Origin of the sequence: Neobacillus rhizophilus (genome assembly GCF_018343535.1) — a bacterium.
In the GTDB taxonomy this organism is placed as follows: Bacteria; Bacillota; Bacilli; order Bacillales; family Cytobacillaceae; genus Neobacillus; species Neobacillus rhizophilus.
This window is the reverse complement of the sequence record NZ_JAGYPF010000001.1, coordinates 922,743-1,038,085: the sequence shown is the minus strand read 5'-3', so window position 1 is coordinate 1,038,085 and position 115,343 is coordinate 922,743. Positions and strand designations below refer to the sequence as shown.

At 39.6% G+C, this 115,343-nt stretch carries 98 protein-coding genes, 2 tRNA genes and 2 pseudogenes (1 of these 102 only partly in view); 76 read left to right on the top strand and 26 right to left on the bottom strand.

Going from position 1 to position 115,343, the window contains the following annotated elements; genetic code table 11:
• Positions 1-50 precede the first annotated feature (50 nt).
• Positions 51-683 carry an FMN-dependent NADH-azoreductase gene (locus tag KHA99_RS04795; RefSeq protein WP_213116263.1) on the top strand — a complete coding sequence of 211 codons (633 nt, stop codon included), beginning with the start codon at positions 51-53 and terminating at the stop codon, positions 681-683.
• 157 nt (positions 684-840) lie between these two features.
• Here the strand turns inward: KHA99_RS04795 and KHA99_RS04790 are convergent, their stop codons facing one another.
• On the bottom strand, positions 841-1,152 hold the full coding sequence (locus KHA99_RS04790) for a winged helix-turn-helix transcriptional regulator (RefSeq protein WP_213116262.1): 312 nt from the start codon (positions 1,150-1,152) through the stop codon (positions 841-843).
• Positions 1,153-1,479: 327 nt separating this feature from the next.
• Between KHA99_RS04790 and glpX the strand changes: the two genes are divergently transcribed.
• The 6 genes from glpX (at position 1,480) to qoxD (ending at position 8,165) form a co-directional block, all read left to right on the top strand.
• Complete coding sequence (gene glpX, locus KHA99_RS04785; protein ID WP_213116261.1) at positions 1,480-2,430, top strand: class II fructose-bisphosphatase; 951 nt, start codon at positions 1,480-1,482, stop codon at positions 2,428-2,430.
• A gap of 33 nt (positions 2,431-2,463) precedes the next feature.
• Complete coding sequence (locus KHA99_RS04780) at positions 2,464-3,882, top strand: MFS transporter (RefSeq protein ID WP_213116260.1); 1,419 nt, start codon at positions 2,464-2,466, stop codon at positions 3,880-3,882.
• Between the two features lie 475 nt (positions 3,883-4,357).
• Complete coding sequence (gene qoxA / locus KHA99_RS04775; RefSeq protein ID WP_213116259.1) at positions 4,358-5,275, top strand: cytochrome aa3 quinol oxidase subunit II; 918 nt, start codon at positions 4,358-4,360, stop codon at positions 5,273-5,275.
• A 64-nt stretch (positions 5,276-5,339) separates the two neighbouring features.
• Positions 5,340-7,286, top strand: coding sequence for a cytochrome aa3 quinol oxidase subunit I (gene qoxB / locus KHA99_RS04770; RefSeq protein WP_213116258.1), 1,947 nt, complete (start codon positions 5,340-5,342; stop codon positions 7,284-7,286).
• Entirely contained in the window at positions 7,286-7,882 is a 597-nt protein-coding gene (gene qoxC, locus KHA99_RS04765) for a cytochrome aa3 quinol oxidase subunit III (protein WP_213116257.1), read from the top strand. The genes qoxB and qoxC overlap by 1 nt, the downstream gene beginning before the upstream one ends.
• Position 7,883: 1 nt before the next feature.
• A complete protein-coding gene (gene qoxD, locus KHA99_RS04760; RefSeq protein WP_213116256.1) occupies positions 7,884-8,165 on the top strand; it encodes a cytochrome aa3 quinol oxidase subunit IV in 282 nt (93 codons plus the stop codon).
• A 119-nt stretch (positions 8,166-8,284) separates the two neighbouring features.
• Here the strand turns inward: qoxD and KHA99_RS04755 are convergent, their stop codons facing one another.
• The 4 genes from KHA99_RS04755 to KHA99_RS04740 all read right to left on the bottom strand — a co-directional run bounded on the left by KHA99_RS04755 (position 8,285) and on the right by KHA99_RS04740 (position 10,539).
• Positions 8,285-8,551, bottom strand: a complete 267-nt coding sequence (locus KHA99_RS04755; RefSeq protein WP_213116255.1) for a hypothetical protein — start codon at positions 8,549-8,551, stop codon at positions 8,285-8,287.
• 276 nt (positions 8,552-8,827) lie between these two features.
• A complete protein-coding gene (locus KHA99_RS04750; RefSeq protein WP_213116254.1) occupies positions 8,828-9,250 on the bottom strand; it encodes a pyridoxamine 5'-phosphate oxidase family protein in 423 nt (140 codons plus the stop codon).
• 13 nt (positions 9,251-9,263) lie between these two features.
• Positions 9,264-10,292, bottom strand: a complete 1,029-nt coding sequence (gene splB / locus KHA99_RS04745) for a spore photoproduct lyase (RefSeq protein ID WP_213116253.1) — start codon at positions 10,290-10,292, stop codon at positions 9,264-9,266.
• Complete coding sequence (locus tag KHA99_RS04740) at positions 10,285-10,539, bottom strand: transcriptional regulator SplA domain-containing protein (protein ID WP_213116252.1); 255 nt, start codon at positions 10,537-10,539, stop codon at positions 10,285-10,287. Before KHA99_RS04740 ends, splB begins: the two co-directional genes overlap by 8 nt.
• A 194-nt stretch (positions 10,540-10,733) precedes the next feature.
• On the opposite strand from KHA99_RS04740, the gene KHA99_RS04735 reads away from it, so the two are divergent.
• Positions 10,734-11,273, top strand: coding sequence for a hypothetical protein (locus tag KHA99_RS04735; protein WP_213116251.1), 540 nt, complete (start codon positions 10,734-10,736; stop codon positions 11,271-11,273).
• A 199-nt stretch (positions 11,274-11,472) separates the two neighbouring features.
• Entirely contained in the window at positions 11,473-12,729 is a 1,257-nt protein-coding gene (locus KHA99_RS04730; RefSeq protein ID WP_213116250.1) for an ATP-binding protein, read from the top strand.
• Between the two features lie 134 nt (positions 12,730-12,863).
• Here the strand turns inward: KHA99_RS04730 and KHA99_RS04725 are convergent, their stop codons facing one another.
• Positions 12,864-13,775, bottom strand: a complete 912-nt coding sequence (locus KHA99_RS04725; RefSeq protein WP_213116249.1) for a c-type cytochrome — start codon at positions 13,773-13,775, stop codon at positions 12,864-12,866.
• Positions 13,776-14,075: 300 nt separating this feature from the next.
• Here KHA99_RS04725 and KHA99_RS04720 point away from each other — a divergent pair, with 300 nt between their 5' ends.
• The 4 genes from KHA99_RS04720 (at position 14,076) to KHA99_RS04705 (ending at position 19,984) form a co-directional block, all read left to right on the top strand.
• A complete protein-coding gene (locus KHA99_RS04720) occupies positions 14,076-15,089 on the top strand; it encodes an ABC transporter substrate-binding protein (protein ID WP_213116248.1) in 1,014 nt (337 codons plus the stop codon).
• Positions 15,082-17,178 carry an ATP-binding protein gene (locus KHA99_RS04715; RefSeq protein ID WP_213116247.1) on the top strand — a complete coding sequence of 699 codons (2,097 nt, stop codon included), beginning with the start codon at positions 15,082-15,084 and terminating at the stop codon, positions 17,176-17,178. Before KHA99_RS04720 ends, KHA99_RS04715 begins: the two co-directional genes overlap by 8 nt.
• Positions 17,157-18,491, top strand: a complete 1,335-nt coding sequence (locus KHA99_RS04710) for a sigma-54-dependent transcriptional regulator (protein WP_213116246.1) — start codon at positions 17,157-17,159, stop codon at positions 18,489-18,491. Before KHA99_RS04715 ends, KHA99_RS04710 begins: the two co-directional genes overlap by 22 nt.
• A 242-nt stretch (positions 18,492-18,733) precedes the next feature.
• On the top strand, positions 18,734-19,984 hold the full coding sequence (locus tag KHA99_RS04705) for an ATP-binding protein (RefSeq protein WP_213116245.1): 1,251 nt from the start codon (positions 18,734-18,736) through the stop codon (positions 19,982-19,984).
• 480 nt (positions 19,985-20,464) lie between these two features.
• On the opposite strand, the gene KHA99_RS04700 is transcribed toward KHA99_RS04705, so the two are convergent.
• Both KHA99_RS04700 and KHA99_RS04695 read right to left on the bottom strand, forming a co-directional pair.
• A tRNA-Arg gene (locus KHA99_RS04700) sits at positions 20,465-20,538 on the bottom strand.
• 211 nt (positions 20,539-20,749) lie between these two features.
• Positions 20,750-21,493, bottom strand: a complete 744-nt coding sequence (locus KHA99_RS04695; protein WP_213116244.1) for a YwaF family protein — start codon at positions 21,491-21,493, stop codon at positions 20,750-20,752.
• A 254-nt stretch (positions 21,494-21,747) separates the two neighbouring features.
• On the opposite strand from KHA99_RS04695, the gene KHA99_RS04690 reads away from it, so the two are divergent.
• The 3 genes from KHA99_RS04690 (at position 21,748) to mutL (ending at position 29,081) form a co-directional block, all read left to right on the top strand.
• Positions 21,748-23,580, top strand: coding sequence for a M6 family metalloprotease domain-containing protein (locus KHA99_RS04690; RefSeq protein ID WP_213116243.1), 1,833 nt, complete (start codon positions 21,748-21,750; stop codon positions 23,578-23,580).
• A 912-nt stretch (positions 23,581-24,492) separates the two neighbouring features.
• Positions 24,493-27,135 carry a DNA mismatch repair protein MutS gene (gene mutS / locus KHA99_RS04685; RefSeq protein ID WP_213116242.1) on the top strand — a complete coding sequence of 881 codons (2,643 nt, stop codon included), beginning with the start codon at positions 24,493-24,495 and terminating at the stop codon, positions 27,133-27,135.
• 20 nt (positions 27,136-27,155) lie between these two features.
• Positions 27,156-29,081 (top strand): DNA mismatch repair endonuclease MutL, encoded by a 1,926-nt coding sequence (mutL, locus tag KHA99_RS04680; RefSeq protein ID WP_213116241.1) that lies wholly within the window; start codon positions 27,156-27,158, stop codon positions 29,079-29,081.
• A gap of 109 nt (positions 29,082-29,190) precedes the next feature.
• Here mutL and KHA99_RS04675 read toward each other — a convergent pair whose 3' ends face one another.
• The 3 genes from KHA99_RS04675 to KHA99_RS04665 all read right to left on the bottom strand — a co-directional run bounded on the left by KHA99_RS04675 (position 29,191) and on the right by KHA99_RS04665 (position 31,491).
• Entirely contained in the window at positions 29,191-30,015 is an 825-nt protein-coding gene (locus tag KHA99_RS04675) for a DUF4179 domain-containing protein (protein WP_213116240.1), read from the bottom strand.
• The gene (locus tag KHA99_RS04670) at positions 30,002-30,547 is read right to left on the bottom strand and encodes a sigma-70 family RNA polymerase sigma factor (protein ID WP_213116239.1); all 546 of its coding nucleotides are present in this window, start codon (positions 30,545-30,547) and stop codon (positions 30,002-30,004) included. Before KHA99_RS04670 ends, KHA99_RS04675 begins: the two co-directional genes overlap by 14 nt.
• A gap of 77 nt (positions 30,548-30,624) precedes the next feature.
• Positions 30,625-31,491 carry a D-alanyl-D-alanine carboxypeptidase family protein gene (locus KHA99_RS04665; RefSeq protein ID WP_213116238.1) on the bottom strand — a complete coding sequence of 289 codons (867 nt, stop codon included), beginning with the start codon at positions 31,489-31,491 and terminating at the stop codon, positions 30,625-30,627.
• A gap of 656 nt (positions 31,492-32,147) precedes the next feature.
• Here KHA99_RS04665 and KHA99_RS04660 point away from each other — a divergent pair.
• Entirely contained in the window at positions 32,148-32,600 is a 453-nt protein-coding gene (locus KHA99_RS04660) for a hypothetical protein (protein WP_213116237.1), read from the top strand.
• 289 nt (positions 32,601-32,889) lie between these two features.
• On the opposite strand, the gene mreBH is transcribed toward KHA99_RS04660, so the two are convergent.
• Positions 32,890-33,897, bottom strand: a complete 1,008-nt coding sequence (gene mreBH, locus KHA99_RS04655) for a rod-share determining protein MreBH (RefSeq protein WP_213116236.1) — start codon at positions 33,895-33,897, stop codon at positions 32,890-32,892.
• Between the two features lie 502 nt (positions 33,898-34,399).
• On the opposite strand from mreBH, the gene miaA reads away from it, so the two are divergent.
• The 3 genes from miaA (at position 34,400) to spoVK (ending at position 36,804) form a co-directional block, all read left to right on the top strand.
• On the top strand, positions 34,400-35,284 hold the full coding sequence (gene miaA, locus KHA99_RS04650; protein WP_307852014.1) for a tRNA (adenosine(37)-N6)-dimethylallyltransferase MiaA: 885 nt from the start codon (positions 34,400-34,402) through the stop codon (positions 35,282-35,284).
• A 27-nt stretch (positions 35,285-35,311) separates the two neighbouring features.
• Positions 35,312-35,542 carry an RNA chaperone Hfq gene (hfq, locus tag KHA99_RS04645; protein ID WP_213116235.1) on the top strand — a complete coding sequence of 77 codons (231 nt, stop codon included), beginning with the start codon at positions 35,312-35,314 and terminating at the stop codon, positions 35,540-35,542.
• Positions 35,543-35,853: 311 nt separating this feature from the next.
• Positions 35,854-36,804 carry a stage V sporulation protein K gene (gene spoVK, locus KHA99_RS04640; RefSeq protein ID WP_213116234.1) on the top strand — a complete coding sequence of 317 codons (951 nt, stop codon included), beginning with the start codon at positions 35,854-35,856 and terminating at the stop codon, positions 36,802-36,804.
• Between the two features lie 33 nt (positions 36,805-36,837).
• Here spoVK and KHA99_RS04635 read toward each other — a convergent pair whose 3' ends face one another.
• Positions 36,838-37,446, bottom strand: coding sequence for a trimeric intracellular cation channel family protein (locus tag KHA99_RS04635; protein WP_213116233.1), 609 nt, complete (start codon positions 37,444-37,446; stop codon positions 36,838-36,840).
• Between the two features lie 163 nt (positions 37,447-37,609).
• On the opposite strand from KHA99_RS04635, the gene hflX reads away from it, so the two are divergent.
• From hflX to glnA, 4 genes are all read left to right on the top strand, one after another.
• On the top strand, positions 37,610-38,866 hold the full coding sequence (gene hflX, locus KHA99_RS04630) for a GTPase HflX (protein WP_213116232.1): 1,257 nt from the start codon (positions 37,610-37,612) through the stop codon (positions 38,864-38,866).
• Positions 38,867-38,880: 14 nt separating this feature from the next.
• Positions 38,881-40,152 (top strand): methionine gamma-lyase family protein, encoded by a 1,272-nt coding sequence (locus tag KHA99_RS04625; protein ID WP_213116231.1) that lies wholly within the window; start codon positions 38,881-38,883, stop codon positions 40,150-40,152.
• Positions 40,153-40,684: 532 nt separating this feature from the next.
• Positions 40,685-41,059 carry a MerR family transcriptional regulator gene (locus tag KHA99_RS04620; RefSeq protein ID WP_213116907.1) on the top strand — a complete coding sequence of 125 codons (375 nt, stop codon included), beginning with the start codon at positions 40,685-40,687 and terminating at the stop codon, positions 41,057-41,059.
• Between the two features lie 27 nt (positions 41,060-41,086).
• Positions 41,087-42,421, top strand: coding sequence for a type I glutamate--ammonia ligase (gene glnA / locus KHA99_RS04615; RefSeq protein ID WP_213116230.1), 1,335 nt, complete (start codon positions 41,087-41,089; stop codon positions 42,419-42,421).
• Positions 42,422-42,554: 133 nt separating this feature from the next.
• Here the strand turns inward: glnA and KHA99_RS04610 are convergent, their stop codons facing one another.
• Complete coding sequence (locus KHA99_RS04610) at positions 42,555-42,974, bottom strand: hypothetical protein (protein WP_213116229.1); 420 nt, start codon at positions 42,972-42,974, stop codon at positions 42,555-42,557.
• 239 nt (positions 42,975-43,213) lie between these two features.
• On the opposite strand from KHA99_RS04610, the gene KHA99_RS04605 reads away from it, so the two are divergent.
• From KHA99_RS04605 to KHA99_RS04585, 5 genes are all read left to right on the top strand, one after another.
• The gene (locus KHA99_RS04605) at positions 43,214-44,473 is read left to right on the top strand and encodes a cation:proton antiporter (RefSeq protein WP_213116228.1); all 1,260 of its coding nucleotides are present in this window, start codon (positions 43,214-43,216) and stop codon (positions 44,471-44,473) included.
• A gap of 82 nt (positions 44,474-44,555) precedes the next feature.
• The gene (locus tag KHA99_RS04600; RefSeq protein ID WP_213116227.1) at positions 44,556-44,933 is read left to right on the top strand and encodes a PepSY domain-containing protein; all 378 of its coding nucleotides are present in this window, start codon (positions 44,556-44,558) and stop codon (positions 44,931-44,933) included.
• 101 nt (positions 44,934-45,034) lie between these two features.
• Positions 45,035-45,511 carry a DUF2680 domain-containing protein gene (locus KHA99_RS04595; protein WP_213116226.1) on the top strand — a complete coding sequence of 159 codons (477 nt, stop codon included), beginning with the start codon at positions 45,035-45,037 and terminating at the stop codon, positions 45,509-45,511.
• Positions 45,512-45,585: 74 nt separating this feature from the next.
• The gene (crcB, locus tag KHA99_RS04590; RefSeq protein WP_249366527.1) at positions 45,586-45,963 is read left to right on the top strand and encodes a fluoride efflux transporter CrcB; all 378 of its coding nucleotides are present in this window, start codon (positions 45,586-45,588) and stop codon (positions 45,961-45,963) included.
• A gap of 8 nt (positions 45,964-45,971) precedes the next feature.
• A complete protein-coding gene (locus KHA99_RS04585; RefSeq protein WP_213116224.1) occupies positions 45,972-46,334 on the top strand; it encodes a fluoride efflux transporter FluC in 363 nt (120 codons plus the stop codon).
• A gap of 125 nt (positions 46,335-46,459) precedes the next feature.
• Here the strand turns inward: KHA99_RS04585 and lexA are convergent, their stop codons facing one another.
• Positions 46,460-47,083, bottom strand: coding sequence for a transcriptional repressor LexA (lexA, locus tag KHA99_RS04580; RefSeq protein WP_213116223.1), 624 nt, complete (start codon positions 47,081-47,083; stop codon positions 46,460-46,462).
• 159 nt (positions 47,084-47,242) lie between these two features.
• Between lexA and yneA the strand changes: the two genes are divergently transcribed.
• The 10 genes from yneA to KHA99_RS04530 all read left to right on the top strand — a co-directional run bounded on the left by yneA (position 47,243) and on the right by KHA99_RS04530 (position 56,401).
• Positions 47,243-47,566, top strand: a complete 324-nt coding sequence (gene yneA, locus KHA99_RS04575; RefSeq protein WP_213116222.1) for a cell division suppressor protein YneA — start codon at positions 47,243-47,245, stop codon at positions 47,564-47,566.
• A 14-nt stretch (positions 47,567-47,580) separates the two neighbouring features.
• The gene (locus KHA99_RS04570) at positions 47,581-48,228 is read left to right on the top strand and encodes a YneB family resolvase-like protein (RefSeq protein ID WP_213116221.1); all 648 of its coding nucleotides are present in this window, start codon (positions 47,581-47,583) and stop codon (positions 48,226-48,228) included.
• An 82-nt stretch (positions 48,229-48,310) separates the two neighbouring features.
• Positions 48,311-48,541, top strand: coding sequence for a DUF896 domain-containing protein (locus KHA99_RS04565; protein ID WP_213116220.1), 231 nt, complete (start codon positions 48,311-48,313; stop codon positions 48,539-48,541).
• A 178-nt stretch (positions 48,542-48,719) separates the two neighbouring features.
• Positions 48,720-50,726 carry a transketolase gene (gene tkt / locus KHA99_RS04560; RefSeq protein ID WP_213116219.1) on the top strand — a complete coding sequence of 669 codons (2,007 nt, stop codon included), beginning with the start codon at positions 48,720-48,722 and terminating at the stop codon, positions 50,724-50,726.
• Positions 50,727-50,928: 202 nt separating this feature from the next.
• On the top strand, positions 50,929-51,369 hold the full coding sequence (sirA, locus tag KHA99_RS04555) for a sporulation inhibitor of replication protein SirA (protein ID WP_213116218.1): 441 nt from the start codon (positions 50,929-50,931) through the stop codon (positions 51,367-51,369).
• Positions 51,370-51,448: 79 nt separating this feature from the next.
• Complete coding sequence (locus KHA99_RS04550; RefSeq protein WP_213116217.1) at positions 51,449-51,661, top strand: YneF family protein; 213 nt, start codon at positions 51,449-51,451, stop codon at positions 51,659-51,661.
• Between the two features lie 169 nt (positions 51,662-51,830).
• Entirely contained in the window at positions 51,831-52,091 is a 261-nt protein-coding gene (locus tag KHA99_RS04545; protein WP_284037583.1) for a YneF family protein, read from the top strand.
• A gap of 235 nt (positions 52,092-52,326) precedes the next feature.
• The gene (locus tag KHA99_RS04540; protein ID WP_213116216.1) at positions 52,327-52,527 is read left to right on the top strand and encodes a cold-shock protein; all 201 of its coding nucleotides are present in this window, start codon (positions 52,327-52,329) and stop codon (positions 52,525-52,527) included.
• A gap of 327 nt (positions 52,528-52,854) precedes the next feature.
• Complete coding sequence (locus KHA99_RS04535; RefSeq protein WP_213116215.1) at positions 52,855-54,606, top strand: ABC transporter transmembrane domain-containing protein; 1,752 nt, start codon at positions 52,855-52,857, stop codon at positions 54,604-54,606.
• 1 nt (position 54,607) lies between these two features.
• Positions 54,608-56,401: an ABC transporter ATP-binding protein gene (locus KHA99_RS04530; protein WP_213116214.1), complete on the top strand. Its 1,794-nt coding sequence runs from the start codon at positions 54,608-54,610 to the stop codon at positions 56,399-56,401.
• 53 nt (positions 56,402-56,454) lie between these two features.
• On the opposite strand, the gene KHA99_RS04525 is transcribed toward KHA99_RS04530, so the two are convergent.
• Positions 56,455-56,637: an aspartyl-phosphate phosphatase Spo0E family protein gene (locus tag KHA99_RS04525; protein WP_213116213.1), complete on the bottom strand. Its 183-nt coding sequence runs from the start codon at positions 56,635-56,637 to the stop codon at positions 56,455-56,457.
• A gap of 254 nt (positions 56,638-56,891) precedes the next feature.
• On the opposite strand from KHA99_RS04525, the gene KHA99_RS04520 reads away from it, so the two are divergent.
• On the top strand, positions 56,892-57,599 hold the full coding sequence (locus KHA99_RS04520) for a cytochrome c biogenesis CcdA family protein (protein ID WP_213116212.1): 708 nt from the start codon (positions 56,892-56,894) through the stop codon (positions 57,597-57,599).
• A 168-nt stretch (positions 57,600-57,767) separates the two neighbouring features.
• Positions 57,768-58,247, top strand: coding sequence for a CcdC family protein (locus KHA99_RS04515; RefSeq protein ID WP_213116211.1), 480 nt, complete (start codon positions 57,768-57,770; stop codon positions 58,245-58,247).
• A gap of 438 nt (positions 58,248-58,685) precedes the next feature.
• Here the strand turns inward: KHA99_RS04515 and KHA99_RS04510 are convergent, their stop codons facing one another.
• The gene (locus tag KHA99_RS04510) at positions 58,686-59,117 is read right to left on the bottom strand and encodes a DUF2621 domain-containing protein (protein WP_213116210.1); all 432 of its coding nucleotides are present in this window, start codon (positions 59,115-59,117) and stop codon (positions 58,686-58,688) included.
• A 244-nt stretch (positions 59,118-59,361) separates the two neighbouring features.
• On the opposite strand from KHA99_RS04510, the gene KHA99_RS04505 reads away from it, so the two are divergent.
• Positions 59,362-59,458: transfer RNA gene (locus tag KHA99_RS04505), tRNA-Sec, on the top strand.
• Positions 59,459-59,634: 176 nt separating this feature from the next.
• On the opposite strand, the gene KHA99_RS04500 is transcribed toward KHA99_RS04505, so the two are convergent.
• Positions 59,635-61,188 carry an ABC-F family ATP-binding cassette domain-containing protein gene (locus KHA99_RS04500; RefSeq protein WP_213116209.1) on the bottom strand — a complete coding sequence of 518 codons (1,554 nt, stop codon included), beginning with the start codon at positions 61,186-61,188 and terminating at the stop codon, positions 59,635-59,637.
• A 660-nt stretch (positions 61,189-61,848) separates the two neighbouring features.
• Between KHA99_RS04500 and KHA99_RS04495 the strand changes: the two are divergent.
• The 9 genes and pseudogenes from KHA99_RS04495 to KHA99_RS04455 all read left to right on the top strand — a co-directional run.
• Positions 61,849-62,079: pseudogene (locus KHA99_RS04495) on the top strand (restriction endonuclease subunit S); the annotation flags it as partial.
• 583 nt (positions 62,080-62,662) lie between these two features.
• Complete coding sequence (locus KHA99_RS04490) at positions 62,663-63,856, top strand: CaiB/BaiF CoA transferase family protein (RefSeq protein ID WP_213116207.1); 1,194 nt, start codon at positions 62,663-62,665, stop codon at positions 63,854-63,856.
• A 15-nt stretch (positions 63,857-63,871) separates the two neighbouring features.
• Positions 63,872-64,804: a hydroxymethylglutaryl-CoA lyase gene (locus KHA99_RS04485; RefSeq protein WP_213116206.1), complete on the top strand. Its 933-nt coding sequence runs from the start codon at positions 63,872-63,874 to the stop codon at positions 64,802-64,804.
• A 44-nt stretch (positions 64,805-64,848) separates the two neighbouring features.
• Positions 64,849-66,009 carry an acyl-CoA dehydrogenase family protein gene (locus tag KHA99_RS04480; RefSeq protein ID WP_284037586.1) on the top strand — a complete coding sequence of 387 codons (1,161 nt, stop codon included), beginning with the start codon at positions 64,849-64,851 and terminating at the stop codon, positions 66,007-66,009.
• A gap of 28 nt (positions 66,010-66,037) precedes the next feature.
• Complete coding sequence (locus tag KHA99_RS04475; protein ID WP_213116204.1) at positions 66,038-66,823, top strand: enoyl-CoA hydratase/isomerase family protein; 786 nt, start codon at positions 66,038-66,040, stop codon at positions 66,821-66,823.
• A gap of 12 nt (positions 66,824-66,835) precedes the next feature.
• A complete protein-coding gene (locus KHA99_RS04470; protein WP_213116203.1) occupies positions 66,836-68,254 on the top strand; it encodes an MmgE/PrpD family protein in 1,419 nt (472 codons plus the stop codon).
• Positions 68,255-68,265: 11 nt separating this feature from the next.
• Positions 68,266-69,306: a TRAP transporter substrate-binding protein gene (locus KHA99_RS04465; RefSeq protein ID WP_213116202.1), complete on the top strand. Its 1,041-nt coding sequence runs from the start codon at positions 68,266-68,268 to the stop codon at positions 69,304-69,306.
• A gap of 94 nt (positions 69,307-69,400) precedes the next feature.
• Positions 69,401-69,907, top strand: a complete 507-nt coding sequence (locus tag KHA99_RS04460) for a TRAP transporter small permease (RefSeq protein ID WP_213116201.1) — start codon at positions 69,401-69,403, stop codon at positions 69,905-69,907.
• 1 nt (position 69,908) lies between these two features.
• A complete protein-coding gene (locus KHA99_RS04455; protein ID WP_213116200.1) occupies positions 69,909-71,189 on the top strand; it encodes a TRAP transporter large permease in 1,281 nt (426 codons plus the stop codon).
• 92 nt (positions 71,190-71,281) lie between these two features.
• Here KHA99_RS04455 and KHA99_RS04450 read toward each other — a convergent pair whose 3' ends face one another.
• The gene (locus tag KHA99_RS04450) at positions 71,282-72,184 is read right to left on the bottom strand and encodes a LysR family transcriptional regulator (RefSeq protein WP_213116199.1); all 903 of its coding nucleotides are present in this window, start codon (positions 72,182-72,184) and stop codon (positions 71,282-71,284) included.
• A 311-nt stretch (positions 72,185-72,495) separates the two neighbouring features.
• Between KHA99_RS04450 and KHA99_RS04445 the strand changes: the two genes are divergently transcribed.
• The 7 genes from KHA99_RS04445 (at position 72,496) to KHA99_RS04415 (ending at position 84,991) form a co-directional block, all read left to right on the top strand.
• Positions 72,496-73,941: a DEAD/DEAH box helicase gene (locus KHA99_RS04445; RefSeq protein ID WP_213116198.1), complete on the top strand. Its 1,446-nt coding sequence runs from the start codon at positions 72,496-72,498 to the stop codon at positions 73,939-73,941.
• Between the two features lie 227 nt (positions 73,942-74,168).
• A complete protein-coding gene (locus KHA99_RS31325; protein ID WP_213116197.1) occupies positions 74,169-75,242 on the top strand; it encodes a Wadjet anti-phage system protein JetD domain-containing protein in 1,074 nt (357 codons plus the stop codon).
• On the top strand, positions 75,233-76,747 hold the full coding sequence (locus KHA99_RS04435) for a hypothetical protein (protein ID WP_249366426.1): 1,515 nt from the start codon (positions 75,233-75,235) through the stop codon (positions 76,745-76,747). The genes KHA99_RS31325 and KHA99_RS04435 overlap by 10 nt, the downstream gene beginning before the upstream one ends.
• The gene (locus KHA99_RS04430; protein ID WP_213116195.1) at positions 76,744-77,493 is read left to right on the top strand and encodes a DUF6063 family protein; all 750 of its coding nucleotides are present in this window, start codon (positions 76,744-76,746) and stop codon (positions 77,491-77,493) included. The genes KHA99_RS04435 and KHA99_RS04430 overlap by 4 nt, the downstream gene beginning before the upstream one ends.
• Positions 77,471-81,937 (top strand): coiled-coil domain-containing protein, encoded by a 4,467-nt coding sequence (locus KHA99_RS04425; RefSeq protein WP_213116194.1) that lies wholly within the window; start codon positions 77,471-77,473, stop codon positions 81,935-81,937. The genes KHA99_RS04430 and KHA99_RS04425 overlap by 23 nt, the downstream gene beginning before the upstream one ends.
• A gap of 135 nt (positions 81,938-82,072) precedes the next feature.
• Positions 82,073-82,525, top strand: a complete 453-nt coding sequence (locus KHA99_RS04420; protein ID WP_213116193.1) for a S1 domain-containing RNA-binding protein — start codon at positions 82,073-82,075, stop codon at positions 82,523-82,525.
• Between the two features lie 972 nt (positions 82,526-83,497).
• On the top strand, positions 83,498-84,991 hold the full coding sequence (locus KHA99_RS04415; protein WP_213116192.1) for a class I adenylate-forming enzyme family protein: 1,494 nt from the start codon (positions 83,498-83,500) through the stop codon (positions 84,989-84,991).
• 82 nt (positions 84,992-85,073) lie between these two features.
• On the opposite strand, the gene KHA99_RS04410 is transcribed toward KHA99_RS04415, so the two are convergent.
• Positions 85,074-86,387 carry an MFS transporter gene (locus KHA99_RS04410; protein WP_249366425.1) on the bottom strand — a complete coding sequence of 438 codons (1,314 nt, stop codon included), beginning with the start codon at positions 86,385-86,387 and terminating at the stop codon, positions 85,074-85,076.
• 125 nt (positions 86,388-86,512) lie between these two features.
• Between KHA99_RS04410 and KHA99_RS04405 the strand changes: the two genes are divergently transcribed.
• On the top strand, positions 86,513-87,427 hold the full coding sequence (locus KHA99_RS04405; RefSeq protein WP_213116191.1) for a LysR family transcriptional regulator: 915 nt from the start codon (positions 86,513-86,515) through the stop codon (positions 87,425-87,427).
• 137 nt (positions 87,428-87,564) lie between these two features.
• Here the strand turns inward: KHA99_RS04405 and KHA99_RS04400 are convergent, their stop codons facing one another.
• The 3 genes from KHA99_RS04400 to KHA99_RS04390 all read right to left on the bottom strand — a co-directional run bounded on the left by KHA99_RS04400 (position 87,565) and on the right by KHA99_RS04390 (position 90,365).
• On the bottom strand, positions 87,565-88,230 hold the full coding sequence (locus tag KHA99_RS04400; protein WP_213116190.1) for a DUF3862 domain-containing protein: 666 nt from the start codon (positions 88,228-88,230) through the stop codon (positions 87,565-87,567).
• A gap of 286 nt (positions 88,231-88,516) precedes the next feature.
• Positions 88,517-89,362, bottom strand: a complete 846-nt coding sequence (locus KHA99_RS04395) for a hypothetical protein (RefSeq protein WP_249366424.1) — start codon at positions 89,360-89,362, stop codon at positions 88,517-88,519.
• Positions 89,363-89,777: 415 nt separating this feature from the next.
• On the bottom strand, positions 89,778-90,365 hold the full coding sequence (locus KHA99_RS04390) for a YczE/YyaS/YitT family protein (protein WP_372447565.1): 588 nt from the start codon (positions 90,363-90,365) through the stop codon (positions 89,778-89,780).
• Between KHA99_RS04390 and KHA99_RS04385 the strand changes: the two are divergent.
• From KHA99_RS04385 to KHA99_RS04360, 6 genes and pseudogenes are all read left to right on the top strand, one after another.
• A pseudogene (locus KHA99_RS04385) lies at positions 90,322-91,133 on the top strand (SPFH domain-containing protein); the annotation flags it as partial. The gene KHA99_RS04390 and the pseudogene KHA99_RS04385 sit on opposite strands and share 44 nt — an antisense overlap.
• 307 nt (positions 91,134-91,440) lie before the next feature.
• Entirely contained in the window at positions 91,441-92,691 is a 1,251-nt protein-coding gene (locus KHA99_RS04380) for an allantoate amidohydrolase (RefSeq protein WP_213116189.1), read from the top strand.
• A gap of 90 nt (positions 92,692-92,781) precedes the next feature.
• Entirely contained in the window at positions 92,782-94,134 is a 1,353-nt protein-coding gene (locus tag KHA99_RS04375; RefSeq protein WP_213116188.1) for an allantoinase, read from the top strand.
• Positions 94,135-94,540: 406 nt separating this feature from the next.
• Positions 94,541-95,209 (top strand): GntR family transcriptional regulator, encoded by a 669-nt coding sequence (locus KHA99_RS04370; RefSeq protein ID WP_213116187.1) that lies wholly within the window; start codon positions 94,541-94,543, stop codon positions 95,207-95,209.
• Between the two features lie 286 nt (positions 95,210-95,495).
• Positions 95,496-96,884, top strand: a complete 1,389-nt coding sequence (allB, locus tag KHA99_RS04365; protein WP_213116186.1) for an allantoinase AllB — start codon at positions 95,496-95,498, stop codon at positions 96,882-96,884.
• A 103-nt stretch (positions 96,885-96,987) separates the two neighbouring features.
• A complete protein-coding gene (locus KHA99_RS04360; protein WP_213116185.1) occupies positions 96,988-98,382 on the top strand; it encodes an NCS1 family transporter in 1,395 nt (464 codons plus the stop codon).
• 242 nt (positions 98,383-98,624) lie between these two features.
• On the opposite strand, the gene KHA99_RS31320 is transcribed toward KHA99_RS04360, so the two are convergent.
• Together KHA99_RS31320 and KHA99_RS04350 are read right to left on the bottom strand one after the other, a co-directional pair.
• Entirely contained in the window at positions 98,625-99,359 is a 735-nt protein-coding gene (locus tag KHA99_RS31320) for an SH3 domain-containing protein (protein ID WP_213116184.1), read from the bottom strand.
• A gap of 5 nt (positions 99,360-99,364) precedes the next feature.
• Positions 99,365-100,285 carry a hypothetical protein gene (locus tag KHA99_RS04350; RefSeq protein ID WP_213116183.1) on the bottom strand — a complete coding sequence of 307 codons (921 nt, stop codon included), beginning with the start codon at positions 100,283-100,285 and terminating at the stop codon, positions 99,365-99,367.
• Between the two features lie 313 nt (positions 100,286-100,598).
• Here KHA99_RS04350 and KHA99_RS04345 point away from each other — a divergent pair, with 313 nt between their 5' ends.
• The 11 genes from KHA99_RS04345 to KHA99_RS04295 all read left to right on the top strand — a co-directional run bounded on the left by KHA99_RS04345 (position 100,599) and on the right by KHA99_RS04295 (position 113,729).
• On the top strand, positions 100,599-101,402 hold the full coding sequence (locus tag KHA99_RS04345; protein ID WP_213116182.1) for an enoyl-CoA hydratase/isomerase family protein: 804 nt from the start codon (positions 100,599-100,601) through the stop codon (positions 101,400-101,402).
• Between the two features lie 296 nt (positions 101,403-101,698).
• On the top strand, positions 101,699-102,394 hold the full coding sequence (locus tag KHA99_RS04340) for a DNA replication protein DnaD (protein ID WP_249366524.1): 696 nt from the start codon (positions 101,699-101,701) through the stop codon (positions 102,392-102,394).
• Positions 102,395-102,489: 95 nt separating this feature from the next.
• Positions 102,490-104,046, top strand: coding sequence for a spore germination protein (locus KHA99_RS04335; protein WP_213116181.1), 1,557 nt, complete (start codon positions 102,490-102,492; stop codon positions 104,044-104,046).
• Complete coding sequence (locus KHA99_RS04330; protein ID WP_249366423.1) at positions 104,039-105,154, top strand: GerAB/ArcD/ProY family transporter; 1,116 nt, start codon at positions 104,039-104,041, stop codon at positions 105,152-105,154. The genes KHA99_RS04335 and KHA99_RS04330 overlap by 8 nt, the downstream gene beginning before the upstream one ends.
• A complete protein-coding gene (locus KHA99_RS04325; protein WP_213116180.1) occupies positions 105,151-106,218 on the top strand; it encodes a Ger(x)C family spore germination protein in 1,068 nt (355 codons plus the stop codon). The genes KHA99_RS04330 and KHA99_RS04325 overlap by 4 nt, the downstream gene beginning before the upstream one ends.
• Positions 106,219-106,437: 219 nt before the next feature.
• Positions 106,438-107,766 carry a nucleobase:cation symporter-2 family protein gene (locus KHA99_RS04320; protein WP_213116179.1) on the top strand — a complete coding sequence of 443 codons (1,329 nt, stop codon included), beginning with the start codon at positions 106,438-106,440 and terminating at the stop codon, positions 107,764-107,766.
• 201 nt (positions 107,767-107,967) lie between these two features.
• Entirely contained in the window at positions 107,968-108,579 is a 612-nt protein-coding gene (locus tag KHA99_RS04315; RefSeq protein ID WP_213116178.1) for a nucleotidyltransferase family protein, read from the top strand.
• Between the two features lie 97 nt (positions 108,580-108,676).
• Positions 108,677-110,815 carry a xanthine dehydrogenase family protein molybdopterin-binding subunit gene (locus tag KHA99_RS04310; RefSeq protein ID WP_213116177.1) on the top strand — a complete coding sequence of 713 codons (2,139 nt, stop codon included), beginning with the start codon at positions 108,677-108,679 and terminating at the stop codon, positions 110,813-110,815.
• 20 nt (positions 110,816-110,835) lie between these two features.
• Positions 110,836-111,312, top strand: a complete 477-nt coding sequence (locus KHA99_RS04305; RefSeq protein WP_213116176.1) for a (2Fe-2S)-binding protein — start codon at positions 110,836-110,838, stop codon at positions 111,310-111,312.
• Complete coding sequence (locus KHA99_RS04300) at positions 111,297-112,166, top strand: FAD binding domain-containing protein (RefSeq protein ID WP_213116175.1); 870 nt, start codon at positions 111,297-111,299, stop codon at positions 112,164-112,166. Before KHA99_RS04305 ends, KHA99_RS04300 begins: the two co-directional genes overlap by 16 nt.
• Positions 112,167-112,934: 768 nt before the next feature.
• Positions 112,935-113,729, top strand: a complete 795-nt coding sequence (locus KHA99_RS04295; RefSeq protein WP_213116174.1) for an XdhC family protein — start codon at positions 112,935-112,937, stop codon at positions 113,727-113,729.
• A gap of 393 nt (positions 113,730-114,122) precedes the next feature.
• Here KHA99_RS04295 and katG read toward each other — a convergent pair whose 3' ends face one another.
• Positions 114,123-115,343: the 3' portion of a catalase/peroxidase HPI gene (gene katG, locus KHA99_RS04290; protein ID WP_213116173.1), read on the bottom strand. The gene runs 996 nt beyond the window's last position; only the last 1,221 of its 2,217 coding nucleotides appear in the window; its start codon lies beyond the right edge, outside the window; the stop codon is at positions 114,123-114,125.

The following is a 115,343-nucleotide window of genomic DNA, read 5'->3' as shown; positions in this document are numbered from 1 at the left end:
GATATTTTAATTTAAAATATTGAAATTAAAGGTAAAAAGGAGAATTATATATGAATATATTAGTTGTTAAAGCAAATAACCGACCAGCTTCGGATGCAGTTTCAAGTAAAATGTATGAAACTTTTATGGGAAACTTAGAGGGTGTAAATGTATCAACTTTCGATGTTTTTGCTGAAGATATGCCTTACATTGGCCAAGATTTATTCAACGCTTTTGGTAAACTAGAATCAGGAGAGGAAATGACGGATCTAGAAAAACGTCTTCTTGCTGCGAAGCAAAAAGCAATGGATGCTCTTACAGCAGCTGACGTAGTTGTTTTCGCATTCCCACTATGGAACCTAACCATTCCAGCACCATTACAAACGTTTATTGATTACGTATACCAGGCAGGTTTTACTTTCAAATACGATGAAAATGGTCAAGCCGTACAATTAATGACACACAAAAAAGCGATCATCTTAAATGCACGCGGCGGCGTTTACTCAACACCTGAAGCAGCACCTATGGAAATGTCTGCAACTTATATTAAAAACGTTGTTGGTGGCGTATTCGGCATGGAAATTGTAGATGAAGTCATTATTGAAGGTCATGCTGCAATGCCTGCTCAAGCAGAAGCAATTATAGCTGAAGGTCTTGAAAAAGTAAAAGAAGCAGCAAAGAAATTATCAGCAGTAGCTGTTTAATCATAATGAAATAAACAATTTAAGATATAAAATAAAGGAGCTTGGATACCAAGTTCCTTTATTTTATATCTATTTAATTCTAAAACAGAAAGAATGTTTATCGTGACAATAAATAAAAACCTCTTCAATAAAATGTATAATTGAAGAGGTTTTTAATTTATAACCATTTATCTGCCCATGCCTCTAAGGCCTTGAGCGATCTTCCTAATTCTGTTCCTTTTTTGGTTAATGAATATTCGGTCCGTACAGGACGGTCTGCAATGACATTTCTTAATACAATGCCATTGTCCTCAAGCTCTTTCATCCGTTCGTTTAATACTCTTTTGCTTAAATCGGGTATAAAGGCATGGATTTCACTAAATCTTTTCGGTTCCTCCATTAGTGTATGGACGATTAAACCCATCCATTTTTTTCCCATAATATGATAGCATTCTTCAACTTTGTTGCACAATTTATTTTCTGTATCCATTTATAAACACCTCCAAATTGTTCCTAGGTTATTTTTAATAACTTTAATTTAATATTATCAGAATCAGTTGTTAAAATAAAGTATTTACTGGATTTAAATTACCAAACACACAAGTTCTGACGTTATTCGTTCACGAATTCGACACAAATAAATTGACAGCTTAATAATAAAAAGTTATTATGGTTACATAAAGTTACCTAGTAATTAATGTGAAGTGTGTTGGTTGAAATGATAGGAAAAGTAGGTATTGTTTTTTTGTATTATATCTTGAATTCGAGATTATTGAATTTGAACAAATATTTTCAGAAAATTTGGAGGCGTTTTGAAATGGATAGAAATTTATCAATGGAACTTGTTCGAGTAACCGAAGCTGCAGCACTTGCTGCCGGACGGTGGTTAGGCAGAGGGAAGAAAGAAGAAGCGGATGCTGCCGCTACACAAGCCATGAGGAATATGTTTAATTCAATTCAGATGAAAGGAACGGTTGTGATAGGGGAGGGTGAAATGGATGAAGCACCTATGCTGTATATTGGAGAACAATTAGGAACATGTGATGGGCCAGAAGTTGATATTGCAGTAGACCCATTAGAGGGAACCAATATTGTTGCTGCAGGTTCTTCGAATGCTCTTGTTATTATTGCAGTTGCAGAGAGAGGTCATTTATTGCATGCTCCAGATATGTATATGGAAAAAATTGCTGTTGGACCTGAAGCAGCAGGGAAAATTGATATTAATGCACCCGTCATTGAAAATTTAAGGGCTGTTGCAAAAGCAAAAAATAAAAACATTGAAGATCTGGTTGTAGCAATATTAGATCGAGAAAGACATGAAAAAATGATTCATGAAATCCGCCAATCGGGAGCTAGAATCAAACTGATGCAAGATGGAGATGTTGCGGCAGCAATAAATACAGCATTTGATAATACAGGTGTTGATATCATGCTTGGTTCTGGAGGTGCGCCGGAAGGGGTAATAGCAGCAGCAGCACTCAAAAGCTTGGGAGGAGATTTTCAAGGAAAGCTAATCCAACAAACTGAAGAAGAAAAAATTCGTTTAAATAAGATGGGCATTTCTGATTTTAATAAAGTTTTGTTGATGGATGACATCGTAAAAGGCGATGATGCCTATTTTGTTGCAACAGGTGTGACCGATGGTGAGCTATTAAGAGGAGTACTATATAAGGAGAATATTGGCACAACTCATTCGGTTGTTATGCGTGCTAAAACAGGGACAATTCGTTTTATTGAAGGACAACACAGTTTGAATCAAAAACGATAATCGTTTTCGGATGAAAAGAATTGAGGGATTAAAATGATTCAAAGTACCAGTCATAAAATGAAAGATTCTAAACCAATCTCCACTAATAGAAAGGTCAAAGAATTTGGATTTAGAGATAAAATTGGCTATATGTTTGGGGATTTTGGGAATGACTTCTCTTTTGTTTTAGTAAGTTCATTTTTAATGGTATATTATACAGATGTTTATGGGATTAGTGCCGCTTTTGTTGGAATACTCTTTTTAGTTGCACGATTATGGGATGCCATTGCTGATATCACCTGGGGAAGGTTCATTGATACAAGAAAACCCGGAAAACATGGTAAATTTAAACCCTGGATTTTTAGAATGTCACTTCCACTTGTTATTTCTGGAATATTAATATTCATACATATTCCAGGAATGTCAAACGGGTTTTATGAAGCCTATGCATTTGTCACATACATCTTATGGGGAACTTTATATAGTACTGTTAATATTCCTTACGGTTCAATGGCTTCAGTGATTACCAATGACTCTGTAGAGCGTACAGCGCTATCAACATACAGAACGATGGGGGCAATGCTGGCAAGTTTAATTATCAATGGAGTTGGACCCATAATCATATTTACAGATAATAAAGCAAGTGCCAATGGATTTTTATCGGCTGCTGTAATATTTGGGATTTTATCTTACGCGTGTTACCTAGCATGTTATAAATTATCTACTGAACGGATTGTGTTGGATGAAAATGAAGTGCCTAAAGGTAAGTTAGGTAATACAATAAAAGGGCTCTTAAAAAATAAACCTTTAATATCAATCCTTGGAGCATCATTAATATTCATGATGAGTACGATGCTGATTGGTACAGTTAATGTGTACTTGTTTAAAGATTATTTTAGTAATACTGCAGCATTAAGTGTTGTAGGGGTTATTCAAACGGTCACAGTATTCATTGCCATTCCAATTGTAAAGCCATTAGTGAGTAAATTTGGCAAAAAGGAAACGGCAACAGTAGGAATGTTGCTTTCTGCTGCTGTATACATTCTTTTATTCTTACTTCCAACTTTAACCGCAACTCAATATATTGCGCTAACAGCAATTGGGATGTTTGGATATGCCTTCTTTAATATTATGATATGGGCTTTTGTCACAGATGTAATCGATTACCATGAATTTTTAACTGGACTAAGAGAAGATGGGACAGTTTATTCTTTCTATTCTTTTGCCCGCAAAGTGGGACAAGCATTGGCTGGTGGAATCGGCGGTTTTGCCATTACAGCCATAGGATATAATGCTGCCAAGGAAGTTCAAACAGAGGGTACACTTAAAGGAATATATACATTGGCTACCATCGTACCTGGTGCCATCTATCTATTGATTTTCTTTATATTAGTCTTTCTATATCCATTAACAAAACAACGCATGAAACAGCTTAGCATTGTTTTAGCAGAACAAAGAAAGGCTAAAAAATAAATGACATACGACTTTAATGACGGCGAAATTATTCGCCGTCATTGTAATTAGATAAATAAAGGATTCCATTTCCTCAACCTTGTCTCCGTCCAATTTCCCATTCGTCATTTTATAACCTGCTACTAAAATTCCCACTAATTGTTCCAGTTGTGAATAAGACCTTCGATTTCATTTCCTTCCTTCTTTATATTCCCTTTTCTAACCGTAACATAAATATGAAGGAAATTTAAGGGTGCTTTTCCATAATCCTTAAACTACCCGCTAACCAATATTAAAAATATATTAAAAAAGCAAATGTATAGACCCTACCTTTACAAAATGTCGAATTCTTTTTGAACATTTAGTGACAAATCTTATGAATGGGTGTCTTTTAATAATGTTTGGTATTAAGATAGTTACTAATGATGTGATGTAAATCACAAACAAAAAATTTTTTTAACATGACATTTTTTAAATAAAAGAAAGGGGTACTAGCATGAAAGTAAAATCGGCATTATTACTGCTTGTTTTAACTATTGCCACAGTGCTAACAGGATGTGAACCTCTTATGGTTCTTGATCCTAAAGGGCCGCAAGCCGAAAGGCAAGCCCACGATATTTTGTTATCTATTGGGATCATGTCGTTCATAGTAATTGTAGTTTTCGCTATTTTGATTTATGTGCTAATTAAATATCGTGCCTCAAAGGCAAGCCCAGATTATGAACCGCCTCACATTGAAGGAAATAAATGGGTTGAGCTGATTTGCGTCGGTATTCCTGTCATTATTGTTACTTACTTTTCAATCGTTTCAGTTCAAAGTAACAATATTGTAGAAGCAAAACCAATAAAATATCAGGATAAAGATCCTTTAGTCATTTATGCATCCTCTTCTGACTGGAAATGGCATTTTAGTTATCCGGAACAAAATATTGAAACGGTGAACTATTTGTATATTCCAACAGACCGGCCGATTGAATTTAAGCTTTATTCCTACGGACCAATCACCAGCTTCTGGATTCCACAACTTGGCGGACAAAAATACGCCATGTCCGATATGGTGACGACACTGCACTTAGCTGCTGATGAACCGGGTGAAATGATGGGCCGTAACGCGAACTTCAGCGGTAAAGGTACTGCTGAAAATACGTTTAATGTCACAGCAATGTCTGAAAAGGATTTCGATAAATGGGTAAAAGACGTAAAGAAAACGGCAAAACCTTTATCAGAGAAAAAATTTGATGAGTTATTAAAACCAGGACACCTTGGACAAATGACATTCACAGGGACTCATTTAAAATTTAGTCCGGCACCAGAACACGATCACAGTCCATCTGCCAAACCAGAGGAAGGTCAAACTGACCACTCAAAAATGGAAATGGATATGGATATGTCAGACCACCAAAATCATGAGTAATTGTTAATGGGTTAATGAAACGAATTATTGAAAAAATTAATCTCTCGAAAGGAGTTAATAAAGGATGGAGTTCTTTGAACGTTTTGCCATACCAAATCCAAGTCTTGCAATCTATGCATCTATGGTAGCGATTGGCCTAACAGTGGTTGCCATTATTGCAGGCTTAACCTATTTCAAAAAATGGGGATATTTATGGCGCGAATGGTTAACAACAGTTGACCATAAACGGATTGGTATTATGTATTTACTCTCTGCCTTAATTATGTTATTCCGCGGCGGCGTGGATGCGATTATGCTGCGTGCCCAGCTGGCTGTACCTGATAATAAACTGCTTGATCCTCAGCATTACAATGAAGTTTTCTCAACACACGGGGTTATCATGGTCATGTTTATGGCAATGCCATTCATCTTTGCTTTCATGAACTATGTTGTTCCATTACAAATTGGCGCCCGTGATGTGGCCTTCCCAAGATTGAACGCATTGAGCTTCTGGTTGTTCTTCTTTGGTGCGATGCTGTTTAATATCTCTTTTGTTATCGGCGGATCTCCTGATGCAGGATGGACTTCTTATTTCCCGCTCGCAGGTAATGATTTCAGTCAACATGTCGGAACGAACTATTATATGATTGCGATTCAAATATCCGGTATTGGGTCACTAATGACCGGTATTAACATGATTACAACGATCATGAAAATGAGAGCACCTGGCATGACCTTAATGAAAATGCCGATGTTTACATGGTCTGTTTTAGTAACAAATCTTATCATCGTAACGGTTTTCCCTGTCATTACAGTTGCGCTTGCGATGGGAACCATGGACAGATTGTTCGGAACTCATTTCTTTGCAACGACAAATGGCGGTATGGATATGCTCTGGGCCAACCTATTCTGGGTTTGGGGACATCCTGAAGTTTATATCCTTATATTACCTGCATTTGGTATTTACAGTGAGATTATCTCAACCTTTGCAGGCCGTAACCTTTATGGCTATAAATCAATGGTTGCATCCATGGTTATTATCTCAGCACTATCCTGTATGGTTTGGGCGCACCATTTCTTTACGATGGGGCAGGGGGCAGTTGCAAACAGCTTCTTCTCCATTACAACAATGATGATTGCCGTTCCAACAGGTGTTAAGATTTTCAACTGGTTATTTACGTTATGGAAGGGGAAAATTCGATTTACCGTTCCAATGTTATACTCTCTAGGGTTTATTCCGCTATTTGTAATCGGCGGGATGACAGGGGTCATGCTAGCGATGTCAGCTGCTGACTATCAGTACCATAACACAATGTTCTTAGTAGCTCACTTCCATAACACAATTATCCCGGGTGTAGTATTTGCTATGCTTGCTGGTCTAACCTATTATTGGCCAAAAATGTTTGGCTTTATGTTAAATGAAAGAATTGGGAAATGGTCATTCTGGACGCTTACGATCGGATTCTGCTTAGCGTTCTTCCCAATGTATATTACTGGTTTAGATGGTCAGGCACGCCGTATGTACACTTATTCAGAAGCAACAGGTTATGGACCATTAAATATGGTTTCATTCGTTGGTGCAGGTGTTATGGCCATCAGCTTTGCCTTAATTGTCTATAATGTTTATTACAGTGTTCGTTATTCACCAAGAAACATTGGTGCGGATCCATGGGATGCACGTTCGCTTGAATGGGCAACACATACTCCAGTACCGGAATACAACTTTGCCGTCGAGCCACAGGTTGCTTCTAGTGAAGGATTCTGGGATGCTAAGAAAAAAGGTCATGCGCTGTTTCCGGGTAAAGTGGAAAAAATTCATATGCCAAATAACAGCGGAGTTCCATTTATTATGGGCGCGATCTTCTTTGTGTTAGGATTTTCACTGGTCTTCTCCTTATGGATTCCGGCAATTCTTTCACTAATTGGTATTTTGGCATGTATGGCTCTTCGCTCATTCGAACAGGACCATGGCCGTTATATTTCTGTTAAAGAAATAGAAGAAACTGAAACAAAACTGCGAGGTGCTAAATAATGAAAGTCGATCACTCGCTGCCATTAGAATATGGTACAAAACAAAATGGACTGAATATTTTTGGCTTTTGGGTTTTCCTTGCAGCTGAAATTATGCTGTTTGCTACACTGTTTACCTCTTACTTTACGTTAGAGCATAGAACCGGAAGCGGTCCAAGTGGTACAGAGATTTTTGAAATAGCTCCGGTTATAATAGAAACACTTTTGTTATTAACAAGTAGTTTTACCATCGGACTTGGCGTTCACGCAATGCGTCTAGGACGCAAAAAAGCAATGATGACTTTCTTTGTGATTACACTTCTTCTTGGTCTAGGGTTCTTAGGCTTTGAAATTGATGAGTTCATCACTTATATCCATGATGGTGCAACATTGCAGACCAGCGCGTTTACAGCCATGCTGATGACTACATTAGGAACTCACGGACTGCACGTTACCTTCGGATTATTCTGGGGAACAGCTATCCTTTTGCAAGTGAAAAAACGCGGCTTAACGCCTGAAACTGCGAATAAATCCTTTATCTTTTCACTTTACTGGCATTTCTTGGATGTTGTCTGGATCTTCATCTTCAGCTTCATCTATTTGAAAGGAATGATGTAAGATGAGCGAATTATTCCCACGAAAACAAATAATAGGTTTTGTCTTTTCCTTAGTTCTAACGGCAGCTGCTCTTGCAGTCTATTTCTTGAAACTGTCCTTTGCACAAGGAATGGTTGTCCTAGTTGTCACAGCATTTGTTCAGGCTCTTCTGCAGCTTGTTGTGTTTATGCACGCTGGCGAATCAGAAGATAAGTGGGTAATTTATGGCAAGGTGTTTTTTATGATTGCCATGGCCCTGATTACCGTTTTTGGAACATTACTCATTTTCCTTTGGGATATGTAAATAGAATGAAGAAGGGAGCGTCTTTAGAGACGCTCTCTTTCTTTAGCTTATAGGAAATAATAAATTCAACTACGTCTCTGTCTTCGTCCTATCGAACTCGCCATTCGACGAGTTTTCATTTATCTTTTTACTAAATATAATCTCGGTTTCATTGGCATTGGCGGGATTTCCAATCCCTTGTCTGTTTTTTCTACCATTTCCTCTGTCGCGATAAAAAACATTCCCATCAGAAAGAACATCACCGCTCCAACAATGGTTCCAATCCCAATCCCGGTGATCGGCATTAAACCGCTTACAATTCCGTATAAAAAAATCATGATACCCGTTAGTAAGGTAATACTGCCGGCCCATTTTGTTGCATGTAATATTTTCATTCGCGAATTCATCATTACGACCTCCTTGGGATGGGGATGATTTACACTTCCAAATCTCTTATACTATATATTATTCACCGAGTTCACAAAATTGTCAAAACTTTGTTCACAAAATTGTCAAAAAATATTTCGGATTTGTCACAAATATATGGTACGCACTGAAAACTACAAATAGGATTCAGTTACACGACTGAATCCTGTTACTATTAAAGTCTCTATTTAATATAAAAGTTTAGTGAGTCAAGAACTTCCTATTTATGTGGATAAGGGTAACCTTTGTGGTTAAGTTTACAAATTCAATTCTTGTGATGGTTCACCGTTAAGATTCATAATACGAACGGTTTCTGGTTTTATCTCAAGAAAAATATAGTTCGGATCGTCAGGGCCGTTGAACCATTGACTAAATGACTCTTCCCAATATTGTTGTTTCAGCTGATTAGAATCATTAACAGCGGTAGTTCCGGATATTTCAACATAGGAATCAGTTTGTCCTTTTTTTTCATAACCCAATAGAACAGATACGTTCGGATTTTTCTCAATTTCCCCGATTTTTTCAGTATCCCTTTTTGTTGGTGTATATAAGGTTAATTCGTCGTTATAAAAAGTCATATACCGGGAATGGGGTTTATTATTTTCAACTGTCGAAAGAATGCCCGTTTTGTGGTCAGAGATAACCTTCTGGACCTTTTCTTTTAGATCTGAATTTGTCATGAAATCTACTCCTTTAAGTGAAATACTCAATTTTCGCTTCAGGGAAATAATTATGGATATATGAACCCAAGGTATCCTTGATATCCTCTTGCTCTTGGTCGGTATACACGTACTTTCCGATCCCATAGCGACCCCATTTCCATTTCCGTTTCGACTCATCCAATTCCAATTTCGTCATTGGATAGTTTTTTTCTATGACCTTTTTTGCCGGTTTGGTAAAGCGATGTTGAATCAGCTCGAAGGTTAAGTCCCTTTTCGCTGTATCTGGAAGTTCGGCCTCTAATTTTTCAAACATTTCCTTATAGCCTTCCTTCCAGCCGTCATGTAAATAGATAGGGGCGATAATAAAACCTAAAGGAAATCCTGCATTTGCGACTTTTCCAGCCGCCTCAATTCTTTCGTGCTGGCGGGAGGTGCCTGGCTCAAAATTTTTGATGATATAATCGTCGTTCATACTGAACCGAAAGCGTGTTTTCCCGTTATGTTTAGCATCGAGCAAATGATCAACATGGGCGAACTTTGTGACAAAACGAAGCTTTCCATATTCAGATTCACCAAAAAACTCAATCGCTTTTTTTAAGGTATGGGTTAAATGATCCACACCGACGATGTCCGAAGTACAAGATGCTTCAAACCGTGTAGGTTCCGGAGCACGTTCTTTCATATAGTTCTCGGCTGCTTCAAAAATATCATCAATGTTGACATACGTGCGGATATAAGGCTTGCTGCCCATCGTCGTTTGCAAATAACAATAATGGCAATGACCCATGCAGCCAGTCACAAAGGGAATCGCATATTCTGCTGAAGGTTTGGAGGTATCAAATTTCAGCGTTTTTCTTACTCCGACGACGAGTGTTGATTTGGCGACACGATACCTCTGAAAGTCATTCTCCCCGGGTAAATTCCGAATTTGGTTATGGGAGGTGGTTTGCCTTATCTCAATCCCCATATTCTCAAATTTGGACACAAGCTCTTTTCCAAGTGGATAGGTCAATGCATCGGGTTCTACATAGACAAGTTGAGGGACAAAGGGTTTAACCATAATAACCCTCGATTTCTGTGTAGCCGAATGCTTCCTGAAAGGCATTTTCTGCCTCGGAAGAAGAGCTAAAAACTGCTACTTCATCATTTAATGGATAATAGGTTTCATACACAAACAGCGCCAAATCACCTGGTGACTCAGGATTTTGGACAACCGCTGCTTCTTGGACATTGGCCACATCCTGTGCATGAGGATTGCGGATAATTACATATACTATTTGTCCCGGTTGAAAGGATTGAATCGACATGGTTTCATCCTTCCTTTCCTAAATGTCGTTTATTAACATATCCATGCTAATCCTTCATTATTTTCTCCAAATTAAAATAAGTTATTTCTATTAAAGAAATACAAAAAATTCCTATTTTGTGAAACAATAATGACCTTTTTCCTCCGTCTAATACAATGCTGTAAAAAGCAATAGAGAAATAGGGGGAAAACAAAATGGAGAAGTTTTTATTATCAATCGCAGCATTAACCATGACTATTGGACTTGCTGCATGCTCAAGTAGTGACGAGGCAAAAACGCCAGAGAAGGAAAAGAAAAATACTGAGGAAGCAGTAGCACCCAAGACGGAAGTAAAGAAGGAATTAGTTAAATTTTATACGGAGCTTGGTAAGAAAATTAACGCGAAAGATGTGTCTTTAGATACATATGTAGCGAAGGCATCCAAGGAAGACGCAAAGCCAGAAGACCTGCCAACTGTTGAGGATAAAGCAGATGCAATTGCAGCTGCAGCAGCAATTGCCGCTGAACTAAACAGCATTCAAATTCCAGCAAAGTTGAAGGACCATCAGGCAGAGCTTGAAGCCGTCCTAAAAGAATTTGCAGCGTCCTATCAGGCAAAAGCTGATGAATTGAAAAAAGAAGCCCCAAATTTTGAAGCAGCCGACGCAACCTTTGAAAAAGCTGACGAAGCACTTGGAAAGGTATTTGAAAGTGAGAAGTTATTGCCGCCTAGCTTGGGGAATCAAGTTAATTAACCATAATTATAATGACAAGCCGGATTCATTTCGGCTTGTTTTTTCTTTGTTTAAATATTCTTTCATTGTTTTATAAAACTAATATGGGAATTCTATTTCGTCTGTGATAATATCTTTTTAGATTAACCGTTTTAAATCCCAAAAACCAAATAGTGATGCAGCATATATAGAAGGAAATGCAGATGAAGGGGAATTCTTAATGATTAATGAAAGCAGTAATATGCTTTTTAACTTATTGGTTATCATAATCGCAATGATTGTTCATCAATTCTGGAATGAAAGTAAGCCTGAAAGTCCATTTGTAAAAAAGTATGGAATTCTCGCCACCTATGGAATCGCTATATTGTTTTGTATGGTATTTTCCTTCTATAAAGATAATGGTTTGAATTTTGATTTGCGGAGGATCCCTCTTTGGTTGGGTACCTTGTATGGCGGCCCTTTTATCGGATTTTTACTCGCAATCGAAACTATCTTCATTAGAATTATTCAAGGTGGTCCGGGTATACTCGGTTCTATTATTAGTACAGTTTCACTGTTTCTCATTGGTCATTTTGTTAGACCTATTTATTTTCGATTGAAAACTTTTAATAAAGTGTTTTTGGCTGCCGGCATTAATATGCTTTTTTCGGTTATTGTTCTTTTTTATGGATCTGACCACCTTATTCAATCAGATACCATAAATTTTTCGATTAACTATCTCATCGTGAACCTTTTAGGGATCATTCTAGTAAGTTTATCTGAGGAAGCGATACGGAAAAATTATCGAAAGCGGATGGAGCTATTTCAAGCGGCCAGGCTCGAGACGGTGAGTCATTTAGCAGCTGCAGTCAACCATGAGGTTAAAAACCCGTTAACCACTGCTCGCGGGATGGTGCAATTACTGAAATATGACCAAACCATGCCTCAGGAAAAAAGAGACTTGTTATTTCAATTAGCTCTAGATGAAATCGACCGCGTTGACCGGGTCGTAACAGACTATTTAACATTTGCCAGACCTTACCCTAACCAAATGGAAAAAATGGATATAGAAGTTTCCATAAAGGAAGCGGTTTCGATTATGGAACCATATGCCAATCAGTATAACGTCCAGATCTCCAATCATCACTCTAGCTGCCAATGTTATGTACTTGGAGAACCAGCAAAAATGGTACAGGCCTTGGGGAACATCTTAAAAAATAGTATTGAAGCCATACCGAATGGTGGAGATATCACCATTAAAACTGATCTCAAGGATAGGGAATGTCATATACGCATACTGGATAATGGTATTGGAATGAGCAGAGAAGTGCTCGAAAGGCTAGGCGAGCCCTATTTTACCATGACGGGAAACGGAACTGGGCTGGGGATGATGGTGGTTTACAGAATCATTGAAAGTATGAATGGCAAAATTAAGATTCATAGTTCACCCGGTAAAGGTACAGAAGTCATCCTTTCTTTACCGGCAATCTTAGGATAAATTTCAAAATGGCGGATTCCCAATTTAAAAGTCAATTGAAATTTAAATTTACTACAATAAAAAACATCCATTAAAAAGCTCTTGAATCCATGATTCAAGAGCTTTTTTTGTCCTAGTTTTTTTGCGATCATCAATTACTTTTTACTGCTTTTTAATTCATAGGGTACATCTGCAGGAGCATCTCCTAACGGCCAATCGTTTGCCTTTTCAGCAAAATCAGGGCGTTCTTTCGCAAGGATAAAGCCTGCAAGGTCCGCAGCTTGTTGATCGCTTAAGCTGCCCTGTTTAATACCGCCCATTTCCCCAAGAGGCATATTTCTTTTAATATAACCTGCTGCTGTTGAGATTCTTCCCATTCCGGCTCCGATATTAAAGGATTTATCTCCCCAAAGTACCGGACCAGTTGTAGGGCCGGTTCCAGAACCATCTGCTCCATGACATTGTGAGCAGGATTGCTGAAATTGCTTTTCACCATTTGCAAGATCTGGTTTTGGAACGTTTTGCATTGAGTTTTTCACAACCCAAGGTCGTTCTTTTATACCAATTGGCACATCTGTAGAAATATAGTTTAAGTAGGCAACCATCGCCCGCATTTCATCACTAGTTGCTTCCAGCGGCTTACCATTCATACTTCTCTTGAAGCAGCCATTGATTCTGTCTTCGATTGTCAATACTTTACCGGCCCGCGGATTATAAGCGGGATAGACTGCTGTAACACCCGTTAAAGGGGACGTTGCATCCGTTCCGGCCGTACCGTGACAGCTTGAACATGCCAAATTATTGCCTACATTGTTAGGAACTACGGTATTGGTTTCATGCATTAATTTATATCCATATTTAATAGAGTCACCGAGGGGCCCTTCTGGTACTTTATCCAGACTAGGCGGCTGATACGATTTCATGGCTGTTTGTTCTACTGTTGCTTCCTGAGTTTTTGTTGATTGCTTAGCTTCAGCCGGCTTGTCAGAATTGCATCCCGCCAGTAGGAATGCACTGGCTACAATTGTCAGGACATATCCTTTTTGAGTCTTGGTTAACTTAATCATTTTTCCCACTCCTAGTTTCATTTATTTATCTACAATTACTATTAATGCAATTTCCGTGCCAAATCTTTGCTCTAGGATATTAACGGGTTTAAAAATTTTTTTTGCCAACATAGCCATGACAAAAAGTCACAGTGTGACAATTTGTCAGGCTTTTAAAGGAAGACCCATCCTACAAAACATTTATTTGAAGGAGCAGAGGCTTGCTTGTATTGTTCATAAAGTTCTCCTAATTACTAAGGTAGTAATGTTATTTTTTTCGATATAGTTATAAAAAAGAAGACAAAAGTGGAGGCAAATGAAGTGAAAATTAAATGGTATCTTTCTATCCTAATCATCCTTACGATTTCCGTCTTCATTTATCACTATGTCGAAACCAATGAGCAGCCGTCGTTAAAAATCGGCATCGTTATGATGGGAGATAGCCGAAACGAGAAGTTTTCCGGGTTGCAACAGGGACTCCAAGATCTCGGCTATAAGAAGAAAGAAATAAACTTTATTTTAAAAAATGCGAATGACCAAGAGGGACGATTAGAGAGACAAATTAAAGATTTGTTAAAGGATCGTCCCAATTTAATTGTCACTCTTGGCGGGATTGAAACCACTACATTAAAAGCTGAAATGGAGAAACAGCATCTTAACATTCCTATTGTTTTTGCGGGAGTGGCAGCACCGAGGGAAATTGGGTTGATTCAAGACTATCAATCTCCCGGGGGACTTTTAACTGGGGTCAATAATTATCATACAAAGATTTCGGGCAAACGCCTGGAAATATTGCATGACTTAGTTCCGTCAATTAATCGAGTTCTCGTTTTATACGATGATGAGATTGAAATAAGCAGAATCAGTTTAAAAGAGACGGTAGAAACAGCAAAAATACTTTCTATACCAATTTTACCTGTAAATGCGGCTGAATCTGATTTTTTGCAGAGCCTGCAAAAGAGTGTAAGGCCGAATGATGCGATATTAATTTTGCCAGGATTTCGCATTGAATCAGCTACAAAGGAAATTGTCGCGTTATCCCAAAAATACAAGATTCCGACAATGGGAATCTATGAGCATGAGGTCGAGCAGGGCTTTTTGGCCAGTTATGGGGCAAGCTTTTTTGATCAAGGATACCAAGCTGCAAGGTATGTAAGCTTAATTATCCAAGGAAACTCACCAGGAGACCTTCCAGTTGAGGTGCCAGACCGGATCCGTTTTATTATTAATGATCAGGTGAGAGGTAAATTAGGATTTTCCTTAAATAAAAATATTGGGAGCATGGCCGAAACGATAAACCCAGCAAAAGGGGAGGGGTTGGAAAAGAATGAGTAGAATCAGAAATACTTTTATTAATTCCATCCCTATTCGAAACAAGGTCCTAGTATTTGGATTAATCATGTCCTCTGTGCCTCTCTTGCTAATCAGTTTTTACTATTACTCTTTTATAAAAGCAGATTTAGAAGAAAGAATCATAGATAAACAGAAACTGATACTCGAGAATCTCTCTAATCAAATTGAAATGGAGTTTGATCAAACGATTCAGCGAATCCAAGTATTTTCTTCCTTTAAAAATCTTCAGATGGAAAAAGATACTTTATACGAGCTTCTTGTAAAAAATGACTCAATAGAGGAAGTTGTTGTCACAGATAAAAATGGAACGGTGGAGAAGAGGGTTTCCCGTTACAAATTGAATCGCCCAGAGAAAAATGAAAACTGGTTTACGAAGGACATGTGGTCTGCCTTTCAGAAGAAGGAAAAAATCTACGGGGGAGTCGAGTTCAATCAGTTCGACCAACCGGTGATAAAGCTGGCGGTTCCCTTTTACGATAATGGTGAGAGAAAGGGTATTGGCGTGGTGGTACAATTGCAGAAAATCATCGGGCAAATTTCCTCTCTTCGTCCTAACGATTCTGCGTACCTTTATTTAGTCGATCGAAATGGGAAAGTGATTGCCCATCAAGACTATCGTAAGTTGTGGGCAAAACAGGAGCCGGTTAACCCAAAAGAGGTATTAGGGGTAAAAACAAAAATAAACGAACTTGACTGGACACTTGTGATGGAACAGCCGAAAGATACAGCCTATCAACCCATTTATCATATGATGAAAAGCGGGTTTTGGGCAGCTGCCCTAGTTACCTTAATTGTTAGCTTTATTAGTGTTTATGCTGGCTTTTATTTTACAAAGCCGATAATTATATTAGAGAATGCAATGAGAAAATTAACAATTGGCTCCAAAAATAAACCAGTAGAAATTACAAGAAAAGATGAGCTGGGACAGCTAACAGCATCGTTTAATGAAATGAGCAAGGAGCTTGAGGATAAAACCATCAGGCTGGCACAGGAAAAAGAACGACTAGATGTTGTGGTCAGCGGAATAGGTGCCGGACTGGCACTCATAACGAACGAATATGCCGTCACGTGGATGAACCCCATTTTGAAACAATGGTTAAAAGACGACCAGGTTTCTCTTCCTTGTTATAGGTTAATAGGCGAAAAAAACTTACCATGCGAAAATTGCCCCTTGCCTTGCCCAGAGAAGGAGACTGCAGTAGATAAAGTAATGAATTTGAAATTCGATGCCGGGACAGATAGGATTTTTAGACGACGTGTTTTTCCTCTAAATCATGCAATTGCTGGAGAAGGGGAATTCCTAATTGTGATAGAGGATATTACCGAGCAAAAACATATGGAGGAAAAAATCATTCAAACGGATAAACTCGCAGCGTTAGGGCTCATGGCATCCAGTTTTGCCCATGAAGTGAATAACCCGCTTACAACAATAAATGTTTACGCAGAAGACTTGATGGACCGTATCCAAGATGATGAACAAATCGTGCATGAAGAAGTATTTTTATATTTGAAGAAAATTAAAGAAAATACAGAGAGATGCAAAAGAATAACTGGAAATCTCCTGAATTTCTCCCGAAAATCAAATTGGACATTGTCCCGTATAGATTTGTCTGAAACGATTCAAAACAGCATTAGTTTAGTTGAATATTCGTTAAGAAAAAATCACATCAAGCTGGAAGTAGAGATGGGGGAAAACCTTCCGAATATTGCTGGAGACAGCATCAAACTGATGCAAGTGCTTGTCAATTTAATCAATAATTCCGTTGATGCCATGCCTGATGGCGGAATAATTAAGATTGGAGCCAAAACAGACAACATGAATCTTGTATTAATAGTTTCTGATAATGGAAGTGGCATTTCAAAAGGAATTCTCCCGAAAATTTTCGACCCTTTTTATACAACCAAACCGGTTGGTAAAGGGACAGGACTTGGTTTATCCGTTTGTTATGGGATCATCCAGCAATTCGGGGGAACGATTGAAATCGATAGTGAACTGGGAATGGGTACCACTATAGAAATTCACATTCCTGTTGGGAGGGAAGAGAAGCGATGGCTGCAGCAAAGCTCTTAATTGTTGACGACGAGAAGGATTTACTTGAGCTTCTGGTTCGTCGATTAAAACGTAAAGGATATGAAGTGGAGAGTGCAGAAAATGCAGAAGATGCGTTATCTAAATTAAAAAAACAATATTATGATGTGGCGGTTTATGATATAAGGCTCCCAGGGATGGACGGAATTTCCCTTTTAAAAGAAACAAAGAGATTACAGCCTGAAACAGAAATCTTAATGCTGACCGGCCATGGAACGATTGAAACAGCGATTGAAGCCATGAAGTTTGGCGCCTTTGATTATATCACCAAACCGTATAATCTTTCAGAATTAGAGCTGACCATTGAAAAGGCCAAACAAAGCAAACTGTTAAAAACGAAGAATGATAGTATGAGGAGAATTATCAAGCAGCAAAATGAATTTCATATTATCGGGGAAAGTCCAAATTTCAAGCAGGTATTGGACTTGATCAGAAGAATTGCAAGCAGCGACGTTCCTGTTTTGATTGAAGGGGAAAGCGGTACTGGCAAAGAGTTATTTGCCAAGGCTCTCCATTATTGGAGCATTCGTTCCGAAGAGCCGTTTGTGCCGGTGAATTCCGGGGCATTGCCGGAACAGCTGCTGGAAAGTGAACTGTTTGGCTATGTAAAAGGAGCGTTTACCGGTGCAAACCAGGACAAAAAGGGGCTTGTAGAGGCCGCGGACGGGGGGACCTTGTTTTTGGACGAACTTGGCGAAATGCCGCTTTCTGTACAAGTAAAGCTATTAAGATTTTTGGAATCCGGAGAATTTAGAAGGGTTGGCGATATCAGAGAGAGGCGCGTAAAGGTACGGGTAGTTGCCGCGACCAATCGGGAGATGGAAAAGGAAATAGCGGAGGGCAAATTTCGCGAGGACCTTTATTATCGTTTAAACGTAGTAAAGCTGGTGATTCCTCCGCTTAGGAAACGGAAAGAAGACATTCCATTGTTAATTGATTGTTTTATTAAACAATCAAGGACACCCCATAAAAAGCTGTCTCCTGATGCGATTGAGGCGCTTTGCTGCTACTCCTTTCCAGGGAATGTAAGGGAGCTGCACCATGTTATCGAGATGGGATTGCTCTTATCGACAGGTGAATGTATTGAAACACATGATCTGCTGCTTCCCGTTGACAAAAGACCAACAGAGCTGGAGGCCTCTTCTTATTTTACATTAGAAGAACTAGAAAGGAAGCATATTGCATCTACTCTGAAGAAACAAAATTGGAATAAGACGAAAGCAGCCGATTCACTAGGGATTAGCGTGAGGAATCTTTATCGAAAAATTGAACAATATGGATTAAACGGGGAATGAATAGGGCAAATTGTCAGTATCCTTACAACAGAAATGGCACCTAATGGAAAGTAGGTGCCATTTTTTGAATTGAAGCGTTGAACCCATTCCAGCATATCAAACCATTCCATAAAAATTACTCTTCTAGATTTTAAAAAATTTCATTATTTTCAAAAACTAAGTCGACAAATTTTGAAAAATTTAAAGTATAATATGAATATTATTAATAGAATTTTGGTAACGGTATACGAAAGGTAACGAAGATGAGTATCGTAAAGGATTTTTTGCTACAGCTGACTCTTACGGTCATTCCCATATTTATTTACTCTACCTTTATTACGGAAAAGGTAAAGAGCGAAAAAAATAAACATGTCATAATGACCATTTTGTGGGGGATTTCAATAATACTTTGCATGTCCTTTCCAGTGAGTTTTGGTCAAAATGCCAGGTTGGAGTTAAGAATTATCCCTCTTCTGTTAGGAAGCCTATACGGAGGATTTTGGCCGAGTATTTTCCTCGCGGGCCTAATCCTACTGTATCGACTTAATTTCGGCATCAGCGTGGGTTTTTATAATACCGTACTTGTCTTATTGATATCACTTCCTTTTATATTGTTTTTTCAAAAGTCTTTCAAAAAGGCGAAAAAAGATAAAAGGGTTAAAATTGCAGTGGGCCTTTCCGTTTACTACTGTTTAATTGGCCTTACTGTTTTTGGGATGTTAAGAGGTTTTACGTTTGAACATCTTAAAGTACAGATGATTCATTTGATTTTTGCTGTCGTATTTACCTGGTCCTTCACTTTGTTAATTGAAAAAATCAGGGAGATCCACCAGCTGCGGCTAGAGATGCAAGACTCAGAGAAATTACGAGTAATCAGTGAGTTAACAAGTGTTTTTGCTCATGAAATTAGAAATCCGATGCAGGTGACTCGAGGTTTTCTGCAGCTTCTTGACGAACCCAATTTGGCTCAAAAGAAAAAGGAATACATCCAGCTATCCATCGAAGAATTAGATCGAGCCAATGAAATTATTAATGATTTCTTATCTTTTGGGAAACCAACCATCCATAACGAAATAAGAGTTGATGTAGGAAACCAATTACATCGTGTGGTTAATCTTATTCACAGTTACGCCCTTGGCTATAATGTTGAGATAAAAACGGATATTTATGAAAATGGTTGGATTTATGCTAATCCTCAAAAATTAAACCAGTCCTTGATTAATATTTTGAAAAATGCAATCGAGTCGATGCCGACCGGTGGAATGGTGTGGATTTCGTGTGTTTCAAATGAAGATGGGTATATAAAAATTAGCATTAAGGATCAAGGAATCGGGATGAACCAAGAGCAAATCGACCGGCTTGGCTCTCCGTTTTATTCCTTAAAGGAAAGCGGGACGGGACTCGGAATGATGGTAAGCTTTCAAATTATCAGTTCTTTTAAGGGGAAGATCCAAGTGAAAAGCGAAAAGGGAGTTGGGACCGAATTTATTATTCTTTTGCCTCAGATAGCCTAAAGCGAAAATAATATTTGGAAGGATTATTCAAACAAGCCGGATTTTTTCCGGCTTGTTTTTTTAGTAAAAACGAAGGGACAAGTGGATTACATACAATTGTGCAGGATTAAACACACTAATCAAAACAACTACCTTCATTTGATAATTAGACAGAATACCGAATTAATTTTTGTCCTAACAGATTTGTTTTTTGTACTTTGTTATAAAACTCTCAATAGTTATGATCTCTTCCAAGGCATGGAACATAAACATGACAGGGAACAACCAGATTATGTTTTCAATATTAATAAGTTCATGAAATGTTTCAATCATAATATTCCTCCTGACCTGATTCGGGAAACCGAAGCATGTCTAATAATCTATTTTTATGCCATGAAAGGAATTTCATTACTTATATATTGAACACGCTAACTGAGTGATAATGGAAACTAAGAGAGCAAAACAAAGACACCCTTGCAGCGGCAAGGGTGTCTTTACGTACGTCCCGAAGAGGATTCGAACCTCCGACCTACAGTTTAGGAAACTGTTGCTCTATCCTGCTGAGCTATCGGGACAAATTTACAACTGAATATTTAGTTCCATCACACAAAAAAGTGTGGCTAAATCCCGTCCTGACCTCAGTAAGCTTAATCAAGCAGCAGTTCGGTCAGTACGCTGAAGCATATTCAAGGGAGCGGATTCGAACGTGCTGAGCTATCGGAACATTTAAAATTAAGGAACGTTTATTATTATAATTCGAACTTCGAAAAAGGTCAATAATGAAGTTTAGCGAATTGGTAGTTCCTTAATTCTTTTGGTGTTTCCGTTTCCTTTTTCACGGAAGATTAACCAGACGATTAGGCTAAGTGAGATTAACAGCGCTTCAAGCGATAAAATATAGTATGGGTATGGCCCCAAGACGTCTAATAAACTTGCTGTTTTCGGTTTATGGCTTAAATACATATAATTTCCGCCGACTAGTTTATTGATCCACATGATGATTGGCATTAACACATTTAAGAAAACAAAAAGCTTTACGACAGACCAAATGGTAGGCCGGTAGCCCCTAGCCCATGTAAAGTAGAGCACCACCCAAATATCCATTAAATGTGTGTAAAAGAAATGAAAGAAACGAAAATGCGGGAAGTCAAAGTTTAAGGCTGGGGTGAAAATGGCCTGTGACGCTCCCAATAGGGCTGTGAACAACAAAATTTCGTATATGATTTTCTTCCTAGTTAATAACAAAAGAACAGTTAAAATTAAGCTGATGCTGCAGAGTTCTAATGGAATAGCGTGACTAACGTCCCAGTCTCCGTTTATATACATCCAGAAATGATAGGTCAGTTCAATTAAAATTAACGAGACCGCTGCCCCAATCTCCGCCTTTCTCCATTTGTTGTTGTCGAAAAATTTTTCCCGATTTACAAAAATTGCAGTGGATCCTAGAAGTAAGATGGCAATGATCATCCAATGACTGTTTGAGAACATTTCAAAATCAAAGTCTTTATAGCTGCCCCCAAACCAATCCATCGACACCATCTCCTATTTCCATTCGATTTTAAACACTTCTAAATATATTATGACCGTTTTATATGCTGCTTGTAAGGACCTATCGGTTTGCAAATTATTACAAAATTTTACAAAAAGTATTTAAGTTTTGATCAAAGGTCTTACTTCTTATAATTTTTTGAAAACGCTACCAAAGTTATGGGGATTAAGTGCCTTTTGACTATTGGAAAATTTTGATATGTTTGAATAGTACGATTTTATTAGGAGGGATGCTCTTGTTAAAAGTATTATCAAAAACGGGTCTAACATTGGCGTTGGCAGGAAGTATCGCATTGGCGGGATTCCAGCCGGGCGGGGAAGCAAAACAGACTTCTAGTACATATGGTTTAAGTTTGGCGCATTATGTAGGTGCGTCTCCGGAACTAGCTGAAAAAGCTAAGAAGTTGGGAAAAGACCTTTCAAAGGTTGACCCTGCAGAAAAGCTAGCTAACCAAGGGACAAAATTCCAGCAGGCTGGTGACAATCATGTTGCTTACCGTGACGCAAAAGGTGATGTGCCAGTACTTGTTATTTTGGCTAAATATAAAGATGGTGACGAGCCGATTGGGGACCTGCCAGGACAAGTGCCGGCGCATTACTATGAGGATTTGATTTTTGGTGATGAATATAACCCTTATGAGTTAGATTATTTCAAACAATATAATGAATACAATGGCGTCGATGCTCCGACTGACCGCACAATGCAAAATGCTTATAAAGAATCTAGTAATGGCAGAATCAATCTTGTCCATGATGGAGCTGAATTGGTGTGGGTTGAACTTCCTAAAGGGGCTTCCTACTATTTAGACCAAGAAGGTAAGTACGCAGAAAATGGTAAATATGTTTTAGGAAATGTAAACGGGGATGCCCACACAGGTGAATTTATCCGTGACCTGCTAAAAGCTGCTGATAACCAAATTGATTTTTCAAAGTATGCAGTAGATGGAGAGGTTCCAAATGTCTTCGTTATCCATGAAGGAACGGGTGCGGAGTGGAGCGCTGACCCTGCTCAATTTTGGTCACATAAATGGAATCTATTAAGTGCGTTGTATTATGGGAAATACTATGAAACTGGTAAACCAGCAGATGTTTATGCTGGGATGAACCAGTCTGCATGGATTAATAAGACGATTGCAGAGGACATGACTTATGATGGGGTTGTCGTAAATAACTACAACATCCAGCCAGCCATCGGCGGAAACGTCGCTGGATTTAACGAAGCTACTGGTGGTTACGACGAAGCATCGAAAACGGGCCCATATCCTGCTACTGCCGGGGTTTATGCCCACGAATTTGGCCACGCTTTAGGATTGCCGGATTTCTATGATACTGCTTATTCATCCGAAGGTGTTGGGAACTATTCGATGATGGCCGGGGGCTCATGGATGCGCTACCCTGACAGTGGAGCATATTCCGGAAACTCACCGACTCATTTTGATCCTTTTTCAAAAATATTCTTAGGATGGGCTGAGCCTAAAGTGGTAGCACCGAGAGATGGCGTTCAGGAAATTACATTACCGCCAATTAATAAAGCGAGTGCGACAGATGGCATCGTTAAAATGGAAGTCCCAGGTTCCAATGGAACTGAATATTTCTTGTTTGAAAATGTCCAGCAGGACGGCTTTAACAAAGGGCTAATTCGCCAAGGCACAGATTCCCATGGTTTGGTTGCATGGCATGTTGATGAAAATATCATCAGCCTCTATCAGACTGCCGGCTTCCGTCCGAATAACGTCGAAAACTGGATGAATAAACGCTTCCAATACAACCAGTCAGCGAAAGCCACCGACGGCACGGTTGTTACTCACTACGGACTATCTGTGGTGCAGGCGGATGGTAAATATGACTTAGAGAAAAATAAAAACCGCGGTGATGCTGGGGACTTCTTTAAGACAGGTTCCAAGATTACACCAACCACCTCTAATGTCCATACTGGTTCGTATTATTTCTGGAAGGGTAACAGTGCAACACCGGCCGATTCTGGAATCCATGTAACCGATATTAAAGAAAATGCAGATGGGTCAATTACGGCGAAGTTCTTCTATAATACTAATGAAAGTACAAGATAATAGAAAAGGAGGAAACCTGGGCAATTTTTTTAGCTCAGGTTTCTTGCGTTTTTCATAATATTAGTTTATTAAAAAAATGAGCTAATAAAATTTAAGTAATAAATTATGAAAATGTAGACTACAAAAATCAGGTGAAGTTTCTAATAAAGGTTATTGGAGCCCGAACCTAAGAAAAATCCGCCAGTTCGGTAGCCAATAAAGGGTATGGGAGCCCGAACCCAAGAAAAATCCACTAGTTCGGTAGCCAATAAAGGGTATGGGAGCCCAAACCCAAGAAAAATCCACCAATTCGGTAGCCAATAAAGGGTATTGGAGCCCGAACCCAAGAAAAATCCACCGGTTGGGTAGCCAATAAAGGGTATGGGAGCCCAAACCCGCAAAAAATCTGCTGGTTCAGTAGCCAATAAAGGGTATTGGAGCCCGGACCCAAGAAAAATCCGTCAGTTCGGTAGCCAATAAAGGGTATGGGAGCCCGAACCCAAGAAAAATCCACCAGTTGGGTAGCCAATAAAGGGTATTGGAGCCCGAACCCAAGAAAAATCCGCCAGTTCGGTAGCCAATAAAGGGTATTGGAGCCCGAACCCAAGAAAAATCCGCCAGTTCGGTAGCCAATAAAGGGTATTGGAGCCCGAACCCAAGAAAAATCCCGCCAGTTTGGTAGCCAATCAAGGAGATTGAAGCCTAAACCCAAGAAAAATCCACCAGTTCGCTAGCCAATAAAGGGAATTGGAGCTCGAACCCAAGAAAAATCCGTTGGTTCGGTAGCCAATAAAGGGGATTGAAGACCGAAACCGAAGAAAATTCGCTGGTCCGGTAACCAAGATAGTTTTTTCTACCAACAAATAATCCCTTCATTTATGATATAATTGTTTGTCGAAGATAATCGAAAGTTTTGAAACGGTGGAGGAAATTATGACAGCATACACGCCGATGATACAGCAATATTTAGCAGTTAAGGCAGATTACAAGGATGCCTTTTTATTTTTTCGCTTAGGCGACTTTTATGAAATGTTTTTCGAGGATGCCATTAATGCATCCCAGGAATTAGAGATAACATTAACAAGCCGCGAAGGCGGTACAGAGGATCGGATTCCAATGTGCGGCGTTCCTTACCATTCAGCGGCCAACTATATTGAACAATTAGTTGCAAAGGGCTACAAGGTAGCAATTTGTGAGCAAACAGAGGATCCGAAGCAGGCCAAAGGGGTCGTACGCAGGGAAGTGGTTCAGTTAATCACTCCGGGAACGGTGATGGACGGCAAAGGGTTAACAGATAAAGAGAACAACTATATTGCCTCAGTTACCGCTTTCGACGATACCACATACGGACTAGCATATAACGATATTTCTACAGGTGAAAGCAGAGTAACTCTACTGACCAATTTTGACGAGGTCCTGAACGAGCTAGCAGTTTTAGACGCCAAAGAAGTTGTCGTCGCAAGCAATTTTGACGGTGAACTTCAGAAGAAGATGCGCGAACGCGATGTACTGGCCATTTCTTTTGAGGATAATAGTTCAATAGAGATGAATTTTGCCAACCTTCTTGAAGATTTGAACCAAGATAAATTGAAGCAAACAGCAGCAAGGCTGTTTCACTATCTATACCGGTCGCAAAAGAGAAGCCTTGACCATCTTCAGCCTGTCACAACCTATCAAATCCATCAATTTATGAAAATTGATTACTATTCGAAGCGTAACCTGGAATTAACCGAGACGATTCGCTCGAAAGGGAAGAAAGGGTCGTTATTATGGCTGTTGGATGAAACGATGACAGCAATGGGCGGCAGGACATTAAAGCATTGGATTGACCGGCCGTTGATTGACCGTGAACAAATAGAGCATCGCCATTCATTGGTGGAAGTTCTCATGAACCATTATTTTGAGCGTCAGGAGCTTCGTGAAAAACTAAAGGAAGTTTATGATTTGGAACGTTTGGCGGGTCGTGTTGCCTTTGGTAACGTGAACGCCCGTGATTTGGTGCAATTAAAGTATTCGCTCCTGCAGGTACCATTTTTAAAAGAAATTCTTCTCAACATGCAGGATTCCAGGGTAAACGAAATCGCGGAAAAATTGGATCCGTGTGAGGAAGTTACCGATTTATTAGAGCAGGCGATTGTCGAGAATCCACCGCTTTCGTTAAAAGAAGGAAATATCATCCAGGACGGCTACAATGAGCAGCTTGATCAGTACCGTGATGCTAGCCGCAACGGCAAAACGTGGATTGCCCAGCTGGAGCGGGAAGAGCGCGAGAAAACCGGTATCAAATCCTTGAAAGTCGGTTACAACCGTGTGTTTGGCTATTATATAGAAGTAACAAGAGCGAACCTGCACCTTCTGGAAGAAGGCCGTTATGAGCGGAAGCAGACTTTAACAAATGCGGAACGCTTTATTACTCCTGAACTAAAGGAAAAAGAAGCATTAATTTTACAAGCGGAAGAAAAAATTGGCGAGCTTGAATATGAGTTGTTTACGGAAATCCGTGAAACTGTAAAGGAATATATTCCACGTCTGCAAGCTTTGGCGAAAACTGTGAGTGGTTTAGATGTCCTGCAATGCTTTGCACAAGTGAGTGAAAATCGCCGATATGTGAAACCGCAGTTTTCATCAGAACGCCGTGTCGTGGTGAAGGATGGCCGCCACCCAGTTGTGGAAAAGGTGTTAAATACTCAGGAATATGTTCCAAATGACTGTTTTATGGACAGCGACCGTGAAGTGCTGTTGATTACAGGTCCGAATATGTCAGGTAAAAGTACTTACATGCGCCAGATTGCGTTGACATCAATCCTAGCGCAAATCGGTTGTTATGTACCGGCATCTGAAGCAGTTCTGCCGATTTTTGACCAAGTATTTACCCGCATTGGAGCAGCAGACGATTTGATTTCCGGGCAAAGTACCTTTATGGTGGAAATGCTTGAAGCCAAGAATGCAATCGCCAATGCCACGCAGAACAGCTTGATTTTATTTGATGAAATCGGCCGCGGGACATCCACTTATGACGGGATGGCACTAGCCCAGGCGATCATCGAGTATATTCATACCCGTATCGGGGCGAAAACGCTATTTTCTACGCACTATCACGAATTGACGGTATTGGAAGAAGAGCTTTCCAAATTGAAAAATATCCATGTCAGTGCGATTGAGCATAATGGCAAGGTTGTCTTTTTACACAAAATTAAGGAAGGCCCGGCAGATAAGAGTTACGGAATTCATGTGGCACAGTTGGCCGAGCTTCCGGCTGAATTAATTGCAAGGGCAAATGAGATTTTGACTGCTTTTGAACAGCAACCAGGAGGTCCTGGGGAAGTGAAGGAACAACGAGTGGCCGTGGCTGCTCCTGCTGCAGTTCAGGAATCAAAAGCAGCGGAGGCTGACCAAGTGGTTCCAGATCATCTCACTCAGCTCTCGTTCTTTGATGAACCAAAGGAAACGAAGAAACCGGAGCTTTCTACCAAAGAAAAGAAGGTTCTTGATAAAATTAAGGAACTGGATTTATTGGATGTTACCCCACTTCAGGCGATAAACGTGCTGTTCGAATTGCAGAAGAAATTAAAGTAGTTTTTAAGGAGGCGGAAAAGATGGGGAAGATTATCCAGCTAGATGATGCCCTTTCTAATAAAATAGCGGCGGGAGAAGTAGTCGAACGCCCCGCCTCTGTTGTCAAAGAACTGGTGGAAAACGCCATTGATGCCGGCAGTACGGTGGTTGAAATTGAGGTCGAAGAAGCGGGACTCGCGAAAATCCGCATCACCGATAATGGCAATGGAATAGAAGAGGATGACGTGCTCCTCGCTTTCCAGCGACATGCCACGTCAAAAATAAAAAATGAAAATGACCTGTTCCGGATTCGGACGCTGGGTTTCCGCGGTGAGGCCCTGCCGAGTATCGCCTCTGTTTCGAGACTTGAGCTGAAAACCTCAACCGGTGAAGGTGCTGGGAATCGAGTGGTGATCGAAGGCGGAAAGGTTGAAATTTTTGAAAAAGCTTCAAGCAGACGGGGAACAGACATCACCATCACCGATTTGTTTTTCAACACGCCTGCACGTCTGAAATACATGAAGACGATTCACACAGAGCTTGGGAATATCACCGATGTTGTTAACCGACTAGCGCTTTCTCATCCAGAAGTAGCTTTCCGCTTGATTCACAATGAGCGAAAACTGCTGCAAACAAACGGAAACGGCGATGTCCGCCAGGTTCTTGCGTCCATTTACGGCATGAGCATCGCCAAACAGCTGGTGCCGATTTCGGGTAGCTCGCTAGATTATAAAGTAAGTGGATTTGCTTCCATGCCTGAGGTGACAAGGGCTTCAAGGAACTATATCTCGACGATGATTAACGGCCGGTTTATTAAAAATTATTCGCTGGCTAAGGCGATTACCGAAGGGTATCATACGCTGTTGCCGATTGGCCGGTATCCAATCGTGCTTCTCAATATTGAGATGGATCCGCTGCTCGTCGATGTGAACGTCCACCCGTCGAAAATGGAGGTCCGCTTTAGTAAAGAAGCAGAGATGAACGAACTAGTAACTTCTATAATAAAAAATGCATTTAAATCGAAGATACTGATTCCAACGGCCTATACGAAAAGAGAGGAACCTAAAACAGAGCAGACGGCTTTAGCGCTCGATGAGGGGACCTCTCCTGCTCGTTCTTCCTCTGGATTTGGCGGGGAGCGGCCGACTGCTGTTGCTGAGCCATTTTTTACAAAAATTAAAGAAGAACCCGTTCGGGAAACTGGCTTTTCGAATATGAAAGAAGAATTCGTCCCGCAACCTGAAGTTGGAATACCTTTTTTTAGGGAAATTGAAAAAGATAAACCGACTAGTGAAAGGGAATATGATTCATTTGAAGATGAGGAAATTCCTCAACACGAGCCTGAGGAATACCCTGAAGTGGAGCCGGTTGTAGACACAGAGAGCCGGGTCCCACGGTTGTATCCAATTGGACAAATGCACGGAACGTATATATTTGCACAAAATGAGAATGGCTTATATATCATCGACCAGCATGCGGCGCAGGAACGGCTTAAGTATGAGTACTTCCGCGAAAAGGTCGGCCAGGTCGCACCGGAGCTGCAGGAGATGCTGGTCCCGTTGACTTTTGAATATTCAACAGATGATTATATTAAAATTACCGAGCATAAGGACGAACTTGAGAAGGTCGGTGTTTTCCTTGAAGAGTTCGGAATCAATAGTTTCATTGTCCGCTCCCACCCTCAATGGCTGCCAAAGGGGCAGGAGAAGGAAATCATTGAGGAAATGATTGAACAGCTGTTATTAATGAAAAAAGTGGATATTAAAAAACTCCGCGAGGAAGCGGCTATCATGATGAGCTGTAAAGCCTCCATCAAAGCGAACCGCCACTTAAGGGATGATGAAATCCAAGCGCTTCTCGACGATCTGCGAAAGGCATCAGATCCATTTACCTGCCCGCACGGCAGGCCGATTATTGTTCATTACTCGATTTACGAGATGGAGAAGATGTTTAAGCGCGTGATGTAGGATATTTTTGGAAATATTGTATTTATGAGAAAAGCCTTGGATTTTTTAATACCAAGGCTTTTCTTATTGAAGAATCTTGCTGTCATAGTAAAAAGATTACTGTATTTTTTTATTTATTCTTTTCTAAATTTATAGCCTGGTTATCGATATTTTTTGCAATTCCAGTTAGTTTCTCAATGGAGGCTGTACCAGCTAAAACGAAAGTAAATTTATTTCTTTTCCATGTAATATAATTTGTTCTGTTTTCTTTGTCGGTTTGGCTGAATTGATAGGAGAGCATGTCAGCCTTTACTCCACTTATATCAATGGTGGGTCCGATTACTGGATTTACACTTTGACCCTCAAACTGTGGAGAATTAACGGCATATGGAACAACACTCAATACGACATCTTCACCGTTTAAAGATCCCATTTCGATAATCTCGAACTGCTTTTCACCGTGTTTATCTACCCTAATAGTCAAGTGGTCGGCATTCCTGTCCAGGTGGGGAATCTTCATTCCAATATAACTCTCAACTTCTTCTGTATAATCAGTAAAGATCTTTACTTTAACGGAGACCCCTTCGGTATTAAAGGGACCTTTTTCCCCGTAGTGAAACTGGGAACCCCTTAACAAATGCGGATCTTCCTGCTCCTTAGATACATCCTTATAAACAGCAGAAAAAATGAAGTTTAAACCAGGCACTTTGATGAGCATGTCAGCCATAGCGGGAGAAGCAAATCCGGATCCAAGAATTCCAACGCCCAGAAAACCTGCTGCCGCAGCAGAGTAGAGCCACTTTCTGCTCTTCTTTTTTAAAGGCTTATTTTCAGTAAAACCAGGCAGGTTGGCTAATGCCTGATCAATGCCCTTGCTAAAAGCTGCTGGTACAACAGTATTTCTCTGTTGATTAACAAATGCATTCAGTTCTCGGTCCAATTTAGATTCTTTCATTTCTTATACCTCCCGCTTCTGTATCGTTCGATAGCCATTTTTCAAGCTTTTTTCTGGCACGGCTTAATCTGGATTTAACCGTTCCTTCGGGTTGATCAATGATTTCAGCAATATCCTTAATGGATAGGTCCTGAAGATAATAGAGTGAAATGACAACCCTATATTCGCTTTCGAGTCTGCTTATACCATCTCTCACATCTAACTTTTCTTCTATAGAAGCTTCAGGCTGCTGTGTATTTATATCCAAATTCAAGGGAACAACCTTATTTTTTACTTTTAAAAGACGCATGCACTCCCTTATTAAGATTCTCGTAACCCATGTCTTAAAGTATCGAGGCTCTTTTAGTGTATGTAGGGAAAGATATGCCTTCACAATCGTTTCCTGAGCAGCATCCAGGCTGTCAGTTTCTGATTTCATAATCGTGGAGGCTATTCGGTAGAAGCTAGGCTCCATTGCTTTGATGAGGCGTGTAAAGGCTTCGTGGTCGCCCTTTTGTGCCCTTAGAACGTCAAGTTCCATTTGTGAATCCAATTCCTTACACTCCTTTCTTTTTTTACATTTATTTGAGCAAATATAGGCAACAAATGGTTCCCGTTAAATTAAAATTTTTATGGGGAAGTAGAAAAACCCTTATTTAATAAGGTTGTTGAGTCCTTCCAAACACCATCCTGTGAAGATTTTAAAACAACAGCTATATATTCTTTTCCATTTCGTTCTGCAGAAGAGATGAGACAATAGCCTGCTTCATCCGTAAAACCAGTCTTTATTCCGTTCGTTCCTTTAAAATAGTAGGTGCTATTAGAATCAAGAAGCTTATTCGTATTTTGATATGTAAGGAGTGGATTTGTAAAGTTTTGTAGGTTTACAATTTCTTGAAAGTCTTTATGTTTCATAACTGCTTTAGAAATTAGAGCTAAATCCTCGGCAGTAGAATAATGTTCGGGATGGTGAAGCCCTGTTGGATTCATAAAATGAGAATGATTGGCTCCAACTTCTTCAGCCTGTTGATTCATCATGGCAACAAAATGATTGATGGCTTCCTCATCTGAAATATTTGGCGTACCCAGGTGTTTTTTACCAATATGAACAGCCACTGTTCTTGCGGCGTCATTCCCCGATGGAAGCATCATTCCGATTAATAATTCTCTTAGTGTAAGGGTTTGTCCTTCCTTCAGCCAAGCAGTACTTTCCCCAGGAGATCGAAAAGATACCTCTTTTCCAACCTTTACCTGTTCATTTAACTCCCCATGTTTGATTGCAACCCAAGCGGTTAAAACCTTAGTTGTACTCGCAGGAAAAAGTTTCTCACTTTCATTTTTCGAAAATAACACCCGGCCTGAGTGAAAATCCATCAAAAGGGCTGCTTCCGCCCTAATTGGTAAATTCGGCTGCTCCGGTCCGTTTGAACCCTTTACCCATACTCCGAACAGACAAAGTGTTGAAACTAGTAAAACAGGAATCTTTTTAATAATCATGATGAAGCTCTCCTTTAAACAAAAATATAATTCTGTTTAATTAGAGCCTAAGATGGGGATTTTGGTTCCCATATGTATAAAAATATTTCGCGCTGTTAAATTAGATAATAAAAGAGAGGGAAATTTGGATTTCCCCCCCTTCTTCTGAATTTGATTTTACATTAATAGACATTTCGAAATGGGACGTATGGCCCTAGGTATGGAAATGCGGGTGGATACCCGTAAAGTGTGGGTACCAAGTGATAGATATGATGTCCAATGTGAATGGTATCATAGTTGTGCTGTAAGGGTTGGTTCCAGGGACCAACCATAGGTGCATGTACACCTGAATAGATTGCCCAATTTGGTCCGGTTATGATATGGGTCATGCTATCACCAACTTATCTGTTTTTTTCATTATATGTATTTATGAGAATGCCCGCCAAAAAAACTAAGGTTCAATTCGGGGGGAATGGTAAAAATAGAGCCGTTATTTTACCGGAGAACTGTCCTTTAGCTGAAAATAACCTATAAGTTGCCGATTGCCAATGAAATAGAAACCCAAAAAGATTGCGAAATTTGCAACAAAATAACCTTAAATCGTATTGGAATGATTTAACATTGGTGAAATAATTATATTGTAAGGATTGACCATTTGAAAAAATGGGGGAGAGGCCTTGATTGCCTATAGTCTATTAAGTATATTTTTACCTGCAGTTTTGCTTATTTTTATTGTTGTTTCTGTAGTGAAATATAAAGACAAGGGGGGAGAGGCAGTGATTCGCCATCTTTACACGTATTTGGTATTATTTGCAACCCTGATGATGGTCATCGGAGGCGGGATATCGATTTTTATGGCGGCAGCTGATTTGATCAGTCCGCCAAGTTATTATCAAAGCTATGATGATTACAAAATGATGAAAGAAAGCGGTAAGATTCCGAACGAAAATGGAGAAAAATTGACAGAAAAAGAACTGCGCGCGAATTACGAACAGGCCGTCGAAGATCAAAAGAACCAAACACGGGGACAGGCAAAGAACCAAATCATCAAAAGCCTGGGATTCATTATTATTCCATTGCCTATTTTTCTGTATTTTAATAGTTTACGAAAAAAACAGAATGATATCTAAATTAAAAAGCCGCATTCTCCTTCAATAGTTGAAGGAATGCGGCTTTTTGCATGAAAAGTTAAAAACTTGAGTTACTTATAATAGATTTCTAATAATTTATACGGTATCTCAACAAAATTTGCATCAGTTGGTGACTTCAAGATTGAGATTCCAAATATATCTACGAAATTTTTCAATATATCTACAATTCTCAGAATATATCTACGAAATATTCCAATATATCTACGATTATCAGATTATATCTACGAATCCCGAATTTTCGGCCTTGTAAGAACCGCCGATTTTAAATTTATTTCACCGCAACCTGAATCTTACTCATATACTGCAGTGCCTTACCAGTGCCGATTGCGACTGACTCAAGCGGACTAGGTGCCAGCTGGACAGGTACAAAAATTTCACTGCTCAGCCATGCCTCCATCCCGTTCATAAGCGCACCGCCGCCCGTGATAATTACACCGCGATCGACGATATCACCGCTTAACTCGGCCGGGCTATCTTCAAGTGTGGCGCGGATGACCTCTAAAATATGCAATAGTGATTCCTTCATCGCCGCGCGAATTTCGTAGGATGAAAGTTTAATGGTTTTTGGCAGACCAGTCAACAGGTCGCGGCCGCGGACATCCATGAACTTTTCCTCATGGTCGATTAATGCATAACCGATTTCAAATTTCACATTCTCAGCCGTTCTTTCACCGATTAGCACATTGTACTCTTTGCGGACATACTGAATAATATCATCATCGAGACGGTCGCCGCCAATTTTTATAGAATGATAGGCAACCACGCCGCCGAACGAAATAATTGCCACCTCTGTGTTGCCGCCGCCGATATCCACGACCACATTGGCAACCGGCTCGTCGATCGGCATGCCTGCACCAATTGCCGCTGCTACCGGCTCCTCAATCAAGGTAATTTTCTTGGCTCCGGCGTTACGGACGGCATCTTGAATCGCCCTTCTCTCAACACTTGTCGAACCGGAAGGAATACAGACTACAACATTCGGCTTCCGCATCGCAAAGCCAATCTTTTTAGAAGCCATTTTCAAGATTTGTTTAAGCATTTCTGTTGTGACATCAAAGTCAGCAATGACACCATCTTTTAACGGACGTATCGCCACGATTTTTTCGGGTGTTTTCCCAATCATTTCTTTCGCTTCTGTACCGACAGCGACGATATTTTTCGAAACGGTATCTATTGCCACAACGGATGGCTCGTTTACGGCAATCCCCTTATTTTTGCTATAAACCAATGTATTTGCAGTACCTAAATCAATTCCAATATCAAAAGTAGATAACATTCTATTCACCTAATTTCTAATTTTTCTCCATCCAATGACAAAATGCGATTATTTTTTACAAAATATCTTACGAATAAGCCTATCATGAATGTGGGGGTAGAAAGCGCTTTGTAAAAAAACCGTTATCTTTTTGTAATTACACGAAATGTAATTCTTACATTTGAAATATAAATTCCTCTTCAAAAAGTGCATAGAAAAGAATATTATTGTATATACTTATTTGATGTTCTACTGCTTTTAAAAATTATGTTACGATAAAGGAGAAACGCCCCTAACAGGCGTCGATTGTAAATGAAAACTCGTCGATGGCGAGTCCGATAGGACGAAGACAGAGGCGTAGTTGAATTTATGCGTTAAGAAAGTAAAAAGCTTTCGATAGAAAGTTTATACTTTCTTATTAGCTAAAAAGGGATAAGGCAGTGTGAAAAGATTGGAATTAAATCAGAAATTATTAGTGATCATCGGACCAACTGCTGTGGGGAAAACAAAGCTGAGCATAGAAATGGCTAAATGTTTCAATGGCGAAATCATCAGTGGGGATTCGATGCAAATTTACCGCGGCATGGATATTGGAACGGCGAAAATCAGGAAAGATGAAATGGAAGGGATTCCGCATCATTTAATTGATATAAGAGAGCCGGATGAAAATTTTTCCGTTGCTGAATTTCAAACCCTTGTTCGAGCTAAAATAAAGGAGATTGCCGAAAAAGGGAAACTGCCCATCATTGTTGGCGGAACAGGGCTTTATGTTCAATCTGTCATCTATGATTATCAATTTTCCGATGTTTCTGGAGATGACGAATTCCGCACGCAGCTTGAGGAACGGGCGAATAGAGAAGGGAATGAGGCTCTCTATAAGGAACTCATCGAGGTTGACCCGGAAAGTGCCGCTGAGATTCATCCTAATAATCTTAGAAGGGTAATTCGTGCTCTAGAAATCTTCCATCTTACAGGAAAAACCAGACAAGAAATACAAAAATCTCAAGTGCTGGACCTGCTTTACCAAACCGCCCTTGTCGGATTGACGATGGACCGTGATAAACTTTATGAGCGAATTAATTCCCGCGTCGATTTAATGATGCAGGAAGGGCTATTTGAAGAAGTAAAGGGATTGTACGGACAGGGCTTGCGAGATTGCCAATCCATTCAGGCAATAGGCTACAAAGAGATTTATGACTATCTTGATGGTAAAATATCATTAGAGGAAGCTGTCGAGAACCTAAAGCAAAACTCGCGGCGTTATGCCAAACGGCAGCTGACATGGTTTCGAAACAAGATGGAGGTTGAATGGTTTGATGTGACAAATGTGAACAGCTTCGCAAAAAAAATCATGGAAATTTCACAATATGTTGAAGGAAAGCTTCAAGTAAAATCGAATACATATTAGTAGAGATAAAAGAGGAGGATATATGAAATGAAAACAACAATCAATATTCAGGACCAATTTTTAAACCAATGCAGAAAAGACAATACCAATGTAACGGTATTCCTTTTGAATGGATTCCAATTACGAGGCCAAATCAAGGGCTTTGATAATTTTACGGTTTTGTTTGAATCAGAGGGGAAACAGCAATTGGTTTATAAGCATGCCATTTCAACCTTTGCACCGCAAAGAAATGTGCAGTTGGACTTGGAAAATCAATAAATCTTCACCCGTGGGCCCATACATTTGGGCTCTTTTTTTGCTAATAGGAAAGCATAAATTTCACAAATTTATACTTTCCTAACGCATAAATTCAACTACGCCTCTGTCTTCGTCCTCACGGACTCGCCAATCGGCGAGTTTTCAATTATTTTTTTCAAAGAAAAACTTTTTTAATGAATTTCCCGAACGGTGAATACAAATAGAATGAAGGATTATGATTTTCTTGAAATAACTCACCACAAACAAGAAAGGCATAAATTTCCTGCAAGCTATTTTACGTATCCTGGTTGCGTTTAGGAGAGGTGAAGGCTTTGGATCAACCGATTCGTATGAAAAGCAATGGCCAAATAAGTGTTTCTCTCAACTCCCAAAAAAGAAAAACAGTAACGAAAACGTTAACTGATTTTCAAGTTGCTCCAAAGGTTATTCCCCCTGAGCATTCCGCCTTAAAGGAAATCGAAGAGGAACTTGGTGCTTTGGTTGGCATGGACGAAATGAAACGAACGATAAAAGAAATTTATGCATGGATTTATGTCAATAAAAAGCGCGAAGAAATGGGTCTCAAAGCAAAAAAGCAAGCCCTTCATATGATGTTTAAAGGTAATCCGGGAACGGGGAAAACCACAGTCGCACGGCTGATTGGCAAGCTTTTTCAAAAAATGAACGTGCTAACGAAGGGACATTTAATCGAAGCGGAGCGGGCTGACCTCGTTGGGGAGTATATCGGCCATACAGCACAAAAGACGAGGGACTTGGTAAAGAAAGCTCATGGCGGGATATTGTTTATTGATGAAGCTTATTCCTTAGGACGCGGCGGCGAAAAGGATTTTGGCAAAGAAGCGATTGATACTCTCGTGAAGCATATGGAGGATAAACAGCATGAGTTTGTCCTCATTCTAGCCGGCTACTCAAGAGAAATGGATTATTTTCTATCGTTAAATCCAGGGCTCCATTCCCGTTTTCCACTAGTGATTGATTTCCCGGATTACAATATTGAACAATTAATGCAAATCGGGGCGAAGATGCTGGTGGAAAGGGAATATTCGTTAAGTCATGAGGCAGAAAAGAAAATAAAGGATCATTTAATATGGGTGAAGTCTGTCTTAAGTCCCAATCATTTTTCCAACGGGAGATATGTCCGCAACATCATTGAAAAATCGATTCGGGCCCAGGCGATGAGGCTGTTATTGCAAAACAGTTATGACCGGCACGAATTGATGACGATCCGCAGTAATGACTTGGTGTTTGAGGAGGATGGATAAAAAAATCGACGGGGGAGAGTCCCTCGTCGATTTTTAGTTCATTCGCTGTAACCCGCGTGTTGGCAGTTTCCAGTCATATGTGTAGGAAAGAACGCGAAGCGCAGTTATGATAATAAACAATGTATACAATTCCCATGCTTGTGTAGCTAGTTTAAGTCCGATGACGACCCCGGCAAGAATCGCCCAAACTGCGTATATTTCGGAACGCAGCACAATCGGCTTTCTGCCAGCCAATAAATCACGGATGATTCCGCCGCCGCTTCCTGTTAAAACAGCCGCTACAATCACAGCACTCAGCGGGTGATTCATATTTGCCGCATAAATGGCACCTTGAATAGCAAATGCTGACAGCCCAATGGCATCAGAGAAATTACCCCACTTTTGCCAATGTTTTAAAAGATTAGTTGGAAATAAGAATACAGCCGTAATCGATAATATAGCAATTTGAAAAAATAACCCCTGTTCCCAAATAGCTGAAACGGGAACTCCTATTAAAAGATTGCGAATCGCCCCGCCGCCAAAAGCAGTGACAATTCCCAAAATATAAACTCCTAAAATATCATATTTTTCTTCCATGGCCACAATCGCGCCACTGACCGCAAAAGCGATGGTGCCGATCATGCTTAATACTTCCCATGCCATTTCGTTCAGCTTCTCTCCGATGAATATTCTTTTTATAAACAAACAATAAAATTTTATCACGTTACTCCAAAATTACAATAAAAAAGTATTGGGAAAATTAGAGTATCGGAGTGTTTTTTGTTAAGATGGAAATTAGAGCTTTAACGGAAAGGAAGGATGCCGTTTGGAACAAAGAGAAACAAAGGAAAAAGCCATTCTGGTCGGCTGCCAAATCGATGATGACGACCTAAGGTTTCAATATTCAATGGATGAGTTAGGATCCTTAACGGAAACGGCGCAAGGAGAAGTATTGGCTTCGCTTGTCCAAAAGAGAGACCGTCTCCATCCAGCAACGTACATAGGTAAAGGAAAAGTGGAAGAATTATCGGCGCTTGTGGCCGAATTGGAGGCTGACCTGGTCATTTTCAACGATGAGCTCTCTCCAAGCCAGAAACGGAATTTGGCTTCCGGAATTGAGGCGAGGATCATTGACCGGACCCAGCTGATTTTAGATATTTTTGCACAAAGAGCCCGCTCCAAGGAGGGGAAACTTCAGGTAGAGCTTGCCCAGTTACAATATATTCTGCCGCGTTTGGCCGGACAGGGTACGGCGTTATCACGCCTTGGTGGTGGAATCGGTACAAGAGGCCCAGGGGAAACAAAACTGGAGTCAGACCGCCGTCACATCCGCCGCCGCATTGACGACATCAAAGGCCAACTTTCGGTGGTTGTTCAGCATCGCGAGCGTTACCGTGAGCGTAGGAAGAAAAATAAAGCCTTTCAGGTTGCGATTGTCGGTTACACGAATGCCGGGAAATCGACTCTTTTTAACCGGCTTTCCGAGGCAGATTCATATGAAGAAAACCAGTTATTCGCCACGCTTGACCCGATGACGAGAAAGCTTATTTTACCAAGCGGCTTCTTGTCATTAATTACTGACACCGTCGGATTCATTCAGGACTTGCCGACAGCGCTGATTGCTGCCTTCCGCTCAACTCTTGAAGAGGTGAAAGAAGCCGATCTGCTGCTTCATGTCGTCGATATGTCGAACCCGGATTATTTTCAGCATGAAAAAACGGTGATTAAACTTCTTGAAGACTTGGATGTCAAAGATATCCCGCAATTAACCGTTTATAATAAACGGGATCTTCAGCATCCCGATTTCGTACCGACCGCCGACACGCCGACAGTGTTCATCAGCGCTTTTAATGAAGATGACCGTCATGCGTTAAAGGTGAAAATCGAGCAGCTTGTCGTGGGCATGATGGAACCATATGAAGTAATGGTGCCTTCAACAGAAGGAAAGCTCTTGTCGCAATTAAAAAATGATACGATTCTCAGGGAACTTACCTTTGATGAAGAAACTCAAGACTACCGTTGCAAAGGATATTCCCTAAAGGACCATCAAATAACAGGCCAATTACAGAAATTCAATGAATAAAGGGAGTTAACAGCATGTTTCAACACTTGAAAAATGGGGAAAAGCTTCAGCCGATTGTAAAGGAAGTCGAAAAACAAATTGCTGAAGTCCATAAAGGAATCGAGGAACGCATTGAATCCAATCAGTTCCGAGTTTTACAAAGCTTTCAAAAGCACCGGGTAAGTGATTCTCACTTTATTCCTTCTACTGGGTATGGTTACGACGATATCGGCCGTGATACATTGGAATTAGTGTATGCGGATGTTTTCGGCGGTGAGGCCGGACTGGTTCGTCCACAGATTATATCGGGCACTCATGCCATATCGATTGCATTGTTTGGTGTGCTTCGCCCCGGCGATGAACTTTTGTATATTACCGGAAAACCTTATGATACCCTTGAGGAAATCGTCGGAATCCGCGGGAATGGCGTAGGTTCCCTGAAGGAATTTGGGATTTCGTATGACAGTGTATCGTTGATAGATGAAGGCGGGATTGATTGGGAAGGAATTGCTCGAAAGATTAAACCTAATACGAAAATGATTGGCATCCAGCGTTCCAAAGGCTATGCGGTCCGACCATCGTTTACGGTTGCTGAGATAGGCGAGATGATTAGTTTCGTTAAGGAGATTAAGCAGGATGTTGTCGTGTTTGTTGATAACTGCTACGGAGAATTTGTTGAGGAAATAGAGCCGTGCCATGTCGGTGCTGATTTAATGGCGGGGTCATTGATTAAAAATCCAGGCGGCGGCCTAGCTAAAACCGGCGGCTATATCGTTGGAAAAAAACAATGGGTCGAAGCTTGTTCTTATCGGATGACCTCTCCGGGAATTGGTGCCGAAGCGGGGGCTTCACTTTATAGTTTGCAGGAAATGTATCAGGGCTTTTTCTTGGCGCCGCATGTGGTCGGGCAGGCTCTGAAAGGTGCGGTCTTTACTGCTGCCATGCTGGAAAGGCTGGGGATGAATTCTTCTCCACGCTGGGATGCGCGGCGGACAGATTTGATCCAATCCGTTCAATTTGATGACCGGGATAAAATGGTTGCCTTCTGCCAGGCCATCCAGTTCGCCTCACCTGTGAATTCTTATGTGACTCCGCATCCAAGCTACATGCCTGGTTATGAGGATGATGTAATTATGGCAGCTGGAACCTTCATTCAAGGTGCGAGCATCGAGTTGACGGCAGATGGCCCGATCCGCCCGCCATATGTCGCTTATGTGCAAGGCGGATTAACCTATGCCCACGTGAAAATGGCTGTATGTTTGGCTTTGGATCATTTGGTTGAGAAAGGGTTACTGGTGCTAGAGTAGGGGAGGATAGGGAAGGACAGCGGGTTGGGCTTTGAGGAGGCTCCATAACGCCCGAAGCAAAGAAGATAATACCAGTTCAGTTGTTATGGAGGCTTCATAACAACTGAAGCAAAGAGGAATATACCAGTTCAGTCGTTATCGAGGCTCCATAACGCCCGAAGCAAAGAAGATCATACCAGTTCAGTCGTTATGGAGGGCTTCATAACGACCGAAACAAAGAGTGAAATATCAATTCAGTGGTTATAAACGCTTCATAACCCCCGAAACAAAAGAAAAATTCCCTATCCAGTAGTTTTGACCGCTTCATAACTACTCAATAAAAGAAATTCGTTTGGGTTCGGTCGTTATCAATGAATCATCACTCCTCTTGCCAAGGTTTGTAACCAAAATTACAATAATAAGAAACTACTAAAAAACCATGTTAGATTATCTTACATATCATTGACATATTTCCTAACACCAAATATAATACAAATATAAATTAGCAAAAGGGAGGAGAAAATTGGTGAGTGGAAAAGAAATTCGCCGATCAATGCCGTTGTTTCCCATTGGTACAGTGATGCAGCTGACCGAACTTACCGCCAGGCAAATTCGCTACTATGAAGAACACCAATTGATATCTCCGGCACGTACGGAGGGAAACAGGCGACTTTACAGCCTAAATGACATTGACAGGCTATTGGAAATAAAAGACTTAATTGACCAGGGAATAAATATGGCTGGCATTAAGCAGTTATTATTGGTCAAAGAACAGCAAGAGTCGCTACTTGAACAGCAAGCGAAAAGTGCAAAGCGCGAGGTTACCGATGATGAGCTGAGGAAACTTCTTCGCAATGAACTGATGCATTCAGGCAGACTGAATCGTTCGTCTTTAAGGCAAGGAGATCTTTCACGCTTTTTTCATTAATTTTTATAAAAATTGGAGGAATTACAAATGCCGAAGTACACAAGAGAAGATATTCAACGCTTGGCTAAAGAAGAAAACGTTAAATTTATCCGCCTTCAGTTTACGGATATTCTTGGAACTATTAAAAACGTGGAAATTCCAATCAGCCAATTAGAAAAGGCACTTGATAACAAAATGATGTTTGACGGCTCCTCTATCGAAGGGTTCGTACGTATTGAAGAATCTGATATGTACCTGTACCCAGATTTAAACACTTGGGTAGTATTCCCTTGGACTGCTGAAAAAGGGAAAGTGGCCCGCTTAATCTGTGATATTTACAATTCAAACGGAACACCATTTGCCGGGGACCCGCGCAATAACTTAAAGCGTGTATTAAGGGAAATGGAAGAGCTTGGCTTCACTGACTTCAACCTTGGGCCTGAGCCAGAATTCTTCTTATTTAAATTAGACCAAAAAGGCGAGCCAACATTAGAGTTGAACGACCAAGGCGGATACTTTGACTTAGCGCCTACAGATCTTGGTGAAAACTGCCGCCGTGATATCGTACTTGAGCTTGAAGAAATGGGCTTCGAAATCGAAGCATCCCACCACGAAGTAGCACCTGGTCAGCACGAAATCGATTTTAAATATGCAGATGCTCTTACAGCATGTGACCAAATCCAAACTTTCAAGCTAGTTGTAAAAACAATTGCCCGCAAGCACGGCTTGCATGCAACCTTTATGCCAAAGCCATTGTTCGGCGTTAACGGTTCCGGAATGCACTGCAACGTTTCCTTATTCAATAATGGCAAAAATGCATTCTTTGAACCAACAGGCGACCTGCAAATGAGCGACACTGCCCGTCAATTTATCGCAGGTGTTCTAAAGCATGCACCATATTTCACGGCAGTAACTAACCCAACTGTTAACTCTTACAAGCGTTTAGTTCCAGGTTACGAGGCACCTTGCTATGTAGCATGGTCTGCACAAAACCGTTCACCGCTTGTCCGTATCCCTGCTTCCCGAGGCTTGAGCACACGTATCGAGGTTCGCAGTGTTGACCCTGCGGCAAACCCGTACTTAGCGTTGGCGGTCATTTTAAAAGCTGGTCTTGATGGAATCAAAAACAATTTAACACCTCCAGCACCAGTTGACCGGAACATCTATGTTATGACGAAGGAAGAAAGAATCGAAGAAGGCATCATTGATCTTCCTGCAACATTGGCAGCAGCACTTGAGCTATTGAAATCAAACGAAGTTATCGTTTCTGGTTTAGGCGAGCATATCTTCGAACACTTTGTGGAAGCAAAAGAGATTGAATGGGATATGTTCCGTACCGTTGTACACCCTTGGGAACGCGAACAATATATGAGCATGTATTAATACCTTAATCTACTATTAAAGCATCAGCAAAACACTCAGTAAATATTGTACTGAGTGTTTTTTATTATCAATTTTTTAAGAATAGTCTTTCCTCTATAGTTTGGTACATATCAATACAGAAATAATGAACAACCTATTTCAATAATCGTATGTCCCCTTCAGAATAATATCTAAAATAATTACAGACTTCTAACTGATAGTCTTCTCCGTTGGGAATATTTTCAAAGGTATGCTTAAATTCTTTTTCGCACTGGTCGCCATTAATGACGATACTATCAACATATTCAGTGCGTAAACCAAAATGGCTCACTTTTATGATGGAATACCTAATCGGCCATGAATGATCATAGGTACATTGGGTGCCGGTCACTGTGACGGTGTTGTTGTCTATCGAAAATTTTGAAGTGAAAAAATATGGCACATCCACGCACAGCCGCCATTGATAATGATCCCCCTTTTCTTTCTTCCTTTTTACCCTTTGTGTCTGGAACAAGCCTAGTAAGAATGTATATAGGAAAGTGAGTATTCTTTTCCTAAAAACTTCCATAGCCATTTTATTTCCTCACTTTCTGATTTATATCCTACTATATTATCTGCACTGCCTCGAACAGATGGAACGGCATTATCCCAGCTTGTCTGAATGTTTCTAATAAACTTTGCCCTTTTTAAGACAAACCTTTCCCCTTAAATACTGACGAGCATATATTGATTAATAAATAAAAAGATAATGCGGAATCTACAAGGGCATTTATAGTTGGTTGGTGGTTTTAGTAAAAAAATGGAGGGAGAGAGATGTTTACAATTACACAAGTACAGGTTAGCCATTTTTTGTTTGCAATGGGCTTTTTACTAGCTACTGCTCATATCCTTGGCTATCTTTGCGAACGTTTATATATACCAAGAGTAATAGGGGAGGTTGGAGCGGGGATCATTCTAGGTCCAAGTTTGTTAGGATATTTTTATCCAAACATATTTGATTGGATGTTTAATGGATTTCCTTTGGAGCATCAGCTGTTCGGTTTAATTTATCAATTGGGATTAATTCTGTTGATGTTTGTGTCAGGCTTAAAATTCCATACGGAATTTAAACAAGAGGACTTGAAAATAACAACGGCCATTACAATTGGTTCAAGTGTTCTTCCATTTATTTTAGGCTGGATTATTACCAACTTTCTTGATATGTCTAGATTTGTGGGTGAGGTCGGTAACTTGCTGGCTTTTAAATTAGTGGTTTGTATTTCAATCGCCGTCACGTCTATACCAGTCATTTCAAAGATATTTATTGATTTGGGGATAATGAAAACAAGGTTTGCGAAACTTGTTATTATTATAGCAGGGGTGCATGATATCATTTTATGGATAGTTTTGGGCGTGGCTACCAACCTGGTTGCCAACAATAGTAAGACACTGTCTTTTAATGATATATTTTTAAGCATTGGAACCATCTGTCTGTTCCTGGTCGGAATGCTGTATGTGTTAAGAATCCTTTTTAAATACTTTACCATCCATAACCGAAACATTTTCTTTCGATCTTCCAATTTAGGTTACCTATTATTTATCTTATTTATAGCATGTGTCTTGGCCTATCTGTTTCAGGTTGAAACCATTTTCGGAGCTTTACTGGTTGGTATAGCGGCGAAAATTTATCTCCCGCAAGAAGTATCATCGAAAGTGGAAGAAGGAGTATCAAATCTATCCTTCTCCTGGTTTATCCCTATTTATTTTGCCACGGTTGGGCTGCAGCTCGATTTAGCAAATTCATTTGATTTCATTTTCTTCGTACAATATCTATTGCTTGCCACCTTTATTCAAATAACCATCGTTTACTTTACATGCCGATTAATAAAACTCAATTCACTGACCAGCTTGAATTTCGGCTTTGCCATGAATGCCAGGGGTGGTCCTGGAATCGTCCTTTCAACAGTGGCTTATATGTCTGGCATCATCAATCAGGAATTTTTTGCTATCCTCATTCTCCTAGCTCTTACAACCTCATGGATAACCGGTACATGGCTAAGATTTTTAGTGAAAAATGAATGGGATTTGATGTGAGTCTTTGAAAATATTCTCAAAACATGAATAAGTTTTAAACTCTTACACAAGATATAAAAAAATAATTAGGGAGTGTAAGAGTATGAAGAAATTAATATGGTTAATTGCGTTACTATTAACAATTAGTTTTGCTGCAAAATTAGAAAACGCCTTTGCTGCAGTCAAGGATGGGCAGCCAAAAGAACAAAAACAAATTTCAGAAAAAGAGGCTGGAGAAATTGCCCTACAGAAAGTAAAAGGCAAGATTTTAAGCGTGAAATTGGAAGAAGATGATGGCAGGAATGTCTATGAGGTAATGGTGAAAACAAACGAAGCCATTTACGAAGTTGAGATTGATGCTGCAACTGGCAAGGTTTTGGAAATTGAAAAAGAAGGCCGGCATGACAATGGCCGTGAGGATGAGGATGGTCATGACGATGATGATGGCCATGACGATGATGATGGCCATGGAGACGATTAAATCCACACTCATGAAGGTATTGAAATAATTCTTCAAGCTGCATATCAATTTAGATGTGCAGTTTTACATTTTTAAGTCATTTATTTTTAAGGAGAAAAGAAATGATAATAAAATATGTAAGCATCGTCGTTTTGTTTCTAAGCTATTCGCTCATGCCCTTCCAAGCCTCTGCCAAAATGGAGTCCTTTAATAAAGAAAAAACTGTCGAAGATACTGGTTCAAATAAGGAAAGTTTAAAGAAAGAAAAGAGTCCAGTCAATAAACAACCGAAAGAAGATACGGATGATCCAGAAAATGAAAATGAAATGGATAACGACTTAGACTGCACAAAGGATATTCGATTTACGGAAGCCCAAAAAAAACGTCTTGATCAAATTTACCATCAGATTTATATGGATTATATTTCTTTGATTGAAACCTATGCTTGGGCGGGAGCGTTAACTCAAGATCAAAAAACCATTCGATACAACATGTTAAAAAACTATATTCTTACTTTTCAAAAAAGAAATTATAAATGGTGTAGTGAATACGAAGAAGACGAATGGGAGGAAGAATGGTATAACAGCGATAATGATTAAAGTTCGTTTTGATAATAGTCCAAGTTAGCATTTTATTTCATAGCATTGAATATATTGGGAATAAAAAAGAAGTGATGGAAATGGTCTATCTGGCTGTTGGATGCGGAGGAGTAATCGGTGCGGTATTTCGGTTTTTATTAGATGGTTTGATTTCCCGTACCGCACTCCCTCTTTCCTCGGGTATATTATTTGTGAACATGATCGGCTGTTTTATCATTGGATTCACTTTATCATTAAATCCAAACCGTTTCTCTTCGTTGTTTAAACTTGGATTTGTAACTGGATTCCTAGGCTCATTTACAACTTTCTCCTCTTTCAGTGTGAAAACAATTGAACTTTTTCTGAAATGGGGTATTCAACCAAGCATTGTTTACTTGGCACTAACAATAATTGCAGGTTATGGATCTGTAAAAATTGGACGTGTTATCGCATTGAAAATAGAGAAAGGGTAATTTTGGCTATGATAATAACACTGTTGGTTATTGGTGCAGGAGGATTTCTTGGTGCTATTTCTCGTTATCTACTTAGTACCTTTTTCTTTAAATGGAATATTAATAAAATCCCACTGGGCACTCTCATCATAAATGTCTCAGGTTCGTTTGCAGCAGGAGTTCTTTTTGCAAAGGACAACATATCAGAAACACAAATAAATTTCCTGATGATTGGCTTTCTTGGGTCCTTTACTACTTTTTCAACCTTTAATTATGAATTGCTGCAGCTTGGGGAAAGTAACGGAAAGGTTCATTTTTTGATTTATGGAGCTGCCATGTACGCAGCCAATATTTTGGCTGCTTATCATGGATATTCATGGTCAAATAACTAGAGTGATAAATAAATAGAAAAGATGGACTTCCTCTTTCGAAGCGTACGCTGTCTAGTAAACACCTAAATTTTGATTAAAAAAAGCCAGCAGTTATGCTGGCTTTACCGTACCCCTATGGAGTGTTTTTAATGAATTTGTCTATATACCCCAATTACCTTCCCCAAAATGGTAACGTTGTTTAAAATGATTGGATCCATAGAAGAGTTTTCCGGCTGCAGGCGGATGTAGTCTTTCTCCTTGAAGAATCTCTTACAGGTAGCCTCGTCTTCTTCGGTCATCGCAACAACGATATCCCCGTTGTTCGCAGACGGCTGCTGTTTTACAATAACGTAATCTCCGTCAAGAATCCCTGCTTCAATCATACTTTCTCCCATGATTTCAAGCATGAAGACATTCTCGCTAGAAGGAGCTAGTCTTTCGGGAAGAGGAAAATATTCCTCAACATTTTCAATGGCCGTAATCGGCAGTCCGGCAGTAACTTTACCGACAACTGGGACATTTACAACATGGTTTCGAGGGATATGAGCAGCTTCATCCGCTTCCAGGATTTCGATAGCCCTTGGTTTTGTTGGATCCCGTCTAATTAAACCCTTGCTTTCTAATCTGGCTAAATGCCCATGTACAGTAGAACTCGATGCTAGTCCGACTGCTTCGCCAATTTCCCGAACAGATGGCGGATATCCCTTTGTTTTCACTTCTCCTTTTATGAAATCAAGGATATCCTGCTGCCGCTTTGATACTTTTACCATGATAAATTACACCTCGCCTGGTTAATGTTGTCTTTATTATAACATGTTCGCATAATTTATACAAACATAAGTTCGAATAATGCTTGACAACAAACAAACGTTCGGATTATAATCAAATCAAATAAAACGAACATACATTCTAATCAGGGGTGTTTTATAATGAAAAAAATATGGAACCAATACTCATACGCTATTATTCTTCTATTATTAAGCTGCTCATTAGCATTTGTATTAGCATTTCAGCAAAGTCCGAAAAATCAGGATAAATATTTGAAAGTGACTGTAGCAGACGGAGACACACTATGGGAAATTTCCCAAAAGTATGCTGGCGAGCATTCATTATCAAACAAGGAATTCGTCAACTGGGTGAAAAAACATAATCGGGATGTTGGGGATGAAATTTTTCCAGGTGAAGAAATTTTAATTCCGGTTAGTAATGAAGCACCCGCAGAAAGGGAATTAGCAAGTGCATTAGAGAAATAGGAAGGACCTAAAAAATGAACGCAATCATCTACTGCCGAGTAAGTACGAATAAGGAAACACAGGAAACATCATTGAGACGCCAGGAAGACGAGCTAGTCCAGCTCGCCAACCGATATCAATTCCATATCGATTCAATCATTAAAGAGCAGGCGAGCGGCTATGATTTAGAAAGAGATGGTATCCTGCAACTTTTGGAGCGCATTAAAGATAAACAAGTCCAGGCTGTACTAATCCAGGATGAAACAAGGCTCGGCCGAGGGAATGCCAAGATTGCCATCCTGCATTGCATTTTAAAAGAAGGAATTAAACTATACAGCATTTCGCATAATGGTGAATTGCAGCTTTCCGAATCGGATTCAATGGTCTTAAAAATCGTCAGCATGGTGGAAGAGTACCAGCGCAAGCTTCATAATGTAAAAATAAAACGTGGCATGAAGCGGGCAGTTGAAAAAGGCTATAGGCCGGAAAAAAATTTAAAAAATCTAGGCGAACATTCGGGACGGGATAAAATTGAAGTACCTGTCCAAGAAATTGTCAGGTTGAGAAAAAATGGCCTGACCTTTTCGGAAATTGCCGCAACATTAAGAGGCTTTGGCTATAACATTTCGAAAGCCACTGTACATAGAAGATACCAGGAATTCATAGAAGAGCAGGCGGAATAAACCTTCATCCTTGCCAGGTGGATTCTTTTCTAGTACAATCTTGTCTTAATGTTAGCAGTTTTTTGGAAAGGAATGTACTTGAATGCTATCCAAGGAAAAAATGGCCAGAATCAATGAATTGGCAAGGAAAAAGAAAGCGACAGGTTTAACAGAAATCGAAGCAAAAGAGCAGTCATCACTTAGAAGTGAATATTTAGCTGCTTTTCGATCGCAAATGCTGGATACCCTGACAAATACAAAAATAATTGATCCACTTGGTAATGACGTTACACCTGAAAAAATAAAAACCAGGAAAAAAAATAATCTTCATTAAAGCATCTGGGAATACAAGTTATTTGTATTCCTTTTTACATATATAGCGCTTTCATGTGTCAAAATATATAATAAAGTGAATTTTGCTACAAAATACGTAGTAATTTGTTGAATAAAAATCCACAGCACTATAATATTAAAGTTGTTTGTATTTTCCGAAGAAGGAAGGTTGTAAAAAGATGTTTAACACAATTGATGATTTATCTGTCACCACGATTCGTACGCTTTCAATTGATGCTATCGAGAAAGCAAACTCTGGACACCCTGGAATGCCGATGGGTGCTGCTCCAATGACCTATACATTATGGACAAGATTTATGAACCACAACCCTAAAAATCCACATTGGTTCAACCGTGACCGCTTCGTATTATCTGCAGGTCATGGATCTGCATTGCTTTACAGCATGCTTCATCTATCCGGCTATAATTTATCCATGGATGATTTAAAGCAATTCCGCCAATGGGGAAGCAAAACTCCAGGACATCCTGAATATGGCCATACTGAAGGAGTAGAAGCAACGACTGGGCCGCTTGGTCAAGGGATTGCTATGGCAGTGGGAATGGCTATGGCAGAACGCCATGTTGCTAGCGTTTATAACAAAGACAAATATGAACTTGTGAATCATTTTACATACAGCGTTTGTGGAGACGGCGACTTAATGGAAGGCGTATCTGCTGAGGCTGCATCACTTGCCGGTCACCTAAAGTTAGGCCGTTTAGTCGTATTATATGATTCAAATGATATTTCCTTAGACGGAGATTTGAATAAATCTTTCTCTGAAAGTGTGAAGGAGCGCTTCCAATCTTACGGATGGCAGTATCTTCGTGTCGAAGACGGTAACAACTACGAAGAAATTGCTAAAGCACTTGAAGAAGCAAGAAATGATTTAGACAGACCAACCATGATTGAAGTAAGAACAGTGATTGGTTACGGTTCACCTAACCGTGCCGGCACATCAGGTGTTCATGGGTCACCACTTGGTGCAAATGAGCTAAAGCTTACCAAAGAAGCTTATAAGTGGACTTTCGAGGAAGATTTCCATGTTCCACAAGAAGTTTACGATAACTTCCAAAAGCTTATCGTTGAAAATGGTGAGAAAAAAGAAAAAGAGTGGAACGACATGTTCGCTCAGTATAAAAACGAATATCCAGAGTTGGCTCGCCAGCTTGAACAAGCACTAAATCATGAACTTCCTGAAGGATGGGATAAGGATGTTCCGGTTTACACTGAAGGCAAGGGGCTTGCAACTCGTGCTTCTTCAGGTGAAGCGCTAAATGGCATTGCCAAGAACCTGCCGATTTTAATTGGTGGTTCTGCTGACCTTGCCGGTTCTAACAAAACAATGCTTAAAGGGACAACAGACTTCATGCCAGGCGCATATGAAGGCCGCAACATCTGGTTCGGCGTTCGTGAATTTGCAATGGGTGCTGCAATGAATGGTATTGCTCTGCATGGCGGGGTTAAAGTTTTTGGAGGAACATTCTTTGTATTCTCTGATTATCTTCGTCCGGCAATTCGCCTTGCAGCAATAATGGGTCTACCAGTTACTTATGTATTTACACATGACAGTATCGCAGTTGGGGAAGATGGACCAACTCACGAGCCAATTGAGCAACTTGCGGCATTACGCGCAATGCCAGGACTATCACTAATCCGTCCTGCTGATGCCAATGAAACAGCAGCAGCATGGAAGCTTGCAGTAGAATCAACAAACAAGCCGACAGCTTTAGTATTAACTCGTCAGGACTTACCAACATTAAAAGATACAGATAAAAATGCATATGTTGGAGTTTCTAAAGGAGCATATGTGGTTTCCGCAGCAGGAAAAGATACTCCAGATGCCCTATTACTAGCAGCTGGATCCGAAGTAAGTCTTGCAGTGGAAGCACAGAAAGCACTTGCTGGTGAAGGAATCCAGGTTTCTGTAGTCAGTATGCCATCATGGGATCGCTTTGAACAGCAATCACAAGAATACAAAGACTCTGTCCTTCCAAAGAGCGTGAAGAAGCGTCTTGCTCTGGAAGTCGGAGCATCCTTCGGCTGGCACAAATATGCTGGTGATGAAGGTGACGTATTAGCTATCGATCATTTTGGAGCATCTGCACCAGGTGAAAAAATCATGGAAGAGTTCGGATTTAGTGTGCCAAACGTCGTTGCTCGTGTGAAAGCACTTGTACAAAAATAATCAAATGACGAGGGAGAGGGGAAATTCCGCTCTCTCTTTTTTATGGAGGAAATCCGTCAGCTTCTATCGAAATAAATTACTGATATAGCACTCTAATTGCAAATCGACAAAATAAGTGAAAGTTTTTGCCGCGATAAGACAAATGTTTCCTTGCCGATTCTTTATAATAGATAAAAGGATTGTCAGCGGAGGAGAGGTTGGAATGAGGAAATATCAGCTTTATTTAATAGAAGATGAATTTGCCACCCATTACTTCGGACGAGAGCGGTTGTTTTTTCAACTATTCCAGGAACATCAGCACGCACGGGGCGAGCTTCAATTTATAACAAAAAAACAAATTGTCTATATAACAAAGAAAATAGAAGTATTAAAAATCCACCAGCTGATTCAAAGACAGCTTGGAAAAATAAAGGGCTTTAAAGCAGACCATGGTGCATATACGATTGATCTTAGTGGAAAAATAAGTAGGGCAAAATTGGAAGTCTACCAGGATTTAATCTCGCTGGAGGCACATGGAAGCTATGAAGCGGAGACAGCGTTTTTTGAAGTGCTGAGAAAGTGTGAATCCTCCTTTTTGGCGATTGACCTAGAACATGAGCGGTTTGGCTGGTTAAAGCCGATTAAAGAAAGAAAATATGTCTAATTAAAATCGAATATTGTCTAATTTCGTTTTATTTAGTACACTGTTGTATGGTAGACAACATGAAGGAGGAAATTATAATATGATGTACGTTCTAGTTGGTATACTGGCACTTGTAGCTGGTGTAGCACTAGGATTTTTCATTGCTCGCCGTTATATGATGAGCTATTTAAAGAAAAATCCGCCAATCAATGAGCAAATGCTTAAAACCATGATGATGCAAATGGGTATGAAGCCTTCACAGAAGAAGATCAACCAAATGATGCAAGCCATGAATAAGCAAACTGGGAAGTAAAACGTTGTTATATCAAGGTTTTTCAGATGGTTGAGAGTGATTTTTAAGAATAGGATAAGTTAAAGACTTAATCCTTCATCATAAATTCTTATAAAATTGCTTAATCCTTCAATATTTCAACACAAAACCACTTTTTCGGATGAATGATTAACCGAAGGGTGGTTTTTTTGTGCTATTAGAAGATGTAATTGAAGAATATTTGTACCATTGTTTAGTAAAAGGTTTCACCGATAAAACCATGAAAAATAAACGTCAGGATTATAAACAATTACTTCAATTTCTTAAAGAAAAAAGGGCAGTAACAGAACTTGAAAGTATAACCGTGTACGATTTAAAGGATAGATTGCTTTTCCGAGTTTTGATGCAAATGGGTATGAAGCCTTCACAAAAGAAGATCAACCAAATGATGCAAGCCATGAAAAGCAAATGAAATAAGAATCCTTAATTCAAAGCCACTTTTACCGGTTGAAAAAATTAGCCGGAAGGGTGGCTTTTTATTTTATTTTTTAGATGCTTGCTTTTGTTATAGAAGCGTGTTATACTAGTAAAGAATTATTTTTGTTCGGTGTAAAGGATAGTATAAGGAAAACTTTTCGTCTTGATGATCACTGAGAGCAAGGATAGTATTAACATTGTGTGTGTACACACACCAGGAGGCAACAAAAATGGAAAACGGTAAAGTAAAATGGTTTAACAGCGAAAAAGGTTTCGGATTCATCGAGCGCGAAGGTGGAGACGATGTATTCGTTCATTTCTCAGCTATCCAAGGCGAAGGTTTCAAAACTTTAGAAGAAGGTCAAGCAGTGACTTTCGATGTTGAGCAAGGACAACGCGGACCTCAAGCAGCTAACGTTCGTAAAGCTTAATTAAACCAAAAACAAACAGGCTCTGTAAAGGGTCTGTTTTTTTATACATAAAAAAACCCCTATTCACGAATGAATAGGGCCATGAAAACAGTAAATCAAATGGTAAACCAAGTGTATCATATAATCTTGAAATTACCTAGTTTTTTCGAAAATTTGTTACTAAGTACACTCATAATAGCGTTGAGTGTCTTTTTTATTGCGTTAAAGCGTTAATTTCTTAATCTTCCTTATTTTAGAAAAATTTGATAAAATAAATCTTCGTCAGGCTAAATATTTTTTACCAGTAATGAACGGTACATGAATTTGATCCGTTTTGGGGGAGGTTATATGAAGGTTTTTTTGGAGCTAGGCTGGTTTTTTAAACAAGAGAAAAAAGCATACATATCAGGGGTATTCTTTTTACTAGTAGTGGCTTTTTTACAGCTTGTGCCGCCAAAGGTCATCGGAATTGTGGCGGACCATATAAATGACGGAACCGTGACAAAAGGACTACTTGCAGAATGGGTCGTTGTTCTGGTTGCTGTCGGACTTGCTACCTACATCCTAAGATACTATTGGCGGATCATGATTTTCGGATCCTCAGTAAAGCTAAGCAAAATTTTAAGAAATCGTTTATATCATCATTTTACAAAAATGTCCCCTGCCTTTTATCAAAAAAGCAGGATTGGGGATTTAATGGCACATGCTACCAATGACCTTCAAGCCATCCAGCAGACAGCAGGGGCGGGGGTTTTGACTTTAGTAGACTCATTGTCAACCGGTGGTTTTGTTATTCTGACCATGGCTTTTACAATCAGCTGGAAATTAACGCTTATTTGTTTAATCCCGCTGCCATTTATGGCGATGCTGACAAGCTGGTTTGGTACCATGCTGCACAGAAGCTTTCATAAAGCCCAGGAAGCTTTTTCATCCTTAAATGATAAAACCCAGGAAAGCATTACAGGAATAAAGGTCATCAAGACATTTGGCCAGGAACAAGAGGATATTGAAGACTTCAGAAAACAATCAGATGATGTCGTTCAGAAAAATATCGTCGTCGCCAAAATCGATTCCCTCTACGATCCGACTATTTCCATCATCGTCGGAATTTCCTTTTTCCTATCCATTGTATTCGGTGCAAAGTATGTGCTGAATGGTGAGTTGACGATTGGTCAATTAATATCTTTTACTACTTATTTAGGTTTATTAATCTGGCCGATGCTGGCATTCGGATGGTTATTTAACATTGTGGAGCGCGGCCGGGCTTCCTATGACCGTGTTGCAAAGCTCCTTGGCGAAAAGGTCGAAATAACGGACCAAAAACAAGCGACGGAAATGGTACCATGTGGTGATGTAGAGTATCGAATCCATGAATTTGCGTATCCGGGCGAATTGCAGCCAATACTTAAAAATATTCAGTTTAGATTAAACAAAGGGGAAACTCTGGGGATCGTTGGAAAAACAGGCGCCGGAAAAACGACACTATTAAAACTCCTGATTCGCGAGTTTGAAGGGTACAATGGGGAAATCCTGTTTGGCGGCGCGGCTCTACAGGATTATAAACTGGAAAAATTAAGAGAAGCCATTGGTTATGTACCGCAGGATCATTTCTTATTCTCTGCTACAGTTGCGGAGAACATTGCCTTTACGAATCCATCAGCGGACTGTGTAGAAATTGAATTGGCAGCGAAATTAGCTAATATTCATGAAGATATTCTCCAGTTTACGGATGGGTATAAGACAATCGTCGGTGAGCGGGGAGTGTCGTTATCAGGTGGGCAAAAACAGCGAATTTCGATAGCAAGGGCACTTCTGATGGATCCGGAACTGCTGGTGCTTGATGATTCCTTATCGGCCGTTGATGCGAAAACGGAGGAAGCGATCCTTTCGGCGCTTAAGGAAAATCGTGAAGGGAAGACAACCATCATTACGTCCCACCGATTAAGCGCCATTGCGCATGCCAACCTCATCCTGGTTTTAGAAGACGGAAAAATCATCGAACGAGGAACACATGAGGAATTGATGGAGCAGAACGGCTGGTATAGGGAAATGTATTTACACCAGCAGCTAGAAGAGCTGGTCGAGCATGGGGGACATTAATATGGAAGAAAAAGTTCAATTATCGGAACGTGAACAAAGAAAAGTCTTATACCGTCTCCTTTCCTATACAAAACCGCATAAAAGAACGATTACGCTTGCCTTCGTCCTGCTGCTGTTAACAACAGTGGGGGATATTGTCCTGCCGATTCTCGTCAAAATCTTCCTAGACGATTATTTAACACCGGGGAATCTGGAGTTTAAGCCATTGTTGCTGCTTGGCTCTTTGTATATGGGAATCCAGATCGTGAAAGCGATTCTCTTGTTCTTTCAATTGGTGAAATTTCAGGAGATTGCCCTGTATATCATCCAGCAGCTTCGAATCGATGTTTTTTCAAAAGTGCAAGCATTGGGATTGAAGTATTTTGATAAAACACCGGCGGGGAGTATTGTCTCACGGGTTACCAATGATACGGAAGCAATTAAAGACATGTTTGTCACGGTGCTGGCAACCTTTATTCAGAGCGGTTTTTTGCTGTTTGGTATTTTCATAGCCATGTTTATCTTAAACGTGAAGCTAGCCTTGCTATGTGTCATCATCATTCCGATTCTTATTTTTGTTATGGTCTTATATCGAAAGATGAGTTCGCGCTTTTATTTGGAAATGCGGGAGCGGTTAAGTCAGTTGAATGCCAAATTAAACGAATCGCTGCAGGGGATGGCGATTATTCAGGTGTTTCGTCAGGAAAAGCGCCTTCGCAGTGAATTTGGTGATATCAATGAGCAGCACTATAAGGCGGGGATGAAGAATATTAAAATAGACGGTCTATTGTTAAGGCCTGCTATTGATTTAATTTATATTTTTGCCTTAATCATCGTGCTTAGTTACTTTGGGATTACTTCCTTTAATACTAGTGTGAAAATTGGTGTCATATACGCATTTATCAATTATCTGGATCGTTTCTTTGAACCGGTAAATCAGATGATGATGCGCCTGTCTCTATACCAGCAGGCGATTGTGGCCGGCTCACGGGTATTTAAATTGCTCGATGAAGACACCTTGGCACCTGCCCAGAAGGAGGAAGGTGCAAGCCAGATTGAAAAAGGGAAAGTAGAATTTATGAATGTGAGTTTTTCCTATGACGGAAAACGCGATGTCTTAAAAAATATTTCCTTTGCCGCTAATCCAGGTGAAACGGTTGCGTTAGTCGGACATACGGGAAGCGGGAAAAGCTCTATCATCAATCTGATGATGCGGTTTTATGAATTTGAACGCGGTGAAATTTTGATTGACGGGGAATCCATCCGCCACTATTCAAAGGTTGAGATACGCAAGAAGCTTGGTCTAGTCCTTCAGGATCCGTTTTTGTTTTACGGGACCGTAAAGGATAATATTCGTCTTCATAATACCGACTTGACTGACGAGCAAATTGAAGAGGCTGCCCAGTTTGTTCAGGCCAATACGTTTATTGAGAAGCTTGAGGATGGCTATCGGCATAAGGTAGTCGAGCGAGGCGCCACTTTCTCAAGTGGACAGCGACAGTTAATTGCATTTGCAAGGACGATTGCGGCGAATCCAAAAGTTTTAGTTCTTGACGAAGCGACTGCCAATATTGATACAGAGACGGAGGAAGCAATCCAGACGGCCCTGGCAAAAATGCGTAAAGGCCGGACTACCATCGCGATTGCCCACCGTCTATCCACCATTCAGGATGCCGATTTAATCTTAGTCTTGCATCAAGGCGAAATTGTAGAGCGTGGGAACCATCAGGAGCTTCTGGCGCAAAAGGGACTCTATCATAAAATGTTTCTGCTGCAAAACGGGATGGTAGAAAAGATGGAGGATGTCATCAACTAGAAGAGAAAACAAATAAAAGAAGCCTGGGTTGCCAGGCTTCTTTTATTTGTAGGTTATTGAGCAACAAATGATGATGGGACTTTTTCTATATATGCTCGATTATATTCATTTATTAAGTGGTCAAGCTCCTGACTGTAGCGAATGGCAATAGAGGAGGTTAAACCGTTTTTGGTCGCAACTTTATAAAGTTCAGCACGCTTTTTTTCAATTAAAGTAACTATATCTTGTTTAACCACGGCTGATATCCTTTCTGGAAAAGTCCCGAAATTTTACTTAAAGGTCTGACTTCTAAACTATTAAATGGAAACTGTTTTACTAGTATAACCTAAGTTGTAAATTATTTCAAAGATAATTTGTAAATAAATATCCATCTAAAATGGCGATATTTGCTAATATCAATGATAGACACAAAATATTCATGATAATCATTATCTTTTAGCCTTTAGTTTTGTTAGAATGAAAGGGTATCGACTATAGTGGGAGTGTTAATATGGCAGATGTGAATTTATTTTTAGCGCTGGGGGCAGGGTTTTTAAGCTTCATTTCTCCATGCTGCTTACCGCTTTATCCTGCGTTCTTGTCGTATATTACGGGGATGTCAGTGGGTGAATTAAAAAGCGAAAATGCGATGCTGACGAAACGGAGCCTTTTACATACATTATTTTTCCTGATTGGTTTTTCCGTTATTTTTATTGCGATTGGTTTTGGTACATCATTCGTTGGCAGCTTCTTTCAGGAATACAAGGATTTAATCCGGCAGCTAGGCGCCATATTTATCGTTTTCTTCGGATTAGTGATTGTCGGCATTTTAAATCCAGAATTTTTGATGAGGGATCGACGTTTTGAATTTAAAAACCGTCCATCCGGTTATATTGGCTCGATTTTAATTGGGATGGCGTTCGCAGCAGGATGGACTCCTTGTACTGGTCCGATTCTTTCATCGGTTATTCTGCTTGCCGCGTCCAATCCAGGTTCTGGCGTTTTATACATGACTGCCTATTCGCTTGGCTTTGCGATTCCGTTCTTCATTTTATCATTCTTTGTCGGCCGGATGAGTTGGATCAAGAAACACAGCGTTAAAATTATGAAAATAGGCGGCACCTTAATGATTATCATGGGGGTTATGCTTTTCTTTGATTGGATGACAAAAATTATTCAAATCGTATCGCCACTTTTCGGCGGCTTTACAGGATTCTAAAGACTTCATGAAACCATTTTTGATTTTGTTAAAAATGGTTTCCTTTTTTTGGACTAGTTTCCTTGTGCATTCAATTTTTCCACGAGGATAACAGTAAAAATCTTTATCCCATTTTCATAATTATGAAGTATAATGGGAAAGTAAATTAAAGGGTAAGGAATGAATCCAATGAATTACGTTCTTCTTTCAACGATTGGTGCCGTTTTTATGGGCACTTTAGCATTTTTTGTACGAATGAAAGCTGCCGCAAAGCCCACCAGTGTAAAAAAGATTATCTTACCGCCAGTATTTATGTCGAGTGGGGCATTAATGTATGTAGTTCCGCAATTCAGATTAACGCCAATGGAAATACTCGAGGCTGTGGTGGTGGGGATGTTTTTCTCCATTTTCCTGATTAAAACATCGAAGTTCGAGATTCGTGACAATGATATTTATTTAAAGAGGTCAAAAGCGTTTGTCTTTATCTTAGTCGGCCTGTTACTTATTCGAATCGTTTTGAAATCCATTCTAAGCAGCACGATTGACGTCGGCCAATTAAGCGGCATGTTCTTCCTGCTGGCATTTAGCATGATTGTGCCTTGGCGTGTTGCGATGTATCGGTCTTATAAGAAGCTTTATAAAGAGCTTCATGGAATAAAATTGTTGTAGTTTATGGAACACTGGCTTTTAAGGGCCAGTGTTTTTCTAATTTAATAGAGGTCTACGTGCCTGAAAAGGATGAAAGTGCTAAAGAAAGGTCACGTAGGAAAGGTCTACGTACCCGAAAAGGGTGATTAGGCTAAGTAATGGTCACGTAGGAAGGTTCTACGTGACCGAATAAGGTGAAGGTGAGAAGGAAAGGTCACGTAGAAGGGTTCTACGTGACCGAAAAGGGTGAAGGTGAGAAGGAAAGGTCACGTAGAAGAATTCTACGTGACCGAAAAGGGTGAAGATGCGAAGGAAAGGTCACGTAGAAGAGATCTATGTGCCCGAAAAGGGTGAAGGTGAGAAGGAAAGGTCACGTAGAAGGGTTCTTCGTGTTTGAAAGATAAATGTGATCAGGAAATGGTTATGTATAAAAACAAAAAAACCGTTCCTAAGAACGGCCTAAAATAAATGCTCATACGGAGCAACATCAATTTTATTCTCAAATAGCTTTTTTCGTAAAAACTTATGATCCCTTTTAGGAGTAGCTTGGATATAGCCGCGAATGACCAATTCTTCTGTAATTTTTGAAGCTTTTTCATTTAGGGCAAGCTCGCCAATCTTTCCGGCGATTTTGTGCCGCGCGACATCACGGAATAATTCTGGAACAGGGCTGACTAAATCCTCAAGCAACGATTTTTCCTCAGGCCCCCATAAATGGCGGGATTCATTAACGTAATGCTCCTCCCAATCCATATCAGACTTGCCATCTTCTTTCGGAAGCTTTTTTAAAAATTTACGGAACATAAAAAATCCGCCAATGCCAAATGCTCCTATTAAAAAGAATGTCCAAAAAAGGATAAACCACAAAAACCAACCTTGAAGTTGAAACATGTTATTTCACCTACATAAACGTTATATTCATCCTTCATTATAGTCGGTTTTTAAGGGAATTGACAAGTTATCATAAAACGCCGATAATGGAAAAGTCTATTTGATAAGGCAATTATTAAAGTTTGCTTCTATTAAGAAAGTTGTCGAAAAAATGACAATACAAGCCAATCTGTTGATTAATACTATATTCCAAGGTAATATTATATTACGAAATACGTGTTGTTAATAACTTTATTTTTATTACGGGGCTGGATGGGGTACTGGTGTCCTCCACAGTCTTCAAAACTGCTTGAGACCTGCGTGCCAGGTCTGGTGGGTTCGATTCCCACGCAGTCCCGCCATACAATAATTCATTATTAAAGCAATAATTAGAAGTCGCTCTTGTTTTTTAAACCGTAATTAAAATTAATTATATCTGTTCGCTAGAGCTCGCTTAATTCATTACTTTACTAAGTCTGTCTACATAAAAAGGGGTACCCAAGTGAATTTTTTTCATTGGGTACCCCTTAATCTTTATTTAAAACACTTTCGTAGTCCAATCCTCACAATTCCAAATATCGGTCGCAATTTCACGATAGAAATCTGGTTCATGGGATACCATCAAGATGCTTCCGCGATATGCCTTTAAAGCACGCTTCAATTCTTCTTTTGCGTCAACATCCAAGTGATTTGTAGGTTCGTCTAGAATTAATAAATTCGTTTCTGTATTAATAATTTTACACAAGCGAACTTTGGCTTTTTCGCCACCAGAAAGGACTTCGATTTTACTTTCAATATGTTTCGTCGTTAATCCACATTTTGCAAGAGCAGCTCGGACTTCAGCCTGATTCATACTTGGGAACTCGCTCCAAATCTCTTCAATACAAGTGTTGTAGTTAGACTGTTTAACTTCCTGCTCGAAGTAACCAATATGTTGATATTCACCACGTTCCACTTTACCTGAAATTGGATCAATCAATCCAAGAATACTTTTTAAAAGAGTAGACTTACCAATACCGTTTGCACCCACGAATGCAATTTTTTGTCCGCGTTCCATTTTCAAATTCAGAGGGCGAGAAAGTGGTTCATTGTAACCAATAACAAGATCTTCAGCCGTGAAAATATAACGACTAGCTGCACGAGCTTCTTTGAAGTTAAACTCTGGTTTCGGCTTCTCTCTCCCCAATTCGATAACATCCATTTTGTCGAGCTTCTTCTGACGAGACATCGCCATATTACGAGTTGCAACACTTGCCTTGTTACGAGCAACAAAATCCTTCAAATCAGCAATTTCTTGTTGTTGGCGCTTGTAAGCGGACTCTAGCTGTTGCTTCTTCATTTCATGAATTTTTAAGAAGTTATCATAGTCACCAACATAGCGATTTAACTCTTGGTTTTCCATATGATAGATTAAGTTTACAACATTGTTCAAGAATGGAATATCATGTGAAATCAAGATAAATGCATTCTCATATTCCTGTAAATAGCGCTTCAACCATTCGATATGCTGTTCATCCAAATAGTTCGTAGGCTCGTCTAGTAATAGGATTTCTGGTTTTTCTAGCAAAAGCTTAGCTAGCAAAACTTTCGTACGTTGCCCACCGCTAAGATCATCTACATCTCGATCGAGTCCAACATCGTCTAATCCTAGACCACGAGCAACTTCCTCAACTTTTGAATTAATTTGATAGAAATCATTACTATCTAGAGTTTCTTGTAGCTCTCCAACTTCTGCAAGCAGTGCATCGATATCAGCACCTTCATCACCCATTTTTGCATAAAGTTCATTGATCTCTGCTTCAGCGTCAAATAGATATTGAAAAGCAGTACTCAGAGCGTCACGCATCGTAGTACCTTTTTGAAGTACAGCATGCTGATCTAAATAACCTACACGAACTTTTCGTGACCACTCAACTTTCCCCTCGTCGGGTTGCAACTTCCCAGTAACAATATTCATGAAAGTAGACTTACCCTCACCATTTGCCCCAACTAGTCCAACATGCTCTCCTTTTAAAAGTCGAAAAGACACATCATTAAAAATCGCACGATCACCGAAACCGTGACTTAAATTTTTTACGTTTAATACACTCATTTTTTTAACCCCTTATCTAATATCACATGTGGATATCTTACTAGATTTTAGCTGCTTTTTCTATCTTAAAGTTATTTTTGTGAAAAATGTAAATTCGATTTTGGGGCTAAATTGAAGTCTGCCCCCTTCTTATTTAAATTAGATTATTGAATTATACTAACTTGGGCGTATAACAATTGGGTAAGTCTATTATACAACCGAACCTGGAGGCAAGATATGAGTTATTCTCATTTGGGAATAACTTTATAAAAAACGAAAGAATTGGTTGAGTTCTTAATTAAAATCTTTTTAAAACAAGTGTAAACTCATTAACACCCCATGTGTTGCCACATACACTCTGCACATGTGGAATGTGGAAATTTCTAGTGTTTGATGGTGTCATATTTGGAAATATGAAACCAATTGGTAAATTCCTTTAAATTAAGTTATCAAAAAATACCTAGAAGAAATAAAACCTATCCTCTAACTTCATAACTGCTTGAGGCATACGTGCCAGGTCTGGTGGGTTCGATTCCCACGCATTCCCGCCATTAAGTCAATTGTATTGAGTGTTTAGCAGCTTTCCTTTGATTAAAGTTTTTACATATTCCTTCACAGTTTCAAACTTATCTACTGTAAGACTGTAAAGAACTTTTCCTTAAAGCTCCGAATAATTTTTTATCGGAGGTTATTTTTATGGAAACGAATGGGTTACTTCAACAACAAGGTGGTTCTAGAACCTATATGTACTTTTCAAAATTAATTGAGTTCGAATCTGAATTTCCAATTATTGAAGAACAGCAAAGGATTGCTGAATTTATAAAAATACTTGATAAAAAAATACAAAAAGAAATTTTAAAACATCAATTAGTTAATCAAAAACAAGCCTTCATGCAACAAATGTTTATCTAATGTAAACAGCACCTTCCAAACTAAATGGAATGGTGCTTTTCCTGTTTCAAAATAAAGCTCCTTGATGAAGCAGTTCACCTCACATGGTTAAGCGGCAGCTTTTTTTAAGGCAAAAATGATTTATAATCAATGGATTAATTGTTAGATATCCCCTCATATTAAGATAAATTTCCGTCCAATCTAATACCGAGACAACGAAGAAACCAATTCCAAATACTGTTTAACTCCTCATGCACACCATGTACTTATGATTCCCACACTTGAAATAGGAGGTTTGATTAGTTCTAATATTATATTTCTAAATCATGTTTTACCATAAAATTCATAAATGTATGATCACACATTGTTTATCAAATTTGATTCCTAGTACAAATAAACGTAGGTTTATATAAGCTATAGAAAATCTTAATAATGATAATAGAAATTATATCTTAGACTTATATTTTTCTGAATGTTATAAATAGTATAACTATTAGGGGTGTTTGAAATTAAGTTAATTCAGAATAATAGGGAAGAAAGTAATGAAATTACAAACTGTATTAGATTTAAAGATATATAAATTTAACGAAAGGTGATGCAAACAATGTCAAACATTCTTGAAAATATTACGGTGATCGATTGGACGCAAAATGTTGCAGGACCTTATTGTACCCAGTTATTGGGAGACCTTGGAGCAACGATCATTAAAATTGAACGTCCAGGTACCGGAGATGATACTAGACAATGGAATTCGCCTTCATGGGAGGATGAAGCGACCGCTTTTCTTGCATTCAACAGAAATAAAAAGAGTGTCTGTATAGATGCAAATGATTCAAAAGGCCAGGAAGTCATAAAAAAATTAGTGGAACATGCGGATGTATTCATTCACAGTTTAAAACCAGGCAGCGCCGAGAAGCGTGGACTAGGATATGAACAACTAGCAAAAATTAACCCTTCATTAATTTATACCTCAATCAGTGCATTTGGTGAATCAGGTCCATTACGGGCATATCCAGGTTATGATCCTCTTATTCAAGCATATACGGGAATTATGAGTGTTACTGGAAACCCCGGTGATGATCCTGCTCGAGTTGGGGTTTCTATTATTGATATGGCAACTGGTATGTGGGCACTTACCGGCATTCTTTCTGCGATTATAAATCGTTCAAACACGGGTAAAGGTTGTTTAGTTGGAGCGAGTTTGCTAGAAACAGGATTAGGATGGATGAACTTACCTTTGACGAACTATATGGCTACGAGGAAGGTCCCTGAGAAGTTTGGTACTGGTACGGCCATGGTAGCTCCATATGAGGCTTTTCGAACCAAGGATAGCTGGGTTATTATAGCCGCTGGTAACAATCGTCTCTTTTCATCTTTATGCCATGCCCTTGGTATACCTGAGCTATTAAATGATCCGAGATTTGAAAGTAATAAAAATAGAGTTGCAAATCGTAAAGAATTGCATCAGACCGTAGAAGAGCGCTGCCTTGGGTTCAATACTACATCAATAATAAAAATTCTCCAACAAGCAAATGTCCCTTGTAGTCCTATTAATTCGACTAACGATGTATATGAAGACGAACAAATTAATTCATTAGAAATAATAAAGAAAATAGATGGATTCAGAATTTCAAATTTTAAAATAATTGATCTACCTATCCGCATCAATAATCAAAGAAGTACTTTCCGTTTGCCGCCACCTTTGCTTGGTGAACATACCGAAGAGATTTTAAAGCAAGCTGGATACAATTCAGAAGAAATTGAATTACTTAAAACTGAAAAAGTTGTTGGAGGGTAGGAAGGAGAACAAAAAGTGGGATTACCTAAAAGTGTCGTTATTTATGAAGTTGGCCCCCGAGAGGGATTCCAGATAGAAGATGGCCTTATTTCCACGAATGATAAAGTGAAATTGGTTAACGGTCTTAGCGAAACCGGACTCACAAGCATCGAAGTAACTTCCTTTGTTAGTCCGAAATGGGTACCCCAAATGGCAGATGCAGAAGAAGTATTATCCCAAATAAAAAGGAAAGAAGGGGTATCGTATAGGACTGTATATCTTAATATAAAGGGATTACATAGGGCATATCAGAACAGTGTGACATTGGATGGAGTGTTAATGCTTACGGCAAGTAATACGTTCTCAAAAAGGAATACGAATAAAGACATTAAAGAAACCTTATCAACTATTCCTTCCTGGATTCAAGCATATAAGGAATATAAAATTCCGGTAGAACAGATTGCAGTTATGGCAGCATTTGGCTGTAATTTTGAAGGGGATATAGAACAACGGAAAATATTGGATATTCTAAGGCGAACCGTCCAAATGGCAGAGGAAAATGGGGAAACAATCCAAAAATTTAAGTTGGCTGATACCATGGGGTGGGCGAACCCGCAACAAATAAAAAACATGATCTATACGATAAGAAATGAATGGCCACAAATTAAAATTCTTTTGCATCTTCATGATACACGTGGTCTCGGAATGGCTAATGCTTATGCAGCAATGGAGGAAGGAGTGAATGAATTTGAAACCGCACTTGGCGGGTTAGGCGGCTGTCCATTTGCGGCAGTCAAAGGTGCTGCTGGAAATATTGCCACAGAAGATTTTGTCTTTATGTGTATGGAACTAGGTATCGGCACAGGGATCAATCTTGATTTATTAATTGAAAACGTTTCCGCGGCAGAAATGATCGTTGGTCATTCACTGCCAGGACATCTTTTAAGAGGGGGACTTCTAAGAAGATAGATTCATTATTTAATATTTTCATATTAAGAATGGGAGGATTTAAGGTGAACTTTGAATTTAATGACTTACAGAATGAGATTCGTTTAGGTGTGAGGTCTTTATGTTCGCGATTTGATTTGAACTATTGGAGCAATTGTGATAAAGAGGGTGTGTATCCAGAGGAATTTGTAAGATCAATGAGCGAAGCAGGATGGTTAGGAATACTTATTCCAGAGGAATATGGCGGGGCTGGTTTGGGTATGACAGAGGCAGCGATTGTATTAGAGGAGATTAATCGTTCAGGCGGCCTCGGAGCGGCTTGTCATGCGCAAATGTATACTATGGGCTCTGTTCTTAGGCATGGAAGTAAGGAACAAAAGGAAAAATATTTACCGTTAATTGCAAACGGAACCCTGCGTTTACAGGCCTTCGGTATCACAGAACCCGATGCTGGTTCGGATACAACTAAGATTAAAACGTTTGCGAGAAAAACAGATAATGGATATGTCATTAATGGGCAAAAAATCTTTATTTCTCGTTATCAGCATTCGGACATGATTTTATTGCTTGCACGGACAACACCATTAGAACAAGTAAAAAGGAAAATTGACGGGATGAGTCTTTTTTTAATTGACTTAAGAAAAGTAGGAAGTGCAATTGAGGCCAAACCGATCAAGACCATGATAAATCATGAGACAAATATACTTTTTATAAATGAATTGGAAGTACCCGAGAACTGTTTAGTAGGCGAGGAGGGAAAAGGGTTCTACTACTTACTAGATGGAATTAATGCAGAGAGAATTTTAGTTGCAAGTGAATGCATAGGGGATGGAAAGTGGTTCATAGAACAGGCAGTAAGATATGCAAATGAACGAGTCGTTTTTGATCGTCCTATTGGGAAAAATCAGGGTATCCAGTTCCCTATTGCGAAAGCTTACATGGCTGTCCAAGCAGCTGAAACGATGAATTTTAAAGCAGCATCAAAGTTTGATAACGGACTTCCTTGCGGAGAGGAAGCGAATATGGCTAAATATTTGGCATCAGAGGCATCCTGGGAAGCTGGGGACGTAACGATGACTACATTTGGTGGATACGGAGTAGCAGAAGAATATCATATTGAACGGAAATGGCGAGAAACTCGTTTATTCCGTACGGCCCCGATCTCCAATAACCTAGTATTGAGTTATATTGCTGAGCATAGTTTGAAATTACCAAGATCTTATTAATTTGGGCGGAAAAGGAGAAAAAAATAGAATGAGTGACCTTCTAATAGAATATAAGGGAGCAGCAAATGAAATTTTGACGGTTACGCTTAATAGACCTGAGGTTATGAATGCATTAAATACACAGCTTTTTAAGGAGTTACTGCAGCTTTTTAGAGAACAATCACATAATGAGGATCTAAGATGTATTGTTTTAACCGGAGCAGGGGAAAAGGCTTTCTGTTCAGGTGGGGATTTAAAAGAAAGAAATGGCATGTCAGATGAAGATTGGAAGAAGCAGCATCATTTAATAGAAGAATTGTTCCTATGCGTTAGAGATTTTCCAATCCCAGTGATAACGGCAGTCGAGGGTTATGCATTTGCGGGTGGATGTGAACTAGCGCTTATGAGTGATTTTATTATCGCTTCTGAAACGGCTAAATTTGCTCTGACTGAAACAACCAGAGGTATTATGCCAGGCGGAGGGGGATTGCAAAACTTGCCAAGAAGCATAGGGATACGAAGAGCTAAGGAAATGATTTTTACAGGCCGGCAGATTGACGCTCAACTTGCCTATGAATGGGGTTTAGTCAATCGTATTGTTTCAAAAGGGGAAGCTATGAAAACAGCGCTAGAATTGGCTGTCCAAATAGCAGAAAGTGCCCCATTATCTATAAAAATGGCAAAAATGGCCATGAATAGAGGAACTGAAGTAGATTTCCATACCGCTTATGCTCTTGATATTGCTGCCTATAATGTGTTGGTTCCAACCGAGGATAGGTTAGAAGGGGTAGCAGCATTTAATGAAAAAAGAAAACCAAAATGGAAAAACAGATAGGAGGGTTGATGAATGCCATCTTCCCTAATAGATAGATTAGTAGAATATATAACAACATGCCATTATCAACAATTGCCGGAAAAATTGATATTACAAGCTAAATATGCCATTTTGGACACTGTTGGTGTTGCTGTGGCGGGATGGAACGAACCCGTTGTTCAGATTGTAAAACGCGGGTACATGTCAGAGAATCCATCTAAAAAAGCATCGCTTTTAGGAGAACCAAGTTTTACGGAATTGGAATATGCGGCGCTTATTAATGGGACAGCGAGTCACGCCTTAGACTATGATGATGTATCTCCTAGTATCCTTGCTCATCCAAGTGCACCGATTCTAGCAGCAGTCATTCCGCTTGCAGAGCATCTACAGTGTTCGAGTAAAGATGTCATAACTGCTTATGCTATCGGAACTGAAGTAATGATAAAGTTAGGACTTGTCATGGGGCACAAGCATTATGACTTAGGATGGCATGCTACAGATACGCTTGGGACCATTGGAGCTGCGGCTGCTTGTGCCTACCTCATGAATTTAAATCGTGATCAGATTGCCCATGCAATTGGAATCGCATGCTCGATGTCCGGAGGGTTGCAGAAAAATTTTGGTACGATGACTAAACCCTTCCATGTAGGACTAGCTAGTTCACATGGTCTTCAAGCAGCATGGCTAGCTAAACAAGGGTTAACCGCAAATAAGGATGTTTTTGAAAGTAGAGGCTTTTTCTTTTCATTTAGCGGTGGAATGGAAAAGGTGAATTTAATAGATGGTATTCAGTTTGGAAAACCGTATAGCATACTAGAAGCAGGTCTTTCTATTAAGAAGTTCCCATGCTGTTACCTCACACATCGAATGATTCAAGGGGCGTTAGATCTAAAGGACGAGTTTCAACTTGAATTAAGTGATGTAATGGGAATAAAAATTGTAACGCCGCCAGCCGGGCTGGTCGCATTAATACATCATCTCCCGAAAACAGGCTTGCAAGGAAAGTTTAGTGCTGAATATACCGTGTTAGCTGCAATCAGAGATGGTCATGTAGGATTATCTACGTTTGAAGATGATCAGGTACAAACGCCTGAAATTCAACAACTTTTACCACAGGTTAAAGCCATCGAGGAGGAAGGTGAGATACTTCTAGGGCATGATTTAGAAAAAAATCCAATCCAGATTCTTGTCACAACGAAGAATGGAATATTGAAAAAAGACATTTTGCTTACACCAGGGTCTAAGGAAAGCCCGTTAAGTCAAGAGGATCTTCGTTTGAAATGGCAGGACTGTATCGCTCATTGGATAAAGAAATCAGGTATAGATAATTCCGCTTATCTGGGTGAAAGGGCTAGTAACCTATTTAATAAAGGTTTATTAATAGAGGATTATGATAAATTTGGTAGCTGGTTGATAGAGTTACGTGAATTTCATTTAATTAATAAAAAATAGGGAGGCTCAATATGTTTAAATTTTGGAATAAAAGTATACTAATTGGTACGATTTTGCTTCTCATCCTTGCAGGATGCGGTAAATCCTCGGAAACCTCCTCAAAACAAAATGGGGACGCACAAAAAGAGATGGATGTACGAATTTCCTATAATTTGCCAGCCGAACATTCTACAGGGATTTATTTTGAAGAGCTAGCAAAGGAAATTAAGAAAAATACAGCAAATACCTCTATTAAATTGAATCCTCAAACCTTTCCAAACGGTCAGTTATATAATGACCAACAATTACCAGATGCGGTAAGTAACGGAGCGGTTGAAATTGGACAATTAAACGTTGGTTTTCTTGCAGGGGAAGATGCAGAGCCTCTGCGTATTGTTGACTTACCTTTCCTATTTGATTCATGGGAAGCAGAGTGGGCAGCTGAGGATGGGGAATATGGAAAACTATTTGGTAAGCAGTTAGAAAAGTATAACATGAAAATGATTGGCTTTGCACAATACGGAACGGTGGAATTATATGCGAATAAGACAATAAAGCTGCCTGAAAATCTAAAGGGATTAAAAATGAGGGCATTTGGCAAAGGGAACGCCCTTATGTTAGAAGAAATAGGGGCATCGCCCGTTAGTATGAGTTCCCAAGAAGTTTATCAGGCCATGCAGCAAGGGACCATAGATGGATACTCAACTGGACCATCATCTGTTGTAGACCGGGGACTTACCGAGGTAACAAAATATGGGACTGATATGCAAATACATTACCTTCCCTTCCAGTCGGTTGTAAATATGGATTGGTGGAATAAGCTTCCAGAGGATGTACAAAATGCAGTGCTAAAAGCTTCCGAGACAGCGCAGAAAGCTTCTCGCGAAAAGGCTAAAAGTGATGCTGAAGAGTATCTACAAAAACTTTCCGCTAAGGGATTGGAGCTTTATAAACCATCTGCGGAAGATCGGAAGAAATGGGTAGATTCAGTAAAGGGCCGTTATGATTATTATTTAAAAAAATCAGGGGATACGGGGAAACAGCTATATGATGCAGCTCAAAAGGCAAACTAACACGAATCAGTAAATTGCTACATTCATTGAATAATAGGTACGGGAGGATGGATCCTCCCGTACCAAAACTTTAAACAAGGAGGGTGAAAAGCAAATGCATTTTTTCTTAAAAATGATCTATAAGGTTCAACATACTTGCGTCTATATTTCAGCATCTTTAATGGCAATTTTAGCTATTTCTATTTTTTATGATGTAGTAGCCAGGTATATTTTTAATTCTCCTACAATCTGGGCAAATGAAGTATCAACCTATATTTTACAATTTATTGTGTTTTTCACAATGGGTTGTATTCAAATGGAAGGAAAGCAGTTGCGTGTAACGTTTTTAATCGAAAGATTGAAGGGGACTCCACGAAAAATTTTGGAAGCCTTTTCAGCGTTTCTAATTCTCCCTTACTCCATTGTACTTGTAGTGTACGGATATCAATATACCAAAAATGCTTTTAGATTAGGTATGGGGTCACCTACCCTCCTTGAAATCCCTTTATGGATACCCTATTCATTTATCTGTATTGGTGGGGTTCTTCTTGTAATTGCAGCGGTATGTTCAGTAATCCAAGCTTGGATGCCAGAACAGCTTAAAACGGAAAGGAGTGTATAAAATGATCTCTTTAACATCGATACTTATATTGCTAGCTGCTCTATTGATTTGTTTGATCTTAGGTGTACCTATTGGGTTTTCACTAGGACTGTCCGGTTTGTTAACAATCCTTTTTACGGTAGGCGATCAGTTTATGATTCAGGTACCTATGACTCTATACAAGTCATTATCTGAATTTGTTTTTGTAGCCATCCCACTATATATTCTGATGGGGGAGATTTTATATCAGGGTAAAAGTGGAGAACGCATATTTTGGGTAGCTAATTCTTGGTTACACCGAGTTCGTGGAGGAACCGGTGTTGCTACTGTTGCAGCTTATACCTTTTTTGCTGCCATTGTTGGATCGAGTATGACTTCCGTACTGACAATTGGAAAAATCGCTATTCCTGAAATGAAAAAACAAAAATATTCCAAAGGACTTACCTATGGTCTTTCGGCTATCGGTGGTTCGTTAGGTATCCTTATCCCGCCTAGTATTCCGCTTATTCTTTATGCATCATTAACTAATACATCACCGGGTAAGCTATTTATGGCGGGTATTATTCCCGGATTAATTTTGGCTTTTATTCTTTCCATTTGGACGGCGATGAAAGCACCTCGGGGTCTCAATATTGATTCATCTCATTTGACTAGTGATCGACTGCGTAACACGCTTAAAGCTCTTCCTGATATGTTGCTGCCAGTGGTTGTTCTTGGTGGAATTTATAAAGGAATTTACACACCTACAGAAGCAGCTGCAGTTGGTGTGATTTATGCCTTAGTTTTAACAGTCTTTATTCATAAAAATTTAAGTATTAAGGACTTAGGGAATGTTCTAGTGGAATCTGTAAAAACAACGGCTATGCTTCTGAGCATCGTTGTTGGCGCACTTGTCTTTGGTGCCGCTCTAACTTTAGTGGGTCTTCCAAAGTATTTATCAGATGTTCTTATTGGACTATCAGTAAGTCCATTACTGGTCCTGCTCATTATGAATATCATCTGGATCATTATGGGTATGTTTTTAGAGGTAGTTTCTATATTATTAATTACGACACCTATCTTTTTTCCGATTGCAATGGCTATGGGATATGATCCTGTTTGGTTCGGAATTATTATGGTATTAAATATGGAACTTGCTGTAATTACTCCACCTGTGGGGATGAACCTATTTGCAATCAAATCTATCATGCCCGAAGAACCTTTAGAATTAATCATGAAAAGCGTCTTGCCATTCGCGCTTTTTGCTGTACTAGTACTTGTTATTGTTTGGATTTTCCCTTCAGTAGCAATTGGCATTCTGTAATGGTATAAAATATAAAGTTCATACACTTTAATGTGGATAATTTCGAGGGTTTTTCAAGAATATTATCCACATTTTTTTAATTTAGTCTTCTTTTAACCGGTGTATTTCGAATTGGTAACTATTTTCATAATGTCGATAAAGGAACGCGCTGCTTTAGAAAGATACCTTCCATTCTTGTAAACAAACACGACTTTTCTCTTATGGTTGTTAGCCAAACGAACTGGCAAATAAACTAACGGTTGGGGAGCCGGCGTGTTTTTTATTACCATACCCGGGACGAAGGTAATTCCCATCCCTGTTGATACTAGAGAAAGACAAGTCAATATATTAATACTTTCGAATATAATCGTTGGTTCAAAACCAGCCTTTCTACATAGATTCTCCGTTTCTATTCTAAATGAAGACTCTTTTTTTAATAGGATAAAGAACTCTTCTTGAAAATCACTCAAATTCACCTTTTTAGATTTGGCTAGAGGATGTGAAGGAGGAACGGCGAGATAAACATCGTCTTCTAGTATGGTTTCTATTTCAAGTTCTTTATGTGTTATGGGCATAGATTGTAAGCTAATTTCAACCTGCCCCCGTAACACCAGTAATTCTAGGTTGGGAGCATTATCTTCAAGGAGGACAAGTTCTATTCCAGGATATTTATTTTTAAATGCTGAAATGGCTTCAGGTAATAAGTATGCACCTGTTGTTGCCAAACTCCCAATACACAACTGACCTTTCTGCATATCGGTTACATCATCGATTTGTTTTTTTAACTGATTGAATTGATCATTTATTTTTAAGGCGTGTTCAACAAAAACTTTTCCTGTATAGGTCAGTTGTACTTCACCATGACCTCTATTGAATAATTGAGTACCAAGCTCATTTTCTAGTTTCATAATTTGATAACTTAAGGAGGGCTGCGCCATATGAAGTTTTTCCGCCGCTTTTGAAAAGTTTTTCTCATTTGCTAGCATAATCACATAGCGAAGGATTTTGGGTTCCAAGACTCTCACCCCACACCTATAGAATTTAGATATATATTAATCAAAATTTTATCTTAGACTCTGTGGAAATACAATGAAATGAAATTAAATATTTATACAAATCGGAATATTTAATCTCTTATGGAATTTACTAAAGCCACTTTTGAGTTTTACTGCCCATTTTGAATCCCCCAGCTGCAACAGTGTTTTTCACTGTTCGTTTTTCCCCTCATTTCAAGTATAATGACTATTATTCAGATTATGCATATGATATTTCTTCGAGAGAAATCCTATATATAAGCCGGATAATACATAAAAAACGAGGTTAATACATGAGTGAAACTAGTTTTGAGGTTTATAATTTAAGCGATGAAATAAGAAGATCTTTAGAGGTATTAAAATATGAAGCTCCGACAGAGGTTCAGGGTAAAGTTATTCCGTTAGCATTGGCAAATCAAGATCTTGTTGTAAAATCTCAAACAGGCAGCGGCAAGACTGCGTCTTTTGGAATACCTATTTGCGAACTGATCCAATGGGAAGAAAAACTGCCACAGGTCTTAATTCTTACACCAACCAGAGAATTGGCAGTTCAAGTTCGCGATGACATCACGAATATTGGAAGGTTTAAACGAATCAAAGCAATGGCTGTTTACGGAAAAGAACCTTTTACGAAACAAAAAGAAGAATTGAAACAAAAAACCCATGTAGTTGTTGGTACCCCAGGACGAGTTATGGATCATATTGAAAGAGGGACCCTAGTTCTAGATAAAATAAAGTATCTCATTATAGATGAAGCTGATGAAATGCTTAATATGGGTTTTATCGATGAAGTCGAAGCAATTATCAATGAACTCCCTTTAAACAGAGTAACAATGGTATTTTCGGCAACATTACCTAAGGATGTTGAAAACCTCTGCCATAAGTATATGGAAAATCCTATTAATGTCGAGATTGAGGCTACCGGTGTCACGGCGGATACAATAGAACATCGTTTAATTGAAGTGACGGAAGATGAAAAAATTCCACTCCTAAAGGCCATCACCGTCGTTGAAAATCCAGACAGCTGTCTTATTTTTTGCCGAACAAAAGAACACGTTGATACTGTCTATACCGAATTGGAAGAATCCGATTATTCTTGTGAAAGACTCCATGGCGGATTAGAACAACAAGATCGGTTTGCTGTAATGGATGGTTTTAAAATGGGGAATTTCCGTTATTTAGTTGCCACCGACGTAGCAGCGCGAGGTATTGATATTGATAATGTGACACTTGTTATCAACTTTGATGTTCCAATGGAAAAAGAGAGTTATGTCCACCGGACAGGCCGAACCGGTCGCGCAGGAAATGAAGGAAAAGCGATTACGTTTGCGACACCTTATGAAGGAAAATTCGTTAAAGATATTGAACGGTATATTGGCTTTGAAATACCAATAATGGATGCACCTAAGCCACACGAAGTTGCTGATAAAAAAGCTGCTTTCAAGGAAAAAATCAGCGGCCGACGGGTCGTAAGAAATAATAGAACCGCCAGAATTAACCAAGATATCATGAAACTATATTTTGGCGGTGGAAAAAAGAAGAAGCTTCGAGCAGTAGATTTTGTTGGAACGATTGCGAAAATTCCTGGAGTAACTGCAGATGATATTGGAATTATTACGATCCAGGATCAAATGTCCTATGTTGATATTCTGAACGGAAAAGGCTCGCTCGTTTTACAAGCCATGGAGAATACAACCATAAAAGGGAAGAAGCTAAAAGTTAGTAAAGCCCTAAAATAATTATACACTGAATTCCAGTGCCTGACCCCCGACATTTTAAGCGTTACAGCGCCGGGGGTCAGGCATTATTTTTCGGTGAATTTTTTCACTGATGCGTTTTTTTGTTTATTCAATCTATTATTTTAGAAAAATTTCATTTACGAACAATCACGCAACTAGTCTATAATAAAAGGATGGCCAAATAAGGTATTCGGAGTCTATTCATGACCCCAAGAAGATGTAAGTAGGTGAGTACAATCGACATCATTGAAACAAGGGTGAGAGGATTTATTAGCGATATTCAACACCCTAAACAAAAAAAGAAAATTAATAGTAACGATTTAGAATTTCAGTTACGCAAGCTAGTGGATGATTATTTTGAAATGGACGGCTATTCGTTGTTTTATCGCGCAATTGAAACATTGCAAGCGGAGGGACAGCTAATCCCTATTCAAAATAATCAATACAATGGTAAAACCCCTGCTCTTGCCTTATATTACTGGGTCAATATAAAAGTTCAGGCCGACAAATGGGATCGTCTTGAGATGATGAAATTAAGTGATCGGTTTGATTTTTCCTATTATGAGCGGCATCCCGAATGGCAGACGAAAGAAGAATGGCAGCGAATCGAGAATTTATATAGTTTTCTAAAGTCCAGCCTGGAACGGGAAATCGTATCATTCGAAGAAAGAAGCCTGGAACTCTTCGGCCATGAAAAATTCTTATTGGATAGTGATCAATTTCCTGATGGAAAAGGCTTTTTAACGAGAATCGGAATATCTGAGGACCAACTTAAAATGGTGAAGTATGGGGAGCCTTTTGTATTTTGGATGAAACAAGGGAAAGAAATAAAAGATATTCATAGAGTACTCATCGTCGAAAATCTATCGTTCTTTCATACTTCTATTAAATTATTGGAAGCGAATCAACTCGATTATGAGCCAGAGCTCATTATTTATGGGGAAGGCACGAAAATTGAACAGAGCTTTTCCTTTTTCTTTCGAATGTTTCCGCCCAAATCCTATCTATTCTACTACGCAGGGGATCTTGATGCGGCAGGGTACGGTATCCTCATCAGGCTAATTGAAAAATACCCAGATTGCAGCATTCAGCCTGCCTTAAAAATTTATCGGAAAATGCTAGAATGTCGAGAACAAAAAAATGACCAGAAAATGGGGCAAACGCAAAACCTGAAATACCGTGATTTATTTTTTCAATGGTTTACAGATGAGGAGCAGGCATTATTACAGCAATTATGGCAGGAAAACAAGCGAATCCCGCAAGAGGTATTAACGATTGAAACATGGAGGAGATGGATGTGAACGAATCATGGGAAGGTTTTGCCCAGCGGATGCAACGATTAAATCCACTGTTTGAGCTTGGCAGGGGAATGGAAGTAGGGGAGCTGAAGCCTTATGTCCAAACGATTCTCATGCAAGTGCTCCTGACCATCTTTTACCGGGAACTAAATGATGATGATCATAGACGCAAATCCGATATCAAGTATATGGTAGAGGATTCCATTAAGCAAATGAAGCTGCTGGCCGACGATAAGCAAATAGACCGGATTACAAGCGGGCTATTATATCAAGGAAAAGAAGAGTATAGCCAACCGTTTGAAGCTTTATATTACGATGAAATAAAACAATCATGGGAAACTCAGGTCTTTCGTTATGTCACGATGGATGAAATATATACGAATTTAGAGTTGGGCGGATCGATTGTTTATAAACTTACGGATGTCTCTCAGGAAATGATTTTTATGAGCAGGGAAATGGCCGAAGAATTCTCCATCACAATCGAACAGCTTTATAGTATGCAGCTAATTAAGAATGGTAATTTTCGAAAAGCTACCCGAAACCTCGATCACCTCATTTCACGCGTAAATCGCTTAATGGCAAAGGAATTCACTTTCCAAAAGGAAATGATCAATAATCCTAAAATTTTGCTGATGGAAGAAGAATGGCAAAGGGCCGACAATCGGGTTGAAATTGAAAAGCAATTTGAGGAAGAAAAAAATCACTTTCGGACCATTACTAGGATGATAGAGAAATCGAAACGAAGAAATGAAGAGGATCATCCTATCCAAAAAGAATTGTTTCTCCTCCAAGAAAAAATTGGCCATACAAGGCAGCTGCATGACCGATTTGCCAAGCTAGTTATTCAAAATATCTCCTATGAGATGAAATTAAAGGCGGAGAACCCCTCCTTGTTTTGGGAAACCAGTCTGGTATCATTTCGCGAACATTTTTATGAAAATTGGTTAATGAAGGAAGGGGTCAAAAGTTTCGAGACGATTGAAAGAGTTCTTTCTCCCTTATTTTCACCGAAGAATGAATTTATTCTGCCGCTTGATTGGATCTGGGGTGAACAAGAATTTGATGAAAAACAACTAACGGATGCTGTAATCGAAGAAGAATCAGAAGAAAGCATTACTCGATTGCGAGTGACGAACTGGGAGTCTGTAGTTAAGGCCTGGAGTTATGTTTTTCAGCATTTACAAACATACGGAGAGTTTTCATTAGCTGATTTATCCACGCTTCCATTAGAAGTACAGGATTTATGGTTTGAAGAATCTGAATCGATTGATTTATGGATGATGTTTGATAAAAAGCCGCTAAAGGTTCAAGTGCTGCATCGGAAAGAAGAAACATTAAGTGACGAGCGGGAAATTCTTCTTTATAAACTAATGCAGGAATATCCGCAATTTCAAGTGTTTGAAGGCTTGAAAATCTTTACAATGTTTGATCATCGGGCGGAGTCTTTTCTTTGGTATCAAACGAAAATTACCCCGTTTAAGATTTGTGTACTGGAGGAAAAAAGATGAATGCAGAATCCATTAAAAAAGCATCAGCTGTCTATTTTACTCTATTAAAAGAAAAAGTAATTGACGAAAATAGCGAACATTTCGAGACGTATTTTGATCCGGAAGTGAGACAGACCGTTCTTTTATTAACAGACGAATCAGGTACATATATTATTGAATCGCCTAAACGGATCCATTTGGTTGTCCAGCCCACTGGCTCTATCTTTGCTACAAATTTTACGCATCTGAAAGACAAGCATAAGCAAATCGAATCGAAAAAGCACTTTCATCTTGTTAGTATTGTCATCATGGCTTTTTTGGCGGCCATTGACAGCAATCAGGCTGCTAAAATCCGTACGAAGCGGGAAGGAATTAGCTATTACGCATTAGAGCGTCTTGTCAACGATCTTATCATGAAATGGGATAGTATTCTTAAAGTGAAACCCGTATTCGGAGAAGAGGAAAGAATTGATATGAAGGATGTTGTGACAACCTGGAAATACATGGAGGTTGAAACGGATGATTATGGGGCTAAAAAAGGCAATAGACGTACCAGAATCGGTTTAATTGCAAGCAGCATGCGCTTATTAGAGACAGAGGGACTAATTATCATTCTGGACCGGGATGATATTCCAAAAGCAATTCCGAAACAAGAGCTGTTTGAGCGAATTGAATACCTCTATCACGATTATGATCGTTATGAATTATTCAAAAAACTAATGACTACGGAGGAGGAGGAGGAGCATGCCGAAAATCCATCGAATTAGAATTGTAGGCCTGAAGTATGATGGCATGCAAAAGCAATATAAAGATACCACCTTTCACTTTCATAATGGCGAGACATCCACAAATGGCCTTATTGCGATGATGAATGGGGGCGGGAAAGGGGTATTTCTGCAAACCATCTTCCAAATTCTTAAACCTGGAACCTCATGGGGAAAACAAAACAATCGTTATTATCAGCAGTTCTTTTTTAATAATAAAGAGCAATTTATTCCTTATACCTTTCATGTTCTCATTCAATGGGAATTGGACGGTTCAGACCGACGGCATCTGGTAACGGGAGGAATGTTCTCAGCCGAACAGCGGATTTCGATGAATGAAGAAAGTGGTAATGATCGCAAAACCTTGGAACAGGAAGCGAAGATCGTCCCTAATATTACGTTTTATACAAGAGAATTTGAACGGAAGGAAGAGGTATCGCTAGAGCATATTCCATTATTTGAAAATGATGAGGTTGCTGATACTGAAAGCCTGAAGGACTATTTAAAATGGAATGGCTATGATGTTTACCGAGATACAAAGAAACACTATCGCATTCTTGATACATACGGAATTAACCGTAAAGATTGGGATATTATGAAAGACATTAACAAGGATGAAGGCGGCGTTGGCAAATACTTTGAGGGGGCCGAGGATGATCATTCCCTATTCCAAAAACGTATCATTCCTACGGTTAGTCAAGTTTTGCACCGGACAGAAGAGCAAAAGAACGATCTTGTCGAGATTTTCAAAAGTCAGGCGAGTATCGCGAAAGATTTGCCTATTCTTCTAAAAAGAGAGCAAGCACATAAGGAATTTTTAGAAGACATTGTCCCTTTTGAAGAGAACCTAGCTAAAGGAGCAGAACATAAAGACATTGTGCAAGCAAGTATAAAAGAAGGTAGACAACTGTTAGGTGCTTTAGAACATTTAAAGCAATCGGAAGAGGAAATGCTGCTTGTTTTAAAGGAAGACATTGAAAAATTAACGATAAGGCAAGCTGATTTACGCTATCAAAAAGACAATCTAGAATATGCAAAAGCTCACCGAGAGGTACTGGATTGGGAGAAGAAGTTAGGAGAAGGAAGGAATAAGCATACTTCCTTACAAGCAATAGTTCAGGAAAAACAAGAACGAAAAGAACAGCTAGCCTTTCAGGTATTATTAAAAGAGTGGAGTGAAAACGAGCAAAGTATTCGCGCTCTTTCACAGCAGATTGCGACATTAGAACAAAATAGCGGCCTAGAGCAAGTAAATCAAAGAATGGATGAAATCAAAGAAGAAGCAGGAAAGCAATGGGATCATTCGTATCTTTCCATTAAAGAAGCTGTTAAGCAGTATCTGGGCTATCAAAAGTTCTTGAAGAAAAAAGGAAACGACCTGTCGCAGCAGGAGAAACTAAAGACTAGTGAGATTGCTCGGCTTAGTACGGAAATTGATCTCCTATATACACAAATGCATACATTTGAGTCTAAGGAAGAAAACCTCATAAAAGAATTTGGTGACCGGATAACCTATGATTTAAAGGGATTTATCGAATTTCTTTCTAAACAAATTGATAACAAAAAGGTCTCTATAGAAGAGTTGCAAGCAAAAGATAAAGAATCTAGTGAAGTGCAAAACCAATTTGCCACTGCTCATGGTACGCTTGTCCAATCGATTCAGTTTTCGGAAGAAAAATGTGAAAAATTAAAGGAAGCAAATGAGGAGCAAACACAAAAAGAAGCAACACTGTTGGATCGGCTTCGTGGATTATTAGAAGATGTCGCTGCACCACTAACTCATGCGCTTCTTTCGAAATATGTCATCCAGATTGAAGACATACTAGGCAATAATAGAGAACAAGGTGAACAAATTAAAAAAGATCTATGGGAAATACAACTGGATCATTCCTTAAATGATGAGCACTTCTGGATACCGAATAAAGATGTGAAAGAATTAAAAGAATGGATTGATGAAAAGACTGGAATCGATGTGTTTTATGGAACGCAATTTCTCCAATCTTTAAGTAAAGAAGAACTTGCGAATTACCTTGAGACATATCCGCTCCTTCCATATGGGTTAGTCGTTAGCGGGCAGCAATGGCAAAAGATTAATCAGCAGGTTCTTTCTAGTAGAATGTTTAAAAGTCCAGTTCCGATATTTTTACGTGAGGAAATGAACAGTGAAAATCACCAGCCAACCTTTGTGATTATTAACGGAACAGAGAAAGAGCTATTAACCGATAAAAATCAATTTACCAACTGGAAAATTAGTATTGCTAAGCAAATAGAAGAAAAGAAAGAAACACTTATTGAAATTGAAAAAACAGAAACGTCCTTACGTCGTATTTTAAAAGAAATGGATCGATTTTTATCACACGAGCTTGCGGTGGATATTGAGAGAGAGCTCAATCAGGAACAGTTCACTCTTCATTCTATGAAGACGAAATTACAGGAAATCACAACACAGCAGCAAAAAGAAAAAGAATTACAGCTGCAGCTAAAAGAACAGATTGAGGCTGCAAAAGAAAAAATCGAAAAGCTTACAAAAGATGTAGAAACTTTAGAGGAATTTGATCGTGAAAAGTTAATTCATCAAGAAAATAAACGTGTGAAGTTTGAGAAAGAGGAACAAAAGGAAGCTTCAGTTTTAGCGCAACAGGAAATAGGAAAAGAGCACCAAAATATCAGTGACCTGCAAACCAAGTGGCATCAAACGTATTTAGAATGGAAGGTTACGACCGAACAAACGATTAAAGAGATTGGCGTCTTTATTGAAACAGCGGTATTTCCTTCTGATGAAAAAGCAGAGCAGTGTGAGGACATCCCACGGTTGTCATTTCATTTATTAGAGGAGCTAAATAGCAGTATTGAAGAGTTAAAACAGCTCCAAAAGTCAAAAGAAGAACAAGCAAGAGAATTGCTGGTTATTCAAGCAAAAAAAGAAACAGAACAAAAGCAGCAAAATAAATTAGAGAAAAAACTAGATACCTATAACAAGGAGTGGAAAGACGCTCCTGAACCAGATGAACCTATAACCATATTAGAAAATATGCTGCAAACAGCCCAAAAGGAAGCAAAGACTGCGGAAAAGGAAGAACGGGAACAAGGAACGGCTGTAACCGTCGCAGAAACTTCCTTGAAGCATGCAATTGTTCAGCGTGATAAGTCAGGAAAGAAAGTGGCCAAACATGAAAAGCCGCCTGAAGAATGGGAAGGGCTTGACTTAGAAGTAAAAGGAGTAGAAATACAAGACCAAACGAAACTAACGATAGAGGAAGTAAAGCAGGCTGAAAAGCGCCAAAAAGAAATAGACTCCAACATTGCAGGTTTCGAAGGGGACTTGTTAACCTTATCCGTGGTCCTTAAGGAGGAAGCGGCAGCATTTACTGATATGGATGTAGAAAAAGTCAGGAGTCAAGGGAAAGCATGTATCATATCCTGGTGTGAAAAACATCAAGTGATTCAGGAAGAAGGCAAAGAGAAGCATGCGAAAATCGAACAATCCTTACGTAATGTTAAGCAAACGATTGAAGGAAAAGATTGGGAGATTCGTTTTAAAAATGAAGTATTAACAACACTAGACCATATGGATACGAGGCATTATTCGCATATTCAAAGCATCGTTAAAAATATGAAGCGCTTCTCACAAGGTGGTTTGGAACAATTAGAACGTGACAAAGAACGGGCAGAAAAGGCTCAAAACTTCTGGGCCAGCCGGGCAAGCATGAAGGTGATGAGTATTTCAGAGGCGATTCGTTCCATGATTGCAAAAATGAAGCTGAAAAATGAACGAGGATCCTTCCCGCTTGTGCAGCTAAAAGAAGATATTTTACCTAAAAAGCCCGAAGATATCGAGCCGCTGCTGAAGCAGCATTTTGTCACTGCCATCAACAAAATTACCAAACAATTTGATACGATTGATCATAATAATCTTGCTGTAGACCAAGAAATAAAACAACTTATTAGCGATGAGCAGATTTTGTTTGTATCCCTACGAAATCGATATCCTGAGCTTCTTGTCTATAACATGCGAACGGATAATGCCTTTATGTACGGAAAACCGCAAAGAGAGCATTATTCAACTTGGCAGACCATAAATCAGGGCTCAAAGACGAAATCAGATGGCAGTGGAGGACAAAAGCTGTCTGCCCGAATGGTTATGATGATGATGTTATTGTCAGTTAAAAATGAGTCAGACCAAAGCTGGGTTCCTTTAGTCTGTGATAATCCGTTCGGACAAGCCGCGTCAGCACACGTCCTTGACCCGATCTTCTCTGTCGCCGAAAAACTGAAGTTCCAATTTATCGTCGTCACTCCGCCCGAACTGGTGAAAACGGAAATCAGCCGAAGGTTCGATGCCTATTATAAATTGGACTTCATTCGTGAAAAAGGAAAAGAAATTGTATCGGACACAATTGTTCCAGCATATCGGATTTATCAGGGGACTGAAGCAGCTCAGGTATGATGATATATTGAAAAATACTTCTAAACCATTTATAATTAGTAGAATATTATCCAGGCATCAATATCAATTGTTTCATTTCGTTTAATTTGTTATAATTAAGTGTTTTTAACATTCTTGAGGGGGAAAACCATTAATATGTCAGTAGAAATTGGCAGCAAAGTACAAGGTAAAGTAACAGGCATTACTAATTTCGGAGCTTTTGTAGAATTACCGGATGGATCAACAGGTCTTGTGCATATCAGTGAAGTAGCGGATAGCTATGTAAAAGATGTAAATGACCATCTTAAAATAGGCGACCAAGTTGAAGTAAAAGTAATTAGTATGAAAGACGGGAAAACTTCCTTGTCCATTAAAAAGGCGGTTGATAGACCCGAAGGACAAAGCTCTTCTTATTCTCAACGCCCATCACGTCCGGGTGGTAGAGGGGATAATCGTTCCAAAGACTTTCGTTCAAAAGGTAATTTCAAGCCAAAGGAAAGTTTTGAAGATAAAATGGCTAAATTTTTAAAGACTAGTGAAGAAAATTTGTCTACCCTAAAACGTAACAGTACTGCAAAACAGGGCGGTAGAGGTGGAAGACGCGGATAATTTGCTGCGATTTTTATCTTTCATCATATAGGTAAAGAGGCTGACCCAAAAGGTTGTTGAATGACGACACTTTTGGGTCAGCTTTTTATTTGGCTCTTTTCTAAATGAATGTTGCTTTCCGAATATAAAAACTGCTCCAAGTAAGAAGGAATAACTTATTGCTTGGTTATATGCGACCGAACACTCGGAAAAATAATATGTCCAGTCGCATATAGCCTCCGTTGGCAACGCAAAATGCTCTTGAGTTTAGGGTTGGCGAGTAAAATCTTGATTTGGGCGAGTAAATCATGAAATTAGGCGAGTAAAAGTCAAAAGTTGACGAGTAAAACCCCAAATCCAGCGAGTAAATTTTAAAAAGGTATTATTAAGATCTCATATGTTACCTAAGCCAGGCTCTCCGCCGGGCTTTTTGCTGTGAATTCCCGCCTGTAAAATAGCTTGGAAAGTAAATCAGGTATTTTGAAAAGTATTTGGCCAGAAAGTGTAAGTAAAATCGTAAAAATGGAAAGTAACTGCCCCCAATTGGAAAGTAACCACTCCAAATCGGAAAGTATATCCAAATATATGGTAATCACCCCAAAAAGGTAATTGAAAAGTTACCTTTTTGGGGTGGTTTTGCTGCTTGTTCCCCAATTACGGTCGGCAATAGCTTCCATTGGTTACTCAAAATGCTCTATTAAACTAATTTCAGACGTCAAACTCATACATAATTGCCTTGGGAATTTAATGGGGATAATATTGCGAATGGGTCAGTGAATTGACCTGTTTTTTCCCTTTTTGAATCTAAAAGTGAACCCGTTAATTTACGAAAACAGCTTTTTATTTTTATTCTAATGTGACAAGAACGAATTAGATTCTTGAGACTCGGCAGAAACCTGCGGAAATTTGTTGAATATAGAGGAATTTTAGAAAATAAAGAGAATTATTTAGTTTATTCGGAAAATTCCTAATAAAGAAGTGGGGTTGTATTAAATGTTTGTCTCAGAACAATTAGAAGAACATGTAAAGCTGCAGCCGGACAAGGTGATTACCGCTTATCAGGGCAGGGAGATGACCTACGGCCAATTATACCAGCAGGCGAAAAATTTAGCAGGGTATTTCCAGGGGAAGGGCTATCAAAAAGATGACATCATTGCGGTTTATCTGCCCAACTCTGATTATTTTGTAATCTGTTATTATGCCTGCCAGCTGGGCGGATTTTCGGTCATGCCCGTCAATACGAAATTAACTGCACCGGAAGTGGAGTATATTTTCAGCCATTCTGAAGCGAAAGCGATCATTTATGATGTAAGGTATGAAGCCCATTTGAATCAGATTGGCTCTACTTTAGAGCAGTTTAAAGACCGTTTAGCAGTTGGAGGTGAGGATTCGTTCCTGGCAGTTTTAGCAGACGACAAAATCCCTTTTCAGCCTGTAAAGATAGATCAGAATGATACAGCGGTTGTTTTTTACACATCCGGAACGACTGGCAAGCCAAAAGGGGTTATGTTATCAGCCGGAAATGTCCGTGCGGCTGCTCAAATTTGGTCAGATGTTATGGAAATATCCGCAGCTGACCGTATGCATATAGTGACCCCACTGTTCCACTGTGCTGCGAGCCATTGTTTTACCGTTCCTACTATTTATAAGGGCGGGACAGTGGTGATTGAGGAGGCTTTTTCACCTGAGCAAACCTTGAGAACAATGGAAAAAGAGAAGGTGACAATCTTCTTTGGGGTTCCGGCCATTTATAGTATTCTCTTAAATACTCCTAAAATGGCGAATACTGATCTATCTGGACTGCGCTTGTTCACTTACGGGGCCGCTCCTATGCCATATGAACTGGTTCGTACTGTAAAGGAACGCTATCCTGATGTAAAAGTACAAAACTTATATGGGCAGACAGAAAATTCACCTGGCGCCACAACCTTAAAAGACCATTATGCTCTGGACAAAGTGGGTTCTGTCGGCGAACCTTTGCCAGGTCTCGAGGTCGAGGTCGTTGATGAGTTTGGCGAGCCAGTGCCAACCGGGGAAGTAGGAGAAATTGTTGTCAAAGGGCCGCTTGTGATGAAGGGTTACTTGAAAAATGACGAAGCCACCCGGCAGGCATTAAAAAATGGCTGGTTATACAGCGGAGATTTAGGCCGCTTTGACCAGGATGGCCTGTTATATATCGTAGACCGGAAAAAGGATATGATTAACCGGGGCGGCGAAAACGTCTATCCCGTCGAGGTCGAAGAAGTCCTATACCAAATTCCGGAAATCTTGGAGGCTGCGGTAGTTGGTGTCCCGCATCCTATTTACGGTGAAGTCCCCAAAGCGTTTGTGGTACCTAAAGAAGGAAGGACTCTTACAGAAGAGGACGTCCTCACCTACTGCAAAACAAAACTGGCTAAATACAAACTACCCGTAGAACTAGACTTTCTCGATACATTACCACGCAACGCCAGTGGAAAAGTCCTGAAACACGTTTTACGGGGATAAGCATGGAGGAAGCAGAAGAATGGTTTTCTGCTTCCTTACTACTTTTAATTGAATAGTATGGGCGATTGTTAGCCCAATTATATTATTTAACGAGAGTATGCTGTTCAATTATCTTTATTTGCTTATTGAATGATAGATGTTTTGGCAATGTAAGGGAAGTTAAGCTAGCCATAATCGCAAGTGCAGCAGCAGTCATAAATGAATATAAATGAGTGCCAAAAGCATCGTATAACCAGCCGCCAAGAAACGAACCCAGGGCTGCCCCTATTTGATGTCCGAAGTATGCCCAGCCATTTAAGATGCCAAGCAAACGTGTTCCATAAAGATCACCTAAAATAGCTGTAGACATAGCAACAGATCCTGACCATACTAATCCTCCGCTAAATGCTACAATAAAGAGCTGCCAATTCGTAGCTGCAAAAACTAAACCTAAAAACCCAAGGCCGCGAACAAAATAAACTAAAAATAAAATATTTTTTCTAGGGAAACGATCTGCGATGTGACCTAAGACAAATGTACTGAACATGGCAACAATGCCAATCATTCCAACACCTAAAGAAGCAGCCATTGGCTCAAAATGATGATCCATTAACATAGGCACCCCGTGAGAACCTAATAGATTCATCCCAAACCCACAAGCGAATAAGCCTAGAACGATTTTCCAATAAGCGTTTGTCTTTACTGCATCTCTCAAATTAATTTCTGGTGGTTCTTGTTTTTCTAGACTGCCGACAGGTCCTATAATGTCAGCCCCTTCTGGAACATTCTCTCGCATAATAAAAATGGCAGAAGGAATAGTGATACTGATGAATACACCTGCAAATATTAGAAGAGTGTGCTGCCACCCTACAAGGTGGATTAGCCACGTTTCTAGAGGCGTCATAACGGCAATACCTGCCATTCCACCCGTTGCCAGATAAAAAAGTGCTTTACCTCTTTGTCTAACAAACCATTTACTGATAATAGGAGATAATGAGACATTGCTTAAAAAGGAAAGCCCAAGCGATAGAAAAACACCAAAAGAAAGTAGAAAAGAAACAAGTTCTTTGCTGTTGACCGTCCACACGATTGATAAACAAACAATCGTTAATCCCGTTAAAATCATAAAACGCGTACTTAAAGTTTTCAAAAGAAGTCCCGCGATTGGCATTCCGATCCCATAAACAATCATCCCAATGGCAACAATGATCGAAAGCTCAGTTCGAGACAGATCTAAATCATCCATAACTGGTTTAATAAAAGGGCCAATTCCCATCCGCATTCCATTCGAAAGCAAAACAATAATGGTCGCAGATAAAACAATATACCAACCATAATAAGGACGTTTGTCGTTATCCATGTTCAATACTTCTTTGTTTTTCGCTAAAGGAAGCGAGTAATGTTGTTTTCTAGCCAATCCCATACCCTCCTGTTTCCCCTTCTCCATAGAAAAAATTATAATACGGTATAATTGATAAGAAAAATATATTGTATTATTGTAGGTATAAGAATTTCTTATATCAAAAGGTGGTTTTTGAATTAATGGAGCTTAGACAGTTAACTTACTTCATCGAAGTGGCAAGACTAAATAATTTTACAAGAGCAGCCAAACGGCTAAATATAGCTCAACCGGCTCTCTCACAACAGATAGGTAATTTGGAACAAGAACTAGGCGTAAAACTATTTAAACGAACTGGGCGAGGAGTAGCATTAACAGAGGCAGGGGAGCAATTCTTTATTGGTGCTGAAAAGACTTTAGCTGAAGCGCAAAAGGCAAAAGACTCAGTTAAAGAGGTTATAAACGACCCGCACGGCACCATTATGGTAGGAGCGCTAGAATCCCTAGTACAAACTAGGCTGCCAAAGTTGCTCGTAGAGTTTGGTAAAGTGTACCCTGGGATTAAAGTGTTTATAAGGGAGAATACGACTGAACCGCTGTTAGATGCTCTGAAAAAGGGAGAATTAGAGCTCGCCTTGGCCCACGGCTTGGATGTTAAATACTCACAACATTTACTAAACTTAGTTACGCTTAAGGGGATTTGCTCGAAACCACTTTATCAAGATGAATTGGTTTTGGCCGTTGCCAACGGACATCCGCTGGAAAAGAAAAAAACCATATCCATTAATGAGCTTAGAGAGGAATCATTTGTATCCTTTAAAGAGGGATCCGGAATCCGTTCGCAATTTATTACGGCGTGCCTTAGAGAAGGATTTGAGCCACTAATAGCATACGAGTGCGCCTCTCCCCGAACACTGGTGGCAGAGGGACTAGGAGTTTCCGTTCTCCCGCGTTTAATGGCTGTGTCCCCGGGACCTTCTATTTCTATTTTGAACTTGGACCCTCCTCTTTCACGCTGGGTTTCTGTCTTTTACTGTGAGGGACGATATCTATCACCGTGCGCAAAGATTTTTTTGGGTTTTGTGGAGAAATACCTTGCTTCTGAAATGGAAGGCTGAGAATCCGGATTGAGGTAATGGCCGACATAAATTTTATATAAAACCCCTAATTAAAATTCTAGGGTTTAATACAAAATTATTTTGAAACGACCAAAAATAATAAGCCCCAAATCAGAGGGGGCTTATTATTACTTCAATTATTCTAGACCAAATTGAGATTTATTCTGCAGCTTGTTGCCTTGGAACATTAACGAAACATTTGCTCCAATACTACCTTTACCTGGATATGAGTACATGATGGTATGGAATTGTGTACCCTTTTCTCCAGATTCTGAAATAATTTCGCCTTCACCACCGACAATGGCAATTACCTCTTCTAGTGTCATACCATTTTGGATTTTATTGAACTGATCTATTGAAATTTCAACTCCTGATCCTCCACCTAAACCAAACTGTGCCTTATTAATTAACTTCCCACCTTGGAACATCATACTAGCACTTGACATAAATCCATCTGTTTCGAACTCATACATGACTGTGTGGAATTGAGTACCTTTTTCACCGGATTCAGATAGAAGTTTTCCTTCTGCTCCAACTACTTTTACAACTTCCTCATATGTCATTCCTTCTTTAATTTGTTCAAATTTTTCTTTAGTAAGGACACCTTCTTTTGCAGCAGGTTTTTCTTCTTTTTTTGTTGATTCTGCTGGCTTGCTAGTTTCTGCAGGTTTACTTGCTGTAGTTTCCTTATTTGTGTTTGTGGAAGCATTGTCATTTCCACCACTAGAAGCAATCGCCCCGATTATTCCTAAAATAACTAAAGCAATTACTCCTAAACAACCAAACTTAAAGAACTTTTTCATACTAAACTTCCCCCTTATTACTGAATTATGGAGAAATTATAGCATGGTAAAAAGTTTGTAGAGTAACCAAAAATGGTAAATCTATGACAAATTAAATTTATTGGATATGAAAATACAAAATCAACAAGAAAAATTAGATTCATTATAAAAGCAAAAAAAGCATCCATACAACGAATGTTCGTTTAAGAGCAAGGTCAGTCCCCAGTTTCTTTAGTACATTAATCTGGAGGGGGACTGGCCCTCAGTTTCTGGTGTATCTTTTTGTTGAAAAGTTATTCAATGATAATTAAATTGCGCATTTAAAATAATCATAATTCAGAATATCTACGATGGAATTGTTAGATGTAGATCCTGATACATCATATTTTTCATAGAGTTCGTCATAGAAACGCTGACTAAATTTATTGAGCAAAATGCCATAAAAGTAGGAGATTGGATTTCTGACAGCTTTTGTGAATTTTAATTTGCGAATTAGCTGTTTAAAGCCTTCAATGGCCACATCAAGCATCTGCTCTGTTTTGTTTTCTCTGAAATATTTATAGGCAGCAATTTGTGTCATATGCCATAATTCCTCAATGGTCTTAGCATCTGAATAGAAATACTTAACCAGCTTGACGAACTCTTTTGGAACATGATTGCTAACATAGCTATGATCTAATTCCAACGGTTCTTCTTTACGTTTTTTATTCTTTTGACCTTTTTCTGTTTTTAAAAGATTACTAGTTTCTATTGGCTGGTTCATTTTTTCCGCTTTAGGTGGTTCATTTACAGGAAAACGATTAAAAACATATAAGTTGCAAGTCTGTGAACCGTTTTTTCTCTCTGTTTCGTAAACGGTGATGATTCCGAATTCTTTTGCTTTTAAGATCATCCGTTTAAAGGTTGAACGGGAAATGCCATTTTCGTGGTATTCCTCGTTTATGGACTTCAGGATGGTACCGATTTTGGCATTGCAGACACCAGGGATTTTGGCGGCAAATCGAACGAGTCGCTTTAAGCCTACGATTTCGCCTTTGGAGAAGTCGGCCTTGTGCTTAAGCAGCCACTGTTCGAAATGGTGATTAAATTGGGCGAGACTAGTAAATTGAGAAAACTCTTCAAAGTGTTCAATACTGCCTGATTTTAAACTCATTTGTATGCGCCACCCTTTATAATCTGTTTATTAGGCCAGTTCCTCGTTAACACTCAAGGTTCTGGCACTTTTAAGATATCGGGTTTGGCAGAGTGAGTCGAATTCACTCATTTCCAATTTGGAGCGAATTTAGGTAGGAAAATGCGATTTTCGGCTCCAAATTGGAAATGAGAAGGCCAAATTCGTGATTTTCGTACCGATTTGATAGTTTTTGATTTTGGGGAGGAAAATGGCAGGAAAGGGGGAAATGGAACAAGAAGTAAACAGGAATGGGAAGAGGTTAACAATATCCAGGGTGCTGAGACTGAACTTTTTTTATTAACATGTGTGTAAACGAAAAAAGGAGTTGTTGTGGCGGTAACTCCTATTGTTTATTGACCTAACTGCTTAGTTGAACAAGAAAAATAAAACCATCCTATATCGAATGGTCTTTATCTTTATCATAATTTGGTGATGTACTAGAGTGTGTTAATATGCGGTCTAATACTTTTTTAGTAATTGGCATAAAGTAATTAAGGGTTAGCCCCCCTAAACAAACGGTTAATAAAGTTCCCACGCCAATGGGTCCATTAAAAATCATTGCCATAATCAAAAATACAAGGTAAATCAACGTTCTCGAAAAAAATAGATTTGTTCTAGTTAATTCTTGGATGATTAAGGTCAATCGGTCAATTGGAATCGGGGCAAAATTTGTGTCTAAATATGTTGCCGTTCCTAATCCTATCACAACTAAGCCGATTCCAAAACAAACAACTTTGCTGTACCACAGTTCGGGTGTTATCAAATTGTGCAATAGAAATAACCACATATCAATACCAATACCGGTTATTAATGCTGTTAACAACCCCAAAACCTCTGGTCTTTGTCTTTTTAAAAATGAATTACAACCTATCAATATGAAAGCTATTATGATTTCCCAACTTCCTACAGTAAGCCCCACATTTTGGGACAGTCCTGTTGTTTTCCGAGACGATGGCGAGTATGATATCGAATCGCAAATCATTCCCTTCTTGTCGACTTTAAAGGGTTTCAAATTGGGCTTCAACAGCGGCATGCGGGTGGAAGTGCTGTTTGTGAACACCAAGGAATTTGTCGTGAAATGGGGTACGCAAAACGCGATTAATATTCCGGCGCCGGGGCTTCCGGGCGGGATGCCAATCCGGGCAAACGGAACGTTTAATTTTAAAGTAGCAGATTATATAGCATTGATTGATCAAATTGCCGGCGTTCGCGAGCAATACTTGGTGGAGGATGTCAAAATCCGGATTTCTGCTGTCCTTGACCAGCTTTTGATGAAATGGATTACAAGGGAAGGAAAGGATATGTTCAATCTTCAGGCCAATTCCTTCGACATTTCCAAAGGTATTCAAGAGGATTTGGATATGCAAATGATCAAAAGCGGTATTTCGGTCACGGGCTTTAATGTCATGAGCTTTAGTTATCCAAAGGAGATTCAAGACCGAATTACAAAAAATGCTTCGCATGGCTGGTCAGCGATATAGGCCGATATCAGCAAATCGAGTTATCGGACGGCATGGCCTCGGGTAAAATGAGCGGCGGCGGGGTGGCATCGGATATGGCCGGCATGATGATGGGGATGAATATCGCTGGTAAAATGATGAACCAAATGAATCAGCAGCAGCCCCAGAACCAACCGGCACCGCCACCACCGGCAGAAGGCCAAAAGCGGCCGAACTTCTGCCCTAATTGCGGTGCAAAAAACGAAGGTGCCAACTTCTGTTCAAACTGCGGACAAAAACTTGTTGGATAAACCATGGAGAAGGTTCTTCCATTTTGAAATGGAAGAAAGGCAACTGACCCTGTAATGATATGCTCCCCTTAAAGAATACAGATATTAAAACAAAAATCTGTCGTTCATTTAGGGGAGTTTTTTTGCAGACACAATTATCCAGTTCCTAACATAAACGCCTAGGTTAATTTATCAGAAAACTCTTGCTATTTAGAATTTAAGGTGCTAAAATTACCAGTACAAATATAAGAATTCGGAGAAACGGTGTTCCGCAATAAGCAACATCCTAATAAGTTGAAATCATTTTTATATTAAAGGAGGAACTAGGTTGAGTAAGTGTACGGGACAAATCAACGGCCGGAGAATTTCTGAAAGAATAGAAGAATTGGCGTCGATTTCAGAACCGTCAGATGGTGTGACACGGATATCTTTTACAAAGGAATTTCAGGCAGGTCAGGAATTGGTTAAAAAATGGATGATTGAATCCGGGATGACCGTCCGGATTGACAATCTAAATAATATGATTGGCCGCTATGAAGGGTTAAATCCGATTGCACCTGTATTAATTATTGGTTCCCATTTAGATACTGTTATTGATGGAGGTAGGTATGATGGGGTGCTGGGGGTAATTTCTGCTATCGAAATTGTAACCGTTTTATATGAAAATGCCACAAGATTGGAGCATCCAATTGAAGTGATTGCCTTTAGTGATGAGGAGGGTGTCCGTTTCCATACCACATTTTTAGGCAGTAAAGCAGTCGCTGGGACTTTTTCTGAAGCGATGTTGGAATTGAAGGATGATGCGGGTATTTCTTTAGCTGGAGTTCTGCAAGAATTAGGATTACAACCACACCACTATCAAACTGCCGCTAAACGCCCAAAGGATGTCTTAGGCTATCTTGAACTCCATATTGAACAAGGTCCAACTCTTGAGACTGAGGCCCTTCCTTGTGGAATTGTATCAGGAATTGCTGGAGCTTCTAGGTACTCCTTTAAAATAACCGGTTTTGCCGGTCATGCAGGGACAGTTCCGGTTCCATTACGCCAGGATGCTTTATTGGGTGCATCAGAATTAATTTTAGAAATAGAAAGATTGACCAAACAAAATGCCCCAATTGTAGCTACTGTCGGTAAGCTTAAAGTGATGCCTGGAGCATGCAATGTAATTCCGGGAGAAGTGGTGGGTACGCTAGATATTCGAGATACAGATACACATAGAAAAAATGATGTCATTTCATCGATTTTTAATGCAGCGGACGAAATTTGTGAACGGCGCAACTTAACTTTCCATGCTGAACTCATGTTGGAATCAGCGCCAACCCCTTGTGATGACAGCATTAAGGCGGCAATTGAATCTGCTATTCTTGCAAATGGCATCAAACCCATTTCTTTAGTAAGTGGTGCAGGACATGATGCGATGGAAATGGCGAATATAACAAAAATCGGTATAATCTTTGTCCGCTGCAAAAAAGGAATTAGCCATAATCCTGAGGAATTTACATCCGATAAAGATATGGAAATTGGAGCAAAGGTATTGTTGGATACTGTTATTCAATTAACAGTTCATGATATGAATTAAGAAAACCTTGAATATATAAAAAAAGGCGGGTTGATTTTTCTGAATTTTCACCCTAGCAAAAATACTATTGAGCCGAAAGGAGATTTATCTATGTCCTATGATTTAGTCATTAAAAATGGAACCATTGTAACCCATGATCGTATTTTTAGAGGTGATATTGGAATAAAAAACGGAAAAATTATGGAGGTTTCAGAAGAAATCCTTATAGAGGGAAGCTCAGATAACACCATTGATGCAGCGGGGCATCATATCATCCCGGGATTAATTGATACGCATGTGCATTTCAATGAGCCTGGACGAACTGAGTGGGAAGGTATTTTGTCGGGTAGTAAAAGCTTAGCCGCCTCTGGTGTAACTACTTTTTTTGATATGCCATTAAACAGCAATCCTCCGACTGTTAATAAATCGGGATTTGTTGCAAAACAAGAACAAGCAGAAGAAAAATCGGTAATCGATTACAGGCTCTGGGGAGGATTAGTACCGGAAAATGTAAGCGCTTTAGAAGAGTTGGTGCAGTGTGGTGTAATCGGCTTCAAGGCATTTATGTCACCAAGCGGTATTGATGATTTTCATCATTCAGACGATGTGACACTTTTTAAGGGTATGAATGAAATTGCCAGGCTTAATTCCATATTAGCTGTTCATGCTGAAAGCACGGTTATAACAGAACAATTAGCTAATCAAAAGCAGCAGGAAGGGAAAATAACGGCAAGGGATTTTTGTGAATCACGTCCAATTATTTCAGAAATGGAAGCAGTCAGAAGAATTCTATCATATGCTGAGGCAACAGGTTGCAAGCTTCATATTGTTCATGCCAGCAGCAGTAAGGTGGTAAGACTTGTAACAGAAGCAAAAAGAAGAGGGGTTGATGTAACGGTTGAAACATGCCCTCATTATCTCTCTTTGACGGTTGATGATATTACAGAATTAGGCCCGATTGCCAAGTGTTGTCCCCCTCTTAGGGATCAGGAAGAGGTTGAAGAATTATGGATATCGTTAGCAAATGGGGAAATTGATGTGATTGGTTCGGACCATTCTCCTGCCCCCCCATCCATGAAAACTATGACAGATGGCAACATATTTAAGGCCTGGGGTGGGATTAGCGGAGCTCAATCGACCTTATCAATTTTATTAGAAGAGGGCTACTGGAAACGAAATATTCCATTACAAAAAATCGTAGAAATAACCTCTACGAATCCCGCTAAAAGATTTGGCTTATACCCATCCAAAGGCACGATTTCGGCGGGAGCTGATGCCGATTTCTCAATCGTTAATTTACATGAGAATTTTCAATTAAAGAAGGAAGATCTATTTTATCGACATCCTCATTCACCATACATTGGAAAGTCTTTTAGAGGTAAAAATGTTATGGCACTTGTTAAAGGGACTATTGTATTTAAGGATGGCGAAATCATCCCAAAGGAAAAAGTAAAAACAAATTAGAGAAAGTATTTCAGCTAAATGCAAATCGTTAGCACTGATTCGAAAACACCTCATGCTGTGGAGTAGTGAATGCCCGTTAATCCAACTGCTCCATAGCTATGAGGATTTTTTGTTTTCTAACAAATGATTTATGCATGAATTACAGCTTTATATTAATATTGAATTTTTATGGATTCCTGCTTCTTCTTTTTTATGAAAATACATATCAAAAAATATATTATAATAATAATCTGATTTTTCAGAAAATGGTTGTTAATCCAATAAAAATATTGTAAGCTTATTGTATTAGCGATTGTATACAATCATGTTTGCAATAAATTATACAAGAGAGTATGCTTCATTGGGAATTTTTTGTATGCAATCTAGAATTCATTAAAGTTCTATCAATGAGAGAAAGGAAATTTCGATGAACACGAAGGAAATAGAAATTTACAAAAAAATCAAACAGGCAATCATTCAACAAAAATTACGTCCCAATATGCAATTGGTTGAAAAAGAGATTGCAGAAGCATTTGGGGTAAGTCGAACTCCGGTTCGAAACGTGCTTCGCAGATTGTCCTATGAACGGCTAGTAAAAATAATTGAAAATAAAGGGGCATTTGTTACATGTTCATCAATAGAAGAGGCAAAAGAAGTATTTGAAATGAGACGAATCCTTGAATCTAGAGCAGTCCGCAATGCTTGTCGTTTATCTTCAGAAGAACAACTTCGCGAACTTGAAAAGATGGTTAAAGAGGAATTAAGTACATACCAGCATGTTGACTATGTTGAAGCCATACAAATGTCCGGGGAGTTCCATTTAAAAATAGCTGAGATGGCAGGTAACTCATATTTTTATCGGTACCTGGAGGACTTAATATCCTTAACATATGTTATTATTTCAATTTATGGACGGGGCCAAGAAGAAAAAAGTACCTGCCTCCATCATCTTGATATCTTCAATGCTATTAAAAAAAGAGATGAGGACCTGGCTGAAAAAGTAACCCTGGAACATTTAAATGACATTGAAGATAACCTTCGCTTCCATGAGAACCTTCAAATTCCAACAACATTATCAGAAATATTTCACCCATAATTATTTATTCCCGCATATTTGTAATCGCTTTTACCACCAATTTTAATTGGATTTCCATTTTACAAAATGTTTTCATTCTTAAACGAGTAATTCTTCTCCTTCATACCTATAGGCAGGTACTTAATTTGGGGAGAAGAATGTCATTACTGACCCTTTTGGAGGTGATGTAAAGGAAAACGTTCATATGAAAATATGTCTCTTTTTCACCTATTTCTTAAAACATCGTTGCTTATCAAGCGACAGTGGCAATTTTTGACCTATCAAACTTTATTTTGGGGGAATTTACATGAAGTATGATCTTGTTATTAAAGGTGGCAAAGTGGTTTTCAGGGACGAAGTAAAGAGCGTCGACATTGCCGTAAAAGATGGAAAAATCTCCGCTATTGCTGAAACAATTGATGATGAAGCTTTACGGATTATTGATGCAAAAGGCCAATATGTCATGCCAGGTATGATTGACACACATGTCCATATTTGTGAACCAGGCCGGACCGAATGGGAAGGATTTGTGACAGGAACTAAAGCATTAGCTGCCGGCGGTACCACATGCTATGTAGATATGCCACTAAACGCTCTTCCTGCAACGGTTGACCGTAAATCGCTGCAATTAAAATTAAATGCAGCAAAAGGGAAAAACTATGTGGATTATGCTTTATATGGAGGACTTGTTCCTGGCAATCTTGAAAAGTTAGAAGAGCTTTCTGAAGAAGGAGTGGTAGCATATAAGTGCTTTATGGCCACATGTGGATCAGAGCTGCCAGATGATTTCAAAAATGTCGATGATTATACATTATTTATCGGGATGAAGAAATTAGCCGAGCTCGGGGCTGTATTGTCCATCCATGCCGAAAATGCTGAGATGACGGACCGGATGGGACAGGAAATGATGAAACAAGGCAAAACCAGTGCGACAGATTATGTTGCTTCACGCCCGGTTTTTACAGAAGTGGATGCGGTAAAACGGGCATTATTTTTTGCAAAAGAAACTGGTTGTAAACTGCATTTTGTCCATGTCAGTACAGCTGAAGCGGTAGAAGAAATTACGAAGGAAAGAAATAAAGGAATGGATGTCACTCTCGAATCGTGTCCGCATTATTTTACCATTACAACAGCGCAATTTGAGGAAATTGGCCCGGTCGCCAAATGTTCACCACCATTACGGGACGAAGCAGCGCAAACGAAGCTTTGGGAGAAATTAATTGAAGGAAAAATAGATATGTTAACATCTGACCACTCGCCTTGTCCGCCTGAAATGAAATTTAGTGACAGCAATAATATTTTTGAAGTATGGGGCGGAATTACGGGGTGCCAAAACAATGTCGATCTTATGTTTGATGAAGCGGTTCTTAAGCGAAATGTCCCGGTAACCGATTTTGTCCGCATGATTGCCTATAATCCTGCCGTGCGCTTTCATTTGCCGACAAAGGGAGAAATTGCAGTATCAAAAGATGCAGATCTCATCTTTGTAGATCCAAATCAATCCTATATTGTCCAAAAGGAGGAGCTATATTACCGTCATCAGCATAGCCCATACATCGGGAGAAAAATTAATTGCCGTGTCACCAAAACATTTGTTAGAGGAAATCTTGTTTTTGATCTTCATGAAGGTATTGTGGGGGATCCTAAAGGGCAATTAATTACTTACCATAGCAAGGCTGAACTATTAACGCCATAGACGAGAATATATAATATCAACATCAAAATCTTCTAAGACCTAACTTATGAACTGATGCTTTATCGGTAATACGGTAAACAATATTAAAGGAGTTGGGTATACAATGTCGACAAATTTAGAAAGTAGCGTTACACAAGGAGCACAGACTCATCAATCTACTGGTGTAGATGAATCACTAAATCCAAAAGCAGAGAATGAGAGAACGGTAGGTCCGGTTTCCTATATGTTTATGTGGATAGGAGACGGCGTTAATTTAGGCAATATGACGCTTGGAGCCAGTTTGGTTGTAGCGGGGGTCGCAACACTAAACATTATTCAGACATTTGCCGCGGCCATCATAGCCATTGGCATTATTTCAATCATTTTTGCTTTAAACGACAGGGTCGGATATAGAACTGGAATTCCCTATGTTGTACAGCTCAGAATGTCCTTCGGGCATAAAGGCTCCGTCATCTCGTCTCTTTTGCGCGGTATCCCCGCAATCGTCTGGTACGGTTTTCAAAGTTGGGTTGGCGGCACTGCCTTAAACGAAATGGCGAAGATTGCTACGGGCGGATCTTTTGATAGTGTACCCATCTGCTTTGTAGTGCTTCAACTGGTGCAAATTGTGCTTTCAATGTACGGCTTCCATGCGATTAAATGGGTGGAATCGCTTATATCTATCGTCATTATGCTGGCGCTTGTTTATGTATTTTACCTTCTACTGGCAGACCATAGTGCTGTTATTACACAAAAATGGGTTAATACAAGCGGCACATGGGGCCTGCCTTTCTGGGCGCTCATCATGGTGTTTATGGGAAATTATGCGGCTATCTTTTTAAGCGCAGCAGACTATTCAAGAGAGCTGAAAACCGGTATCAGTGACAAAAAACGAGGGTTATTGTACTTTTCTCCGATTTTAATCGCGTATGGTTTTGTAATTGCAATTGGCGCAATGCTTGCTACAGTAACCGGCAATTCCAATCCTGTGAAAGCGTTTGCGATTGTGGTGGATAACTCTTATATTACATTTTTTGTATCGGCATTTATTGTTATGGGAGCGATTGCAGTAAACATGGTGGCCAATATTGTTCCGCCTGCCTATGTGATTACATTGCTTACCAAAGCGAAATTTAAACTTGCTGTTACCATAACCGGTTTGCTTGCGTTGTGCTCATTCCCTTGGGTGCTCGTTCAGGATTCCTCGTCAAAGGGACTAGGAATTTTCATTCTAATCTATTCTGCATTTTTAGGCCCAATCGTATCGATTTTATTAATTGAATATTATATCTTTAGAAAACAAAAAGTAAATATTCCAGATTTATATAAGGAAGAGGGTCCATTTGCCGGATATAATCCTGCAGCGGTGCTTGCCATGTTAATTGGGGCCGGTGCGGCCTTTTTGAAAGTCGAGCTGGCATGGATTATCGGCGTGGTTGTTGCTGGTATTGCCTATATTCTTCTTACGAAGTATGCGTTTAAAGATTCAAAATTCAAAAAGGGAACGATTTTTGAGTAATAGTGCAACTAACTTATAGACGAGTTGATGAGCAAGGGCACACCAGAGCAACTTGCACGGCTAACAAAAGCATTTCTTAAAATGAAGAAATTCGATATTGTGGAATTACAGGAAGCATACAAGTGAAAACAAGCTATTTAATTTAAGTAAGAAGAAGAGTAGCGCAATACCACTCTTCTTCTTGTTTATGCCATCTCATTTTCCCATATTTTATAGAAGATAGCTAATATCCTCTTAATCTATTATTTTTCCCTGACAATTAAGGCCGAAATCCAGCCTTCGACCCCGTTTGCGGTTTCCACTTTTAGCCACTTAATTCCTTTGGAATCCACTTGTTCTTCATTCAAAAAGTGGATGATTTCTCCATTTGTAATCGTGTAAAGACGTGCTGCGGTCAGTGTGGGAGCTTCCCGAATATTTCCGCCCTCTTTATATTGCTTATTTAAAATAAATTCTTTTTGATTAGGGGAAGCCACGGTTGTTTGTACGGGTACAGGTTCTTGGTTTAACCAAGCTTCAGCTTTCTTCCATTTTTCTGTATACCACTTATTTGGATTGCTGATGATTGCCGCTGTCAGCAAAATTACTAATGTGGTAGCAGAGTAGAAGGTCCATCTTTTCAACCTTGTCCTATTCCTTTTCCGTTTCGTAAAAAGCTGAATGATTTTGTTGAAAAAACCTTCGAACAAGGCAAACATTCCTTCAATAAACTCAATCCAAACAGGTATGCCAGCTTCTCCTGCTTCCCTCCGTCTTCTTTGCATCGTGCAAATAAATGCCATGAATGGATAAGAAATGAGAAAAAGCATTTTTTTCAACAAATGGGCCGTCAAGTTTAAGAGGGGAGGAACAACATACAACAAAATTAGCCTTACGAAATGCAGGAGCACAAAGAGAACCAAAAAAATACGCAACCATTCCGGCAGGGCAGAGATAGGTGACCAAATCCAAAACAGCTGTTTTAAAATGGATTCCACAATCGCTAATCTCCTTTATTTAGATAGGATTGAAGTTCTTTCCTTGGACTATCAATCTGTTTTTTTCTATTGCTATTTTCCAGATTAACAGGGAGATAGGGGAACAGTTTTTTTAGCTTGGCCAATCTTTGTTCTGCCTCAAACTGGTCAATAGAGTGATCGTTGATCAAGTTTAAAAGCTGTTTGTTTACCTCATATTTGAAGGCTCGATTTTGGTTAAATTCCGAATCCACTAACCGCTTTGCCATTTCATTCTTTTCTCCAAGCTTCCCTGCTGTGATAAAATCACCCGCTTGAAGGGCCTCTTTAATGGAGGCCGATATCCGGCGCGCTTCCTCCAAATCGAGAGCCTCTTGATAGGCCGATATTTCTGCGTTCCGGTCTAAATCGGCAATCGCCTCATCATGGTACTGGTCCCGAATACCTTGCCGGGTCAAAACACGAACATTTCGAACCACAATCCCAGCCTCTCTTAACACCTTAACCAATCTTGATGTTTGAAAAAATTCTTCAATATGTCTGGCAAAACTCAGTTCCTCTTCGATAGGATAAAATCTTGCTTCCGATTCCACCCAGAAGGGCAGATGATTGTTGAAGATCTGGCCAATTTCCCCTGCATTTTGTTGAACTAACAATTCGGGGTGTTCAACGGCAATATCGATAGATAAATTGACAGAAAAGCTTCTTCCTCTTGTGGCCGAGGGAACTTCCTCATTATAGGTGAAGGTCTGCTGCTGCATATTGACGGTATAAACTCTTTTATATTTTCCAATCCGCAATTCACTACGTGTCAAACGCTCTCCATTTTTAACTGCAAAGTGTTCGTTGTCGTTATTAACATAAACAAAGGCATAAGACATAGACGACGCCGGCGGTTTTTCCAAAAAGCTAAATTTCACGTCCTTAATGTCTTCAATAAAATTCATTAGGTATCTCCCTCCCGGTTAAGGTCACTTATACTTGTCTACATTCTATGCAGATAATCGGCAGAAAAGCCCCTATATCTTTGTTATAGGAAAAAGGTACCCAATACTTAATGATAAACAGAATGTTCCTTTATTCCTTTTTTGAGTAACGAGTACAGAATCTATTTTTTAATAAGCATTTGGACATAGATTAATTAATAAATACTTTCTATTTGCTAATTATCAGAAAATTATGTATATTATAAATGGAAGTATTTAATAAAATAGTAAAATGGTATTTATTATTTTTATTAGAAAAAGAGGTGTTCAGGCAATGCAAAATGAAACAGCGCGTTTTGAGACGATTACATGGGAGAAGAAGGGGGAAATAGGTTTATTGACCTTTAATAGGCCCGAAAGATACAATGCCATCTCGTATCAGCTCATGGATGAAGTGGCAGCTGTGTTGGACAGTTTAAAGTACGACACGGACTGTAGGGTTTTGGTGCTTACGGGTGCGGGTAAGGCATTTTGTTCAGGGACTGATTTAAAAGAACAGCGGCAATTTGAAGGAAACATAAAAGATAGAGCACCTCAGCTTTTTGATTCACAAAAAAGGTTGTCCGATTTAATTGTTAGGTTTAGACAAATTCCGCAACCGGTTATCGCTGCGGTAAACGGGGTGGCAGCAGGCGGTGGGATGTGCTTTGCTTTAGCTTCTGATGTGAGAATAGCCGGTCCAAATTCCAGGTTTATTGCCTCCTTCGTGAACGTTGGTCTTTCCGGGGGTGAGTTGGGTGCCAGCTATTTTCTGCCACGTTTGGTCGGAATGTCCCGGGCCTCAGAATTGCTGTTAACAGGGCGCGAAGTTTTAGCTGAAGAAGCACTGCAAATCGGTTTAGTATCTCGGCTAACTGGAGAGGGTGAGGTCCTTCCGGTAGCCTTTGAAATGGCTAATTTGATGTTGGAAAAATCAGCTCTTGGCTTGAAAATGACAAAAGAAATATTAAACACAACTCTTGAAAACGATCTAGAGGCCAGTCTTCAAGTCGAGAACAGATCGCAAGTGTTGTGTGTCTTAAGCGGAACATTCGAAGATGCAATCAAACGGTTTGAGAACCGAAAAAACAAAAAGTAAACAGAATATTGTAAAGCCACGCATATGTATAATCGAAAACTATCAATCTAAATTTTAATAAAAAAGTGGGTATTAGCTAGTTTAGGCTGTCGACAATGTTGACAGCTATTTTTTTACAATAAATCTTTTTTGTTTTTGGCAGCAAAACCGCTTCAGCAAATTTACAGATCTTTTACGTATCAGGAAATTATTTTTCAAAAAATATCCACACATTTTGAAAAAACACCATGACCGCATTCTTCATTAAACACTAAATATTATGTAAAGGATTTTTTTTGTAGGAAGGACAGTGTTTGATGATGGCAAAGTATCGAATGGTTCGTACAGACTTTTGGTTCAATCCGATTGTTTTGGAAGAGATGACCCCGGAGGACAGGTATTTTTATCTCTATCTCCTTACCAATCCACAAACAACTCAAATTGGAATCTATAAAATTACGAAAAAACGAATGGCCTTTGATTTGGGCTATTCGATTGAGACTGTTCACTCCTTAATGGAACGATTCATCGAGCATCATAAATTGATTCGTTACAATCCTGAAACGAGGGAGCTCGCGATTAAATACTGGGGGAAAGATAACCTGCATAAGGCTGGAAAGCCAGTCATGGACTGTATTTTTTCAGAATTAAAGGAGGTCGAGGATTCCACGCTTATTTATTATGTTTTGGAATCCATACAAAGAGAGGAAATCCGCAGCCTCTTTGAATCTTTTTGTAAACAAGACGAGATGACTTTTGTCAATGAAGTTAGCGATCCGGATGAAAATGATACATATATCGATAAGGAATACGAAGCGATAGACGATACGTTCACGCATTGTTATACGATAGGTGGGCAAAAAGAAAAAGAAAAAGAAAATAAAAAAGAAAAACAAAAACAAAAAGCTTTGCATCTCACTCCACATACAGCGAATAATCAAAAAACAGATGATGTCAAAGAAAAGAAGGAGCACCTTAACAGATTCGGTTACTCTTGCAAAATGGACCCGTGAAAAACAAGGAATATAAAATGTGGTTTTTCAGTTAATGCAGGATATTCTAGCCAATTTAGGAAAGTATAAGAGAAAAACTTCCAAATGGTGCTAATATGGCTAATCTTTTTAAATCAATTAAACACATTATTAACAAAAAAAATATACCAACTAACCAAAAAGACCACCAAAGCAGCCTGGTAAAACGTGAATATAGCAAGGACCAAACCGAAGACTGGGAAAAGGAACTTACTAAATCAAAGGATTATCAAAAGAGCTATTACTTTAATCAAAAGTCAGGAAAGAAATTTACACTCACGTACTTTTCTACACTTGTTGAAGAAAAGGTGATGGATAATAATGCTGTTCCCCCTCTACTCGAGGGTGAGTTTTACACAATTGCCGATGTTAAAAAGCTTCTTCCTATAGCAGATGTAGAACTATCGAACAGCTCTAATGATATCCCAGAAATGTTGATGAAAGGTTTTGTCATGCTTACCTTAGAAGGGGAAAAGGAGTTTGCCTTCATCTCCTCACCTAAACAAGTTGTCCGGTCGGTTTCTGCACCAGAGATTGAATTTAGTGTTGTAGGTCCTAAAGAAGCCTTTGTAGAAGCCATTGACCAAAACATAAATATGATCCGAAAGCGTTTGCCAATTAAGGAACTCATCGCGGAACAATTTATAGTTGGAAAATTATCGTTAACCAAGGTATGTGTCCTGTATATCAAAGGGATTACGAATAAGGAAATCATTAATACTGTCAAACAGCGGATTAGCGATCTTGAAAAGGATGAAATCGCTGACAGTTCCTATTTTACTCAGATTATTTCAGATAATGGGAATTCTCCTTTCCCACAGCTGCTTGATACAGAAAGGCCAGACCGGGTGACCTCCAGTTTGGCTGAGGGAAAAGTGATTATTTTAGTTGATGGCTCGCCGCATGCCTTGATTGGGCCAACTTCTTTGACAGAGTTCTTTAACTCTTTCGAAGATTATTTTCTTAACTGGATTCTTGCAACCTTTATTCGATTAATACGTTTATTTTCCGTTATCTTCTCGATTATGGTTACACCTCTTTATGTGGCAGTGGTGACTTACCATTATCAAATGATTCCAAAAGACTTATTAATTACGTTAGTTACCTCAAGGCGAGTTGTACCTTTCCCGCCCATTCTTGAGGTCTTGTTTTTAGAAGTAACGATTGAACTTCTAAGGGAAGCAGGGGCAAGGCTTCCAACCAAGGTGGGCCAGACAATCGGTATCGTAGGCGGAATTGTCTTGGGGACAGCATCAGTGGAAGCCGGGCTTACAAGTAATGTTCTGTTAATTTTAATTGCCCTTGCTGCATTAGCTTCCTTTACCACACCTGTCTATCAAATGAGCAATACCATCCGGATTCTGCGTTTTCCGTTTCTGATCATGGCTGAAATATGGGGGTTAGTAGGGATTACGATTGCTTTTTGTTTTTTGCTTACACATTTGCTGCGGCTTACATCGTTGGGCTTCCCCTTTATGGAACCAGTCTTTCCGCTAAGAGTGAAGGATTTTAAAGATGCTTTATTCCGTCTGCCTTTCAAGAGTCAGGCGAAACGTCCGCAGTTTCTAAGGACCAAAGACTCCACCCGGTTCAGCAAGGAGAAGGCTAATAAAAAGAAGGACATTGATGAATAAGGAAGGAAGAGGAGTAATGATTCAGGGACCCGTCCAGGAGAGACTCCAAATATCACCATTTATGGCCGCCTATGTCATCATTTCGATGCAGATTGGAATAGGAGTTCTTGGTTTTCAGCGCATTATTGCCAAAGATGCTGGCACTGATGCCTGGATATCGGTTATTGGGGCAGGATTAACCATCCACATCATCGTGTGGATTATGTATAAGATTTGTGAGACTGTAAATGGGGATGTACTGGATGCCAATGTTTATTTATTTGGAAAAATAATCGGCAACAGTATAAATACCCTCTTTATTTTTTATTATACAGTTACTTGTGCAGCGGTACTTGGCGGCCTGTTTGAAATTATTCGTACTTGGATGTTTCAAAGTTTAAGCTCGTTTTGGTTCGCAGCTGTATATTTACTTTTAGGAATCTATATCGTATACGGAGGCTTTCGGACCGTAGCCGGAATCTCCTTTTTTGGACTAGTTATACCTTTTTATTTACTTTTTTCTTTCGGATTTGCCTTACAGTATGGGGATTTTACCAATCTATTGCCATTATTTGATCATTCCTTTATTCAACTAGTAAAAAGCGGCTACCATATGTCACTGAGTTACCTTGGCTATGGCATTTTATTGTTTTTTTATCCTTTCATTAAGAAACCTGAGCAATCAAAAAAATTTGTTCATATCGGGCTTTTGGCAACCACTTTTATTTATGCTGCTTTAGCAGTTATTACCTTTGCCTATTTTCCTCTTGGTCTGCTTGAAAAATCGATTTGGGCAACATTGGAAATGTGGAAAATTGTCCGGCTTCCGATTCTAGAAAGGTTTGAGTATTTGGGAATTGCCAATTGGGCTTTGATTTTACTCCCAAATATTGCCCTTTCTTTATGGGTAGCCAGCAGAGTGACCAAACGCATTTTTCATATTAGTCAAAAAAAATCGGTTATTTTTATTGCGTTGGCATGTCTGATTATTGTGGTGCTCATTTCTACTAGAGAAAGACTGAACGTTCTTTTCGACTATACGGCACTTGTTGGCTTTGCCTTAGCTTATGTTTACACACCGCTGCTATATTTTTCACTACTGATTAAAAAGAAGGTGAAAGCGAAGTGAAAAAGAGCCACTTTATCGTTGCGGTATTGTTTTGCATGACAATCCTGTCTGGATGCGTGGATAGAAAAGTGATTGATGATGTAAATATTGCCACTGGGATCGGGATTGATAAAAGTGGTAACCAGTTCCTTGGAAGTATCATGATCCCCGTGTTTAAGCCAGACAAGTCATTCGGGAATTTTACGTTTGTCTCCAAAGGAAATGTTATCCGGGATTTGGTATCTGAAATGCAGAAAAAGGCATCACAGCCAATTGTCAGTGGAAGTCTTGATATTGCCCTTTTTGGCGAGGATGTCGCACGTGAGGGACTAATTAAAACTCTAGACGTCTTTTTACGGGATCCAAGCGTGGGAGCAAGGGTTCAGTTGGCTGTAGTAGATGGGAAAGCGGTTGATATTTTTAAAGGAAGATACGGTGACCGCGGGAACTCCCAATACCTGACACAGTTACTAGAACATAATATGAATCAACAAAATTTGCCTATAACTAATCTTCATCGTTTTTTGGCAAATTTTTATAAAAGAGGGCAGGATCCATATTTACCAATGCTTAAGAAGAGTAATCATAATTTAGTGACCATAACTGGATTAGCCCTTTTTAAAGATGAAAAGGTTGTCGATATTCTCCATGAGAATAAAATGTTTTACTTCAAACTCCTTGTTGACAATCACATATTGGGGGTAGTTAAAGTAAAGGAGGCTCATGGTGAATCTACTGTCAAAAGTATTGGGTTAAAGAAAAAAATGAGGCTGATAAGAAGGGACCCCTATACATTCTCGATCAAGATTAAATTGAAGGGAGATCTCACCGAACACCAGGAAAGGATGCTTAAGGAAGGTGAGATACGAAAAGTTGAGAAGCAATTGGCAAAACAAATCGCTCGGGAATGCAAAATGTTAATTGAGGATTTTCAAAGAAAGGGCATTGACCCAGTCGGCTTTGGCCACTTTGCAAAGTCTAGGACACGAAGTTTTGATTTTAAAAAGTGGAATACGGAATATAAAAATGCCAAATTTAAGGTTTCCGCAGATGTTCATTTGATTGGACACGGTGTAGTTGAGTAATAAATATTTGCTAAGTTCCTTTATTTAGTTAAATGCTCATTGTTAATCTTAATGTTGTAGAACGGTATAACTATTATTATCAGAAATATAATTTAAAGAAAAAATTATTAGAAATCTTTTGAAAGGGGGGGCACAGCAATAGGAAAGATTTTAAGAGTATGACCATATGTCCTGAAAATTGTTTCTGCTCAAAAAGTCTTTACCAAGGGAGGCATAATAATGGAAAAGTTAACTCCATGGAAAATAGGGACTTTAGGTCTTCAGCATGTATTGGCAATGTATGCTGGGGCCGTTATCGTTCCCCTTATTGTTGGACCTGCGGTAGGCATGACACCGGAGCAATTGTCTTTCCTTATTTCCATCGATTTGTTCACCTGCGGAATTGCCTCATTACTTCAAGTAGTAGGAGGAAAGTATTTTGGAATTAAGCTTCCAGTTATATTAGGGTGTACTTTTACGGCTGTTGGACCAATGATTGCGATTGGAAAACTTCAGGGCATAACCGCTATTTATGGTGCCATCATCGTCTCCGGGATTGTTGTCATGATACTTGCTCAAATTATGAGTAGGGTTATGAGGTATTTTCCGCCTGTCGTAACAGGATCTGTTGTAACGATCATTGGGATATCACTCATTCCTGTGGCGATGAACAACGTTGCTGGAGGAGTAGGGGCACCGGATTTTGGGAACCTAAGAAATTTATTACTGGCGGCATTGACTCTAGCACTCATTATTTTTATTAACCGCTACCTATCAGGCTACATGAGAGCTGTTTCTGTTCTAATTTCCATGATCTTAGGTACTCTGGTTGCGATGGGGATGGGAATGGTGAATTTATCATCAGTTAGCCAGGCTTCCTGGTTTCATATGGTGCAGCCGTTTTACTTCGGGATTCCCACTTTCCATATAACTGCTATCTTAACGATGATTCTCGTCGCCATCGTAAGCATGATTGAATCAACAGGTGTATTTTTGGCATTGGGGGATGTCTGCGAGAAGAAACTGGAATCGTCTGATATCAAAAAAGGATTGAGGGCAGAAGGTTTGGCTAGTTTTATTGGAGGAATCTTTAACGCTTTTCCATACACGACATTTTCCCAAAATGTGGGGTTGGTCGCCCTTACGAGAATAAAAACACGAAATGTAGTCATTGCCGCAGGTGTGATTCTGATGATATTAGGGTTGGTACCAAAAGTGTCAGCGCTTACAATGATCATCCCAAATCCTGTTCTTGGAGGAGCAATGATTGCGATGTTCGGAATGGTTATTTCTTCCGGTGCCAAAATGCTTTCCCGCGTCGATTTCCATAAAAATGAAAATCTGCTGATTATAGCGGTTTCAGTAGGAATTGGTCTGGGAGCCTCAGTTGTCCCTGATGCATTTGCAAAAATGCCCGAGGGATTGCGTTTGCTTTTCCAAAACGGGATTGTAATAGGAAGCTTTACAGCTATTGTGCTTAACCTATTTTTAAATAAACGGGAAGAACAAAAGAATAATGATATTTTACAAGATCTTAAATCGGATCATTCGGCAGAATCAAGTATTTGATAATTAGATAAATCCGAAGGATCACTGTTCACTTTAAGTGATCCTTTTAAAGGATTCGCAAATAAATTATTAAAAATCGCAAATAAATTTGGGGGACTCTTTCACCTGATTTAGGTTCGCAAATAAAAAGGGGAGTTTCGCAAATAAATCACTCAAAATCGCAAATAAAAACTGAAAATACTCTAAAATTTCTCGGAGGAGGTGACCAATATAGAAGCTATCATCCTAGCAGCTGGATATTCCAGCCGGGCGAATGCCTATAAAATGACTTTGCCACTAGGGCATATGACTGTATTGGAACATATGATGACTAAATTTGAAGGATTAATCAGCAGAGTAATCATTGTAGCAGGGTTTCAAGCGGAAATCATCCAAGAGGAAATCGCAAAAATCAGCTGTAAAAATACCTATTCATTCGAGATGAAGTTTATTTATAATGAAAACTTTAATCAGGGAATGTTTAGTTCCATCCAAAAGGGCTGCCATGAGGTAAATGCCCAAACCTTCTTATTAACTCCAGGAGATTGTCCGCTTGTAAAAAAAGAGACTGTTCAGTTAATCGCAAAACAAAATGGGGATGTTGTTATTCCCAGCCTTAATTATAAAGGTGGTCACCCTATCAAGTTATCAAGTGATGTGAAACAGAAAATTATTGAAACCGATCCAACAAGCAATTTACGTATGGTCCTCGCCAATTACAAAAAGAATTATCTGAATGTAGATGATCCGGGTGTGTTAATGGATGTAGATACGCCGGAGGATTACCAAAAAGCCATGGAGTATTATAATACTAAAATGTCTTTTAAAACGTAATGGGGATAAAAATGAATCATAAAATATCCCTTCTATTAATAAAAATTGTAGGAAGAGGTTTCTATTATTAAATAATGAGTCGAAGGGTGTTGCTGGAATGAATCTAAAAGACATAAGCACCTCAGTGCCCAAAAAGGACCATAGTGGTAAAGTGTCGGGCCAGTTGGCTTATATTAGTGACGTGAAAGTGGAAAATATGGTTTATGGAGTTTTGGTTCGTTCGCCCATTGCTTATGGAAAAATCAAATCCATTCAACTACCAAACTTTCCTGAAGGGTATGAAGCGGTTGGGGCAGAGCAGATCCCCGGGCCGAATGTTGTGAAAATCATCCAAGAAGACCAGCCCATTTTTGCCAATGAGTGGGTTAATTATATTGGGGAACCGATTCTTATGCTTGTGGGAAAAGAGCTGGATATCCTGTACCGTTTGCTAAATGAAGTGAAGATTGAATTTGACGAACTTCAGGCTATTTACACATTGGATGATGCCATCCAACAAAAATCAGCACCTGGTGTTACAATGGCAAGCTATGAATTTGGGGAAAACTTAGATGTCATTAGTACGATTGAGCAGGGAGCCCATAAAATCATTGAAGAAGAATATTCTACGGGTTATCAGGAGCATGTCTACCTAGAGCCGCAAGGAATGCTTGGTATCTATAAGGATGATGAAATTGTTGTCCAGGGCTCGATGCAATGCCTTTATTATATAAAAAATGCGTTGATAAGCGCTTTAGCCTGCGGTGATGATGAAGTCAGAGTGGTTCAAAGCCCTACCGGCGGAGGTTTTGGCGGCAAAGAAGAATTTCCTTCAATGATGGCGTGTCACGTCGCGGTTGCGGCAAATGCCGTCAAGAAATCGGTTATGCTCGTGTTCGACCGCTCTGAAGATATGGTGGTAACGACGAAAAGGCATCCTGCCAAAATCAAATATCGAACAGCTATTGATGAAGAAGGAAATATTTTGAGCATGTGTGTGGACGTTTTTCTTGATGGCGGAGCAAATGCAGGATTGAGTTCAGTCGTGCTGCAGCGCGCATTATTAAACAGCGCCGGTGTTTATAAAATTCCACATTTTCATGCAAAAGGTTATGTCTTAAAAACCAATACGGTTCCGAACGGTGCCTTTAGAGGCTTTGGTGCTCCACAAAGTTTTGCTGGAATTGAAAGTCATATCGGCCATATTAGTAAACTATCAAAACTAGACCCACTTGACTATAAACGAAAATACCTCGTTAAACAAGGAGACCCTACCATTACCAAAGGACAATTCCGCGACCCAATCTTAATGGAAGACATGATTGAGGATTTGCTTAATGCGTCGGATTTTAAAAGTAAAAAAGGGGAGTTCCAGCGTTTCAATCAACAAAATCTGCGCTATAAAAAAGGTATCGGAACTTCGCTGTTCCTCCACGGTTGTGGATTTACTGGCAGCGGCGAAAGAGATCATATTAAAGCAACGGTGAAGTTGGTTAAATCAAGGGACGACAAGGTATTACTAAAAATCTCCAATTCTGATATGGGACAAGGAATTTATACGACGCTTAGTAAAATTGTCGCCCAAGCACTCGACCTCCCATTCGATAGAGTTTTGTACCCTGATCCCGATACGAAAGAGGTGCCCGACTCTGGTCCGACTGTAGCATCCCGGACGACCATGATTGTCGGAAAGTTGCTTGAACGCGCTGCAAAGAAACTGAAGGCGCAGTGGCAACCAGGAGTGGAACAGGAAGTAGTAGAGAACTATGTTCACCGTGAAATGATTCCGTGGGATGAGAAAACCTTCACGGGAGATGCCTATCCGGCTTATTCCTGGGGCGTTAATATTGTTGAAGTGGAAGTGGATACGTTAACAGGAAATGTAAAGCTGGAAAAAGTTTATGCCAATTATGAAGTGGGAAAGGTCATCGATGATCGGATTATGAAGGGCCAAATTGACGGCGGCTTGGCTCAAGGGTTAGCGTACGGTTATTTAGAAAAGATGACGTCAAAGGAAGGTAGAATCCAACAAAAAAGCATTTCGGATTATGGCCCTCCGACTTCAATGGACGTGGTTTCCATCGAAAGCAAGGTCTTTGATAATCCTTATGCGGATGGTCCATACGGGGCAAAGGGTGCAGGGGAATTGACGTTAATCGGCGGCGCTCCTGCGGTTCAAGCGGCGATTGAAGATGCACTGCAAACGTCTTTTCAGCAAATTCCCATCACACCGGAAGTCATTATCGAAAGTCTATGAATGAGGGCAGGTGAACAAGGTTGATAAAATTTACGCTTAATGGAAGATTGGTAGAAACGGACGCCCCTCCCACAGCAAGATTACTAGATTTAATAAGAGATGAGTTTACGTTAATCGGAACAAAGGAAGGCTGCGGCGAAGGAGAATGTGGAGCCTGCAGCGTGTTTGTCAATAATCATCTGCAAAACAGCTGCCTTATTCCGATTGGATCGATTGATGGGACTGATGTTATAACGATAGAGGGGATCATGGAATCGGAACAATTTAAAATTTTGGATGAGAGCTATTCCAGTGCTGGAGGAGTGCAATGCGGGTACTGCATTCCAGGGATGGTCATGGCCAGTGCCGCTTTATTATCCAAAAACCCTCATCCTTCAGAGGCTGAAATTCGGGAAGGGATTTCTGGAAATCTGTGCCGGTGTACCGGCTACAATATGATTGTGGATGCGATCAACCTAGCAGCGAAAAAAGGGGACGGCTTATGGCAGAAAAAATAACCGCATATCGCTTCGATCGTTTAGACCAAACGTTGAGCCAATTGAATAAAGAAAACTGTTCCATTATTGCTGGAGGCACCGATGTCATGGTCCTACACAAAAGTCGAAGGGGAGTCCCTCCGAAAATCCCGAACCCGGTTATTTTTATTGATCATCTATCTGAACTAAAGCGGGTATATCAAAATCAAAAGGATCTCCATATCGGTGCCTGCTGTACCTATAGTGAATTGCTGGAAGACCCGTTAATTCCGCTTCCTTTAAAGAATGCAATCAAAACGATTGCAGCACCGGCGATCCGAAACAGAGGGACATTGGGAGGAAATATTTGCAACGCTTCTCCGGCTGGTGACACACTGCCATTATTATATGTATACAACGCCAAGCTTTTGCTGCGGTCAGTTAATGGTGATCGGGTCGTAGCAATTAGCGATTTTATACAAGGGGTACGCAGGGTTGGGCGTCAACACAATGAAATTTTGGTGGAAATTATCTTGCCATCCGTATTAGAAGAAGGTTCACATGTTGTGTTTGAGAAGGTTGGCAACCGCAACGCAGATGCCATTGCTAAAGTGGGGTTTGCAGGACTTATCCGGGTCAATGATTCTCGAGTCGAGGATGTCCGCTTTGCATTCGGGGCGGTCGGCCCTACGATGGTCCGTTCCGTTGATATTGAGAAGAAGTTGCTTGGAAAACCCATACCATTAGCAGATTCAGACGTCGCTGAGGTTGTCGCAGCCTTCGATAAGATCATTAGGCCAATAGACGATCAGCGCTCCACTGCTATATATAGAAAAAAAGTAGCTTTAAATCTATTACGTTATTTTCTAAGTTCGAAGCAATATCAACCGAATTAATTTTTTCAATAGAGTATACGGAAGCGGTTAAAGGTCGAATGCGACTGGAAGGGTTCGGTCGCATAAAAGCAGTGATCTAAAGAGGCATTCGGTCGCATAGAAAGGCTCTATGCGCCCGAACCAGTAATCTAAAGAAGCATTCGGTCACATAGAAAGGCTCTATGCGCCCGAACCAGTGATCTGAAGAAGCATTTGGTCACATAGAAAGGCTCTATGCGCCCGAACCAGTGATCTAAAGAGGCATTCGGTCGAATAGAAAAGATCTATGTGCCCGAACAAGTGATTTAAAGAAGCATTCGATCGCATAGAAAGGCTCTATGCGCCCGAACCAGTGATCTAAAGAGGCATTCGGTCGCATAGAAAGGCTCTATGTGCCCGAACCAGTGATCTTGAGAAGCATTCGGTCACATAGAAAGGCTCTATACGCCCGAACCAGTGATCTAAAGAAGCATTCGGTCGCATAGAAAGGCTCTATGTGCCCGATTCAGTGATCTAAAGAAGCATTCGGTCGCATAGAAAGGGCCTATGCTCCAGAGCTAGTGATTTAAAGAAAAGTTCAGTCGTATAGAAAGGGCCTATGCGCCCGAACCAGTGATTTAAAGAAGAGTTCGACCACATAGAAAGGCCCTATGCGCCCAAGACACAGAATTTTTCCATTCCATTCGTCGTTTAGAAAAGCAAATAGGAATTCTTTTTCGGTTATACATTAATTAGGAAAAAACAATAATCTTTTAGAAAATAGCCTTTCAATAAAGGGGGGAGCTACTCATGCTATTGATGGAAAAAGTGGCCAAGTTGAACCGTCAAAACGAAACCTTTGCACTAGCTATGATCATTGAATCAAAAGGCTCAACACCCAGGCACGTCGGAAAAATGATTGTATACCGTGATGGTTCGATTGAAGGTACTGTCGGAGGGGGATTGGCCGAACACTACATTATCGAGGAGAGTGTAAAGGCTCTCGAAAAAGGTCAATCGAAAATTGTTGAATACAAATTGAACAGACATGCAAAAGATGGAATTCAAATGAGTTGCGGCGGAACGTTGCGGGTGTTTATTGAAGTTTATCAAAGCAGGCCTGAACTCATTTTGGCGGGAGCCGGACATCTGGCGCATGCGCTGTCAAAGCTCGCAGACTTCCTTGAAATTCCTTACAGCGTAGTGGATGATCGGGTTGGTTATGCAACAAAGGAACGCTTTCCCAATGCCACCAACATTTTTGTGAATGAAGATATAGGAGAAGCTTTACGAGAAGCTAACCCAAATGAAAAGTCTTATGTCGTGATTGTGACTAAAGATGGCGATGATATTGTATTAAAAACGGCACTGCAATATCCGATTGCGTATGTTGGCATGGTTGCCAGCAAGCGTAAAACCATCACCATACTTCAAAAATTAAAAAGTGAAGGGATGAGCGAAGAACTTTTGGAGCGAGTTTCTTCTCCAATCGGATTGGATATTAGCTCGGAAACAACACAAGAAATTGCCATAAGTATTATCGGGGAAATCATTAAAGTGAGTAAGGAAACGAAGCCTATTAAAGTGAAACAATTAAATAGATAAAGTGATGTATAGGAATTTTATGTGGGGTGGGTTCGATTCCAGCGCAGTACCTCAAATAAGTATTTTTTTAACAAAAGGCTCTGTAATTAATTTTTGATTTTCGTGAAGGTATGAGAATCATAGGCGGAGAATTTCCGGCTAATGTATATAGAGGAAGCTTAAGAAGCAGATATAGGCGGAGAAATTCCGATTAACTTCTCTAAATAAGACAAAATTTAAAGATTTGGATCATATAAACGGAAAATCTTCCTTTATTTTAAAGGAAATATGGGTATCTCCCAATTTAAACGGAATTTTTCCGTTTATTTTTCAAACACAGTGAAATCAACATTCTGTAATAACATCCTAAAGAAACCGCCGTCAGTGTGACGGCGGTTTCTTTACTTTATAAACTTACTTCGCTGCTAATTGACCTTTCTTAAGCTCAGCCGACTTAAGATCGTAGCGATCTGCATTCATGACCTTAACCCAGGCAGCGACAAAGTCATTCACAAACTTTGCCTTGTTATCATCTTGAGCATAAACTTCAGCAATAGCACGTAGAACGGAGTTTGAGCCAAACACTAGGTCCACTCTAGTTGCAGTACGGATTACTTCACCTGTTTTACGATCACGTCCTTCATAGGCGTTGGCTCCTACAGGCTTCCACTGCACTCCCATATCAAGCAAGTTAACAAAGAAGTCATTCGTAAGTTGGCCTACACGATTAGTGAACACACCGTGCTGTGTGCCGCCATGGTTTGTACCCAGAACACGCAAACCGCCAATCAGGGCAGTCATTTCTGGTGCAGTAAGGTTTAGTAGTTGTGCCTTGTCTACTAGAAGCTCTTCAGGACTTACAGTAAAATGTCCCTTCTGATAGTTGCGGAAACCATCAGCGATAGGCTCTAGTACCGCAAAACTTTCTACATCCGTTTGCTCTTGTGTTGCATCGCCGCGTCCCGGAGCAAAAGGAACCGTTACATCAAAGCCTGCATCTTGTGCAGCTTTTTCGATTGCGGCACTACCGCCTAATACAATCAAATCGGCCAAGCTGACTGGCTTATCTAACTCTTTTTGAATGCCTTCAAGTACTTGTAGCACTTGTGCAAGTTGTTCCGGCTGATTCACTTCCCAATCCCTCTGTGGAGCAAGACGGATACGGGCACCGTTTGCACCGCCGCGATGGTCTGAACCACGGTAGGTACTAGCAGAAGCCCAAGCAGTTGTTACGAGCTTGCTGATTGTAAGTCCTGAGTCTAAGATTTTTGCTTTAATCTCGGCCACATCAGCATCTGTTAATTCATAATTACCAGCTGGTACAGGATCTTGCCAGATAAGCTCTTCTTCTGGAACTTCCGGGCCTAGATATCTTGAAGCAGGACCCATGTCACGGTGTGTTAGTTTGAACCAAGCACGAGCAAATGCCTCTGCAAACTCTGCTGGATTCTCATGGAAACGACGAGAAATTTTTTCATAGATTGGATCATAACGCAATGCCATATCTGAAGTGAACATCACTGTCGGAACGCGCTTGGATGAATCCTCTGCATCCGGAGCAAGGTGTTCCTCGGCAGGATCTACAGCAAGCCACTGGTAGGCACCGGCAGGACTCTTTGTAAGCCACCAAGTATA

What these genes read in the sequence shown, in the direction of transcription:
- KHA99_RS04795 (WP_213116263.1), top strand. Translation starts at nt 51, where the DNA reads ATGAATATATTAGTTGTTAAAGCAAATAACCGACCAGCTTCGGATGCA.
- KHA99_RS04790 (WP_213116262.1), bottom strand. Translation starts at nt 1,152, where the DNA reads ATGGATACAGAAAATAAATTGTGCAACAAAGTTGAAGAATGCTATCAT.
- glpX (WP_213116261.1), top strand. Translation starts at nt 1,480, where the DNA reads ATGGATAGAAATTTATCAATGGAACTTGTTCGAGTAACCGAAGCTGCA.
- KHA99_RS04780 (WP_213116260.1), top strand. Translation starts at nt 2,464, where the DNA reads ATGATTCAAAGTACCAGTCATAAAATGAAAGATTCTAAACCAATCTCC.
- qoxA (WP_213116259.1), top strand. Translation starts at nt 4,358, where the DNA reads ATGAAAGTAAAATCGGCATTATTACTGCTTGTTTTAACTATTGCCACA.
- qoxB (WP_213116258.1), top strand. Translation starts at nt 5,340, where the DNA reads ATGGAGTTCTTTGAACGTTTTGCCATACCAAATCCAAGTCTTGCAATC.
- qoxC (WP_213116257.1), top strand. Translation starts at nt 7,286, where the DNA reads ATGAAAGTCGATCACTCGCTGCCATTAGAATATGGTACAAAACAAAAT.
- qoxD (WP_213116256.1), top strand. Translation starts at nt 7,884, where the DNA reads ATGAGCGAATTATTCCCACGAAAACAAATAATAGGTTTTGTCTTTTCC.
- KHA99_RS04755 (WP_213116255.1), bottom strand. Translation starts at nt 8,551, where the DNA reads ATGAATTCGCGAATGAAAATATTACATGCAACAAAATGGGCCGGCAGT.
- KHA99_RS04750 (WP_213116254.1), bottom strand. Translation starts at nt 9,250, where the DNA reads ATGACAAATTCAGATCTAAAAGAAAAGGTCCAGAAGGTTATCTCTGAC.
- splB (WP_213116253.1), bottom strand. Translation starts at nt 10,292, where the DNA reads ATGGTTAAACCCTTTGTCCCTCAACTTGTCTATGTAGAACCCGATGCA.
- KHA99_RS04740 (WP_213116252.1), bottom strand. Translation starts at nt 10,539, where the DNA reads ATGTCGATTCAATCCTTTCAACCGGGACAAATAGTATATGTAATTATC.
- KHA99_RS04735 (WP_213116251.1), top strand. Translation starts at nt 10,734, where the DNA reads ATGGAGAAGTTTTTATTATCAATCGCAGCATTAACCATGACTATTGGA.
- KHA99_RS04730 (WP_213116250.1), top strand. Translation starts at nt 11,473, where the DNA reads ATGATTAATGAAAGCAGTAATATGCTTTTTAACTTATTGGTTATCATA.
- KHA99_RS04725 (WP_213116249.1), bottom strand. Translation starts at nt 13,775, where the DNA reads ATGATTAAGTTAACCAAGACTCAAAAAGGATATGTCCTGACAATTGTA.
- KHA99_RS04715 (WP_213116247.1), top strand. Translation starts at nt 15,082, where the DNA reads ATGAGTAGAATCAGAAATACTTTTATTAATTCCATCCCTATTCGAAAC.
- KHA99_RS04710 (WP_213116246.1), top strand. Translation starts at nt 17,157, where the DNA reads ATGGCTGCAGCAAAGCTCTTAATTGTTGACGACGAGAAGGATTTACTT.
- KHA99_RS04705 (WP_213116245.1), top strand. Translation starts at nt 18,734, where the DNA reads ATGAGTATCGTAAAGGATTTTTTGCTACAGCTGACTCTTACGGTCATT.
- KHA99_RS04695 (WP_213116244.1), bottom strand. Translation starts at nt 21,493, where the DNA reads ATGGATTGGTTTGGGGGCAGCTATAAAGACTTTGATTTTGAAATGTTC.
- mutS (WP_213116242.1), top strand. Translation starts at nt 24,493, where the DNA reads ATGACAGCATACACGCCGATGATACAGCAATATTTAGCAGTTAAGGCA.
- mutL (WP_213116241.1), top strand. Translation starts at nt 27,156, where the DNA reads ATGGGGAAGATTATCCAGCTAGATGATGCCCTTTCTAATAAAATAGCG.
- KHA99_RS04675 (WP_213116240.1), bottom strand. Translation starts at nt 30,015, where the DNA reads ATGAAAGAATCTAAATTGGACCGAGAACTGAATGCATTTGTTAATCAA.
- KHA99_RS04665 (WP_213116238.1), bottom strand. Translation starts at nt 31,491, where the DNA reads ATGATTATTAAAAAGATTCCTGTTTTACTAGTTTCAACACTTTGTCTG.
- mreBH (WP_213116236.1), bottom strand. Translation starts at nt 33,897, where the DNA reads ATGTTATCTACTTTTGATATTGGAATTGATTTAGGTACTGCAAATACA.
- miaA (WP_307852014.1), top strand. Translation starts at nt 34,400, where the DNA reads ATGGCTAAATGTTTCAATGGCGAAATCATCAGTGGGGATTCGATGCAA.
- hfq (WP_213116235.1), top strand. Translation starts at nt 35,312, where the DNA reads ATGAAAACAACAATCAATATTCAGGACCAATTTTTAAACCAATGCAGA.
- KHA99_RS04635 (WP_213116233.1), bottom strand. Translation starts at nt 37,446, where the DNA reads ATGGCATGGGAAGTATTAAGCATGATCGGCACCATCGCTTTTGCGGTC.
- KHA99_RS04625 (WP_213116231.1), top strand. Translation starts at nt 38,881, where the DNA reads ATGTTTCAACACTTGAAAAATGGGGAAAAGCTTCAGCCGATTGTAAAG.
- KHA99_RS04620 (WP_213116907.1), top strand. Translation starts at nt 40,685, where the DNA reads ATGCCGTTGTTTCCCATTGGTACAGTGATGCAGCTGACCGAACTTACC.
- glnA (WP_213116230.1), top strand. Translation starts at nt 41,087, where the DNA reads ATGCCGAAGTACACAAGAGAAGATATTCAACGCTTGGCTAAAGAAGAA.
- KHA99_RS04610 (WP_213116229.1), bottom strand. Translation starts at nt 42,974, where the DNA reads ATGGCTATGGAAGTTTTTAGGAAAAGAATACTCACTTTCCTATATACA.
- KHA99_RS04605 (WP_213116228.1), top strand. Translation starts at nt 43,214, where the DNA reads ATGTTTACAATTACACAAGTACAGGTTAGCCATTTTTTGTTTGCAATG.
- KHA99_RS04600 (WP_213116227.1), top strand. Translation starts at nt 44,556, where the DNA reads ATGAAGAAATTAATATGGTTAATTGCGTTACTATTAACAATTAGTTTT.
- KHA99_RS04595 (WP_213116226.1), top strand. Translation starts at nt 45,035, where the DNA reads ATGATAATAAAATATGTAAGCATCGTCGTTTTGTTTCTAAGCTATTCG.
- crcB (WP_249366527.1), top strand. Translation starts at nt 45,586, where the DNA reads ATGGAAATGGTCTATCTGGCTGTTGGATGCGGAGGAGTAATCGGTGCG.
- KHA99_RS04585 (WP_213116224.1), top strand. Translation starts at nt 45,972, where the DNA reads ATGATAATAACACTGTTGGTTATTGGTGCAGGAGGATTTCTTGGTGCT.
- lexA (WP_213116223.1), bottom strand. Translation starts at nt 47,083, where the DNA reads ATGGTAAAAGTATCAAAGCGGCAGCAGGATATCCTTGATTTCATAAAA.
- yneA (WP_213116222.1), top strand. Translation starts at nt 47,243, where the DNA reads ATGAAAAAAATATGGAACCAATACTCATACGCTATTATTCTTCTATTA.
- KHA99_RS04570 (WP_213116221.1), top strand. Translation starts at nt 47,581, where the DNA reads ATGAACGCAATCATCTACTGCCGAGTAAGTACGAATAAGGAAACACAG.
- KHA99_RS04565 (WP_213116220.1), top strand. Translation starts at nt 48,311, where the DNA reads ATGCTATCCAAGGAAAAAATGGCCAGAATCAATGAATTGGCAAGGAAA.
- tkt (WP_213116219.1), top strand. Translation starts at nt 48,720, where the DNA reads ATGTTTAACACAATTGATGATTTATCTGTCACCACGATTCGTACGCTT.
- sirA (WP_213116218.1), top strand. Translation starts at nt 50,929, where the DNA reads ATGAGGAAATATCAGCTTTATTTAATAGAAGATGAATTTGCCACCCAT.
- KHA99_RS04550 (WP_213116217.1), top strand. Translation starts at nt 51,449, where the DNA reads ATGATGTACGTTCTAGTTGGTATACTGGCACTTGTAGCTGGTGTAGCA.
- KHA99_RS04540 (WP_213116216.1), top strand. Translation starts at nt 52,327, where the DNA reads ATGGAAAACGGTAAAGTAAAATGGTTTAACAGCGAAAAAGGTTTCGGA.
- KHA99_RS04535 (WP_213116215.1), top strand. Translation starts at nt 52,855, where the DNA reads ATGAAGGTTTTTTTGGAGCTAGGCTGGTTTTTTAAACAAGAGAAAAAA.
- KHA99_RS04530 (WP_213116214.1), top strand. Translation starts at nt 54,608, where the DNA reads ATGGAAGAAAAAGTTCAATTATCGGAACGTGAACAAAGAAAAGTCTTA.
- KHA99_RS04520 (WP_213116212.1), top strand. Translation starts at nt 56,892, where the DNA reads ATGGCAGATGTGAATTTATTTTTAGCGCTGGGGGCAGGGTTTTTAAGC.
- KHA99_RS04515 (WP_213116211.1), top strand. Translation starts at nt 57,768, where the DNA reads ATGAATTACGTTCTTCTTTCAACGATTGGTGCCGTTTTTATGGGCACT.
- KHA99_RS04510 (WP_213116210.1), bottom strand. Translation starts at nt 59,117, where the DNA reads ATGTTTCAACTTCAAGGTTGGTTTTTGTGGTTTATCCTTTTTTGGACA.
- KHA99_RS04500 (WP_213116209.1), bottom strand. Translation starts at nt 61,188, where the DNA reads ATGAGTGTATTAAACGTAAAAAATTTAAGTCACGGTTTCGGTGATCGT.
- KHA99_RS04490 (WP_213116207.1), top strand. Translation starts at nt 62,663, where the DNA reads ATGTCAAACATTCTTGAAAATATTACGGTGATCGATTGGACGCAAAAT.
- KHA99_RS04475 (WP_213116204.1), top strand. Translation starts at nt 66,038, where the DNA reads ATGAGTGACCTTCTAATAGAATATAAGGGAGCAGCAAATGAAATTTTG.
- KHA99_RS04470 (WP_213116203.1), top strand. Translation starts at nt 66,836, where the DNA reads ATGCCATCTTCCCTAATAGATAGATTAGTAGAATATATAACAACATGC.
- KHA99_RS04465 (WP_213116202.1), top strand. Translation starts at nt 68,266, where the DNA reads ATGTTTAAATTTTGGAATAAAAGTATACTAATTGGTACGATTTTGCTT.
- KHA99_RS04460 (WP_213116201.1), top strand. Translation starts at nt 69,401, where the DNA reads ATGCATTTTTTCTTAAAAATGATCTATAAGGTTCAACATACTTGCGTC.
- KHA99_RS04455 (WP_213116200.1), top strand. Translation starts at nt 69,909, where the DNA reads ATGATCTCTTTAACATCGATACTTATATTGCTAGCTGCTCTATTGATT.
- KHA99_RS04445 (WP_213116198.1), top strand. Translation starts at nt 72,496, where the DNA reads ATGAGTGAAACTAGTTTTGAGGTTTATAATTTAAGCGATGAAATAAGA.
- KHA99_RS04435 (WP_249366426.1), top strand. Translation starts at nt 75,233, where the DNA reads ATGGATGTGAACGAATCATGGGAAGGTTTTGCCCAGCGGATGCAACGA.
- KHA99_RS04430 (WP_213116195.1), top strand. Translation starts at nt 76,744, where the DNA reads ATGAATGCAGAATCCATTAAAAAAGCATCAGCTGTCTATTTTACTCTA.
- KHA99_RS04425 (WP_213116194.1), top strand. Translation starts at nt 77,471, where the DNA reads ATGCCGAAAATCCATCGAATTAGAATTGTAGGCCTGAAGTATGATGGC.
- KHA99_RS04420 (WP_213116193.1), top strand. Translation starts at nt 82,073, where the DNA reads ATGTCAGTAGAAATTGGCAGCAAAGTACAAGGTAAAGTAACAGGCATT.
- KHA99_RS04415 (WP_213116192.1), top strand. Translation starts at nt 83,498, where the DNA reads ATGTTTGTCTCAGAACAATTAGAAGAACATGTAAAGCTGCAGCCGGAC.
- KHA99_RS04405 (WP_213116191.1), top strand. Translation starts at nt 86,513, where the DNA reads ATGGAGCTTAGACAGTTAACTTACTTCATCGAAGTGGCAAGACTAAAT.
- KHA99_RS04400 (WP_213116190.1), bottom strand. Translation starts at nt 88,230, where the DNA reads ATGAAAAAGTTCTTTAAGTTTGGTTGTTTAGGAGTAATTGCTTTAGTT.
- KHA99_RS04395 (WP_249366424.1), bottom strand. Translation starts at nt 89,362, where the DNA reads ATGAGTTTAAAATCAGGCAGTATTGAACACTTTGAAGAGTTTTCTCAA.
- KHA99_RS04390 (WP_372447565.1), bottom strand. Translation starts at nt 90,365, where the DNA reads ATGATTTGCGATTCGATATCATACTCGCCATCGTCTCGGAAAACAACA.
- KHA99_RS04375 (WP_213116188.1), top strand. Translation starts at nt 92,782, where the DNA reads ATGTCCTATGATTTAGTCATTAAAAATGGAACCATTGTAACCCATGAT.
- KHA99_RS04370 (WP_213116187.1), top strand. Translation starts at nt 94,541, where the DNA reads ATGAACACGAAGGAAATAGAAATTTACAAAAAAATCAAACAGGCAATC.
- allB (WP_213116186.1), top strand. Translation starts at nt 95,496, where the DNA reads ATGAAGTATGATCTTGTTATTAAAGGTGGCAAAGTGGTTTTCAGGGAC.
- KHA99_RS04360 (WP_213116185.1), top strand. Translation starts at nt 96,988, where the DNA reads ATGTCGACAAATTTAGAAAGTAGCGTTACACAAGGAGCACAGACTCAT.
- KHA99_RS04350 (WP_213116183.1), bottom strand. Translation starts at nt 100,285, where the DNA reads ATGAATTTTATTGAAGACATTAAGGACGTGAAATTTAGCTTTTTGGAA.
- KHA99_RS04345 (WP_213116182.1), top strand. Translation starts at nt 100,599, where the DNA reads ATGCAAAATGAAACAGCGCGTTTTGAGACGATTACATGGGAGAAGAAG.
- KHA99_RS04340 (WP_249366524.1), top strand. Translation starts at nt 101,699, where the DNA reads ATGATGGCAAAGTATCGAATGGTTCGTACAGACTTTTGGTTCAATCCG.
- KHA99_RS04335 (WP_213116181.1), top strand. Translation starts at nt 102,490, where the DNA reads ATGGCTAATCTTTTTAAATCAATTAAACACATTATTAACAAAAAAAAT.
- KHA99_RS04330 (WP_249366423.1), top strand. Translation starts at nt 104,039, where the DNA reads ATGAATAAGGAAGGAAGAGGAGTAATGATTCAGGGACCCGTCCAGGAG.
- KHA99_RS04320 (WP_213116179.1), top strand. Translation starts at nt 106,438, where the DNA reads ATGGAAAAGTTAACTCCATGGAAAATAGGGACTTTAGGTCTTCAGCAT.
- KHA99_RS04310 (WP_213116177.1), top strand. Translation starts at nt 108,677, where the DNA reads ATGAATCTAAAAGACATAAGCACCTCAGTGCCCAAAAAGGACCATAGT.
- KHA99_RS04300 (WP_213116175.1), top strand. Translation starts at nt 111,297, where the DNA reads ATGGCAGAAAAAATAACCGCATATCGCTTCGATCGTTTAGACCAAACG.
- KHA99_RS04295 (WP_213116174.1), top strand. Translation starts at nt 112,935, where the DNA reads ATGCTATTGATGGAAAAAGTGGCCAAGTTGAACCGTCAAAACGAAACC.